At 56.1% G+C, this 115,343-nt stretch carries 79 protein-coding genes and 1 other annotated feature; of the genes, 18 read left to right on the forward strand and 61 right to left on the reverse strand.

Annotation, left to right across the window (positions count from 1 at the left end):
* Positions 1–390: 390 nt before the first annotated feature.
* From JUE67_RS06830 to JUE67_RS06865, 8 genes are all read right to left on the reverse strand, one after another.
* Entirely contained in the window at positions 391–1,839 is a 1,449-nt protein-coding gene (locus JUE67_RS06830; RefSeq protein WP_203626627.1) for an APC family permease, read from the reverse strand.
* Between the two features lie 191 nt (positions 1,840–2,030).
* Complete coding sequence (gene sstT / locus JUE67_RS06835) at positions 2,031–3,338, reverse strand: serine/threonine transporter SstT (RefSeq protein ID WP_203626626.1); 1,308 nt, start codon at positions 3,336–3,338, stop codon at positions 2,031–2,033.
* Between the two features lie 153 nt (positions 3,339–3,491).
* Positions 3,492–3,704, reverse strand: a complete 213-nt coding sequence (locus tag JUE67_RS06840; protein ID WP_125697119.1) for a zinc ribbon domain-containing protein — start codon at positions 3,702–3,704, stop codon at positions 3,492–3,494.
* A 33-nt stretch (positions 3,705–3,737) separates the two neighbouring features.
* Positions 3,738–5,000 (reverse strand): serine/threonine transporter SstT, encoded by a 1,263-nt coding sequence (sstT, locus tag JUE67_RS06845; RefSeq protein WP_203637086.1) that lies wholly within the window; start codon positions 4,998–5,000, stop codon positions 3,738–3,740.
* A gap of 142 nt (positions 5,001–5,142) precedes the next feature.
* Positions 5,143–5,835 carry a ribose-5-phosphate isomerase RpiA gene (gene rpiA, locus JUE67_RS06850; protein WP_236002630.1) on the reverse strand — a complete coding sequence of 231 codons (693 nt, stop codon included), beginning with the start codon at positions 5,833–5,835 and terminating at the stop codon, positions 5,143–5,145.
* Positions 5,836–6,117: 282 nt separating this feature from the next.
* Positions 6,118–7,056: an L-lactate dehydrogenase gene (locus JUE67_RS06855; RefSeq protein ID WP_203626623.1), complete on the reverse strand. Its 939-nt coding sequence runs from the start codon at positions 7,054–7,056 to the stop codon at positions 6,118–6,120.
* Between the two features lie 126 nt (positions 7,057–7,182).
* Positions 7,183–7,797, reverse strand: coding sequence for a YitT family protein (locus JUE67_RS06860; protein WP_225877896.1), 615 nt, complete (start codon positions 7,795–7,797; stop codon positions 7,183–7,185).
* 10 nt (positions 7,798–7,807) lie between these two features.
* Positions 7,808–8,641 (reverse strand): metallophosphoesterase family protein, encoded by an 834-nt coding sequence (locus JUE67_RS06865; RefSeq protein WP_203626622.1) that lies wholly within the window; start codon positions 8,639–8,641, stop codon positions 7,808–7,810.
* 116 nt (positions 8,642–8,757) lie between these two features.
* Between JUE67_RS06865 and JUE67_RS06870 the strand changes: the two genes are divergently transcribed.
* Positions 8,758–9,954 (forward strand): MFS transporter, encoded by a 1,197-nt coding sequence (locus JUE67_RS06870; RefSeq protein WP_203626621.1) that lies wholly within the window; start codon positions 8,758–8,760, stop codon positions 9,952–9,954.
* Positions 9,955–10,383: 429 nt separating this feature from the next.
* Here the strand turns inward: JUE67_RS06870 and metF are convergent, their stop codons facing one another.
* Positions 10,384–11,256 carry a methylenetetrahydrofolate reductase [NAD(P)H] gene (gene metF / locus JUE67_RS06875; protein ID WP_203626620.1) on the reverse strand — a complete coding sequence of 291 codons (873 nt, stop codon included), beginning with the start codon at positions 11,254–11,256 and terminating at the stop codon, positions 10,384–10,386.
* Positions 11,234–13,516 carry a 5-methyltetrahydropteroyltriglutamate--homocysteine S-methyltransferase gene (gene metE / locus JUE67_RS06880; protein ID WP_203637087.1) on the reverse strand — a complete coding sequence of 761 codons (2,283 nt, stop codon included), beginning with the start codon at positions 13,514–13,516 and terminating at the stop codon, positions 11,234–11,236. Before metE ends, metF begins: the two co-directional genes overlap by 23 nt.
* Positions 13,517–14,830: 1,314 nt before the next feature.
* Positions 14,831–15,063, forward strand: a binding site (T-box leader).
* 61 nt (positions 15,064–15,124) lie between these two features.
* On the opposite strand from metE, the gene JUE67_RS06885 reads away from it, so the two are divergent.
* The 5 genes from JUE67_RS06885 (at position 15,125) to JUE67_RS06905 (ending at position 20,062) form a co-directional block, all read left to right on the forward strand.
* On the forward strand, positions 15,125–15,838 hold the full coding sequence (locus JUE67_RS06885) for an amino acid ABC transporter permease (protein WP_125697128.1): 714 nt from the start codon (positions 15,125–15,127) through the stop codon (positions 15,836–15,838).
* Positions 15,838–16,578 (forward strand): amino acid ABC transporter ATP-binding protein, encoded by a 741-nt coding sequence (locus JUE67_RS06890; protein WP_125697129.1) that lies wholly within the window; start codon positions 15,838–15,840, stop codon positions 16,576–16,578. Before JUE67_RS06885 ends, JUE67_RS06890 begins: the two co-directional genes overlap by 1 nt.
* 13 nt (positions 16,579–16,591) lie before the next feature.
* The gene (locus tag JUE67_RS06895; RefSeq protein ID WP_203626618.1) at positions 16,592–17,413 is read left to right on the forward strand and encodes a transporter substrate-binding domain-containing protein; all 822 of its coding nucleotides are present in this window, start codon (positions 16,592–16,594) and stop codon (positions 17,411–17,413) included.
* Positions 17,414–17,436: 23 nt separating this feature from the next.
* Entirely contained in the window at positions 17,437–18,585 is a 1,149-nt protein-coding gene (locus JUE67_RS06900) for a trans-sulfuration enzyme family protein (RefSeq protein ID WP_203626617.1), read from the forward strand.
* Between the two features lie 634 nt (positions 18,586–19,219).
* Positions 19,220–20,062 carry an alpha/beta hydrolase gene (locus JUE67_RS06905; protein WP_203626616.1) on the forward strand — a complete coding sequence of 281 codons (843 nt, stop codon included), beginning with the start codon at positions 19,220–19,222 and terminating at the stop codon, positions 20,060–20,062.
* A 73-nt stretch (positions 20,063–20,135) separates the two neighbouring features.
* Here the strand turns inward: JUE67_RS06905 and JUE67_RS06910 are convergent, their stop codons facing one another.
* From JUE67_RS06910 to JUE67_RS06925, 4 genes are all read right to left on the reverse strand, one after another.
* Positions 20,136–22,262: a DUF4097 family beta strand repeat-containing protein gene (locus JUE67_RS06910; protein WP_203626615.1), complete on the reverse strand. Its 2,127-nt coding sequence runs from the start codon at positions 22,260–22,262 to the stop codon at positions 20,136–20,138.
* 2 nt (positions 22,263–22,264) lie between these two features.
* Complete coding sequence (locus tag JUE67_RS06915; RefSeq protein WP_203626614.1) at positions 22,265–22,597, reverse strand: PadR family transcriptional regulator; 333 nt, start codon at positions 22,595–22,597, stop codon at positions 22,265–22,267.
* 172 nt (positions 22,598–22,769) lie between these two features.
* Positions 22,770–24,548: an ABC transporter ATP-binding protein gene (locus JUE67_RS06920; RefSeq protein WP_203626613.1), complete on the reverse strand. Its 1,779-nt coding sequence runs from the start codon at positions 24,546–24,548 to the stop codon at positions 22,770–22,772.
* 113 nt (positions 24,549–24,661) lie between these two features.
* Positions 24,662–25,459 carry an SGNH/GDSL hydrolase family protein gene (locus tag JUE67_RS06925; protein ID WP_203626612.1) on the reverse strand — a complete coding sequence of 266 codons (798 nt, stop codon included), beginning with the start codon at positions 25,457–25,459 and terminating at the stop codon, positions 24,662–24,664.
* Positions 25,460–25,655: 196 nt separating this feature from the next.
* Here JUE67_RS06925 and JUE67_RS06930 point away from each other — a divergent pair, with 196 nt between their 5' ends.
* A complete protein-coding gene (locus JUE67_RS06930) occupies positions 25,656–26,819 on the forward strand; it encodes an MFS transporter (RefSeq protein ID WP_203626611.1) in 1,164 nt (387 codons plus the stop codon).
* 93 nt (positions 26,820–26,912) lie between these two features.
* Here JUE67_RS06930 and JUE67_RS06935 read toward each other — a convergent pair whose 3' ends face one another.
* From JUE67_RS06935 to JUE67_RS07020, 18 genes are all read right to left on the reverse strand, one after another.
* Positions 26,913–27,170, reverse strand: a complete 258-nt coding sequence (locus tag JUE67_RS06935) for a prevent-host-death protein (RefSeq protein ID WP_203626610.1) — start codon at positions 27,168–27,170, stop codon at positions 26,913–26,915.
* A 133-nt stretch (positions 27,171–27,303) separates the two neighbouring features.
* Entirely contained in the window at positions 27,304–29,598 is a 2,295-nt protein-coding gene (locus JUE67_RS06940; protein WP_203637088.1) for a glycoside hydrolase family 31 protein, read from the reverse strand.
* 239 nt (positions 29,599–29,837) lie between these two features.
* Positions 29,838–32,150 carry a glycoside hydrolase family 31 protein gene (locus JUE67_RS06945; protein WP_444542884.1) on the reverse strand — a complete coding sequence of 771 codons (2,313 nt, stop codon included), beginning with the start codon at positions 32,148–32,150 and terminating at the stop codon, positions 29,838–29,840.
* Positions 32,151–32,180: 30 nt separating this feature from the next.
* Complete coding sequence (gene pgmB, locus JUE67_RS06950; RefSeq protein WP_203626607.1) at positions 32,181–32,846, reverse strand: beta-phosphoglucomutase; 666 nt, start codon at positions 32,844–32,846, stop codon at positions 32,181–32,183.
* Positions 32,847–32,903: 57 nt separating this feature from the next.
* Positions 32,904–35,162 carry a glycoside hydrolase family 65 protein gene (locus tag JUE67_RS06955; protein WP_203626606.1) on the reverse strand — a complete coding sequence of 753 codons (2,259 nt, stop codon included), beginning with the start codon at positions 35,160–35,162 and terminating at the stop codon, positions 32,904–32,906.
* A gap of 542 nt (positions 35,163–35,704) precedes the next feature.
* Entirely contained in the window at positions 35,705–36,562 is an 858-nt protein-coding gene (locus JUE67_RS06960; RefSeq protein WP_125697721.1) for a sugar ABC transporter permease, read from the reverse strand.
* Between the two features lie 4 nt (positions 36,563–36,566).
* Positions 36,567–37,925, reverse strand: coding sequence for a carbohydrate ABC transporter permease (locus tag JUE67_RS06965; protein ID WP_203626605.1), 1,359 nt, complete (start codon positions 37,923–37,925; stop codon positions 36,567–36,569).
* Between the two features lie 65 nt (positions 37,926–37,990).
* On the reverse strand, positions 37,991–39,226 hold the full coding sequence (locus tag JUE67_RS06970; protein ID WP_203626604.1) for an extracellular solute-binding protein: 1,236 nt from the start codon (positions 39,224–39,226) through the stop codon (positions 37,991–37,993).
* Positions 39,227–39,420: 194 nt separating this feature from the next.
* A complete protein-coding gene (locus JUE67_RS06975) occupies positions 39,421–41,169 on the reverse strand; it encodes a glycoside hydrolase family 13 protein (protein ID WP_203626603.1) in 1,749 nt (582 codons plus the stop codon).
* Between the two features lie 3 nt (positions 41,170–41,172).
* Positions 41,173–42,852, reverse strand: a complete 1,680-nt coding sequence (locus JUE67_RS06980; RefSeq protein ID WP_203626602.1) for an alpha-glucosidase — start codon at positions 42,850–42,852, stop codon at positions 41,173–41,175.
* 653 nt (positions 42,853–43,505) lie between these two features.
* Positions 43,506–43,721 carry a hypothetical protein gene (locus tag JUE67_RS06985; RefSeq protein ID WP_203637089.1) on the reverse strand — a complete coding sequence of 72 codons (216 nt, stop codon included), beginning with the start codon at positions 43,719–43,721 and terminating at the stop codon, positions 43,506–43,508.
* Between the two features lie 368 nt (positions 43,722–44,089).
* Positions 44,090–45,040 (reverse strand): LacI family DNA-binding transcriptional regulator, encoded by a 951-nt coding sequence (locus JUE67_RS06990; protein ID WP_203626601.1) that lies wholly within the window; start codon positions 45,038–45,040, stop codon positions 44,090–44,092.
* 56 nt (positions 45,041–45,096) lie between these two features.
* Positions 45,097–45,666, reverse strand: coding sequence for a histidine phosphatase family protein (locus JUE67_RS06995; RefSeq protein WP_203626600.1), 570 nt, complete (start codon positions 45,664–45,666; stop codon positions 45,097–45,099).
* Entirely contained in the window at positions 45,666–46,247 is a 582-nt protein-coding gene (locus tag JUE67_RS07000) for a histidine phosphatase family protein (protein ID WP_203637090.1), read from the reverse strand. Before JUE67_RS07000 ends, JUE67_RS06995 begins: the two co-directional genes overlap by 1 nt.
* A gap of 379 nt (positions 46,248–46,626) precedes the next feature.
* A complete protein-coding gene (locus JUE67_RS07005) occupies positions 46,627–47,334 on the reverse strand; it encodes a hypothetical protein (protein ID WP_203626598.1) in 708 nt (235 codons plus the stop codon).
* Positions 47,261–48,181: a hypothetical protein gene (locus tag JUE67_RS07010; RefSeq protein WP_203637091.1), complete on the reverse strand. Its 921-nt coding sequence runs from the start codon at positions 48,179–48,181 to the stop codon at positions 47,261–47,263. The genes JUE67_RS07005 and JUE67_RS07010 overlap by 74 nt, the downstream gene beginning before the upstream one ends.
* Positions 48,182–49,001: 820 nt before the next feature.
* Positions 49,002–51,206, reverse strand: a complete 2,205-nt coding sequence (locus tag JUE67_RS07015; protein ID WP_203637103.1) for a heavy metal translocating P-type ATPase — start codon at positions 51,204–51,206, stop codon at positions 49,002–49,004.
* A gap of 184 nt (positions 51,207–51,390) precedes the next feature.
* The gene (locus tag JUE67_RS07020; RefSeq protein ID WP_203626596.1) at positions 51,391–51,858 is read right to left on the reverse strand and encodes a CopY/TcrY family copper transport repressor; all 468 of its coding nucleotides are present in this window, start codon (positions 51,856–51,858) and stop codon (positions 51,391–51,393) included.
* 481 nt (positions 51,859–52,339) lie between these two features.
* On the opposite strand from JUE67_RS07020, the gene fba reads away from it, so the two are divergent.
* On the forward strand, positions 52,340–53,221 hold the full coding sequence (fba, locus tag JUE67_RS07025) for a class II fructose-1,6-bisphosphate aldolase (RefSeq protein ID WP_125697697.1): 882 nt from the start codon (positions 52,340–52,342) through the stop codon (positions 53,219–53,221).
* Positions 53,222–53,483: 262 nt separating this feature from the next.
* Here fba and JUE67_RS07030 read toward each other — a convergent pair whose 3' ends face one another.
* Together JUE67_RS07030 and nagA are read right to left on the reverse strand one after the other, a co-directional pair.
* A complete protein-coding gene (locus JUE67_RS07030; RefSeq protein ID WP_203637092.1) occupies positions 53,484–62,903 on the reverse strand; it encodes a mucin-binding protein in 9,420 nt (3,139 codons plus the stop codon).
* 531 nt (positions 62,904–63,434) lie between these two features.
* Complete coding sequence (gene nagA / locus JUE67_RS07035; protein WP_203626594.1) at positions 63,435–64,598, reverse strand: N-acetylglucosamine-6-phosphate deacetylase; 1,164 nt, start codon at positions 64,596–64,598, stop codon at positions 63,435–63,437.
* 270 nt (positions 64,599–64,868) lie between these two features.
* Between nagA and JUE67_RS07040 the strand changes: the two genes are divergently transcribed.
* The 4 genes from JUE67_RS07040 to JUE67_RS07055 are packed head-to-tail and all read left to right on the forward strand — an operon-like array spanning position 64,869 to position 67,861.
* On the forward strand, positions 64,869–66,002 hold the full coding sequence (locus JUE67_RS07040; protein WP_203626593.1) for a helix-turn-helix domain-containing protein: 1,134 nt from the start codon (positions 64,869–64,871) through the stop codon (positions 66,000–66,002).
* Complete coding sequence (locus JUE67_RS07045) at positions 65,995–66,207, forward strand: PLDc N-terminal domain-containing protein (RefSeq protein ID WP_203626592.1); 213 nt, start codon at positions 65,995–65,997, stop codon at positions 66,205–66,207. The genes JUE67_RS07040 and JUE67_RS07045 overlap by 8 nt, the downstream gene beginning before the upstream one ends.
* A complete protein-coding gene (locus JUE67_RS07050) occupies positions 66,204–67,097 on the forward strand; it encodes an ABC transporter ATP-binding protein (RefSeq protein WP_203626591.1) in 894 nt (297 codons plus the stop codon). The genes JUE67_RS07045 and JUE67_RS07050 overlap by 4 nt, the downstream gene beginning before the upstream one ends.
* Positions 67,094–67,861, forward strand: coding sequence for an ABC transporter permease (locus JUE67_RS07055; protein ID WP_203626590.1), 768 nt, complete (start codon positions 67,094–67,096; stop codon positions 67,859–67,861). The genes JUE67_RS07050 and JUE67_RS07055 overlap by 4 nt, the downstream gene beginning before the upstream one ends.
* 64 nt (positions 67,862–67,925) lie before the next feature.
* On the opposite strand, the gene JUE67_RS07060 is transcribed toward JUE67_RS07055, so the two are convergent.
* The 4 genes from JUE67_RS07060 to JUE67_RS07075 form a co-directional block, all read right to left on the reverse strand.
* On the reverse strand, positions 67,926–68,558 hold the full coding sequence (locus JUE67_RS07060; RefSeq protein ID WP_203626629.1) for an MIP/aquaporin family protein: 633 nt from the start codon (positions 68,556–68,558) through the stop codon (positions 67,926–67,928).
* 154 nt (positions 68,559–68,712) lie between these two features.
* Positions 68,713–68,886, reverse strand: a complete 174-nt coding sequence (locus tag JUE67_RS07065) for a hypothetical protein (protein WP_203626589.1) — start codon at positions 68,884–68,886, stop codon at positions 68,713–68,715.
* Between the two features lie 155 nt (positions 68,887–69,041).
* Positions 69,042–69,860: a Cof-type HAD-IIB family hydrolase gene (locus tag JUE67_RS07070; RefSeq protein ID WP_203626588.1), complete on the reverse strand. Its 819-nt coding sequence runs from the start codon at positions 69,858–69,860 to the stop codon at positions 69,042–69,044.
* A gap of 12 nt (positions 69,861–69,872) precedes the next feature.
* The gene (locus tag JUE67_RS07075) at positions 69,873–70,952 is read right to left on the reverse strand and encodes an endonuclease/exonuclease/phosphatase family protein (protein ID WP_203626587.1); all 1,080 of its coding nucleotides are present in this window, start codon (positions 70,950–70,952) and stop codon (positions 69,873–69,875) included.
* Positions 70,953–72,273: 1,321 nt separating this feature from the next.
* Here JUE67_RS07075 and mazE point away from each other — a divergent pair.
* Both mazE and JUE67_RS07085 read left to right on the forward strand, forming a co-directional pair.
* Positions 72,274–72,504: a type II toxin-antitoxin system PemI/MazE family antitoxin gene (mazE, locus tag JUE67_RS07080; protein ID WP_203626586.1), complete on the forward strand. Its 231-nt coding sequence runs from the start codon at positions 72,274–72,276 to the stop codon at positions 72,502–72,504.
* Positions 72,491–72,853 carry a type II toxin-antitoxin system PemK/MazF family toxin gene (locus JUE67_RS07085; protein WP_203626585.1) on the forward strand — a complete coding sequence of 121 codons (363 nt, stop codon included), beginning with the start codon at positions 72,491–72,493 and terminating at the stop codon, positions 72,851–72,853. The genes mazE and JUE67_RS07085 overlap by 14 nt, the downstream gene beginning before the upstream one ends.
* A 236-nt stretch (positions 72,854–73,089) precedes the next feature.
* Here the strand turns inward: JUE67_RS07085 and JUE67_RS07090 are convergent, their stop codons facing one another.
* From JUE67_RS07090 to JUE67_RS07150, 13 genes are all read right to left on the reverse strand, one after another.
* Positions 73,090–73,698 (reverse strand): type IV toxin-antitoxin system AbiEi family antitoxin domain-containing protein, encoded by a 609-nt coding sequence (locus JUE67_RS07090; protein WP_373301794.1) that lies wholly within the window; start codon positions 73,696–73,698, stop codon positions 73,090–73,092.
* A gap of 530 nt (positions 73,699–74,228) precedes the next feature.
* Entirely contained in the window at positions 74,229–77,411 is a 3,183-nt protein-coding gene (locus JUE67_RS07095) for an alpha-mannosidase (RefSeq protein ID WP_203637094.1), read from the reverse strand.
* A gap of 61 nt (positions 77,412–77,472) precedes the next feature.
* Positions 77,473–79,050, reverse strand: coding sequence for an alpha-amylase family protein (locus tag JUE67_RS07100; RefSeq protein WP_203637095.1), 1,578 nt, complete (start codon positions 79,048–79,050; stop codon positions 77,473–77,475).
* Positions 79,051–79,220: 170 nt separating this feature from the next.
* Positions 79,221–81,887, reverse strand: coding sequence for a family 78 glycoside hydrolase catalytic domain (locus JUE67_RS07105; RefSeq protein ID WP_236002632.1), 2,667 nt, complete (start codon positions 81,885–81,887; stop codon positions 79,221–79,223).
* 5 nt (positions 81,888–81,892) lie between these two features.
* Entirely contained in the window at positions 81,893–82,936 is a 1,044-nt protein-coding gene (locus JUE67_RS07110) for a glycoside hydrolase family 76 protein (RefSeq protein WP_203626580.1), read from the reverse strand.
* A gap of 95 nt (positions 82,937–83,031) precedes the next feature.
* Entirely contained in the window at positions 83,032–86,184 is a 3,153-nt protein-coding gene (locus tag JUE67_RS07115; RefSeq protein ID WP_203626579.1) for an alpha-mannosidase, read from the reverse strand.
* A gap of 19 nt (positions 86,185–86,203) precedes the next feature.
* Positions 86,204–88,189, reverse strand: a complete 1,986-nt coding sequence (locus JUE67_RS07120; RefSeq protein WP_203626578.1) for a glutaminase domain-containing protein — start codon at positions 88,187–88,189, stop codon at positions 86,204–86,206.
* A gap of 624 nt (positions 88,190–88,813) precedes the next feature.
* On the reverse strand, positions 88,814–90,937 hold the full coding sequence (locus JUE67_RS07125; protein WP_203626577.1) for a GH92 family glycosyl hydrolase: 2,124 nt from the start codon (positions 90,935–90,937) through the stop codon (positions 88,814–88,816).
* 3 nt (positions 90,938–90,940) lie between these two features.
* A complete protein-coding gene (locus tag JUE67_RS07130; RefSeq protein ID WP_203637097.1) occupies positions 90,941–93,130 on the reverse strand; it encodes a hypothetical protein in 2,190 nt (729 codons plus the stop codon).
* A 3-nt stretch (positions 93,131–93,133) separates the two neighbouring features.
* Complete coding sequence (locus tag JUE67_RS07135) at positions 93,134–93,754, reverse strand: YesL family protein (protein ID WP_203626575.1); 621 nt, start codon at positions 93,752–93,754, stop codon at positions 93,134–93,136.
* A gap of 5 nt (positions 93,755–93,759) precedes the next feature.
* Positions 93,760–94,662, reverse strand: a complete 903-nt coding sequence (locus tag JUE67_RS07140; protein ID WP_203626574.1) for a carbohydrate ABC transporter permease — start codon at positions 94,660–94,662, stop codon at positions 93,760–93,762.
* 15 nt (positions 94,663–94,677) lie between these two features.
* On the reverse strand, positions 94,678–95,640 hold the full coding sequence (locus JUE67_RS07145) for an ABC transporter permease (protein ID WP_125697801.1): 963 nt from the start codon (positions 95,638–95,640) through the stop codon (positions 94,678–94,680).
* A gap of 152 nt (positions 95,641–95,792) precedes the next feature.
* Positions 95,793–97,373: a type 2 periplasmic-binding domain-containing protein gene (locus tag JUE67_RS07150; protein WP_203637098.1), complete on the reverse strand. Its 1,581-nt coding sequence runs from the start codon at positions 97,371–97,373 to the stop codon at positions 95,793–95,795.
* Positions 97,374–97,877: 504 nt separating this feature from the next.
* On the opposite strand from JUE67_RS07150, the gene JUE67_RS07155 reads away from it, so the two are divergent.
* Entirely contained in the window at positions 97,878–98,993 is a 1,116-nt protein-coding gene (locus tag JUE67_RS07155; RefSeq protein WP_203626572.1) for a GntR family transcriptional regulator, read from the forward strand.
* Between the two features lie 240 nt (positions 98,994–99,233).
* Positions 99,234–100,142 carry a glycoside hydrolase family 43 protein gene (locus JUE67_RS07160; protein ID WP_203626571.1) on the forward strand — a complete coding sequence of 303 codons (909 nt, stop codon included), beginning with the start codon at positions 99,234–99,236 and terminating at the stop codon, positions 100,140–100,142.
* Between the two features lie 70 nt (positions 100,143–100,212).
* On the opposite strand, the gene JUE67_RS07165 is transcribed toward JUE67_RS07160, so the two are convergent.
* Positions 100,213–100,740: a hypothetical protein gene (locus tag JUE67_RS07165; RefSeq protein ID WP_203626570.1), complete on the reverse strand. Its 528-nt coding sequence runs from the start codon at positions 100,738–100,740 to the stop codon at positions 100,213–100,215.
* 113 nt (positions 100,741–100,853) lie between these two features.
* A complete protein-coding gene (locus JUE67_RS07170) occupies positions 100,854–101,771 on the reverse strand; it encodes an ArsR/SmtB family transcription factor (RefSeq protein ID WP_125697791.1) in 918 nt (305 codons plus the stop codon).
* A 249-nt stretch (positions 101,772–102,020) separates the two neighbouring features.
* Between JUE67_RS07170 and JUE67_RS07175 the strand changes: the two genes are divergently transcribed.
* Positions 102,021–103,847: a glycoside hydrolase family 2 protein gene (locus tag JUE67_RS07175; protein ID WP_203637099.1), complete on the forward strand. Its 1,827-nt coding sequence runs from the start codon at positions 102,021–102,023 to the stop codon at positions 103,845–103,847.
* Positions 103,848–103,891: 44 nt separating this feature from the next.
* A complete protein-coding gene (locus JUE67_RS07180) occupies positions 103,892–104,851 on the forward strand; it encodes a glycoside hydrolase family 43 protein (RefSeq protein WP_203637100.1) in 960 nt (319 codons plus the stop codon).
* Between the two features lie 527 nt (positions 104,852–105,378).
* Here JUE67_RS07180 and JUE67_RS07185 read toward each other — a convergent pair.
* The 8 genes from JUE67_RS07185 to JUE67_RS07220 all read right to left on the reverse strand — a co-directional run bounded on the left by JUE67_RS07185 (position 105,379) and on the right by JUE67_RS07220 (position 115,331).
* The gene (locus JUE67_RS07185) at positions 105,379–106,965 is read right to left on the reverse strand and encodes a type 2 periplasmic-binding domain-containing protein (protein ID WP_225877894.1); all 1,587 of its coding nucleotides are present in this window, start codon (positions 106,963–106,965) and stop codon (positions 105,379–105,381) included.
* 287 nt (positions 106,966–107,252) lie between these two features.
* Positions 107,253–110,099 (reverse strand): glycoside hydrolase family 2 TIM barrel-domain containing protein, encoded by a 2,847-nt coding sequence (locus JUE67_RS07190; protein ID WP_203637101.1) that lies wholly within the window; start codon positions 110,097–110,099, stop codon positions 107,253–107,255.
* 838 nt (positions 110,100–110,937) lie between these two features.
* Positions 110,938–111,624: a metallophosphoesterase family protein gene (locus JUE67_RS07195; RefSeq protein WP_203626566.1), complete on the reverse strand. Its 687-nt coding sequence runs from the start codon at positions 111,622–111,624 to the stop codon at positions 110,938–110,940.
* Between the two features lie 24 nt (positions 111,625–111,648).
* Complete coding sequence (locus JUE67_RS07200) at positions 111,649–112,581, reverse strand: DUF1861 family protein (RefSeq protein WP_203626565.1); 933 nt, start codon at positions 112,579–112,581, stop codon at positions 111,649–111,651.
* A 171-nt stretch (positions 112,582–112,752) separates the two neighbouring features.
* Positions 112,753–112,962, reverse strand: coding sequence for a hypothetical protein (locus JUE67_RS07205; RefSeq protein ID WP_203626564.1), 210 nt, complete (start codon positions 112,960–112,962; stop codon positions 112,753–112,755).
* A 65-nt stretch (positions 112,963–113,027) separates the two neighbouring features.
* Positions 113,028–113,567, reverse strand: coding sequence for a hypothetical protein (locus JUE67_RS07210; protein WP_203626563.1), 540 nt, complete (start codon positions 113,565–113,567; stop codon positions 113,028–113,030).
* 75 nt (positions 113,568–113,642) lie between these two features.
* Positions 113,643–114,680: a GH25 family lysozyme gene (locus JUE67_RS07215; protein ID WP_203626562.1), complete on the reverse strand. Its 1,038-nt coding sequence runs from the start codon at positions 114,678–114,680 to the stop codon at positions 113,643–113,645.
* Positions 114,681–114,686: 6 nt separating this feature from the next.
* Entirely contained in the window at positions 114,687–115,331 is a 645-nt protein-coding gene (locus tag JUE67_RS07220) for a phage holin family protein (protein WP_203626561.1), read from the reverse strand.
* Positions 115,332–115,343 lie beyond the last annotated feature (12 nt).

Here is a 115,343-nt window from a genome sequence, read left to right on the forward strand (position 1 = left end):
TCGCAACGCTCCAAACGTTGCTTTCAGACCGGCCAGATGCGATTTCATGTCCCAAATACCGAGGTGAATAATCCAGGGTCCTTTATCAGCACCAAGGCTTCACTCAGCTTGCCCATGCGCTGCCCGGCGAACCGCATGACGGCTGCGACACTTGGTACATAAAGGACTTATAAAAGGGTGTGAGGGCCCGCGGGATGGTGGGGCAGCTAATTTGGCTTGAGCGCTTGATAGCGCACTTGGCTATCGAGTGCTCGAGACAATTAGATGACCCCACCATGCGGGCCGGAACCCAACTGAAAAGGGTGTGAAGGCCCGCGGGATGCGGCTCCAACTGAAAATGGACGCAACCGCTTCGCAACGGCTGCGTCCATTTTTGATTCCTGATGAAGCTTATTTGGGGTCGTTCAGACTCGAATGCCGGATCCCATACACAAAGTAAACGGCGAGCCCCACAACAAACCAGATACCAGAATAGAGTTTTGCCTGAACATCCAGCCCCATGAAGACGATCAGCGAGCCGAGAAAGCCCAGCGCCGGCATCACCGGATAAAACGGCATCTTGAACGCGGGGTCGGCGATGTCCTTGCCTTCGCGCGGCCGCAGCCGGTAGATTCCAAGCGACACGAACATGAAGGCGATCAGCGTCCCGGCCGAGATCAGCTGGGCCAAAAAGGCAAACGGGAAAAACGCGCCGATGAGCACGCCGATCACCGTCAAAAAGAGCAGCGCGTGATTAGGCAAACCGCGTTCCCCATGACCCTTTTCGGCGGTGAGTTTGCCCAGCCAGCGCGGCAGCATGCCGTCGCGCCCGAAGCTGTAAAGCAGGCGGCTGCCGGCCATCATCATGCCGATCAAGGCGGTGAACATGCCGATGACCGCGATGGACTGAATCACCGTGGCGAAAACGGGTTGGTTGATCTCGCGCAGCGCCCAGCCGACTGGTTCCGCATTGCCCGCATATTTTTGATACGGGAACATGCCCACCAGCACCAAGGCCACCGCCATGAAAAGAATCACCGCGATGATCAAACTGCCGATGATCCCCCGCGGCATCGTGTGCTCCGGGTCCTTGGCTTCCGCGGAATTCGCGGCGATGGAGTCAAAGCCGATATAGGCCAGAAAGATCATCGAGACCCCGGCATAAACGCCCTGCCAGCCGCCAAACGCGGTGCCGTCCGCATTGACATGGTACTTCGGAATGAACGGCACATAATTTTGCCAGTGCACCGCCGTCAAGCCGACTGCGATGAAGGCTAAGATCGCCAGCACCTTGAGCACCACCAGAATATTTTCCACCCGGGCCGCGTCGGACACCCCGCGCGACAGCAACAAGGCGACCAAGATGATGACCACAACGGCGATCAAGTCGACGAATCCGCCCTTTGTGCCCAGCGGATTGGCGAGGAAAAATGGGACGTTGAGGCCAAACGACCCGAGCAGGCCGCGCAAGTTGGCGGATAACCCCGACGCAACAAAAGCGACGGCGATGAAATACTCCGCCAGCAGCGCCCACCCCGCGATCCAGCCGAAGACCTCGCCGAAAACCACGTTGATCCAGGAATAGGCCGAGCCGGCAAACGGCATCGCCGCAGCCATTTCCGCATAGGCGAAGGCGACCAGCCCCGCCACGATCGCCGCCAGTAAGCAGGACAAGGCGACGGCCGGGCCGGCATGTTGCGCGGCGACCACGCCGGGCAAGGTGAAGATCGTCGTCGAAACGATGGTGCCGACGCCAAGGGCCAGGAAGTCCTTCACCGTCAGTACGCGCGGCAATTTTGCATCCTTATCCTGATACACCGCCGGATCTTCTTTTTTGATCATCCGTTTGAATACGTTCATTGCCAGCCTCCGCGTCTTTAATGAAGAAAAAATGAGAATCGTTTTAACTAGTTTTCCATGTTCAGAAGCCAATGTCAATGTTCGAAACGAAAAAAGCAGGGCCACCTGATGCGTGCGGTCCTGCTTTAGCGACTATTCTGGCAAATCGATGGCAAGGCTTGGCCCCGAAACTCGAAGGCCATCCCATCGCCTTATTCCGCTGGCTTGACGGCTGCACGTTGCACCGCATCCTTCGCTGGTGCGCCGCCGCGTTCTTTGGCGATCGCCCCGCGCACGGCGGCGGTGATGTCCACTTTTTCGCCGGCCCGGCGCCGATCGCGGTATTCGGCCGTGGCGGTGAACAGTAGATCGGAGGCCGAGTTGACGGCGGTCTCGACGGAATCCTGAATCACCCCGATCACAAACCCAACGCCGACCACTTCCATGGCGATGTCATTGGAGATGCCGAAAATGCTGGCAGCCATCGGAATGATCAACAGCGAGCCCCCTGCGATACCGGATGCCCCAGTCGCGGCCAAGGCGGTCAAAAAGCAGAGAATGATCGCCAGCGGAAACGACACCGGAATATTTAGCGTCGCACACGCAGCCAGAGTCATCACCGACACCGTGATCGCCGCGCCGCCACTGTTGGCAGAGCCACCCAGCGGAATGGAGACCGCATACGATTTTTTATTCAGGCCGAGGTCCTCGCAGGCCTGCAGGTTAATGGGAATGTTGACGGCCGAGCTGCGGGTGAAAAATGCGGGCAGACCCGACACACGCAGCGTCCACAAGGTCAACGGATAGGGATTTTGGCGGGTCATCACCCACACCATCAGCGGGTAAAGCACCAGGTAAACGAACGCCATCGTGCCGACCAAAAGTGCCACCAACTGGCCGTATCGCGCGATGCCGGCGAGGCCCTTGGCGCTGACCGTCTTGAAGACCAGGCCCGCGATGCCAAATGGCGCGAATTGAATCACGGTCTGGGCCACATTCGTGATCGCCTCAGACAGATCCGTGATCACCTGCCGAGTCTGCGCAGAAGTGAGGCGCAACGCAAAGCCGATCATCAGCGCCCAAAACAAGATCGCGAGGTAATTGCCCGACGCCACGGCCTGAAACGGATTGGTCACCGCATTGTTGAACAGATCAGTGAGGACGGTGCCCAGGTCTTTCGGCCCACTCGCCGCTGTTTTGGCCACCTTGGTCAGATCCAGCCGCACCGGAAAGGCATAGCTTGCCCCGACCGCCGCAAACGCCGACAGCAGCGTGGCGGTCAGATACAAGACGATCACGGAGCCAAAATGCGTCTCACTCCCCTTTTGATAATGGGACACCGCCGCCATGATCAAGAAGAAGACCAAAACAGGCGCGATGCCCTTGAGCGCACCGACGAACAGGTCGCCCATCAGCCCGATGCCGGTCAACGTCGGCACGGTTGTCCCCAGCAAGACCCCCACTGCCAAGCCGATAATGATTCGCAAGATCAACGATACGGAACGATATTTTTCAAACATCGTCGTGCCTCCTCCGTGTTCAGATTATGAGTCGTATCGTACACGTTTAAAAAACAGTTGTCCAGTATATAAACACAGTCGGTCACCCTCAGCACACAAAAAAAGTCGCGGCACCGCTGGCCACGACTCGCTTGACGCTGATTCAAAAAATTTTCAGCCATCGATCAGGAAATCGAGAATATTCATTCCGGCGCTGGATTCCTTGCGGTACAACTCGGTGTAGCCGCAATTCGCACAACTGATCGTGATGAACTTCTTGTTTTGCACGTTGGTCAACTTGGCAAAGGTCCCGCCAGTCGCCTGAAATTGGTCGGAAATGTAGTGATTGCTGCCACACTTCGGACAGACATATTGTTTTTGTTCCATGTGGGTCGCCTTCTTTCGATTTTCTTCATTATATCATTCGAGCTTGCGGGCTTGGCGCACCCGCGCGTTCACATCGATCGGCTTGCCATCGCGGCGGGCATCCCCGAATTCGGCCGCCGCCGTGAACAACAGGTCCGAGGCAGAGTTCACCGCCGTTTCCACCGAATCCTGAATGACCCCGATGATGAACCCGATGCCGACGACCTGCATCGCAAAATCATTGTGAATGCCAAACAGACTAGCCGCCATCGGAATCAAGAGCAGCGAGCCCCCGGCGATGCCCGACACCCCGGTCGACGCCAACGCCGACAGGAAGCACAACAGAAACGCGAGCGGCCAAGACACCGGCACGCCCACGGTATGGGCCGCGGCCAGCGTCATGATGGTGATCGTGATCGCCGCCCCGCCGCTATTCGCCGAGCCGCCCAGCGGAATCGAGATCGCGTAAGAGGACTTGCTGAGACCAAGATCTTCGCTGGCCTGCAAGTTGATCGGAATGTTGACCGCCCCGCTTCGGGTGAAAAACGCCGGGATGCCCGAAGTCTTCAGGGTCCAAAAGATCAACGGGTACGGATTTTGCCGCGTCTCAAGCCACACCATGCCAGCGTAAAGCACCAAATAGACAAAGGCCATGGTGCCAACCAGTAGCAGGACCAACTGGCCATACCGTGCGACCCCATTCAACCCGTTTTCGCTGATGCTGCGGAACAGTAGGCCGACAATGCCAAATGGCGCAAACTCAATGATCAGTTGGGCGACATGCTGTATCGCATCGGTGATATCGCTGATCGTCTGACGCGTCGTCTCCGTTGCCAGGCGAAGCGCCGAGCCGATCATCAGCGCCCAAAACAGAATCGCCAAGTAGTTGCCTTCGATCATGGCCCCAAACGGATTGGAGACCGCGCCGACCACCAGCTGTTCCAGCACCGTGCCCAGACTTTGCGGCGCCGCACTGGTCCCGGTGGCCGCTTTCGTCGCGGCATCCGAAACGATGAGCTTGATGGGGAAAAAGTAACTCGCCGCAACCGCCGCGACGGCTACGACCAAAGTGGCGATCAGATAGAGTTTGATCACCGTCCCAAAATGGTTTTCCGCCCCCCGCTTGTAGCGCGAAATGGCGGTGGTGATCAAAAAGAAGACCAAGATTGGGGCGATGCCTTTCAGGGCGCCGACGAACAAGTCGCCCAAAACGCCGATGAAGGTCCAGCTTGGCAGCGCCACTCCGAGCAGCGCGCCGACCACCAGCCCGATCAAAATGCGGAGAATCAAACTGATACTGCGGTAACGTCGAAACATGGCAGAACCTCCTTGATTGCGATGCGTCCTTTATTCCAGTTTACTTGGTCAACCGGCGTTTTGAAAGCATTTTCACTTCTCGCCCTGCGACGACGAAAAAAGCCTCCCACTTTGCAAAAATTGCAGGTGGAAGACTTTGCGTTTACTTGCGGACCCAATGCGCGATGGTGCCATCCTTTTTCGCGATCAGGACTTCATCTGTCATGTTCAAAAACAGTCCGTGTTCGACCACGCCGACTGTGCCATCCAGGTAGTTGGCCAGCCCCGCCGGAATCGGCAACGGCGAGACCATCAGATCAAGGATGTAATTGCCGTAATGGGTCACATAGCGACTGCCATCTTCGTTGAGGCGGAACTGCGGCGCCAAGCCATCACGGGTGAATTTTTTCAGGAGCTGCTCGCAAGAGACCGGCAACACCTCGACTGGCAGCGGAAACCCGCCGAGTCGGTCCACGACTTTACTTTCATCGACGATCCAGACGTTATGCTTGGAGTTGATCGCGACATTCTTTTCCAGCGTCAACGCACCGCCGCCACCCTTGATGCCGTCCAGCTGCGGGTCGACCCGGTCCGCGCCATCGATCGTCAGATCCGCCTGATCGATCTCGGCGAGCTCGCTGACGTGAAAACCGTTGTCCTCAAGCTGACGCTGGCTACGGCTGGACGTCGTGACGATCGCCGCCAAGTTCAGCGGGGTCTTCTGGTTCCGCGCGGCCAGCGCATCAATGAAAAACGCGACCGTCGAGCCGGTGCCGACGCCAAGGATACTGCCGGGCTGCACCATTTCAGCGGCTTGGGCGGCCGCCTGCTGCTTCAATTCGTCTTGTGTTGTCATCATTGCCTCCTGAGAGATTTCTCCTTTGACTGTACGAAGACAAGCGCCGAGTGTCAAGCAAAAGGATGGGGTGTGGAGGCTCGCGTTAAGGGGTGGGCAGTTAGCTTGGCCTAGGTGCTTGGTGGCGGTCCTTACCACCGAGTGCCTAGGTCAGCTAAATGTCCCACCCCTGCGAGCCGGAACCCAACTGAGGGTGTGGCGGCTCGCGGGATGGCCTGCGTGACCCGTCTGAATCAAACAAGGCACCCCGCATGTAGCGAGATGCCATGATCTTTCCTCTAATTAACCCGGGTACACCGACTGCAGATTCTGCTTCAGAATCGCGGCGGAGTCAGTCAGTTTTTTCAAGTCATCCGGATTGAGATCCAGCTCGATGATGCGGTCGAGGCCGCGGCCACTCAAGATGACTGGCACGCCGATCGATACATCGTCGAGGCCGTACTCGCCGGTCAAATGAACCGACATCGCAAAGGCCGCGTGATCATCGTTCAAGATCGCCGCTGTGAGGCGAGTCAAGCTGGCTGCGATGCCGTAGAACGTCGCGCCTTTTTGCTCGATGATCGAATAAGCCGCCGTTTTCACCTGCTCACTGATCGCAGCGAGATCTTGGTCGAGGCGGTTGGCCGGGACAAAATCGCGAATCGGCTGACCACCGATCGTCGTGTAATCCCACACCGGAAATTCGGAGTCGCCATGCTCGCCCATGATGTAGCCATGCACGGCGCGGACATCGACATTGTAGCGCTGGCCGATCGCTGAACGCAGGCGCGCGGAATCCAGCGCGGTGCCGGAGCCCAGCACACGATTGCGCGGCAAGCCGGACAATTTCAGGACTAATTCGGTCAAAATATCAACAGGATTTGAGGCCACCAAGATAATCCCATCAAACCCAGACGCCATAATATTTTTCGTAACGTCGGTGATGATCGCGGCATTTTTCTGCAGCAATTGAAGCCGTGTCTCACCAGGTTTTTGCGCGACGCCGGCTGTGATCACAATGATGTCGGCGTAGCGGCAGTCTTCGTAATTCGCCGCATAAATATTTTTCTGCGAGACATATGGCAAGGCATCCATCAGATCTTCGACATCGCCTTGCACGCGCTTGCGATTGACGTCGATAATGCCGAGGCTCTTGCCGACGCCGGTGGTCAAACAGTTGAACGCATAGCTGGACCCGATCGCGCCATCGCCGATCAGGATGATATTCGCTGCTTTACTCATTCTATCGCCCACTTTACTCAGATTGACTACGACTTAATTATACCCGACTTGGTCCAAAAATACTGTGCACAACCGACTAAACAAAAAGAACTCAGAATAAAATTATTCCGAATTCTTATGCGGCGCTCAACCTTCAGCTGTGCCGAAACGTTTTTGCAGCAACGTCAACGTCTCGGTGTAGATCAGAATAAAGATCAGCCCCAGCAAAAACGACTTGAGGCCAAACGACAGCGCACCGATGCCAAGGACGATCAAGTTGATCAGCCGCAGCCCAAGTCCCACAGAGAATTTTGGCTGGTGCTTATTGATGACAAGTGCGAACACGTCCAGCCCCGCCGTTGAGGAGTGATGGGCGATGCAAAGATAATAGCCAACGCCCACCCCGAGGCCGGCGATCGGCAGCCCCAGCCAGACGGGCAACGTGTGCGCCGGGGCGAGCGCCTGCGCCAGCGTGAACCAACCCATGTAGGCGAGGCTCGAGACGATCGAGTTCATGAACGTCCTCACGCCCAGAAAGATCAGCGCCGCCAGCAGACACGCCACTGTGATCGCGTTGGTCCAAAACGTGACCGATAACGGCGTCAGTTTGCCCATGATCATCCCCGAAGCGGTGACCCCGCCGGAAATGATATTTAATTTGACCATGATCCACGAATACGCAAACGCGGACACCGCATTGCCGATGATCACCCACACCACATCCATCACGGCTTCATGAACCGTGACCGTTTCCTCTTTCACCCTTTTGTCCTCACAATCCGTAATAATCTTTGACCAGCGCCCGATAATTCCCGGCCGCGTTGACCTGCGCCAGCCGCTCGAGATCATGCGTCACCGTTTTGCCCGTGTGCCGCAGATACGTGTACAGATCCAGATAAGGCAGCCCGCGCGTTTTGGCCAAGGCAAGCTCGGCCTCGATATCATAGGCGATCTTGCGAAAATCAACATCGACCAGCCCACTTGCTGAGATCGTCAGCATCAAATAATGCGCGCGCTGATCGGCAAACAGCTTCGACCACGGACTGTACGGCTGCCCCGCCGCCCCGGGATTCAGCACCAGTTGGCCCTTGCGCGACGTGCGCATCAGCTGCTGGTGCGTGTGCCCATAGATCGCGATATCCTGGTCGCCGCCAAATAGCCCATCAAAATCCGCCTGATGCCCCGCCGGATACAGCATCCGCCCTTCCGTTGAAAACCGCGAATTGTGCGTGAGCCCGATCGTCACGCCGTTCACCTTTTTCGTCAGCTCATACGGATGATTGCGCATCAATAGTAATTGCGTCGGTGTTAATTTTTGCAAGACATACGCCGATAACGCCGCGATATAAACGCTGCCCGGATTATCAAGATCAATATGCTTATCCGCCATCGCGTAAAGCGCCTGTTCCCAGTTGCCGTTCAGCCAGACAGTCGGCGCCACCGTTTCCACCAGCGCGTACAAGTCCCCAGCACCGGGCCCCGGCAGCAGCAAGTCCCCCAGAAACCAATAATCGGTCGCCTGGTGCGCCATCGCATCCGCCAACACTGCCTTCGTCGCCGTCACGTTCCCATGCGTATCTGAAAATACTGCGATTCGCCGCTCCATCTCGCGCCTCCAAACGTCCAATAGTCTATCACCCACCATGCCAGAAAAGAAGGCCGCATGCAAGCAAGTTGGCGTCGCATTTATATCAACTGAAACGCAATGATATAATGGTCGTTATGCAAAAGAAACAAATGAGCCTTCAACTAATTTTCAGTCCATTTATCTCACAACTCGGCAGTGCGATCTATCTGCTCGGCCTCAACTGGCTGATCGTGCACGCGACCGGCGATACCAAATTGATCGGCCTCATCACCGGATTGGGCGGCATCTTCTTTGTCGTCGGCGATCTTGTGGCCGCCACCCTTGTCGATCACCATGATCGGAAAATGGTGATGGTGGGCGCCGATGCGATCTCAGCGGCCGCCTGTTTGATCGGCGCCTGGCTGATCGACCCCGCCCATCCACAGACATGGCTGTTGATCCTGATCACGGCCGTCTTGGACCTCCTGCTATCGATCAGCTATCCCGCCGCCAAAGCGATCACCCCAGACATCATCGCGCCGACTGCCCTGCAGCGCTTCAACGCGATCGCCAATTCCGTTTTCAGCCTCGCCAGCATCGTTGCCCCGCTGGTCGGCGGCCTCCTACTGGCGAATCAGGCGTTGGACTTCAAGGGCTTCTTGATCATCAACGCCCTGTCCTTCATCGTGGCCGGCCTGCTCTCCTGGAGCATCCGCGCCCCACGCTTTCAGCCCGCTAACGAAAAAAGCAACATGCTTCGCGACACCATCACTGGCTTACGATTTGTGCTGGGTGAGGCCCACTTGCGCCTGATGATGATCGCGCTAGGGGCCTTCAATTTCTGTGCAGCCGGATTTCTCCTCACCGCGCCGTTCATCGCGGATACCATTTTCCAAGGACGTGCCACAGCCTACAGCGAATTCCTGATGATGTCAGCGATCGGCGGTATGATCGGCGGCTCGCTCCTCGCCCTCCAGCGCCGTGCCGTCTCGGCCGTTCAAGTCTATGGCGAACAAGTGCTGTACGGCGTGCTGTTGATTCTCCTCGGCCTCTGGCTCCAGCATCCCTTTTGGCTGATCTGCGCCCTGATCAACGGCTTCGTCAACGGCCGCATGTTCGCCAGCCTTGCGACCTTGATGCAGGCCGCCACTCCGCGCGACATGCTCGGCCGCGTCTTCGGCCTGATCTTCCTGGTCTACGACGGCGTCCAACCCCTCGGCAACTTCTTCTTCGGCGCATTTATCCACAACTGGGGCGCCCACACCTACCTCGTCCTGGGCGCGCTCCTAGTCATCGGCTTCACCCTCCTCATCACCCTAACCAGGCGCCTGTCGGAAGTGGCGGAAAAATAGGAAGGCAAGGCTTCGGCAAAAAATGGCGAAAAGACCAATAATCAGCGGACAAAAGCTAACTAGCGCAAGAATAGTGGCATAGACACAACAAGTGTGACAATCTAGGCGGTCAAATAAATAGTGGAATGAAACGAAACTTTTACCATTTCCACAGGTCCTCATTTCGATATGTTCATGGAATGCTGGATATGAGGGTGGGCTCCGGCCAGAAACGGCTCAGCCCCCTCGTCGGTGTTAGCGGCTTGCCGCTTACACCGAAGGCAAGCTTTGAGACCGCGCACTTTGCGGGCTCAAAGTTGCCTGGGAGCGTTCCAGCCGATTTCTGGCCGGAGCCCACCCGGGCGCTCAAATCAACTAAAGAAGTCGAATAACTCAAAAACGCACCCCATTCCAATCCGCGGAATGGGGTGCGTTTTGATAGCCATTAGTTTATGCCCGCACCAACGTCTTCGTCGCTTGGACGATGCGACTTGCGACAGTCGGGTTGTCCATCGTGTAGATGTGGATCCCATCGACACCATGCACCAAAAGGTCGACGATCTGGTCGATCGCATATGCGATTCCGGCATCGCGCATCGCAACCGGATTATCCGCATACCGCGCCATCATGCTGGTGAATTTTTTCGGCAACGTCACCCCGCTCATCGTGGCCATCCGCTCGATCTGATGCTGATTGAGAACCGGCATGATGCCCGCCTCGATCGGCACCGTGATGCCCGCTTCCCGGCACTGCGCGACAAACTCATAGAAACACTCATTGTCGAAAAACAGCTGGGAGATCAGCTGACTGCAGCCAGCATCGACCTTCTGCTTGAGAAAATGGATATCAGTGGCCAAGTCAGGTGATTCCGGATGACACTCCGGGTAACACGCGCCGATCACATTGAAATCCCCCACCGCATGAATGTGGCGGATCAAGTCGCTGGCATGGGGAAAATCATCGCTGAGCCGGCCGTTCTTTGGGATGTCTCCGCGCAGTGCCAGAATATTTTCCACCCCAGCCGCCTTAAATTCACCCAGCAGTGTATCCACCGCCTGGGCATCCAGCTGCGCCGCGGGCAAATGGGCGACACTTTCGATTCCGTAACGTTTTTTGATCAACGAAGCCAGCTCAAGCGTCCCATTTTGCCGGCGCGAGCCACCAGCGCCAAAGGTCACCGAGACAAAATCGGGGCCAAGTGCACTGATCGCATCCATCGTGCCGGCGATCCGGTCAAAATCCTCATCCGGCGTTTTGCGGCGCGGCGGGAATAATTCAAAAGAGATGACCTGATGTTGATCAAACAGTCGGTTGACTTTCATGAGCGAGTTCCTTCCGTACTTGCTTCGTGGCCGCGACCAGATTCTTCAAGCTGGCCAAGACCTCTGGCTCCTCGCGCGTCTTCAGCCCGCAACCCGGATTGATCCAGACTTGTTCTTGTGGCAGGCGCGCCAGAATCTTATGAATGATGGTGACGATCTCATCTTCAGAAGGCACCCGCGGCGAGTGGATATCGTAAACGCCAGGGCCGACTTCCGTTTCAAAATGCGTGTCGTGCAAAATATCCAGCAGCGTCAGATCCGCCCGAGCAGCCTCAAACGAGATCACATCGGCATCCAAGGCATCGATCGCCTCAATGATATCGCCGAATTCCGAGTAGCACATATGGGTGTGGATCTGCGTGGTCGGCTGGACCTTTGAGGAAACCAGCCGGAATACCGGCACCGCCCAGTCAAGATACTTGCTGAACCAGTCTTTTTTGCGCAGCGGCAGATTTTCGCGCAGCGCAGGTTCGTCGATCTGAATGATCTTGATCCCGTGTTTTTCCAGATCAAGAGTCTCATCGGCCAGCGCCAGCGCGATCTGTTCGGTAGACAGCTTCGGCGACACGTCCTCGCGTGGGAACGACCAGTTGAGAATCGTCACCGGCCCCGTCAGCATCCCCTTCACCGGCTTGTCGGTCAGGCTCTGCGCGTACACCGTCTCCGCCACCGTGATCGGATGTGTGCCTGCCACGTCACCCCAGATGATCGGCGGCTTGACCCCACGCGTGCCATAACTTTGGACCCAGCCGTTTGCGGTGAAGCGGAATCCTTCGAGCTCATCGCCGAAGTATTCGACCATGTCGTTACGCTCGAATTCGCCGTGCACCAACACATCCAGCCCGAGTTCCTCCTGAATATCGATCCAGCGCTTGGTCTCCGCGCGGTTGAACGCCGTGTATTCTTCCTCGGAGATCTCGCCTTTGCGGAACTTCGCCCGGTTTTTGCGCACCGCCGGGGTCTGCGGGAACGAGCCGATCGTTGTGGTTGGCAAAACAGGCAGGTGGAACTCTTTTGCCTGGAGGGCCAACCGCTCTTTGCGTGCTGGTTGCCGCTCGTAGTCTTCTGGCTTGAGTGCCGCGATCTTCGCATTGATCGCTGCGTTTTCCTGATAGCGTGGCTTGGAAAATAGCGTTTCGTTGGCTTGCAGCGCGGCGTTATCGCCATTACGGGCGGCATCCAGATCAGCCAGCTCCGTCAATTTTTCCTCGGCGAATGCGAGGTACTGCAGCTCTTCCGGTGCAATCTGATCCTCATTGCGCGTCGTGTATGGCACATGCAGCAGCGAGCAGGATGTTGACAGCACCAGCTGCGGCGCCACCTGATCGAGCTGCGCCAGCGTGGCCAGCGCCTGATCATAATTCGTCCGCCAAATGTTTTTCCCATTCACGATGCCGGCAAACAGCACCTTGTCTTCTGGAAAACCGGCAGAGGTGACCAGATCCAGATTGGCCTTGCCTTCGATGAAATCAAGGCCGAGCCCATCAAACGGCAGCGACGCCAGCACGCTCAGCGCATCCGTCACATCGCCAAAATATGTCTGCGCCAAGATCTTCGCGCCGTGCTTGTGCGCCAAGAGCGGCTGGTACAGGCTCGTGAACAGCGCCTTGTCCGCGATCGTCTGATCATAGACCAGCGCCGGTTCGTCCAGCTGGATCCACTCCGCACCAAGCGACGCGAGCTTGGCAATGATCTCGCTGTACGCATCGATCAAAGCCGGCACAAAGTCTTCGGCCTGCTTGCCATCCAAGAAGCGGCTCAACTGAAGCAGCGTGTACGGGCCCACGAGCGCCGGCCGGGCATTGAGCCCCTGTTCCTTGGCGTCCTTGAATTGGGCAAACAGCTGCCAATCGCCGACCTTGATCTGCGTATCCGCATCAAATTCCGGCACCAGATAATGGTAGTTCGTGTTGAACCACTTCTTCATCGACAGGGCCTTCACATCTCCAGCCGGCCCCTGATAGCCGCGGGCCAGCGCGAAGTATTCCGCAAGCGGCGACAAGCCCAGCGCCTGGTAACGCTTCGGCACGATGTTCAGCAAAAACGCGGTGTCCAGCGTGGTGTCAAAGAAGGAAAAATCGCCCGTCGGAATCTGATCCAACCCAGTGGCCTTCAGCGTCGCCCAATTTTTGTCGCGTAGGTCCTTTGCCGCCTTCAACAACTCGTCTTCAGTCAACTGATGCTTGAAAAATTTCTGGGTGGCAAACTTCAATTCGCGGTGCTCGCCGATGCGTGGGTAGCCGATGATCGTTTTTGTCATAATGTGTCTTCTCCTTTGCGCGATAAAAAGAAAAAAGCCGTCCCCGCCGCATACAAATGTATGCAGCAAGGACAGCTCAGCTGTGGTACCACCTTGGTTTACAACACGCTTGCACGTGTTGCCTCTACCGGTCCGGCCAAATTGGCGAGACCTGCACGCTGTAATGGGCGTCCCCATGACCGGCTTGCCGAAACTCGCCGATCAAGCGCTGACCAAGACCATCTTCATGCGCACCTTTTTGCTGGCTTGCACCGCCTGCAGCTCGCTAAGAAAAAGGCCACGCACTACTCATCTTTTTAATCGCTTTATCATGTTGAGGCCCATCTTACTCACTAACCGGCTGGCTGTCAAGCGTTTGTTTTTTAGTGTAGTGGTCAGTGAAAAGATTCGGGTGTGCTCCGGCCAGAAACGGCTGGAACGCTCCCAAGCAACTTTATGCCCGCAAAGACCACGGTCATAAATCTTGCTTTCGGTGTAAGCGGCACAGCCGCTAACACCGACGAGGGGGCTTGCTCTTGGCGTTAGGCATTTATGCGTTACGCCAAGACATGCGAAGCGAGCCATTTCTGGCCGGAGCCCACCCTTACATCCAACACTGTAACGACACTTCAAGACGCTTGTCAGGTCAGCCGGCAGTAATTGAGGCGTATTGCTGATCAGCAATAGCTCCCAAAGAGCCAATAGAGATGTGATTCTTTTTTAAGCCCATTGCGTAACCTCACCAAACTATCTATATGGATGAAGGTAGCCTGATTCGCGCAAATAAGCCCTGACAGAAAGGGGTGAGGCACCAGGCACACTTAGTAGAAGTGATTGTAGCCAGAAGGCAAGCACTACCGCCACTCTTTGCCGTCCAAAAGCACGAAGCGGCCACTAGGCAATTCCCCATAGCAAAACTTGCCACACAAGCAGCCACTCGACGGAACGCCGGGTATCCTCACATCCTCAATGCTCAGTTCTTATCCTCATCACCAAACGTATCGGCTCTGTCAGCTGCCCCTTCGCCAAAATTTCTTTGTTGCTGGATGTGAGGGTGGGCTGGCGCCAGAAATGGCTCGCTTCGCATGTCCGGGCGTAAGACGTAAACGCCTAACGCCCGAATCAAGCCCCCTCGTCGTTGTTAGCGGCTTGCCGCTTACAACGAAAGTGAGCTTTAAGACCGCGGTCTGTGCGGGCTTAAAGTCACTTGGGAGCGTTCCAGCCATTTCTGGCGCCAGCCCACCCGCAAGCCCACCGGGCGCGCCCAAACCCACAACAAAAAAAATTTTCAGGCGCTGTTGACAAAGCCGATAAAAGCCGCTACGCTTACATACAATAAGTACGACATGAGGATGAGTAGGTACGGCTAGCGCGTTCAGAGAGCTTGCGGGTGGTGGAAGCAAGTGGTTGCGGCGTAGCGAATATGGTTCTCAAGAGTTTTGGCAGTGAGCTTCGGTCAGCTGTCAGCGGGCACTCCCGTTATCGAGTCGGCATATGTTTGTATGCTTAAGGGAGCGCATTTTGCACTCTGAACCAAGGTGGTACCACGAAGCGATTTCGTCCTTGTCCAGTATTTTCGGGCAAGCACGAGATCGTTTTTCTTTGTCTCAATCGTCAGGAGGAAAAAACATGGTCCAACAGATCTTCAACGAATATCTTCCCAATATGATCAAAGCCGGTCTGCAATACACGATTCCCATTGCGGTCGTGTCCTTCATTCTCGGGCTCATCTTGGCCCTGTTGGTCGCGCTGGCCCGCATTTCCCAGCTCGGCGGCGCGTTCAAGATCGTCAAAGGCATCTCGAGTTTTTATGTCTGGCTGTTTCGCAGCACCCCGCTGCTCGTTCAGTTGTTCATTGTGTATTTCGGCTTGCCGTATCTGAAAATTGCCGGGATCTTCCCTGACGGCATCAAACTTGACCCCGTGGTGGCCGGCATCATCACCTTTTCGCTGAACACCGGGGCGTATTGTTCGGAGACTATTCGCGCCGCCATTTTATCCATTCCGACTGGCCAGTGGGAAGCCGCCTTTGCGATCGGGATGAAGCGTAGTTTGGTCCTGCGCCGCATTATTTTGCCCCAAGCGCTCCGAACCGCCGTGCCGCCGCTCTCCAATTCCTTCATCGGCTTGGTGAAGGACACGAGCCTGGCCGCGTCGATCACCCTGGTGGAAATGTTCCAAGTCTCCCAGCAATACGCGGGGGAAAATTACCAACCGCTGATGATGTACAGCCTGGTCGCCCTGCTGTACGCCGTGATCTGTACGATCTTGACATGGCTGCAGAGTTACCTTGAAAAAGTGACATCCAAGCACATCACAGCCGGTGAAGGAGGTGCAAACTGATGCTCAAGCTCAGTCATGTCAATAAAACATTCGGCGAAACGCCCGTGTTGAAGGATCTGTCCACGGAATTTCCTGAGCAACAGACCACCGTGGTCCTTGGCCCCAGTGGTTCGGGGAAATCCACCATGTTGCGCAGTCTCAACTTGCTGGAGCGTCCGGAGTCGGGCATCTATGACTGCGACGATCTGCAGATCGATTTTGCCAAGCCCATCACGAGCAAGACCACGCTGGAAGTGCGCCAGCGCACCGAAATGGTGTTCCAGAGCTTCAACCTGTTTCCCCATTTCTCCGTTCTGCAAAATGTGATCGAGGGGCCCGTCCATGTGCTGCATCAATCAAAAGATGCGGCCACCAAAGAAGCGCTGACGTTGCTGGATTCCGTCGGCCTGCTCGACAAGGCGGATGCGTATCCAGTCGAACTTTCCGGCGGCCAGTCCCAGCGTGTGGCGATCGCCCGCAGTTTGGCCATGCATCCGCAATACATTTTGCTGGATGAGCCAACTTCGGCGCTGGACCCAGAGCTTGAGCTTGAAGTGTTGAAGGTGCTGCTGGCGATTCATGATCAGAACCAATCAATGATCATCGTCACCCACAACATGGCCTTTGCCCAGCGCGTCGCCAATAAGATCCTGTTCATCGAAAATGGCGATGCGCTGTACGACGGGCCCACGGATGGCTTTTTCCATTCGACGAACGACCGCATCAAGAGCTTCATCGATTCAATGACTTTCTCAATTTAAGGAGCGTTTCAATATGAAGAAAACAATTATCCGTACCCTCGCCTCTGTTGCCGGCCTCGCTGTCATTGCCCTGGGCCTTGCCGCTTGCGGCAGCAGCTCCAGTTCTAGCTCAAAGGGTGACACCGTGGATTCCGAACTGGTCTCCAAAGGCAAGCTGACGGTCGGCCTTGAAGGCACCTACGCCCCTTATTCCTATCGCGCCAATGGCAAGCTGACCGGCTTTGAAGTCGATCTGTCCAAGGCCATTGCGAAGAAATTGGGGCTGACTGCCGATTTCAAGCCGACCAAGTGGGACAGCCTGATTCAAGGCGTTGGCTCCGGCCGTTTTGATATCTCACTGAACAACATCACCGAGACCCCGGAACGGGCGAAGGCCTATTCCTTCAGTACCCCATACGTTTACTCGCGCTATGTTCTGATCACCAAAAAGGGCAACAAGGACATCACCAAGATCGCCGACATCAAGGGCAAGAAAACCGCTGATGCGACCGGCTCCGATAACGAAGCGTTGGCCAAGAAATTCGGTGCGACCGTTGTGCCAAGTCAGGAATTCACCACATCCCTGCAGCTCGTGAAGGATGGGCGCGCGGATGCGACGATCAACGCCGTTTCGGCCTGGAGCACCTACGCCAAGACCGAGGACACTTCGGCATGGACTGCCACTGAGATTCCGTCCAGCGACGTCCCGGCTGCCAAGATCGCCGCGCTGTTGAACAAGAAGAGCACCGCGCTGACCAAGGCCGTCAACAAGGCGATCAAGGAACTCCGCGAAGACGGCACGTTGACCAAGCTTTCCAAGCAATACTTCAACGCTGACATCACGGAAGACAAGTAAGTTAATAGAAAGAAGTCTGCTTTATGACAAAATTCAATACCCGCCTCGTTCACGGCACGCCACTCAACGACAACAATACTGGTGCGATCAATCCACCCGTTTACACGACCTCGACCTTCGAGTTTCCTAATGCGGAAAGTGACGTCCGCTGGGATTACAGCCGCTCGGGCAACCCGACCCGCGAGTTTTTGGAAAAACAGGTCGCAGATCTTGAAGAAGGCGCCGCGGCGTTCGCATTTTCCTCAGGGCTGGCCGCCATCCACGGGACGCTGACGATTTTTGCCCCTGGCGACCACATCATCGTCGGTGACACGGTCTATGGCGGTACCTGGCGCTTGATCAATGGGTATTTTGCCAAGCACGGCCTCAGCTTTACCGCCGTTGACACTCGCGACCTCGCCGCCGTCGAAACCGCGATTCAGCCCAACACGAAGGCTATCTATTTTGAGACCTTCACCAACCCACTGCTTCATGTGACGGATGTGCGCAAGATCGCGGCCTTGGCGAAAAAACACGACCTGCTCACGATCGTCGATAACACCTTCCTGACCCCGTATCTCCAGCAGCCACTGACGCTGGGCGCCGACATTGTGCTGCACTCCGCCACCAAATATCTAGGTGGCCACTCGGATCTGGTCGCCGGCATCGTTGTCACCAAAACAGCCGAATTGGGCGCGCAGATCTATTTTGCCCAAAATGGCCTCGGCGGCGTGCTCTCACCGCGTGACGCGGAGCTGGTTCGGCGCGGCATTGAGACTCTGGCCGTCCGGATGGATCGCGAAGACGCCAATGCCCAAGCCATCGCCGAATTTTTCCACGACTCGGAGGCGGCAACGGTCGTGCATTACCCTGGCCTGCCGGATGATCCGGATCACGCGGTCGCGGCAAGCGAGACAAATGGCTACGGTGCGGTACTGTCCGTGGAGCTGGCGCCGACCATCGATGCCAGCCGCTTCGTCGACGAGCTGAAATTGTTCCGGCTGGCCGTTTCGCTGGGCTCCGTGTCCAGCCTCGCCGAATTGCCGTACACCATGACCCATGCGGAACTGCCAGTGGCGGACCGCTTGGCCGTTGGCATCACCCCACAGCTGGTGCGGCTGGCAGTCGGACTCGAGGACATCGACGACTTGCTTGGCGACATCAAACAGGCGCTGGCCAAAGCTGAAAAATAGGTCTGGACAAGTCGTATTGCAGCCTTTGCTAGGCTTTTCAAACTCGCTGTCGCCATGATATAGTGAGCAAGTGAGGGGCCGTTTAAGAGCGACCCCACAGCCTGCATAACAGTTGGCTTCAGTTGATAAAGATCGTCAGACTTCTGCCAAAAAGTCTACTGACGGTCTTTTTGTTTGTCATTAAACGCCTTTACGAGCTCGACGATCGCGGCTACTAAGTCAACCAGCAACTTAAGTAGTACGATCACCTCGGCGAGAGACATCCTGGGCACCTCCCTTCTGTTTAGAGTTATGAGAGCCTGCATAGGCACCAACTCCTCGCATCTTGGATTAGCCAACCGTCATCACAATGCTGCGAATCCAGTTTACAGGGTCACGCGAATTTCTGTCTACCACCTCTCAGCCTTGTCACGCCGCCTGTTCACCGTGTTTTCACGCACAAGCCATCCGCATCTTCGCGCTTCACACGCACACGCCACTCGCGATCATCATCGTGAATGGCGTGTTTCCGTCTCAGCTGCTTCCCTCACCACCTGTCGTACCATTTATGCGAACGAACATTTGCGTAAGACGACTATTTTCTTAACGATTTTTCGGTATACTGACGTCAAACAAGGATGAGGAGGCCCGACAAATGAAAAAGCATCTCTGGTTTCTCTTGGCGGGCATCCTCGCTGCGGCGGCCATCGTGATCTTCGCCGCGACACCGCGTCAGACCACCGCTGCCCATGAACAAGCGCCGGTCACGTTGTATCTGCACGGCCACTTCGGCAATGCGCATTCGATGCAAGCGCTCATGACGCGCGCCGAACAAGTCGATAATGCCCAACAAGTCCTCACCGCAACCGTCGATCCGCACGGCCACGTCACCTTCACCGGGCATTGGCTCGCGCGGGTGCGCCGGCCGCTGGTCAAGGTGGTGTTCCAGGACAACCGCACGCTCAATTACGACCTCATCTCCGACTGGCTCCATAACGTCCTGGTGGGCTTGCGTGCGCGCTATGGGGTGAAAAAATTCAACATCGTCGCTCATTCGCTGGGCAACGCCGCTGTCCTGTATTATGAATTACGGTATGGAAAAGACCGCCAGCTCCCCCAGTTGCAGCGCTATGCGGCGATCGCTGGCAATTTTGATGGGATTCCCGGCATGCATATGCAGCCGCGCAACAATCGCATTCAGCGAAGCGGCCAGCCGCGGTTCCTCGCGCCCGATTTTCGCCGGGCAATGCTCGATCGCGACAGCATTCCGGCCGGCCAGATCGATTTTCTCAACATTTACGGCGACTGGGATGACACCGGCAGTGATGGCCGGATCTTCAACGCCTCATCACGCGCCCTCGGCTGGCTGGTCGCCGGCCGCGCCCGCAGTTATCGCGAGGCCAAGTTCACCGGGGCGCAGGCCCAGCATAGTCAGCTTCGCACCAATCCCAAAGTCGCCCGCACCGTTGATGAATTTCTATGGAAGGCACGAAAATAGTATGTGGAGATGCAAAAGGACCTGGCAAATGCCAGGTCCTTTTTGCTTACACATCCAACGTTTTCACAATCGATCAAGCCTGGATCGACACATCTCCGCTGGCGCTTGTTGCGGTCAACGTGGCCGCTCCGCCAATGCCAACGGTGCCGACATGATGATGCGCTTCCCGAGTCGTAAATCGCAGCGGCTGGCGCGTCCGTTCAGAAAGCTCGCCGTCATCGGAGCTCAAATCGAACGCGAAGGTCGCAGTCGGCCCCAGCTTGGCGCGCACATCCCCGTCTTCTGCGGACAGGGAGACGTCTGCGGCCAGCGCTGGCTGGGTGAACAGCACATCGCCGCTTTCCGAGGACAGCGTGACCGCGCCACCGAGCTGATCGCCGCGCACATCGCCGTCGCTGGCACTGGCCACGATTGCAGGCGCCGCCGCTTGACTCAGCGTCACGTCACCACTATCGGCGGACGCGACGATCGTGGTGACAGCCTTCAACAAGCTTGCATGCACATTGCCATCGTCGCTGCTGAGCGTCAGGGCGCCTGTTTCGCTGGTCAGTTGGAAAACAGCCAGATCCCCGTTTGCACTCGTCAGCGTCGCATCAGCCGCAGCTTTGACCCGCTCGATGTGCACATCCCCGTCATCACCGGACACCGTAAGCTGACCGGCCTTGATGCCGATCAGCGTCACGTCCCCGCTTTCAGACGTCGCGGTCAACGCCCCAGCAATCATGCTTTGCGCCAGCTGAAGGTCGCCATCCTCCGTCGTCAGGGTGACCTCCCCTGATGCGGTCAGCCCGTCGCCCGAGATGTCGCCATCCTCAGAAGTCGCGGTCAGATCGCCCACCTGAAGCTGGTGCAGCCGAATGTCGCCGTCTTCGCTGACAATGGTGAGCGGCGCCGCCAAATTGAGCTGGCTCGCGGCCACATCCCCGGATTCCGTGGTGATGGTCAGACTGCCATGATAGCTGGTCGGAATTTTCACCGTGATGTGCGCCCAGAAACCGAAGCGATGGCCATTGATCGTCACGCGCAGCGACGACACCGGATGATCGCCGCCTTCGACGCTCACCGTCCCGCCTTCATTGACCAAGTGGCCATAATACGCCCGTTTCGCCGTGGAAAATGCTTCCTGGACCACCAACTCATCCGTATCTCCGGCCACCAAGGTGACATCATCCACGGGGTAGTTAATGGTGATGTCCGATACCCCTGCCAGCGACGCCGTCATGGTATTGTCGACGGCAAGGGCTGCGTCCGCGTCTTCGCCTGTCTGCGCAGCGGCCGCCGCTTTCGCCTGCTTGGCATAGTGGCGACTGGCCTCGGCCAAGGCCTGGGCCTGCGCTGCCTGTTCCCTGCCGGCATCCCGCGCTGCTTGCGCCTGATCATAGGCTTCCTGCTGGATGTCTTGGGCCGCCTCGCGCGCCGCTTTTTGCAGCTCGCCTTTACTTTGGCCCAGCGCCCGGCGAATCTGGTCTTGCGCCTGCGCCATCGCAGCCTGGGCCTGACGCCGCGCCGCACGGGCAATTGCGGCAAACGAATTCCGGTCGTCGGCATCCTGGGCCCCATCGCCAGCACCTTGTTCCGCACCCGAGTGATCTTCGGCCTTGTCCTCGGTCGCCTGACCCTTTTCCGCCGCATTTCCGCCGTCCTGATCAGCACCCTCGGCATCCACTGGTCCGTCCGCTTCTTCGCCAAAGTCCGCGAACTGGGCGTCGATTGCCGCATCGATCTTATCATCAAGGTCCTGGTCGTCGTCGCCAAATGCCCCGTTGACCTGCGCCTCGACCATTGCGTTGATGTCCGCGATCTGCTTGTCGATCGCTGCATCGAGCTGATGGTCAAAATCGGGCGCAGCAGGCGGAACTGGCGGGTCAGGCACGCCATCATCTGGCCCCACCGCAGTCACATCCGGCACAGCCCCATTGGCATCATCCGAAGTGGCCGTCGTGTCTTCCGCATCCGCCGCCCCACGACCAGAATCCGCTTCAGCCGCCGTTTCCTGCAGAAGGTCGCTGATGTCGCCGAATTCCTGCCAGGCCTGCATCGCGGCATCGCGCGGGGCAATGCCGTGTTCGCGTTTTTCCTGGGCGGCCGCGGCCAGGTCATCGCGAATCTCGTCGCGAAGATCGACCATCGCCTGACTCGCTGGATATTTTGCAAATGCCGCATCTAGCTGTTCATCAATTGCTGCATACATCTCATTCATCTTTACAGCCTCCCGTTGATCAACGTGTCGATCGTCTTGGCCGCCAGTTGCCAATTGGCCCGCTCGTCTGTCAGCTCGATCTTGCCCGTTTTTGTGATCTGATAATATTTGCGCCGGCCGCCTTGGCTTTCATCGCCCCAGTGACTGGCGATCAGTCCCGCATTTTCCAATCGTTTGAAAACAGTGTACAGGGTCGCTTCATTGATCTCATAAGCCCCGCCACTGAGCGCGGCGATGTCTTTGGTCACCTGGTAGCCGTAGCTTTCGCCTTGCGCCAGCACGTTCAAAACGATCGCGCTGAGATAACCGCGTACCATGTCTTTGGATACTTCCACGTTGCTCCCTCCTTTTGATGAGGCAACTATAGCATAATTACTTTGTTGAGAATAGTACTTTCCAAAGAAATTTAATCTGCTCATCAAATTCGGGCCTCCACCCCGTCATCCCGCGAGCCTACGCACCTTGAATCAAAAACAGCGCGCCATCACTGACACGCCGCCGTTTTCGCTATTCAAATTGCGCGTTGTAAAGCCGCGCGTAGACACCATTTTGCGCCATCAACCCATCGTGGGTGCCGATCTCTTGCACCTGGCCGTCCTCGAGCACCACGATCTGATCGGCGTTATGGACCGTCGACAAGCGGTGCGCGATCACCAGCGAGGTCCGTGCGACCAGCAGATTGTCGAGGGCATGTTGAATCGCTTTTTCCGATTCATTATCCAGCGCCGCCGTGGCCTCATCCAAAATGATCACCGGCGCATCCTTCAGTAGCGCCCGGGCAATGGCCAGCCGCTGTTTTTGGCCACCGGAAAGTTTGACGCCGCGCTCCCCGACCGGCGTGGCCAGCCCCTGCGGCAATGTCTGAATAAACCCATCCAGATCCGCCAGCCGCACCACATTTTCAACTTCGGCCGTGGTTGCGCTAGGCCGGCCGTATAAAATGTTATCTGCGATCGTTCCGTCGATCACGTAGACATCCTGCGACACCACCGCGATGTGCTGGCGGAGACTCGCCAGTGTCACGTCCCGGATCTCCTGGCCGTCGAGCAAAATGTGGCCGCTATCGATGTCATAAAGGCGCGTCAACAGTTTCGTGATCGTGGTCTTCCCCGAACCCGAATGGCCGACCAATGCGGTGGTCTGGCCGACTGGAATGTCGAAACTGACATGATCCAGCGTCGGATGCGACTTGTCGCGGGCGCGGTCATACGTGAAGGTCACTTCTTGCAAGTGAATGCCGTCATGCAGCTCCGCGAGCGGCTGGGCGGCCGGCGCGTCGATCACTTTGGGCGTTGCCACCATGATCGACTTGATGCGGCCATAAGAAACCAGCGCCTGTTGCAACTGATTGAGCATCCGAGTCAGCGATTGAATCGGGGCCTGCACCATCCCGACATAGGTCAGATAGGCCACCAGCGCGCCGATCGTCAGGCCGCCGCGCATGATGAAAAACGCGCCAAGCGACAGCACGATCGCCGTCCCCAACGCATTGACCCCATCGATCAGCGGGGAAAATAGGGCCTGATTGCGCCCCGCGTCGATCATGTCGGCCTTATTTTCCTGGGCGATGGCGTCGAAGCGATCCGCCTCAAGCTGCTCGCTCGTGTAAGACTTGATCAGGTCGATCTGGGTGAGCGTCTGTTGCATCTGGTTGGACATCCGCGCCTGTTGCGCCCGAGCGCGCCGAAACGCGTTGCGGATTCGCACCCGGAACACGCGGTACACGAGGAACTCCAGCGGGAAGGTCAAAAAGACGGCCAGCGCCATTTGCCAATTGATCCAAAAGATCATCGCCAGCACCCCGACAAACGTGAATAAATTGCCGATCATGCTGAGCATGTTGCTGGAGATCAACCCCTGCAGGTTGGAGATATCCGACGTCAGCCGCGTCATCAGATCACCGGTGCGGCTTTCCTCAAAAAATGCGGTGTCCTGCCCCAGAATATACTGGAACAAGTCGTTGCGCAGATCCGTGATCGCATTTTGGCTCATCACCGTCATGTAATACATGGAAAAATAATTCAGCAGGCCCAGCGCCAGCGCCGTCAACAAAAGCAGGCCGATCACCGCCGCCAGATGCGCCAGATTTTTCTCCGGAATCACCTTATCGATAATGTTCTGCTCGATCTGCGGCATCACGAACTGCAGCGCCGTGATCAGCGTCAGCGCAAGCACGTTGACGATGAGCAGACACTTGTTGTTCAGGACCTTGCTGAAAACAAAACTGAACATCTCAGGCAAACTGGTGGGTTGCTCACTGGTGTCCGCTGAAGCGGGTTCTTTCATTGACCGCTGCCTCTTTTCTCTAACTGCAAAGCCTCTCGGGCGAAACATTGACTGCAAACCTGGACCGTGAATCCAACAAGCGCCGACGTGTCTCGATTCTTCTCGTCAGCCTGTTACTTCAAGACCTTCGCCATCACCGTTTTGACGATCAACGTGTAATACCACGCCTGGCCATTGACCTCGGGATGCACGCCATCCGCCGTCAGCCAGTCCTTGTGCGGTGCGACCAACTTCGCCCAGTCGATCACCGTGAAATTGTCGTACGTGCTGGCGGCCTTTTCGATCTCCTGATTGTTGGTCGTCATCCAGCTCGTCTCAGGCGCATAATTCGTCACCCAAAAGACTTGGCGGCTGGTGCCCACGACGTCCATCACAGCTTTGATCGCGTCGGCATCCACCGGGCCATTGGTGCCCAGACCGACCACGACAACATCCGCGAGCCGCCCCGCCGCCTGCAACTTCTGGAGCAAGGCCGGGCCTTCACTGACCTGGCGGGAAACCGAGGCGTCCAGCTGAATCTGCGGGAACAATTCCTTCAGCCCATAATCGGATCCCAGCATCACGGAATCCCCGACCGCCGAGATCTGCAACGTCTTCGCAACTTGGATCATCTCATAGGTCAAGCCGTACTTTTTGTATGCCTTATAAAGCGGGTCCGCCGCCATTTCCGAGGCAAGCTTGGCCTTGCTCGAGGAGGCCGCGATCGAACTGGCCTTTTTTGACTCGGCAATGGAACTGGCCTTTGCCCGGCTCGCCGATTGGGACGACGCGCGGGACAGCGACGTCTCACGCGCTTTGACGGCCTGTTGTTGATGCACGAAAAATGCGGTGCCGACGCCAGCAATGATCAGGATGACCGCGATGATCACCCAGATCATCCGGTGGTTTTGGTGATGTTGTTGCGCTCTCATAAGACTCCTCCTCAGGCGCCGGGGAGGGCGCGGTCGGACCAGTCGATCAGTTGATCAGTCGTTGCCCGCGCCGCATCCCCAGTTTCGCCCATTCGCCCATCTGCGACTCAATATCTTTTTATTATATGCCTGCAAGCGTTGACATCACAGCCCCTTCCGCTACACTAAAGCCATTGACTTTCAGGAGGGTCCCGAAATGTTTTCTGCGTTGCTTGCCATTATTTATCTCGCCTTTATCAGCCTGGGTCTGCCGGATTCCCTGATTGGCGCCGGCTGGCCGGTCATGCACACCGCGCTTCATGTTCCGGTCGCTTACGCCGGCATCGTCACGATGATCATTTCGGCCGACACGATCATTTCCAGTCTTCTGTCCGACCGCCTGACGCGTCGGTTCGGCGCCGGTAAAGTTACCGCGGTCTCCGTGCTGACCACGGCGCTGGCGCTGCTTGGTTTTTCCGTTGCCGCCCAGTTTTGGCAGCTTTGCCTCTTGGCCATTCCGTATGGGTTGGGCGCAGGCGCGGTGGATGCGGCACTGAACAATTTTGTCGCGCTGCATTACCCGAGCCGCACCATGAATTGGCTGCACGCCTGTTGGGGCATCGGCGCCGCCATCAGCCCCTATGTGATGGGCTTCGCTCTGACGCATTCACTCGGCTGGCACAGCGGCTACCGCATCATCGGCGTGATTCAGGTCGCCTTGACGATTCTGCTATTTGCAACACTGCCGTTGTGGCGGCAAAAAGAACAGGCGGCCCGCGCCCATGCCAGTGACAGCCAGCCCCTCACCTGGCGCGAGCTGTTCGGCCTGCGCGGAGTCAAAGAGGTGCTGCTCGCGTTTTTCGCCTATTGCGCCATGGAACAGACCGCCGCGCTGTGGGCCGCAAGCTACCTAGTCAAAGTCCGGGACGTCTCGCCGGCCGCGGCCGCACGCTTTGCCGCCCTTTACTACATCGGCATCACAGTGGGACGGCTATTGTCCGGCCTGATCGCCGATCGCCTGGGCGATCAAAACATGTTGCGCCTGGGCACAGGAATCATGCTGGCAGGCATCGTCTTGATTCTCCTGCCAGTGTCCTCTGCCTTGCCTGCCCTGGCCGGCCTCGTGATCTGCGGACTGGGCAGCGGGCCGATCTACCCGACCATCATCCACGAAACGCCGATGAATTTCGGCGCTGCGCACAGCCAGGCCGTCATCGGCGTCGAAATGGCCTTTGCGTACATCGGCACGACCTTCATGCCGCCGCTGTTCGGCTTTGCGGCAGGCGCGATTGGGCTGGCCAGCTATCCCGTCTTCCTGCTAGTCTTCGGCTTGCTGGTCCTGGTGCCGACTGAACGGTTGAATCGGCTAACGGAAAATTAAGACACAAAGAAGTCCACCTCGTCTCGCACACGTTTTTCGGTGTAAGGGACAATGTGGACTTTTTTTACGTACCCGTGACTGTGGCCAGCGTTCTTAATAGGCAGTCGACTCAGAAAAATCGTCAGGCTTTTCGTGCGCCATCCGGTTCAGGACCGTCTCCAACGTACCCATTCGCACCATGAGATCCAACTTCTCTAGCTTTTCGTGACGGGCTTTGCTGAGCATGACCACGCCCTTATTTGGCCCACTAGGCTGCTTCAAAGTGATCTCGACCCCTTTATCCGAATTGGCTACTTGGCTGAGCACATCGAATAGCTTCTTCCTGAGATTCGTCGGCGTGTCTGTTTCCATCAGTCCTTATCCCCCGTGAATTTGATACACCGAAAATAGCGTACATTTCTAGGGACGTCAACACGTGCGCTTCACTGAGGTGGCCGCCACTTAGTCTCTCCGCCGAAATGCGCCAACCAGTCATGCGTAGCCCTTATTCCCGATACGCCCGCGCTTCCGGCACATAGTAGAACACGTGATCCTGCCCCGCGGTCTCCACGGTGATCGTCTGATACGGATGCGGGTAGCCCTGGCGCGTCAACGCCACGCTGGCCTGGTCGCCATCAAAACGGACCTCATACAGATTGTACGCCCCATCTTGATACGCGAAATCCTCGCCATCATCCTGATAATGCGTATACGCGCCGGCCTGGCCATAGCAGCGGAACGTCAGCGTCGTTTCCGTCGCCACATCCACCGATTGGGTCAGCGGCCGCCATGGCAACAGACTGCCAGCCTTAACGAATAGTGGCAGGTGATCCAGCGGGGCGTCCACCACGATGCTTTGCGCGCCGGCAATCGTCTTTCCGGTCCAAAAATCGATCCAGTCCCCAGCCGGCAGATACACCAGGCGCTGGGTCGCGCCCTGCTCGACCACCGGCGCCACCAGCAGCGAGTCGCCCACCAGATACTCATCATTCAGCGTCTGCACCCGCGCATCATCCTGATAATGCAGCACCAGCGGCCGCATGATCGGCAGACTAGGTTGTAGCGCAAACAAGTCGTACAACAGATCCAGCAAATGGTAACGCAGTTCCACGAATTTTCGGTAGATCGTCAGCGTTGGCTCGCCGAATGCCCACGGTTCCTGCAACCGCGAGCGCGCCGTGCTGTGATTCCGCAGCAGTGGGGAAAATAGGGCCGCCTCCAGCCACCGCGTCACGAGCTCCGCCGTTGTGTCACTGGTAAACCCGCCAATGTCGGTCCCGGCAAATGGGATGCCGGACAGGCCGAGGCTGCACAGTTGCGGCAAGGCCAGCCGCAAATGCGCCCATGTCGAGCGATTGTCGCCGGTCCAGACGGTCGTGTAGCGCTGCGCCCCGGCATAAACGGCGCGACTGATCACAAATGGCCGCTTCCCGGTCAATTTTTGCAGCCCGTCGTACGTCGCATGCGCCATATTTTGGCCAAAGACGTTGTGCATCGCCAGCGCCGTGGATGGCTGGCCATTATCGGAAAAGACCGTGTCATCCGGAATCGGCCCGTCAAAGCCGGCCGGTTCGTTCATATCGTTCCACACCCCGGCCACGCCCAGGTCAGTCAAAAATTGCTGATTCTGACCCCACCAGGTGCGCACAGCCGGATTCCCAAAATCGGGGTACACCGCCTTGCCCGGCCACACCGTGTTCACATACGGCGTGCCATCCGGATTGGTCGCAAACACGTGCTTGACCAACCCGTCTTCATAGATCGCATACTGCTTGTCGACCTTGACCCCGGGATCGATGATCGTGACCACCTTGATGCCCGCTTGCTTGAGGTCCGCGATCATCCCCTTCATCTGGGGAAAACGCTTGGGATCCGCCGTGAACACTCGGAAACCATCCATGTAGTCGATGTCCAGATGAATCGCATCACACGGGATATTCAGCGCGCGCATTTTCGCCGCTAAGTCCCGCACCACCTTTTCGCTGGCGTAGCTGAAGCGGGACTGCTGGTAGCCCAGCGTCCATTTTTGCGGCAGCGGGGTCGTGCCCGTCAAGGTCGTGTAGGCTTCGGCCACGTCCGTCATCGCCGGACCAGCAAAAAGATAATAGTTCAACTTGCCGCCAGCCGCATCGATGTAATAATAATCAGCGCTTTCCTTGCCCAGATCAAACCGCGTCGGATAGGTGTTGTCGACAAACAAGCCGTATGCCCGACCCTGCGTTAAGCCGATCACAAACGGAATACTCTTATACAGCCGCGCCAGGTCCTCTTGATGCGGGCGGCCTTCATCCGTGTTCCAATTTTCCCAGGCATACCCGCGCTTGTCCAAAAAGCCGGCGTGATCGCCCAGCCCATACAGATGTTCATCGGGCCGCAGCGTCTTGACGATCTCAAGCGGCGCCACCCCAGGCACGTCGGTCAGGGAGTGGTCCTGCATCGCCACCGCCGACGCATCCAGGTTCTCGGCACTTGCGATCTGCGGATCCGTGTCGCGCACCAGCGGCGTCCGCGTCCCGCGAAAGTCCTGCACCATCGCCGTGCCATCCGGGTAAAACGCATCGACATGGCCCGCCTCATCGACGGTCACCACCACCGCCGCGGTGGCCAGCCGCATGCCAGCCGCCGTCTCGTCGATCGTCAGCGCAAAATCTTCGGCGGCCACCGGCACCGTTGCGTACGAATGCGGCAAGTCGCCGCCATCGCGCACCTGAATGATGTTCGGCCGCAACGCCCCAACAGCAAGCTGGCGACCATCCGCCAAAGTGAGCCAGGCAAAACGCCCGCGTTTTTCAATAATCATAAGCGCACTCCCTCAAATCAATTCAATAATAGTGTCACGCACACCTAGGAATCACGCCAGACACCGGCCATCCCACTAGGTACATCGACTGACCCCCAGGCGGCGCATTTAGAGCCATGCCAGCCGCATTTCTTCCGAGGGTCCAGTACATTTTAGCGAACTGTTTCACAAATGAAAGCACTCGCGGGCAAAAAAATAGCGGACAGGCCACAAACGCCCATCCGCCGCGAAATAAATCGTTAAATTTCTTGATATGTGCCAGTAGACCCACTATAGGCAAACTGATGCGCGACCCCGCTGACTTCCACGAAGATCGTGTCGTAATGCTGGTCCAGCCCATCAACACTCAGCGCGACCCGCACCTCGTTGTCATCAACATCGATGACATAGCGATTGAAGGCCCCATTTTGATAGGCAAAATCCTCGCCATTGTCCTGGTAGTGCTCATAATGCCCATGCGTGCCGAAGACTTTGAAGCCCAGCGTATCCTCCGTGGCTGGTTCCACGTATTCGACCAGTGGCCGAAGCGGCAGGATGCTATTGTTTTTCACAAACAGCGGCAAGTGGTCCAGCGGGGCGGCCACGACGTAATAATCGCCGCCTGTGTAAGCCTCGCCGGTCCAATAATCCAGCCACTCGCCGGCCGGCAGATAGACCATCCGGTGATCGACGCCCGGCGCCACCACCGGCGCCGCCAGCAGCGTCTCCCCGACCAAAAATTCATCGTTGATAGTCTGCGCGGTCGCGTCGTCTTGATAATGTAGCACAAGGGGCCGCATCACCGGCAGCCCGGTACGGGTGCCGGCTTCAAACAGATCGTACAACAGATCCAGCAGACGGTAGCGCAATTCCAGCATCTTGCGATAGATCGCCAAGGTGGGCTCGCCGAACACCCATGGCTCTTGAAGCGGCGTGCCAATTGCGGAATGATTGCGCAACAACGGGGAAAAGATCGCCGCCTCGATCCACCGCGTCAACAGTTCCGGCGTCGCACTTTCGCCAAAGCCGCCGATATCAGTGCCGGCAAAACTGAAGCCGGACAGCCCCAAGTTGGTGAGCTGCGGAACCACCAGCCGCAACAGCGCCCAAGTCGAGCGATTATCGCCGGTCCACACCGTCGCGAATTTTTGCGTGCCACTGAAGGCCGCGCGCGTGATGATGAACGGCCGCTTGCCTGTTTTCGCCTTCATTCCGGCATAGGTCGCGCGAGCCATGTTGTGGGCATAAACGTTGTGCAGCTCGAGAATCGTGGTGCCATGGTCCTCATCCGTCAGCGCCACATCATCCGGCAGTGGCCCGTCGAAGCTGGCCGGCTCGTTCATGTCGTTCCAGATGCCGCTCACACCATTTTCCGTGAGAAAATCGGTATTGTGCGCCCACCACTTGCGGATGGACGGCGCGCCAAAATCGGGAAACACCGACTTGCCCGGCCAGACCCGGTTGACATACAGCTTGCCGGCCGCGTCCTTGGCAAAATAGCCATGTGCGACGCCTTCATCATAGACCCGATAGCCGGGATCCTGCTTGACCCCTGGATCAATGATCGTGACGACCTTCACGCCGTCTTCGCCGAGCTGCGCGACCATTTGCTTGAAGTCGGGAAAACGTTTGGGATCCGTCGTGAACACGCGATACCCATCCATATAATCGATGTCGAGGTGAATCGCATCAAATGGCAGGTGGTACTCACGCATTTTCGCCGCCACCGTTTCGACCGTCTGGCGATTCATATAGCTCCAGCGACTTTGCTGATAGCCCAGCGTCCATTTTTGCGGCAGCGGTGTGGTCCCTGTCAGCCAGGTATACTCGCCCACCACATCCGGCATGGCCGGCCCGGCGAAAATGTAGTAATCCAGTCGCCCCGCCACCGCATTGTAATAGAAGTAATCGCGGCTTTCGCGGCCCAGATCCAGCCGACTCGGAAACGTGTCCGGGAAAAATAGGCCGTATGCGCGGTCCTCATGCAGGCCGATGACAAACGGAATGCTCTTGTACAGCCGCACCAGGTCTTCTTGATGCGGCGTCGGGTCATCCGAGTTCCAATTTTCCCAGGCGTACCCACGCTTGTCAGTGAAGCCCGTCTTGTCGCCCAGGCCGTAAAAATGATCGTCATCCGCCAAAGTGAACGCGACCTCGATCGGCGTTGCGCCCGGCACATCGGACACATGATGCTCACCGACCATGGCGTGGTGCGCCGCCGCATGTTCGGCGTCGGCCAGCGCTGGATCCGCATTGGTATCAAGCGGCTGACGGCGGCCGCGATACGCCGTCACCACCGGCTGGCCTGACGCATCGACGACATCCACATACCCCACTGCGTCCATCGTCAGCGTTAACGCCGACGTGGCCAGCGTCACATGGTCGCCGTGATCATCGACGACCGCTGCGACAGCCTGCGCCTGCCCGCTCACCACGTCGCGGTTGTGCGGCGCCGGCACGTCTGCGTCATACACATGCAAAATCGCCGGCGTGAGCACCGTCACACCGCGTTTTCTCCCATCGGCCAACGTGATCAGCCACGTGCCTTGTGCCTCTGTGCTCTGAATGGTGATCTCACTCACAATCAATAACCTCCATGACCGCTAGTGTTGCGCGTTGAAAGCGGCCTCAATTTGGCTCAATTGTAACGCAGCAGTGGTCGGAACGATATAGTCGGCTTGCGCCAAAACAGTCTTGTCGCCGATGCCCACGGCGAATTGGCCTGCCGCCTTGATCGCCGCCACCCCGGCTGAGGCGTCCTCAAACGAGACCACCTCGTCCGCCTGCAGCCCCGCCAGTTCCTGGGCCCGCACATAGATCTCCGGATCAGGTTTGCCGCGATGCAGTGTAGCCGGATCCACGACGCCATCAAAATCAGCCGCGATCTTCAGCTGACGCAAAATCGTCGGGGCATTTTTTGACGCCGAGGCAATGATCATTTTCAGCTGCTTGGTCTTCGCATCCGCCAACAGTTGGGGAATCCCTGGCAAAATATCGGCTGGGGTCATGCTTTTGATCGCCTCGACATACATCGCGTTTTTCTTGGTCGCCAACGCTTCCTTTTCCGCCTCGGTGAAGCGGTCTTCCTGGCCGGCGCCGCGCAAAATAAAGTCCAGCGAATCCATTCGCGAGCGGCCGCGCAAGCCATCGTTGGCTTCCGGTGGCAACGTGATGCCGATCGATTCAGCAACCTTGCCCCAGGCGGCGAGATGGAACTTCGCCGAATCCGTCAACACCCCGTCCAGATCAAACAGTAAGCCTTTTAACATCGTATCATTCCCTTTCAATAAAAAGCGCCGCGCCATTTCCAGCGCGGCGCCAGCCAATTATCTTTCCGCCCCAGGCAATGCCACAGCCTTGCCATTGACGACCACAGTCAGAGCCGGGCCGGCCACCAGCGCGATGTCCGTGCCTTCGCGGGTGACGGAGATCGCCAGCGTGCGCCCGCGATACAGGATCTTGAAGCTGTAATGCGTCCAGTCCTTTGGCAAAAACGGCTTGAACGACAGTTGATCATCGTTGTCGCGCATCCCCGCAAAGCCCTGAACGATCGCGAGCCACGAGCCTGACATCGAGGTGATGTGCAACCCGTCTGTCGTGTCGTTGTTGTAATTGTCCAGATCCAGCCGCGCGGTGCGAGCATACAACTCGACGGCCTTGTCTTCCTTGCCAAGCTCCGCCGCCAAGATCGCGTGAATCGACGCACTCAGCGAACTTTCATGCACCGTCAGCGGTTCGTAAAAGTCGAAGTTCTTCTCCTTTTGTTCCCGCGTGAAGCGGTCATTCAGGAAATAGATGCCCTGCAAGACATCCGCCTGTTTGATATACGGGCTGCGCAAAATGTGATCCCAGGACCAGTGCTGATTGATCGGCCGCTGATCGGCAGGAATGCTGCTGGCCGGGCGCAGATCCTTGTCCAGGAATGTGTCGTGCTGGACGAAGATGCCAAGGTCCTTGTCTTCCGGAAAATACATCCGGTCGATGATGTCCTGCCAGTGCGCCTTTTCTTCATCGGAGACTGCCAATTTTTCAACGACAGCCTTGTCCGCTTTCGGCAGGCGCGCCAACGTGTATTGCAGCGTCCACTGGGCCATCGTGTTGGTGTACCAGTTATTATTGACGTTGTTTTCGTATTCATTCGGCCCGGTGACCCCGTGGATCATATACTGGCCTTGGCGCTGGGAAAAATGCACCCGGTCCGCCCAAAAGCGGCTGATGCCAACCAACACATCGATTCCCGTTTCGTTGACATAGCTCTCGTCGCCCGTATAATCGGTGTACTGCTTGATGGCAAAAGCAATCGCGCCATTGCGGTGGATCTCCTCAAACGTGATCTCCCACTCGTTGTGGCACTCGATGCCATTGAACGTCACCATCGGGAACAGCGCCCCGGCAAGGCCCTGTTGCTGGGCGTTGTGATACGCGCCGGGCAACTGGTCGTGGCGGTATTGAAGCAGCGCGCGCGTGACATCCGGCTTGGTCGTGGCCAGATACATCGGCACGATGTAGGCTTCCGTGTCCCAATACGTCGCACCACCATATTTTTCGCCGGTGAAGCCCTTTGGCCCGATGTTCAGCCGTTTGTCCTCGCCGTAATACGTCATGAAGAGTTGGAAAATGTTGAAACGGATGCCCTGTTGCGCCGCGTCATCGCCATCGATCACGACATCCGACAACGCCCAGCGCTTCGCCCAAATGGCCGTCTGCGCATCGAGCAAGCCGGTCCAGCCAGCGTCAAGCGCCTGTGCCATCAGCTTGGCCGCGGCCTCACCCTGGTCTTCGCTTGCCACATCGCGGCTCGTGACCACGATCACCGTTTTGACCAGCTCAGCCGTCTCGCCGGCAGCCAGCGTGAAGCTTGCCTCGCGCTGGACCCGACCGCTCGTCGCGGAAGCGGTGCCTTGAAGCGGCTGACCATTCAGCGTCGTGTGCTGTTTGAGCAACACGCTGAATTGTGGCACCTTGAACGGATTCGGTTTGGTGATCAACTGAATGGTCTCCGCCTCACTGTTTTCACCCAGCGGCTGCCAGAAACCGTCCTCGTAATTCGAGTCCTCGTTCACGACATTGCCATCAAGCGCCGGGGTCGCCGTGAGCGTCGCCGTCCCCGTCAACGCCTCAGCAGTCAGCTTGATCAGCCCGGCTTCCTTGATCTCGTTGGATAAGAACCGCTGGAAGGTGAGCCGAACTTTGGCGCCGCCTGCCTCGACCACGAAGCTGCGGGTCAACAGGCCCTGGTGCATGTCCAGCTCAAGCGAAAAATCGCTCGGTTGAAGTGTCGCCAGATCAATTTTCACGCCATTGAGCGTCAGCCCGAAGTCGATAAAGCTCGGGGCGTTGATCGCCTTGCCAAAATACTCGGGATACCCATTTTTCCACCAGCCGACCCGGGTCTTGTCTGGATACCAGACCCCGGCCAGATAGGTGCCTTGCAGGTGGTCGCCGGAATAGCCCTCCTCAAAGTTGCCGCGCATACCCATGTAGCCGTTGCCGATCGCAGTCAGGCTCTCTTGCAGGCGCTTGTCCTCGGGGGTCAGCGTGCGACTTTTGATCACCCAAGGATCGATCTCAAAAATTCGTTTCATATGTCTTCACTTCTCCTTGTCACTGTTCACATTCCTAAGCGTAAAGGCAGCCAGGCGGCACGACAACAGACGCCTCGGTGTTACCGATAACAACCTCACCGGTCGAAAAAAGCGGGGCAACACGCGTTTGTCCCGCTTTTTTGGTGCGCCTTGTGGTTGGCGGGCGCTGGGTTGATTGGAAAAATTGGAAGCGGTAGGCCGCGAGTGTGCGTTGGTAGGTCTGATTATTGCGCACCGTCATTTCGCGGTATCAGTTGCGGAGGTCCGCCATTTCAGAATCCTCGTGCTGCGCCCCGCATACCGGGAACAGCTAGCTACGGCAATCGCCCGATGGCCAAGTGCGCCATCAACCGCTTGCCTAGGCTACCTGTCCCGGTATGAGCGCGGGACTCCGCACTGGCCTTTATCCTCGTGTTGCGCCCCGCATGGTCGAGGCATATAGGTCGGCAGGCGAACCGGCCTAAGACCAGGCCAATCCGCCTGCCGAGCCTATCTGCTCGACCATAAGCGCGGGGCTCCGCACTGGCCTCTTCGCACTGGTTTTATCCTTTATCCGCACCCTGTGTAATGCCGTTGACGTAGAACTTCTGCATGATCACGAAGATGATGGTGATCGGGATGGCGATGATCACACATCCTGCGATGAACTGCGCGAAATAGGTGGTTGAGGCGCCTTTTGCGCTGTGCAGCATGTTGTACAGGCCGTACGCGATGGTGTAGTCCTTTGGGTTGCCGGATGAACTCAGGATGATGCCTGAGAAGATGAAGTCGACCCAGGGCGCCATGAAAGTGGTCAAGGCGGTGTAGACGATCATCGGGCGTGACAGCGGCAGGCCCACGTGAATGAAGCTTTGCCACTTGGTTGCGCCATCCATCACGGCCGCCTCATCGATTGCAATCGGAATGGTGTCGAAGAACCCTTTTGCAATGTAGAACCCGAGGCCCGCGCCACCGATGTAGACCATCGTCAAGCCGGCCAGGTTCAGCATGTTGAAGGACTTCAGGATGTAGTACAAGGCGATCATCGACATGAACCCAGGGAACATGCCCAGGACCAAGGCGATCTGCAGAAACGGCTTCCGGAATTTGAAACGCAGCCGCGACAGCGAATACGCAACGGAGATCGTCACGAAGGTCGACAGCACCATGGAGACCAAGGAGACCACCAGAGTGTTGCGGATCCAGTACAGGAATGGGAACTGGCTATTAGTCAAGATCCCCACATAATTTTGAATGGTGAACTGCTCCGGCCAGATCGTGGAAATGAAGCCCGTGTCGTTATAGGAAAAACTCGCAAGCACGATCCACACGATCGGAAAAAGCCAGACCAGCGCCAAGAAGATCAACAACACATAACGCGAGATCAAGGAGACGCGTTGACGTTCATGATAAGATTTCATCTCGTTAGCCCTCCTTGAATGCGTTTGTGCGACGGTATGCCAGCAGCGAGAACACCGCACTGATGATGAAGATCAAAATCCCCAAGACCGCCGAGGCGTTGTAGCGCTGCAGCTGCCCGAATGTCAGGTTATACAGCCAGGTGACAAGCAGGTCGGTATCGCCGGCACCGTTGTAGTTGTTGTTCATCGGATACCCGCCCGTCAACAGATAGATGACGTTGAAGTTGTTGATGTTGCCGATGAATTGTTGAATGAGACTCGGCGCCATGACGAACAAGATCTGTGGGAACGTGATGTGGCGGAAAACTTGAAGTGGGCCCGCCCCATCCATCCGCGCCGCTTCGATCTGATCTTGCGGCAGGTTCTGAATGATCGCGGTGGAGACCAGCATGGACACTGGGATCCCGATCCACATGTTGACCACGATGACCGTGGCCCGCGCGACCCACGGATTGGCGGATGCGCCGATGAAGTTGATCGCGTGATCGATCCAGCCCCAGCTGAGCAGCAAGTTGTTCAGTGGTCCTTGCAGATCAAGGAACTGGGCCATCAAAAGCAGTGACACGAATTGCGGCACGGCGTACACGATGATGAACAGCGTGCGCCAGAAGCCCTTAAGTTTGATTCCTTTTGATTCGATCAGCATCGCCAGCAAAACGCCGAAGAAGAACGTGGTGGCCGTGGCCATCACCGCCCACAGCAGCGTCCAGCCCAGAACTGGGAAGAACGTGCCGGCCAGGTCCCCAGAAAGGACTTGGCCGAACGCCTGGAACCCGGTCCAGGAAAAGGCGATCGCGTGCTCGCGGTTATAATTGGTGAACGCCATCGAGATCATGTACATCGTTGGCAACACGGTGAAGGCCACAATCAAAATGATTGGAATGGTCATCAACGTCGCGTGCAGGCGGGTATCAAACAGGGACTTGAGCTCCTGTTTGTTGGTCTCGATCGTTTCATGGTCGCGGTCTGCGACATATAGATTGCGGGTCGAGCGCAAGTTGAAGATATACAGGCCAATCAGCGCCGCCAAGATGATCAGCGCCAGCACCCCGAACAGCAGGATGACCACCGAATTGCTCGGCAACTTGGTGATGTAGATCCCCTGGGCGTTGTCGAAGACCACTTTTTTGGCCTTGATCGGACCCAGCGAGGTGAAAAGCGACAGCTCACTGATCCCAGTGTGGATGAGCCAAACGAAGAAGCCGACTTCGATGAGTAAAAAGGCCAGGCCTTTTGCCCATTGTTTGTGCTTCAACTGGCTGGCCCCCATCACGACGAACGAGAGCTTAGTCGCCCAGTCGCCCTTGGTGAAGACTTCCCTGTATGTCGCTGCGGGCTTGCGCTTATTTTTTCTCTTAAACATAGAACCTTCTCCTTTTAAGAGAAAAGGTTGAGCGCACGGCCCAACCTTTGCTCGAGCGTCTTAAATTACTTCTTCGAAATGGCGTCTTGGAACTTCTGAAGCTGCGTCATGTAGTCGGCCGCCTTGATGGAGCCGGTGTACGCGCCGTTGGTCAGCGCCGCCGCATCATTCCAGACCGTTGCCATTTGCGACATCTTCGGCATCAAAGTCGAAACGGCGGACTGCTTGTCGACCGCAACGGCCACCGGATCAGCCTTCACATCAGAGGCGTCAAGGGCTTCCTTGTTAACAGGGATCTGACCTTGGCTCTTGTAAAGTTCCGTCTGACCGGCTTTGTTGGTGACCCAAGCCGCCAGCGTCTGTGCCGCTTTTTGGTTCTTCGTCGCGGTGTGCGAGTTAACGGCAAATGCCATCACGCCGATAAAGGCCTGCATCTGCTTTTGCTCGCCATTGATGGTCAGCGTCGGCAGCGTGGTCACAGCGAAGTTATCGCCGAGCAAGTTCTTGATGTTCGTGGCATCCCATGGGCCGTCGATGATCGCACCGACCTTGCCAGCCTTGAGCTGGTTCAACGCGTTAGACGTCTGCATGACACCCTTGTTCGCCTTTTGCTCAGAGAACCACTTCATTGCGGCAACGCCTTCGTCGGAAGCAACGGTGGAGCCGTCCAGCGTTTCGCCATCATCGCCGTAAAGCTTGGTGCCGGCGGTCAGGAAAACAGGATAGACGTTGTATGGCACGGTGAAGTCCAGCCCGATCACACCTTTAGCCGTCAAGCTGTCCCAAGACTTTACATCGTCTGCGGACAATTTGCTCTTGTTGTAATAAAGGGTGTTGGCTTGCTGGGCCCATGGATAGCCGTACATCTTATCCTTCCAGGTCATCGCAGTGGCGGCCATGTCGATGTTGTCGGCTTTGACTTCCTTTTCTGCGTCTGGTGAAAGTGGATTGATGTAGCCGGCTTCAGCCATTTGGCCCAGCTGATCATTTGGCACCTGGAAAACATCCGCGGCCTTGGCCGGGTCCTTGCCGACATCCGTCTTCGCGTTGGATGAACCGTTCGGGCTTTGTGTCAGCTTAACATTAACATCCGGGTACTTCTTTTCAAAACTGGCGACCAGTTTCTTATAAGATGGCACCTGCGCGGTATCGACCCAGAGGGTGACATCGCCGGAGATCTTGGTGGCAGTGGAACTCTTCGTAGAGCTATCACTGGACGACGAACCGGAGCCGCAAGCGGCGAGCAACGTGATCGCAACCAGCGATGCGCTCCCCATGATGACCTTTTTCCATAACTTCATAATGCTATTCCTCCCTAATGAAATAGACTGATAACGCCTAACTTGAAGTGGCGATAAGTGAGCTCATATGATTTTAAAAATTGGTCTAGCCAAAATTATTTCATCGAAGTTCGCCTGTCGCTGCCTTACGTATTTTATTATGCAAAGTTGAAACCGCTTTTACAATCAATAAACCTTTGTTACCGTTATCAGAATCAGCTGATGGATACAACGACCCCAAGCGGCAAAAGCGCGCCATCGCCGAACTGTTGGGTGTAGGCCGGGGCTTGGACAGTGACTGCGACCGGTTGTGCCGTCGTGTTGAACAAGCCGACCAGGGTCTGATCTCCAAGCACCCGCGTCACCTGAATCAGGCCATCATCGCGCACCTCAAGCTGAGTGGTACCGGTGCCGAGCAGCTTGGCAAACCGGTGCCGAAGCGCGATCAGCTGCTGGACCCGTTGCCAGATCGGCTGGCCGAGCTGCGACCAGTCCATCGGCTTGCGGTCATCCGGATCGTTGTCCCCTTCCATTCCCATTTCGGTGCCGTAATAAATGCACGGTGCGCCGGTCTGCAGGAACGTGAAGGCCAGCGCCTGCAGCGCCTTGTCCTCATTGCCCCCTGCGATCGTGCGAATGCGCGGCGTGTCATGGGAATCCAGCATGTTGAGCATCACCTGATCCGTCTGATCGCGATACAACATCAGCTGATCGACCAGCAGCGCCATCGCCGTTTTCGCGTCCTGTTTTCCCGTCAGGAAGTGGTGCTCGATCTGCTGGGTGAACGCATAATTCATCACGCCATCAAACTCGGTGCCGTTGAGCCAATTTTGGCTGGAATGCCAGATCTCACCAAGAATGTAAAAGTCCGGCTTGACCGCCTTGCACGCCGCGTTGAACTTTGCCCAGAAATGATGATCGACCTCGTTGGCCACATCCAGCCGCCACGCGTCGATGTCAAACTGTTTGATCCAATACGTCGCCACCGTCAACAGATAGTCCTGCACCTCGGGGTTGGCCGTGTTGAGCTTGGGCATGTTGTCGCCAAACGCAAACGTGTCAAATTGCGGCGCGCCTTCCTTGAGCACCGGGTTGCGGTAAGGGGTCACCGGGAACTCGTAAATGTGGAACCAGTCTTTGAAACGGGACTGCTCCCCATTTTCAACAACGTCCAGCCACTGCGGCGACGCGTAGCCCATGTGATTGAACACCGCGTCCAGCATCACCTTCATGCCGCGCTTGTGCGCCTCGTTGACGAGCTTGGCAAACAGCGCCTTGTCGCCAAAATCCGGGTCGATCTCAAGGTAATCGATCGTGTCGTACTTATGATTGGAGCTGGCCTTGAACAGCGGGCAGAAATATAGCCCGTTGATGCCCAAATTCTGCAGGTCGTCCAGATGATCCAAAACGCCCTGCAAGTCGCCGCCATAATAATCTTCACGGCCGGGATGGTCGCTTGGCTGCCACGGTTTCGTGCCGGCGGGGTCGTTGGCCTTGTCGCCATTGGCAAAGCGCTCCGGAAAGATCTGGTACCACACCGTTTCCTTCACCCAATCCGGCGTTTTGACCCGGTCGATCTGGTGAAAATACGGCATCCGAAAATAGTTGCCAAGCTCCTGCCGCTCTTCTTCCGAATCCGCGCGCGTGCCGCGGTCGCCAAACAGCGTGGTCGTGCCATCTGTGCCGGTCACCACAAAGAGGTACTGCAGGCGGCGATACGGTGCTGTGAGCGTGGTGCCCCAGTAGTCCTGAAGCTGACCCGTCCCAAGCTTTACCAGCGTCTTTTCGTGATAAATGAACGTCATCTTGCCATCGCGGTCCTCAAACCAGTTCGGGTCGTTGAACAAAACGGAGACGCCTGCGACATCCCCCGCCTTGGCGTGCAGGCGTACGCGCATGTGAGTCGGGTCATACAAAAAGGCATCTTCACTTTCCGGGCGGTGCCGAAGTGCTGCTAATTCCATCTGTTAGTCCTCCATCTCTTCAACATAGACCACCCCAGCAAACGGGCTGAGCGTGAGCTGATCGCCGCTCACCGTTGCGGTGCCAGCGGTCAAGCGCGCCGTGGCCCCAGCAGAGGGCGCCGCCAGCGTCAGCGGCTGATCCGTCAAGTTGATCGCCACCAGCGCGCGGGCGCCATCAAGCCGCCGTTCATACACATAACTGCGATCATCCGTCGTCTGCAAAAAGTCATCGCCGCCTGCGAACAACGGCGTCTTTTTCAACTTAATCAGGGCCTGATAAAAGTGTAACACGCTACCCCCTTGCGCTTCCTCATCGCGGGCATTGCGCGTCTCGTCGCGCTGGCCATCCAGCCACGGCTGATACGTGGAAAATCCGCTGTTGGCGCCAGTCTCCCACTGCATCGGCCCGCGCGCCGGCATTTTGTGCGTCGCATTGACCATCGTCAAGATCGCATCGTCTTCGTAACCCGCCGCCTTAGCCTGAGCGAAGAAGTCATCCACATTCAAGTCCTTGAACGCCGCTTGATCCGGCAGCGCCATATTTTCCATGCCGAGCTCTTCGCCGTAATAGATCACCGGAATCCCGCGCTGTAAGTACATCAGCATCGCCAGACTCTTCACCTGCGTGTCATGCAGCGGCCCGGGCTTGGCGTAGCGCGTCGCCACCCGCGGCATATCGTGATTGTTCCAATAAAGCACCGGCAGCGACACCCCGGCGAGCGTTTGTTGCCACGTCACCTGATTTTGCTTGAACCCCGGAATATCCATCGGCTGCGGCTGCATCCCCGCCGGAATCCGCGGATCCACCTGGCTGGCGTCATCGGCAAACGTCCGGAACGTGATCACACTGTCCATCAACCCGTTATGCTTGCTCGTATAATCCACCGCCAAATTGACATTCGCACTTGCCGCCTCGCCCAGCAAAAACGTGTCTGGGTAATCCGTCCTGATCTGCGCGCAAAACGGCCGCAGCCACGCCTGGACATTCGGCAGATTGGCGAAAAATGGCTCGGCGACCACCGACGATTTTTCACCTGGGGCCAGCGGAAAGTCCTGCCGCAGATCCGCCTTGGCGATGTGAATGAACGCATCCAGCCGAAGCCCATCGACCCCCTTGTTCAGCCAAAAATCGGCGACATCGCCCATCGCATGGCGCACCTCCGGATTTTGCCAATTCAGATCCGGCATGTGCTTGTCAAACAGGTGAAAATACGACTGCCCCGTGCCCGCTGGATCTGGCGCCCACACCGACCCACCGAAAAAGCTGCCCCAGTTATTGGGCCGCTTCCCATTTTCCCCAGCGAACAGATAGTAGTCGCGGTAAATGCTCTTCGGGTCGGCGATCGCGTCTTGAAACCAGGGATGCTGATCCGACGTGTGGTTGAGCACAAAATCCATGATCAGGTGAATGCCGTGCTGGTGCAGGTCGTCGATCAGCCCTTCCATATCGGCCATCGTCCCCATCGCCGGGTCGATGGCAAAATAGTTCGCAATATCATAGCCATTGTCCACTTGCGGCGACACAAACACAGGATTGAGCCACACCGCGTTGATGCCAAGCGAGACCAGATACGGAATGCGCCGGCGGATCCCCGCCAGGTCGCCGATGCCATCGCCATTGCTGTCCTGAAACGACTTCGGGTAGATCTGGTAGATCACCGCATTATCAAACCACTTCGCCATAGTTATCCCCTCTCTTTGTTCCTCCTAAGCGTAAAAAAACGCGCCAGCTGGAGCAACCAGCAAGCGCCTGTTAGCGATAACAAAAGGAAAGGGTGCGGAGCCGAGCGCTTAGGGGTGGGCAGCTAACTTGGCTCGGGTGCTTGGGGCGCTCTTAGCCCCGAGTGCACGAGACAGTTAGATGTCCCACCCCTGCTCGGCGCAGCCCAACTGAAGGGTGCGGAGCCGAGCGCTTTTGGGGTGGGCAGCTAACTGGGCTCGGGTACTTGAGACGTTTATGTTCTCCTCCCTTTTCCCACCAGTTGACTGTCACGATTGTTTCGGCACCTCTCGCATACGACTGATGACAATCGGGATCGTCCATGTTACTCTATTTATAGAGATGATGACCATACAAAAAGAGCGCGGTCACCAGCCGCGCCCCCGAGAAGACTCTCTCTCACATAGTATGGTGATCCCACTACATCAGTTCAAAAAGCCGCTAACTGTGGAAAGCTTAGGCGGCTTTTTGTGTCTGACGAATTATTTCTCTCGCCTTACTCTCGCAAAATCGCGCCACGCCTGGGTGCAGGCGGCCAATAATTGCACCACCAACAGGCATTCCTCTAGTAGCTGCCGAAGCAGGCACACCAGAGTAAACACGCATGCGAGAGTCACTATGGCCAAATGCGCCACAGGGACAAATATCCTCCTTTCTCAAAGATTTCAGCGATAGCAGAATGTTTCACTGCATCGGCATCATCTCCTCCCGGGGGATCACCGCTCTTACTGTGTTGCTCATAGTATACCAGAGAACGGTCGTTTAAAAGAACAATAAAAGAAAAATATTTCCTTATATAAAAGGGAAAAACGCCAATATAGATAACAAACACAGTCGACTTCTAGATTGCTTTTCAAACAGAATTGATACGCTAAATTTTTTACACTAGCCCCTCAAGCCAACTGGTGACATTCGCAGCTGTCCATGTTACTCTAGTTTTAGAGATGATGACCATACAAAAAGAGCCCGGGTGTCGACCGCGCCTTCGAGAGCGAACCTCTCTCACATCGTATGGTGATCCCACAGATTAATTCAAAGAGCCGCTAGCTGTGGAAGCGTGAGCGGCTTTTTGTATGGCGACTTACTTGACTTGCCATGCTCTCACTAAATCGCGCCAAGCCAAAATGCAGGCGGTTAAGACAAAAAAAATACGCCACCTGCGAGTCTCCCCGCAAGTGGCGTATTTGCGTCTCATCAAACTTATTTTCGCATCGAGTCGCGGATCACGAGCTCCGGTGTCACCAGCAGTTCTCCCTGTGGCGAGCCAGACTGCGCGATCTTTTGCAACAACATCCGCGCGCACAGCCGGCCGATCTCTTGAATCGGCTGCTTGACCGTGGCGAGTTTGGGATTGGAGACCTGATCCAAAAAGACGCCATCGAAGCCGAACACGCCAAAATCATTGGGAATGGCTGCGTCGTGATGCGCCAGGCCCCGGACAATGCCGATCGCCAGCCGATCACTGGCACAAATAAACGCCGTGTTGCGAGCGAATTTTTGCCAATTGTCGTTGATGAACTGTTCTGATAAATGACTGTGGTTGGCCATCCGGTAGATCTTCGGAATCATCTGGTGCTGCTGCATGGTGTTGATGAAGCCGGCCTCGCGCGAATATTCGAACGCCTCTTTCACATCGATGCCGATGAACACCAGCGACTGATAATTCTTGGCGATTGCGTATTCGGTGGCCATGGTCGTGCCCTGTTTATTGTCCGTATCGACAAAATCATACCCGTACCGATTTTCACCAAACACTACCGCGGGCTTCTCCAGCCGGTCGAGCCATTCCTGGTCCTTGGCCCGGGCACCGGTGATGATGTAGCCATCCGAGTTTCCCAGGTCATAATTGCGGCTCGTGACCAGCTGCAGCGCGTACTGCTTTTCATCCAGGCCCTTGGCGATGCCAAACAACAGATTCATATAGTAGGGTTCGGTGGTGTCGATATCTTCCAGAATGAAAAACTTGATCACCTGGCTGCGGTTGTTGGCCAATGCCTTCGCCGCCACATTCGGCCGGTAATCGAGGTCTTTCATTGCCGCGAAGACGAGCTGCTTGAGCTCATCTGTCACCTGCCCTGGGTGGTTGATGACCCGCGACACCGTCATCTTCGAGACATTTGCTTTCTTGGCGACATCCGATAATGTGATCACGTTAACGCCCCCTCGCGTCTATTTTACAACGATGGCAGCCCTGCTTGGTGAAAATTTCACGCCTGCGCCGGATCGACCAGCCGCTGGAAGAAAAATGCGTTGCCATCGAAGCGATATTCCACAATGCCGCAATTTGGCAGGCGCTTTTTTTGCTGAGCCCCATCCGGCTGCGGCCACAGGCTCATGAAATTGCGAATCGCCCCCGCATGCGACACGATCAGCGTCGTTTCCGCCGGTTCGTGTTGCATCAGTTGCAACACCGTTTGGCCGATGCGCGCCCGAATCTGCGTCTCACTCTCCCCGCCATACGGGACAAAAAAGTCGCCATACGGAATCTTCGGGTTGAGGTATTCCGGTTGCGCCTCAAACTCACCAAAGCCCCATTCGCGCAGGCCCTTGACCCGCGTATACGGCTGAGCGGTGACCAACTCCAGCGTGTCCGCAGCGCGCTCGGCGGTTGAACAATATGCCGCGCCGAAGTGGATGCCTGCCTGCTGGAACCAATCGCGTGCCCGTTTTCCCTGCTGAATGCCCTTGGCCGTCAGCGGCGAATCGCACCATCCCTGAATGCGGCCCTGCACATTGAACAACGTCTCGCCGTGCCGCATCAGATATACTGTCTGCATTACCTGAGCCCCTTTTCCTTGACCGGATCGATCACGCGTTTGAAGTGAAAAAGTGTCCCGTCAAACGCATATTCGGCGATGCCGCAGTTCGGCAAGTGGTTGGCCAATTCGGTCTCATCTTCCGGCCGCCACAACACCATGAAGTTGCGAATCGCCCCTGCATGCGACACGACCAGCGTTGACGCCGCCTCTTCGCGCTGCATCAGCGTCAGCATCGTGTACCCCATCCGCGTTTGGACCTGCGTCTGACTTTCCCCACCGCGCTTGAGAAAATAGTCCCCATAAGACTTGGCGAGGTCGACATGCCCGATTGTCGCTTCAAGATCACCAAAATGCCACTCGCGCAGCCCATCCAGCTTGGTGAATGGTTGATCCGTGACAATTTTCAACGTGTCCTGCGCGCGCTTGACGGTCGACGCATACGCCGCCCCAAACGTGATGCCGTTGTCTTGAAACCAATCGCGGGCGGCTTCGGCTTGGGCGATGCCGTTTGCGGTCAGCGGCGAATCCACCCAGCCCTGAATGCGGCCTTCTTGGTTAAACACCGTTTGGCCGTGGCGCATGAGATATACGGTCTGCAACAATGATCGACTCCTTTTGCGTGAATGACTCCAGTATACCCCACGTTGCGGGCGGGTGCAGAATGGCGAAGGTGGCGGTTGTGCCCTGATTGCTCCTGGGCACAAGCCGAAACGCTGGATCGTGCAACTCTCTCCTCGATTCAAAAAGGGAAGTGGGACAAATGTCGCTTTTGGGCCCGACAGGTAAGTGTTCCAAGCGCCAGGTCCGAACTTTGGACCGGGTGATTGGGACCTTAGCTGCTCGGACCCGGACATTTGGCCCACGACACTGCTGTAACATTAGTGCACTATACAGGAACTGGGACAAAACAAAAGTTTTGTCCCAGTTCCCTCACTTATCCCTTCCTATTACTTATCAGACCTGAGCGGTATGACCTCCCTACTCTGGCTGGTTCTGACTCCACTTCAAAAACATCTGGTGCGCATACGCGGGCTCCGAAAAGGCGCGTTGAACATCAACGACTAGTGCATCTGAGATGTCATTGTTGTTTTCGTAATCGACCTCGCTGATCTTGATGACCGATTCTTGAATAATCGTCGCCGCTTTTTCATCCGCGACCAGGGCCTGCCAATCAGCCAAGCGCTTGGTCATGTTACGCTTGAAGTCGTTTGGCACGCGGGTCGGCCCGCCGAAGAACTGCTCTTGGGCGCGCTGCATCTCATCAAACGTGATCTGGTGATTGGCAAACCGCTGGGCGGCGAGCACCACCGGCTTTTTCTTATCATCGTCTTTCGCGAACCCCTGCACCTCGCTGATCAACCGCCGCCGCAAGTTTGCGTCGCGCTTGAGCAACTCTGGACCCTTTGCCGGATCGATCACCTGCATATTCGCCAGCGTCCCGGTCACATCAGCCACATCGCCGATCCCGATCTCAAGGGAAAAGACGTTTGCGTCAAATGGCATCCACACGTCATCGAACCTGCCTGAATAGTCTAGTAACGGGTCAATCGGGTCAACGCTGCCTGCATCGACATTGAGATGCTGGATATCTCTCTGGAAAAGACGATTATTTTTACCGATCATCACCTCCGTCGACCCCCGGGTGATCACGCCGCTCAACATCGCTTTGAAGTTTTGTGAGAACATGTTCCGCCTCCGTTATCGGTTTCCAATTTGTCAGTTCATTTTCATTCGCGGGTAGTCCCGCTTCCGGCCAGTGATGCTCAGGTTTGCGTCCTGGGATCCAGCCACCGCCATTGAAAAAGGGCACGCGCTGGGCTTTGCGCCACAATGCCTGCCAGTGAATCTTCCACACCCGCCGCGCCAATACTTGGTCTTCCACCTGATACGTCCCCGGATATGGCGCGACTTTCGGGATGTCCGTTTGGCGCGCAAGCCAGAGCGCCTTCACGCCGCGCGTATTGAGCAGAAGATAGCGTGACGGCGGCAATTTACGCAGGGCGTCTTGAACAATGGCTGTTTCGCGGGCAGCCTTTTTCTTGAGAGATCCGCGAATTCTGCCACCTTCACTTCGTAAAACTGACTCCTGGACGCTGACGGCTTCGCTGATTGTTAGCCTACCCTCCTTCACGCGTGCTAACACTCTCTCAAGCTGTGCAGATTTTGCCTTTGATACCCATCCAGCATTGGCGATCCGTCCGAGCCAACTAGCTTCTACGCCATACTGTTTCTCAGTGATCTGTGACGCTGTCTTTTCCAACTGACTGCGCGTCTCAGGATCTGCGGCAATAACGCCCGTTGCCACTTCACCCGTGAAACGGAATAACGTGGCAACGTCCCAGAATGGTTCTCTCTTCGTGTGCAATGCTGGTGTGACTTCAACAAACACACGTGTCGGCATCATCTGAACCGGATCCGCATCACCCGCTTGGGCCAGGTCCATCCCCATTTCAATAAACAACCGTTTCGTGACCCTTCCACTCTCTGGATCAAAGACGTCGTACTCACCGGCGTCAAGAATCCACACATACAATGTGAGTGTCTTCCTCAGCCTCGCCATTGACCGTTCCCCCTTTTGATTGTTTGGGAAAAGTGTAGTCTCTGATTTCTTTTTTGTCACACAATATGCTTGTGCATTTCTGATCGAACTCTGTTTGAGAATTAGTTATTTTAAAAAAATAATTCGTCGTCTGTCGTGTCATGCAAGAAGTCCTTTTGTGTCAGCGTTTAAAGCGCTTTTATTTTGGATGTAAAAAGTTGACAGTTTCTTTTGGCTGGTGCTATATTATAGCCACAGTGGAAGGGTGTTCGGTGTGGCCACACGAACTGATCTCCCGGAGACAGGCGGACCCAGCGGGGAGGGATTCCTCGAGCAAACCTAGAGTAGCTGCTATGAAGGGCATCCGAGTCAGTGGTGTCATAAATTAGGTGAGTGGGTGTTTCACAGATCTATCGTTCTACCCGCTCTACAGTTCCATCAGTACCACCGTTGTCCGGCAGTAAGCATCGAGCCTTGATCACGCTGTCGCCGTTGAAATCTGATCGCGCCAAGCCCCACAAACAAGGCGCCCGCAGTATCCTAATCTAAAATCACGCAAACACACTGGCAATGCTTAAAACGACACCTCGACCGGTGTGTTTGTTGTACATAGGGGCCAAAATATTCATTTTCGATTCTGACCTTTTTCCAAAAAAGTGAGAATCGACGAAAAATCTAAACATGCACAAAAATTCGGCCGAATTTTGGGCACTATACCCAACTGGGACAAACATAGAACGACAAAAAAAGACGTTTCGGCTCTGCGCAAGCACACGCAGAACTCGAAACGTCTTTTTTGTCGTCAACGCAATTGCTAAGCCGTCATCTTCAAGGTCATGGCATTGATCGCCACAATGACCGTTGAAAGACTCATGACCAACGCCCCGACTGCTGGGCTCAAGATGATGCCGACACCGGCAAGCACACCGGCCGCCAGCGGAATGGCGAGAATGTTGTAGCCAGCGCCCCACCAGAGATTTTGTGTCATCTTGCGCGAGGTCGCACGGCCCAGGGTCAGGAAATTCAAGATGTCCTGTGGATCCGACTTGACCAACACCACATCGGCCGAGTCGATCGCCACGTCGGTCCCTGCGCCGATCGCCACACCGATGTTGGCGGAAGCTAGGCTCGGCGCGTCGTTGATTCCGTCGCCGACCATCATCACAGTGTGACCAGCGGCTTGCGTCTCCTTCACGATACGGGCTTTGTCTTCGGGCTTGAGTTCGGCGCGAACTTCGAGGCCACCGAGCTGGGCAGCAACGGCTTCAGCAGCCGGCTGGTTGTCCCCTGTCAGCATGATCGGTGTGATGCCCATTTTCTTCAGTTGCGCAATAAACGACTTCGCGGCCGGCTTGATCTCATCTCCTTGCGCGATCAACCCGCGCACGGTCTTGTCTTCGATCAGATAGCTGACGGAATTCCCGGCACCCGCAAGCGTCTTGAATTGCGCCTTATCGTATACGATCTGGTTTTCATCCAGATAAGCCGCCGTGACGATCGCCAGCGTGCGGCCATTCACGGTGCCAGTCAGACCAACACCTTGCAGCGCCTGCACATCCTCAGCGGAAGCCGGCGTCACTTCGCGCGCCTTTGCCTCATCCAAGATGCCAGTTGCCAGCGGATGACTGGAGCTTTGTTCCAGGCCGGCAAACTCAGCAAGCACCGTCTTTTCATCGGCATCGCCAAACGCGGCCAGGGTGTGGACCTTGAAGACGCCTTCAGTCAGCGTCCCGGTCTTGTCCATGAGAATCGTGTCGATGTTTTTCGCTGATTCAAGCGCCTGCCGATCGCGGATCAAGAGGCCATGCGTCGCGGCGAGTGAAGTACTGCGCGCAACGACCAGCGGAATGGCGAGCCCCAGGGAGTGCGGACAGGCGATGACCAGCACCGTCACCATCCGCTCAAGCCCAGTGTCCAGCCCATCGATGGCCAGCCAGGTGAAAAATGCGATCAGGCCGACTGCCATTGCGGCATAAAACAGCCAGCGGGAAACGTGATCTGCCATCGTCTCAGCCTTGGACTTTTCAGCCTGGGCCTCACTGACGAGTTTGGCGACCTGTGCCAGGTACCCATTTTCGCCGGTCCCAGTGACTGTAGCCGTCAACGTCCCGTTACCATTGACCGCGCCACCAATGATGGTATCGCCGGCCTTTTTTTCGACCGCCTTGGCCTCACCGGTGACCAGTGCTTCATTGACCGCACTGGTCCCAGAAATAATGCGTGCATCCGCTGGAATCTTTTCGCCGGCCAGAATCTGAATCGTGGCCCCTTCTTGCAAATCACTGAGCGGAATGGCGCGCGTCGTGCCATTATCGACGACATGCGCGGACCCTGGCAGAAGCGCCGCCATTTTCTCCAGCGCGTTGCCTGCGCTCATCACCGCATTCATTTCGATCCAGTGGCCCAGCAGCATGATGACGATCAGGCTGGCGAGCTCCCAGAAGAAGTCCATCACATGGCCCTGCGGCGAGAGAAAATGATTGGCAATAAACGCGTAGATACTATATATATAAGCAACTGAGATGCCCATCGCGATCAGGGTCATCATAGCCGGCGCCTTGTCCTTCAGCTCCGCCTTCGCGCCTGACAGAAACGGCTCGCCGCCATAAATATAAAGGAAGGTCGAAAGAATCAACACGATCCAATCGGAGCCAGGGAAGGTGAACTGAAACGGCAGGTGTAGCCCCATGAACGGCGACAACACGAACACCGGCACGGCCGCGATCAACGAGACCCAGAACTTCTGCTTGAAATTGCTCATGTGCATGTGGCCGCCACCCGGCATCGCCATGTCCATGTCGCCATGGTCCATGTTCATGTGATCCATGCCGGCCATATTGCCGTGGCTCATATCCATATGACTCATATCATGATGATCCATGTTCATCTCGCTGTGATCCATCTTCATATGATCCATGTCGGACATCTCGTCGTGGCTCATTTGGCTATGGTCCATGCCGGGCATCTCATCATGGCTCATTTGACTATGGTCCATGCCAGACATTTCATCGTGGCTCATTTGGCTATGGTCCATGTCAGACATATCCCCATGGCTCATATCCATATGGTCCATCTCTTTATCAGCTATATTCATATCGTCGTGGGCCATCCCCGTCATGTCGCCATGAGCCATCTTCGTGTGGTCCATGTCCGCCATGTCGTCGTGTGTCATCTCGCCCATCGGCTTCTTGTCTTTCATATCGTCAGTCATGTTGGTCCTCCTTGCAGTTGCAGTCAGCTTCCTGCATCCCACCTGGCAGGCAGTCGCAGTCGACCATTTCCGGTGCGTCCGGCAGCTTCTTTGCCAGCGCGGCCTGCAGCTTTTCGATATCGCCGCGCGAAAGCGGCAACGTTTCGATCAGCTCGACCAACGTTTTGCCCCGCTTCATCGCACAAAGATGGGAAAATAGTTGGCTGGCCGTCCCATTCATCGCCGCGGTCTCCGAGATCAGCGGCTTGTAGATGAAACTGCGGCCGTCTTTGCTGGTCTCAAGCAATCCTTTTTTCACCAGGCGGCCCAGCAGCGTCTTGATCGTCGAATCTGACCAGTCGCGCTTTTGCTGAAGCAGATCGATCACTTGGTGGGCTGAAGCTTGACCAAGCGTCCAAATGATGCGCATGACCTCCCATTCCGCCGGGGTGATCTCTTCGATCGTATCTGTGTCATTCATTGCGGCGCCCTCTTTCGTTTACAGTTGTAGATCACATTTCTAGAATAGCACGTCGTTTACAGTTGTCAACGACAAAGATAAATATTTTTGTATTCCACATTTTCATCATAGCAAGCCACCCGCTCCCGATGCTGGCCAGGCGCTCGCCAGATCAGGGTAGCGCACCCTCTTTTAGTTTTTGCTTCTCAAAAGCTGCACCCGACCCAGCAGCCGCCAACACGCCCCGACGCCACCGGCCGCCTCGTATTTTGCCCCGCAAAGCTGTATCTTCAACTGTACCGATACGGCGACAGACACAGTGAAAAACAGCTGCTCATTGTTTTGCCATTTTAGGTGAAAATCATGAATGCGCTGCCAACGCCGGCGCTGTAGCAGCCAGTTCGTTCTATGAAACACGCGGTAAAAACCACCGGCACATTCTGAAAATATATGCTAAAATGAAGTTGTCAAAATTCTGTTTACAGTAGGAGGAATTACACTTATGCCATTCGTACGCGGCACAGAATTGTTCCAAGCGGCTCGTAAGGGTCACTACGCTATCGGTGCGTTCAACACCAACAACCTTGAATGGACCCGTGCTTTGCTTCAGGGTGCTCAGGACCTCAATGTCCCGATCCTGATCCAGACTTCCATGGGCGCTGCTAAGTACATGGGCGGCTACAAGCTTTGCAAAGCCCTCATCGAACTTGAAGCAGAAGCAATGAACATCACCGTTCCGGTTGTTATTCACTTGGACCACGGCGATTACGAAGCTGCTAAGGAAGCGATTGCTGCTGGTTACAACTCCGTTATGTTCGACGGCCATGATCTGCCGTTCGAAGAAAACGTTGAGAAGACCAAGGAGATCGTCAAGTTGGCACACGCCAAGGGCATCTCTGTTGAAGCCGAAGTTGGTTCCATCGGCGGTGAAGAAGACGGCGTTGTTGGTGAAGGCGAACTTGCTTCTGTTGAAGAAGCCAAGACCTTGGCTGCAACCGGCATCGACTTCCTGGCTGCTGGCATCGGCAACATCCACGGCCAGTACCCGGCAAACTGGAAGGGCCTGCACTTCGACCGTCTGCAAGAGATCGCTGACGCCGTTGATCTGCCTCTTGTCCTTCACGGTGGCTCCGGCATTCCTCAGGATCAGGTTGAAAAGGCCATCTCCATGGGCATTTCCAAGCTGAACATCAACACCGAATGCCAGCTTGCCTTTGCAAAGGCAACTCGCGAATACATCTTGGCGAACAAGGATCAGGAAGGCAAGGGCTATGACCCTCGCAAGCTCCTGGCACCTGGCACCAAGGCCATCACTGACACCTTCAAGGAGATCAGTGGCTGGATGGGCACTCGCCCAGTTAAGATGGTCCCAGAAGAGATCTAATCCCTTCTTGCGACTGCGCACCGAGGTCTAGGCCTCGGTGTTTTTTTGTCCCCAGGAAAAATAGTGTCCGTCTGACTCACCATTGTCGTCCTGGATTCTCGTCCAGCATCACCCACATACACCAAAAAACCAGCGGTCAACTGCGATCGCTGGTTTTTTTGGCGCGCGCCCAAGGGAGGTGGCGCGCATGTATACAGTTACCTTTGCGTGAAGTGAGTCGACACGAGCGGCCAGCTGGAATTGGGGGTATCCAGCGCGGCGTCTAGTCTTCCCGCTTCCGCCGCCAGCCGGCCAAGGCCAGCAAGCTCAACAAAGTGACACCCAAGACGGCAAGGACATTGTTGTGGCTGTCGCCAGTTTGCGGCAGCGTCTTATTATTCGCCACATTCTGACTCGACTGCCCGGCACTTGCGCCAGCGGTCTGGCCTGACGTTAATGCTGTCGGTTGGGTCGAAGGTTGATCCGCAGCCTTCCCCGCCGCATCACCAGTTCCAGCACCGCCAGTCAGCGGCAAAGATGGCCCATTTTCAACCGCCGCATCGTCCGCCAAAGGCTGATCGCCAGTTGAGTCTGCCACGACATCAAGTGCGATCACTTCCTCCGGCGTATCGGTGAATGTGACATCGCCGTCAGTACCCGGTGCAAAATGCCAACCAGCCGGCGCCGTTACAGTGCGCGTCGTACCAGCTTTGCCATCCATTGTTAGGGAGTCGACCACATCGCCATTTTCATCAACGAAGATGATCGTGTAGCGGTTGACAGTCGGCACATCGGTCATTGGTACCTGCGTCTCCACCTGTGGATTCGTGGTCGTCTCCTGACCAGCTGGCTCCGCGACCAATTTCGTGATCGCAGTTGCCGGCGTGTCAGTCAATTCAACATCCCCATCGAGGCCAGGCGCAAACGTCCAACCATTCGGCGCGGTGACAGTGAAGTGATTCCCTGCGTTGCCGGTGAGCGTCATGGTGCCAACGATTGTCCCATCGTATGTGACGAAGTGGACGGTGTAGGTTTCTGCGGAAGTCGGCTCGCCATTTTCCTCTTTGGTCCAGACTTGCGGATCGTCCGTCGTCTCAATGCCCTTCGGCTCCGCGACCAGTTTCGTGATCGCGGTCTCCGGCGTATCGGTCAATACGACATCTCCATCCACACCCGGGGCAAAACTCCAACCGTCTGGGGCATCCACCGTGAAGTGGTTCCCGTCATTACCGGTGAGAGTTGTGGTACCAACGATTGTCCCATCGTAGGTGATGAAGTTGACGGTATACGCTTCTGCGGAAGTCGGCTCGCCATTTTCCTCCTTGGTCCAGACTTGCGGATCGTCCGTCGTCTCAACGCCCTTTGGCTCCGCGACCAGTTTCGTAATCGCGGTCTCTGGGGTGTCGGTCAATTCACCATTGCCATCCACACCCGGGGCAAAGCTCCAACCATCTGGGGCATCCACCGTGAAATGGTTCCCCTCGTTGCCATCGAGCGTCGTTGTGCCAACAATTGTCCCATCGTATGTGACGAAGTTGACGGTATACGTTTCTGCGGAAGTCGCCTCGCCATTTTCCTCCTTGGTCCAGACTTGCGGATCGTCCGTTGTCTCAACGCCCTTCGGCTCCGCGACCAGTTTCGTGATCGGCGTTTCCGGCGTGTCGGTCAATTCAACATCCCCATCCACACCTGGGGCAAAACTCCAACCATTCGGGGCATCCACCGTGAAGTGGTTCCCGTCATTACCGGTGAGAGTTGTGGTACCAACGACCGTTCCATCGTAGGTGATGAAGTTGACGGTGTAGGTTTCTGCAGAAGTCGGCTCGCCATTTTCCTCCTTGGTCCAGACTTGCGGATCGTCCGTTGTATCAACGCCCTTTGGCTCCGCGACCAGTTTCGTGATCGGCGTTTCCGGTGTGTCGGTCAATTCAACATTGCCATCCACACCCGGCGCAAAACTCCAACCAGATGGTGCAACAACTTGATGCAGGTCTCCCGCATTGCCATCGAATGTCTCAGTTCCAACGACCGTCCCGTCGTACGTGACAAAGTTGACGGTATACGTTTCTGCAGAAGTCGGCTCGCCATTTTCCTCCTTGATCCAGACTTGCGGATCGTCCGTCGTCTCAACGCCCTTTGGCTCCGCGACCAATTTCGTGATCGGCGTTTCCGGTGTGTCAGTCAGCTCAACATCCCCGTCCACACCCGGCGCAAAGATCCAGCCATCCGGGGCATCAACTGTGTAGAGGTTCCCCACGTTGCCATCGAGCGTCATTGTACCAACAATCGTCCCATCATACGTGACAAAGTTGACAGTATATTCTTCCGCAGATGGCGCGTCTTCATTAACATCATTGAGCCAAGCTTGCGTACCATCATTCGGGACCTGGCCAGCCGGCTCCGCGACCAATTTCGTGATCGGCGTTTCCGGCGTGTCGGTCAATTCGACATTGTCATCCACACCCGGCGCGAAGCTCCAACCAGATGGCGCTACAACTTGATGCAGGTCTCCCGCATTGCCGTCGAATGTCTCAGTCCCAACGATCGTCCCGTCATACGTGACAAAGTTGATCGTATAGTGGCCGGCCGAAACAGCGGGTTCGTCGTTCTCCTCCTTGATCCAGACTTGCGGATCCGTCGTCGGCGTTTTCAACAGACTGTACGTCACATCCACAGTGGCGTCAGTCAGCGTTGAAAGATCCGTCGTCGCGCCCGGCACCGCCTGCGCGATCTGGGCCTGATCTGGAATCAGCGTCTCGCCATTCCCCAAGCTGATCGAGCGCAGCGTTTGGACCGCGTAGATTGCTTGCGGCGTCGCGACACTCGTGCCAAGCGCGTGATCGGTCACGATCTGCCAGTCGATCGTCTGCACGATGTCCGCCGGCAGTGTGGCCGCATCAACGCCCACGCCAGCCACCGCGTGAATGGTGCGTGTGGTGGTGGCCGTGCTGTTGGTCAGCAAATGCTTCACATGAATGGTCAAGGTCTGGTCCGCTGCCGCGGAAAATTCGTACGTGCCGGTTGCGGCTTGCCCGTCTGCCAAAACATATCCAGCTGGCTTGTCATCCGTCTGCCACAAAACAGTTGTGTCGGTGGCGCCAGCATATGGCGTCGATTCGCCCACCTTTTGGCCAGCCGCATCGTCATCCACATAGATGAGGGTCAGCTGCTGAGTGATCGGCGTGTACACAACAGCCAGCGTCGGTGCATTTTTAACCTCATCCGCCGGTAACGTGCCTGGCTTGAAATAGGCGACCGCGGCTGTGGACGGTGTGTAACCCTCAACGTTCGGACTAACAACCGCGTCATAGGCATCCAGTGCCGTTGCGATGCTTTCGCCAGTCGCTTCATCGGTGACCACGTGCCAATTGATCCTCTGAATCACATCCATCGGCACCTTAGACTGATCAGCGGCCGGCGCGCCAGTTGCATCGTTGAGCCGATAATCAATGGTGCGATTGGTCGTGATGGTGCCGGTGGAAATGATGTGCTTCAGATGAATTTTCACTGTCTGATCAGAGTCCGCAGTAACGGTATAGGCGCCGCTTCGATCCTGGTCCGCAGCCAAAGCGTAACCATCCGGCAGATCATCCGTATTCCAGTTGATCACCTGATCCGTGACCCCGGCCACCGCCTTCGGAGCGCCCACGATCTGACCGCCCTCGTCATCATCGACGTATTCGATCGTCAAAGTCTGGCCAGTTGGCGTATACGCAACCGTGACAGCCACATCCTTGGCCTCTTCGACAGGAACATTGCCCTGATGCAAAGCCGCTACTTCAGGCGACTCAGCCTCGTAGCCCGCAATGAGTGGACTCGCGACCGCCGCATAGAAGTCCTGCGCCGTCGCATAGCTTGTGCCAGTCGCCTGGTCCGTCACCACGTGCCACTCGATCGTCTGCAGGCTGTCCGCTGGGGCCTTGGATTGGTCGGCCGCCAGCGTCCCGTCTGCATTGTTGATCTGATAGTGAATCGTCCGCGTCGTGGTCTTCGTGCCGTTGGTGATGAGGTGCTTCAGATGAATGATTACTGTCTGATTGTTGAAGGCCGTATAAGTGTACGACCCGCTGGCATCTTGCCCATCGATCAATGCATAGCCAGCCGGTTTGTCCTCGGTGTTCCAAGAAACAGTCTCGTTCGTCGCCCCATCAATTGGATCCGAGCTCAAAACAGTTTGGCCGCCGAGATCATCGTCAACGTAAGTCAGGGTCAAGGTCTGACTATCTGGCACATAGCCAACCAGCACATCTTCCGCGTTTGCGACCTCATCCAGCGGCAATGCCCCTTGAGGCAAAACACCGACCGTTTGCGTATCCGCAGTGTACCCCGCGACAGTTGGACTGATCACCGAGGCATACGCCGACTGTGCGGTGGCAAAGCTCGCCCCTGTGGCTTTATCGGTCACAATTTTCCACGTGATATCCTGAGTGACATCGGTCGGCGCACCGCTTTGGTCGGCTGCCGGCGTGCCATCCGCCTTGATGCTCTGGTAGTGAATGGTGCGCGTCGTGGTGAGCGTGCTGTTCGTGATGATGTGCGTCACGTGGACTGTTACGGTCTGATCAGCCGCATCGGTCAAGGTGTATGAGCCCGCGGCATCTTGCCCCGCGGCCAACGTATAGCCCGCCGGTTTGTCGTCGGTGTTCCAGTCCACGTTTTCGTTGGTGACGGCATCGATTGGGTCGGAGGTAGCCACAACCTTGCCATCTAGGTCATCATCGACATATTTGATCGTCAAAGCCTTGCTATCTGGCGTGTAGGCAACTGTCACGTCCGCCGCATTCGTCACTTCCGCAGTCGGGAGCGACCCTTGTGGCAAGGTCTCGACCTCAGCTGAGTCTGCAGTATAGCCTGCGACGGTTGGGCTCGTCACTGGGGCATAGGCAGACTGCGCCGTTGCGACGCTTTCGCCCGTCGCCTCGTCGGTCACAATTTTCCACGTGATCTCCTGAACCGCATCGACCGGTGCAAGCGTCTGATCAGTCGACGCATTTCCATCCGCATCATTGATCTGATAATGAATCGTGCGCGTCGTGGTCTTCGTGCTGTTGGTGATGATGTGGGTCAGATGAACCGTGATGGTCTGATCAGCCGCACCAGTCAGCGTGTAACTGCCCGCGGCGTCTTGCCCACCGGCCAATGCGTAGCCAGCCGGTTTGTCATTGGTGTTCCAATCAACCGTTTCGGTGGTGACGCCATCGATCGGCTGCGAGCTGCCCACCATTTTGCCCGCCGCATCATCATCCACATAGGTGAGCGTCAGCTGCCGGGGCATCGGCGAGTAATACACAATCGTTGTCGGTCCATCTGTCACGTTAGCCAATGGCGTCGAGGTTTGACTTGAAATTGCAATCGATTCTAGGCTCGGATGGTACCCCTCAATTTCTGGACTAACAAACGGTTTATAGGACGGATGTGCCGTTGCGATACTCTTGCCTGTTGCCTCGTCGGTCACAACTGTCCAAAGGGTCTTCCTAGCCACCTCATCAGGTGCAAGTGACTGATCAGCAGCCGCATTTCCATCCGGATCATTGATCTGATACTGAATGAGGTCCGTCGTGGTCTTGAAACTGTAGGTGATGATGTGCTTCAGATGAATCTGAATCAACCCAGTCCCATCCACAGTGAATGGGTAGGTGCCGCTGGTGACTTGCCCATCAGCCAGCTTGTACCCGGTTGGCAAGGTGCCCGCCGTCCAGTCATATGGCGTATTGGTGGCGCCCGGAATCGTCTGAGTATCGCCCACGACCTGACCGTCCGCATCATCATCGACGAATTCGATGGTCAGATCTTTGGCGGCTGGCGTATACGTCACCGTGACGTCCGAATCAACCGCTTCACTCAACGCCACATTGCCGAGCCGCGCTTCCGCGACTTCGGCCTCGCTTGCGTCGTAGCCTGTCACGCCCGGTGTCGAGACGGCGTCATAATAGTCCTGCGCCGTGGCATAGCTTTCGCCCGTGACCTTGTCCGTCACCGTGTGCCAGTCGATCGTCTGCGTTTTTTCAGCTGGGGCCTGGGTCTGGTCGTCTGCGACCGTGCCGTCCGCATTCAGAATCTGGTAATGAATCGTGCGCGACGTCTGCGCAGTGCCAGTCGTGATCTGATGTGTCAGATGCACGGTGAAGCTCTGAAGCGCGTTTGCGTCGTCGTCAAACACCAGCGTCGCCGGCACGTCGCTGGACACAAGCGCGTAACCTTGCGCCTCGTATGCCGCGATCGCGTCCGCCGCCGAATACGTGCTGGTTTCATTCGACCCGCCATGGACCGTCTTCGTCTCAAGCGTCGTTTCAAGTGCATCATCAATAAACGAGATCTGCGCCGCCTGTTCCGCCACGAGCTCATACTGCACAATATCATTATTAAAATAGTACTGAGCCAGCCCGCCGATCGTAGCCGTCAGATTCTCATGCGTCCCGTAGTCATCATCGCTGTTGATCACACTGCGCGAATTTTCAACGAGCTCGTAGCCAGCCGGAATCAGCGCGGTGTCTGTGTCGTTGAGCGTCTGTGGAAAATCGGTCTCAGCCATGGTATCCGTCGCGGCCTGGTAAGTCTTTGCGAGATCGGGCAGGTCAACATACTGGTCGGTGCCGTTGTCGTCGACATAATGCAGGCGGGCCGTCACTTCGGCGTTTGCGGTAAAGGCAACAGAGGCAGAAGTCGAGGCAACGGAAAGATCCGGCTGATACGAATCCGCATAGTACGCCGTCTGCAGGTAGCCGACGCCGCCGATCTCGTCGAATTGATCATCGACGTTCCAGTCCAGTTCGATCCGGTCAGTAGAATTGTTCTTCGGAATCTGGGTGTATTGCAGAATCACGGATTTGACCGTTGACCAATCGGTGATCTGGTCGGCCGTGACATAACCCGCGGTGCTCGGCTGCGTGCCCTCGCCGCCCGTCACCGGTGTCTGCGCGGTCGTCGAATAAAGCACCGTGACCGTTCCAGCCGGTATCTCGGTGCCATCCGCATACGTCGTCGGCACCTTCACCGGCCCAGTCAGGTGGCCATCGACCGTGGAGCCATTACTATCGCCAACTTGCGGCAGGTTGATCAGCGCGGTCGCATGACTGACGCCTTTATCAGACGTGTTCATCATCGTCAGAAAATTCGCGACGTCCCCAGTTGAAAGCAACACATCCTGGGCCCCGGTCAAAACCGCATCCCCATCCACATTGCCCTGCGCAAGCGGCACGATCTTGGAGGTGGCAACAGAGGCGATTCCCCAAGTGCCAGGGCCGGCGACCTTATGATCTGAAAACATCACAGCGTTTTCGTCGCCATCAGTCAAACTCAGATCAGACGGTTTTTTCGAATTAGTCAGCTTGACAAGCGGCGAGGTCACATAGGCTTCATATGGATAATCGCCTGGTAAAGCATCGGCACTGTTGCTGAGGTTGACCTGGACCTTGCCAGTCTCCTGAGTCGTGACCCATAGGCCGGTGCCGGTATAGTCGATTTTGATGCCGCGCCGGCCATCCTCGGTTGTGTATTCCGTCACCGTTGCGGCCGGATCAACGCCTGAGACACCATTGAATGTCGTGGCCGCTGGGAGCACATAGTAATAGATCGGTTCAAACACGCTGAACGCGGTCTGTCCGGCATCACCCGTCGTCGACAAACTGATCAGTCCCGCCTTGATGGCCCCTGGTTCGTTCGTCGATTGATTCACATAGATCGAGACTTGTGCAATCGTGTCTTCCGCCGTGATCACAGTCTGAGTTTGGGTCACCGTTGCCGTTTGTAGGCCTGCGCTAGTCAACGTGATCGTTGTTTTCAGCTGATCACCGCGGTTGACCGGCGTGCCATCATCATAGGTAGTCGCCAGTTTACCGGTCACATAAATGCCACCGATGTCACCTTTCATGGAGTTCGCGGCGCCACTCACAGTACCCGGCACCAACAGATCCGGAGAAAGCTCGATCGTTCGAATCGCACTTCCGGTAGTTGTTAACGTCTCGCCAGGAGCCGCCACGCCACTCATCTGTGTGCCATCCGCCAACGTCAGGACATACTGGTAGTTCTGAATGCTCAGCAAATAATCCGCGCCAGCCTTGCCCGCGTTCGTCATTGGCAAAACCACACTGGTCGCTGCAAAGCCATTGGGAATCGTGATCGTTAATTTGGCGTCGGTCAGTTCAGCGATTGAAGAGGTACTGAACGTGTAGCCTTCCAGATAACCCGCATCGTTGGTGTCATCGGTATCGAGCAAGATCTTGCTGTGATCATTGTTGCTATTACCCTTGGCGGTCACGCTCGCCTTTCCCAGCAGAATCTCTGAGTCAGCCGCCGCAATGACAACCTGCCACGGGTTATCTGCCTCATCGGTCAGCACATCGCCGGCTGCATTGGTGATCTGCTTAAAAGTAGCGTTGCCTGCCGCAGTCAGAGTCTGTTCTTCCGACGTTTGGGCAACTTCAAATGCGCCGGCCAATAAATAGGGCTTGGAGTCGGTCTGCCCCCCTTTTTTCGCCGGAACTGTGATGAGCACATCCCCACCAGGAACGTCCTGGGTGATCGTCGTGCCATCGGTGAACACGTTCAGCTTATTTGTTAGGTCGCTGTCCAGCGTGAAGCCAGCCGGGACAGGAATCGTGATCGTCGTACCACCAAAATTGACAGCCGAGTTGACCCGACTATGCGAGCCGCCCTGGTCTTGGACCCCATTCCATTCATTTGCGCCGATGGAAAAAACATAAGTCGTATCCGGCAACAAGGCATCCGTATTTTTTGAAGGATACTTCAGTGTCGGCGTATCTAGGTCGAGGCCCGGGGTGAAATATTGCGTCAGGGTCACCGGCGTCTGTTCAACGCCATCAATGGTGTACGTGAAAGACTTGACCGTCGTGCCTACTTCAGTCAAACCGGCCGAGCGATCAAAACCGTTCGTATATTCATGAAGCACGATCTCCTGAGAGAAATTGCCCCCATGACTCAGAACGTTGGTCACCGTGATCGAGCCGTCCGCATTCTTCTTGGTCGTGGTCGTCCCATCCGCGGCCGGCATTTTCTCAATTTCGCTGTCGTAGGAATAAGTATCCCCGGCTGGCAAGTTCAGCGTAAACGTCGCGCTAGTCCCGGCAGGCGCAAACATGGCAAAGGTCAGCGTCACATTGCCATTATATCCATCGTTCCCAATCGTATCCCGATCCAGGCTCACCGTCCCAGTTGCCGTTTGTGCCGCAGCAACCGCCGCGACCTGCGTCTTCAGTTGAGACTGACCTTGTGCCGCCGCATTCCTAGAAGCGACAGACGCCAAAGTAGCCGTATCTGCGCTGGTGTCCGCAGAAGCGGTCACGTTATCGGTAAAAGTTTCAGTCGTGCCGGGCGTTACTGCGGAAGTACCCGTTTCCGCCGTGGCTTCTGTACCCGCGTCTGCGCTGTCCGTGGTTGAAGTCGAAGTGGTTGCCTCGACAACCCCCTTCGAATCATCCGAATCCGTCCCGGCCACCGCCGAATCCGTCTCCGAGCTCGTCGCCGCGTCAATCCCGCTCGTCGCCGAACTCGCAGCCGCACTCGTCGCCGCCGCAACCGGTGCCTGCGTCTCAGCTCCCACCAGCTGAGGCGCCTGCATCACCATTGCGCCCGAGAAGATCAGAGAGATCCCGGCCGTGACCCAGACCTTACCCATCTTGTACATCTTGAAATGGCGCTTTTCATCGTTAGTGAGCTGATCCAACCGCTTATGTGTATTCTGCATAAATAGTCCCCCAATTTTGAGATGGCGTCTGCCTTGTGTTGTCGCAATTTATAAATATCTATTCGAGTACATATTACCCAAGATCAAAATCAGCTAATGTCTAATTTCGAAAAATATTTTTGTTCGATTTGAAATAACTTCACTTTGTAAACAAGTGGGGCGAAAAGATACATTATAGAAAAAAACTAATTTCCCGCCAGCTAAATTTGCGTCTAGACCGTTCAACCCACACTTTTGTGGTCATGGTCACTCACGGGCGCCACGGCTTGTCAAGAAATGTGTCCGCGTCCCCGTTTCAATTTTAAATAACTACGTGCCACTAATTAACAAAACACCCAAAATCGGGCCAATTTTCAAAAAAATTGAATTCTGCCATCATTTTTGTCTGCGAAAACGACCAGACCCCAAAATTCACCCGCCACGACCACCCCCAAGACGGGTCAAAAATTATAATCAACTCACACCAAAAACGGCACAGAAAAAGCGCATCCCCCAAGATTGGAAGATGCGCCTCGCAATTTTCAAAAAAGGTTATGCCTGGTAACGGCTCTCGCCATCCAGGTAGGTCTCGCTCAGGCTCATGTCTGGGTTCAGGACCAGGAAATCAGCGTCGCGGCCAGGAAGAATGCTGCCACAGGTGGCATCGATCTTCGCGGACTTCGCAGGCACATAGGCGCCCATGTTGACGGCCTCTTCAGCCGTTGCGGAGTTCCAGTCGACAACGTTCTTGATCGCGTCCTTGAGCTGGAGAATGGAGCCCGCCAAGTTGTGGGTCTCGTCCTTCAAGCGCGCCGTGCCGTTTGCGACAACAACTGGGAATTCACCCAGCATGTAGTCGCCATCCGGCTGCAGGCCAGCGGACATGCAGTCGGTGACCAGCGCGATATGTTCCGCACTCTTTTCCTTGACCAGCACAGAAATGACTTCTGGCCGGACATGGTGCCCATCGGCGATCAGCTCATCGTCGACGTTCTTCATGTACATCGCGGCGCCGACCATGCCAGGTGCACGGTGCGTCAAGCCGCTCATCGCGTTGAACGTGTGGCAGAACATCGTCGCACCGGCTTCAATGCAGGCCTTGGCTTGCTCGAAGGTCGCACTGGAATGGCCCAGCGCTACGACTTTGCCATCATCGCCGGCCATGTGCTGAATGAACGGCACCGCACCATCACGTTCAGCGGCCAGGGACATCTTTTGCAAGAGGCCCTTCGCACTCTTTTGCCATTCGTCGTATTCCTCGATCGACGGGTCGCGGAAATACTTCGGGTTCTGGGCGCCTTTATGTTCCTCGGTGAAAAATGGGCCTTCGAAGTGGATACCCTTGATCTTCGCGCCTTTTTCCTCGCCGGCATGGTCGCCGATGGTCTTGCAGACGTCATTGAGCTGCTCAAACGAGCCGGTCAACGTGGTCGGCAGCCAAGCCGTGACCCCGGTCTGAAGCAGGCCTTCAGACATCTCTTCGATGCCGGCCCAATCATTGTCCATCACATCATGGCCGAGCAGCCCGTGAATATGAGTGTCGACCAGCCCTGGCGCGATCCAGCGACCGCTGTAATCCTTGATCTCGCCAGCCGGCTGCTTGCCGTAGCTCGGCACATACGCGCCAAACTTGCCGTCGTCGGTGACCTCAAGCCAGCCGCCGATCTCGGTGTTGTTTTTCAAGAAGAACTTATCTGCATGGATCCAATAACTCATGATTGATCTGCTCCTATCTGTAATCAACGTTCTGCGGCATTTACCACGTCCAGTGTAGCATGAAACCCGTTTCTGGTCTATACCAAAAAATCGATAACTGAAGACTAGTTTTCTTGTGCCAATTATTTCTTCTATATTAATGGCCACATCACCGAAAATCGCGTCGCCCAGTGTATCGCGGAAGTTGATTTTGTCATCGCTTAATCAACAACCACTCGCTATACTGAAGGCAGCCAACACGGTATCATTTTAATTGTAGGAGGTGGGCACATGACAGCCATGAAGATCGGCCAACAGATCGCGGCCCTGCGCCAAGGCAAGGCGGTGACCCAACAAACACTTGCGGATTTTCTTGGGGTCTCCAAGGCCTCGGTCTCGAAGTGGGAAAAAGATCAGACGTTTCCGGACATCACGCTGTTGCCGCTACTGGCCGCGTATTTTGGCGTCAGCATCGACACCCTGCTCAGCTACGACGCACAGCTGTCCGCCGAGCAGATTCGCCGAATCTATTCCCAGCTCAGCAAAGCCTTTCAGACCCAGCCGGCCACCCAAGTCCTCACCTCGATCACAGACCTCACCCGCCGCTATTATTCCTGCGCGCCACTTTTGTTTGAGGTTGGCCAGCTCATCCTCAACCATTTTGACCTATTACCAGGCAAAGATGCCAGCGAAAAGACTCAGACGTATGTCACCCAGGCGCGCGATCTGTTTCAGCGCTGCCAACAGCTCAGCAGCGACCCCACCGTTTTGACCAAGTCCCGCGCGGCCGAGGCCTACTGCGACCTGCAGCTGAATCAACCGGACGAGGTGCTGGCGCTGCTTGGTGAGACCGCGACCGAGACGTATCCCACCGAGGCGCTGATTGCCTGGGCGCATCAGGTCAAAGGCGAGACCCAGGCCGCCATCACCACCACCCAGGCCGCGCTGTATCAATACGTGACCATCCTGCTCAGCCAGCTGACCAATTACGCCCAGCTGATCGCCGGCAAGCCTGACCAAGTCGCGGCCACCGAAGCGCGCGGCTTGGCGCTGATCGACGCGTTTCACATCGCCGACCTCAGCCCAGTATTGCTCGTGAACTTCCTGATCTCCTGCGCCAGCGCCCGGGCGATCGGCGGGGCCACTGCCGAAGCCTTGGCCGACCTTCAGCGTTACGCCGCCCTCTTGGAAACGATGACCCTGCCCCTTGGCCTGCATGGCGATGCCTATTTTGACCAGATCGATGACTGGCTCGCCCAGACCGACCTCGGCGGGCAATTGCCGCGCAACGCCGATCAACTGCTACACGAATTGCCCAATGTGCCGTTTACCGTTCCGCCACTGGCCGCCCTGCTTGCGCAGCCCGCGCAGGCGCCGCTTGCCGCCCGCTTCACTCAACTCAAGGAGACGTTTGCCCATGCATAACTCAGAATTGTTCATGGAATACCTGCCATTTTTCATTCCGCTGATCATCTTGGAAGTCGCGCTGATGCTGACTGCGGTCGTCCACGTCCTGCGCCATCCCCATTATCGCTTCGGCAACAAGGCCCTCTGGCTCGCCATCGTGATTCTCTTTCAACTCGTTGGCCCGGTGGTTTACTTCGTCTTCGGGCGTGGTGAAAAAGCATGACCGCCGCCCTTGACCTACGCGGCGTGACCAAACAGTTTGGCGACCACCACGTGTTGCGCGGCCTGGATCTCACCGTCGAGCCCGGCCAAATTTTTGGCTTCATCGGCGAAAATGGCGCCGGCAAAACTACCACGATGCGCCTGATTCTCGGGCTCGAGCGTCCCGATGCCGGCACGCTGCAGGTGTTCGGTCAGCCCGTCACCTTTGGCCGCACCCCGACCAACAAACTGATCGGCTACCTGCCTGACGTCCCGGCTTTTTATGGCGACCTGTCCGCTCGCGAGTACCTGCGCCTGTGCGCGGCCATCACGAGCGGCGACCCCGCCGACATCGCGCCGCTTCTGCATGAAGTCGGCCTCGCCGATGACCGCCGCCACATCGCCGGCTTTTCCCGCGGCATGAAGCAGCGCCTCGGCATCGCGCAGGCCTTGTTGGGCAAGCCGCAGCTTCTGATCTGCGACGAGCCGACCTCCGCCCTGGACCCCGCCGGCCGCAACGACTTCTTGGCCCTGCTTAGCGGCCTCCGCGGCAGTTTGACCATCGTCTTGTCCACCCACATCCTGACCGACGTCGAGCGCATCTGCGACCACGTCGGCATTTTGCACGACGGCGTCCTCCAGGAACAAGGCCCCCTTGCCGATTTGAAAAATAAATACGCGCAGGCCGCCATTGCCCTGACCTTCGCAACTGAAGCGGAAACGGCCACCGCAGCCAAGATCCTGAACGTCCCGGCGACAAACACCACCACTCTCACCCTGCCCTACACCGGCGAGTATGCCCCTGCCGCCACCCAGGTGATGGCGGCGCTGGCCCAGTCCGGCGTGGCGCCTTTGACTTTCGCCCGCGTCGACCCGACGCTCGATCAAGTCTTCATGGAGGTGATCAGATGAGCATGAGCTGGCTATTTTTCAAAAAAGAATGTCTGACGTTCTGGCGAAGCCGGCGCGCGCTGATCATGCTGGTGGTGTTCGCCGCGCTCGGGATTCTGTCGCCACTGATGGCAAAGCTGACTCCCGAGATTCTCAAATTGTCCGGCGCGACCGCGGCCCTGAGCGCCCTCATTCCGAAGGCCGATTCCGCCGCCAGCTGGACCCAGTACTACAAAAACATGAGCCAGATCGGCCTGCTCGTCTTCGCCATCGTCTTTGGCACCAGCGTTTCCGGCGAGCTCAAGGACGGCACCCTGATCAACCTCGTCACCAAAGGCCTCCCGCGCCGGGCCGTGATCCTCGGCAAAGTCGCCCTGGCCATCCTGACCTGGCTCGGCAGCGTCACCCTCGCCTTTTTGATCAGCTGGGCGTATACCGCTTATTATTTTCCTGATCACAAGTCCCCACACCTGCTCGCCGGCCTGGTCGCCCTCCTCGTGTTCGGCCTCCTGCTTTCCGCCGTCCTCATCTTCGGCTCCAGCCTTGGGCAAAATAGTGCGGCGGGGCTGCTCACCGGCGTGGGCGCTTACGCGGGACTCGCGATTCTAAACCTGTTCAAGAGTTGCCAGCGCTTCAACCCATTGTCGCTACTCACCGATAACATGACCCTGACCACAGGCGGCGAGACGCTCAGCCATTACACGCCGGCCATCGTGATCACCATTGTCGCGACGGCCCTGCTCACATGGGCCGCGGTGCGCGTGTTGGAAGAGAAACGGCTGTAATTTTTCCACATAAAAATGACCCTCACCGTTTTTGACAGCGGCGAGGGTCATTTTGAATTTTGAATTAGTCTTCTTCACTGCCGAGCAGGTACTTGGCGCCAAATGCCGCCAAGACCGCACCGACTTCTGGGGCGAGAATGTAGAGCCACAGATGAGACAGCGCCGAGCCACCGGCAAAGATCACCGGGCCAAATGAACGGGCCGGGTTCAAAGACGCGCCGGTCAGGTTCAGGGCAAAGATGATCAGCAGGGCCAGCGCCACGCCGATCGCGATGCCGGCAAAGCGGCTGTCGCCAAACTTCTTGGAGGTCACCGACAAGATGATCATCAAGAACAAGAAGGTCGCCAGGGCTTCAACGAAGAATGCCATGCCCGCGCCAATTTTCGGAAAATCGGTCTGGCCGAGGCTGGCTGTGGACAGGCCAAGCGATGCGACGCAAGCCTTCACGATGCCGGCCGCCACCGTTGCCCCGAGGAACTGGGCAATGATGTACGTGATCGCTTCAACGGCATTCACACGCTTGTTGATCCACATCGCAGTCGTCACAGCTGGATTGAAATGGCCGCCCGAGATGCCGCCAAACGCATAGGCAGACACCGTGATCGACAGGCCAAACGCCAGCGCGATGGTCAACACGTCGCCTTTTGCAATGACGACGCTGCTGGTCCCGATAAAGATCAACATGAACGTGCCCATAAATTCAGCACAGAATTTTTTTAACAAAACGAATCGCTCCTTTGACACCTAGGATATGTACCCTTCCACCTTACCTTATTGAGGCCATGAATGAAACTGGAAGGGCGCGATTCGCGCAAGAAATAGAGGGGCGATCTCAGGGGAAAGGCGGCCGTCACTCGCGATACGTCAACTTATAATACGGCGTTTCCCTCATCATCCGCGCAAGGTCTTCCAACTCAGCGCGGCGTTCCGGCGTGTAGATACCCTTCTCACGATCCATGAACTCCTTATACTGCGCTTCGTCCATTTCGATGGTGAGGCGGTGTATGCTAAACGGCTTATCCATGTCGAGTCCCCCCTTTAGTTTTGTGAGGTCAGTATATCAGAGCCGCCAAGTAACTTGTCAAGCGAAAAATAACCCCGAAGAAAAATTCTTCGGGGACTCAAATTCTTTAATATAAATATTTTCCCAGCATCTAACGATTCAAAACATAACGTCCATCACAACCTCAGCTTTGTCGCCAGTGCCGTCACCGGATCCTCATTATTTGTGACATCCAGCACCAGCCCGGCCGCCTCTTTCACCGCCGGAATCGCATTGGCGACCGCAACACCGAGGCCGACTTTGCGAATCATGCTCAAGTCGTTGGAATTGTCGCCCAGCGCGATGATCTCATCCGGTGCGATGCCGATGCGCGCGCCCAGTGCGATCGCCGCGTCGCCCTTGTCGATGCCCGCCGGATTGAACTCAACATAGCGATTTGAGGAAAAACTGACAGTGGGCTGATAATCGATCGTCTTTGCGACCTCATCGCGCAGGGCTTCCCGCATTTTCATCTCGGGATGCTGAAAGATCACCTTCGCAATGTCGCGGCCGGCAAAATCCTGCAGGTCGCTCGCGTGGAATTCAGTGAAGGCCACCTGGCGATTGGCCAAATAGCCGAGCTCGACCGGATTTGGCCGCGTCACATAGACATGATGGAACGTGTAGACATGCGCACAATAATCCGGATGCGCCATCGCGAGCTGGAAGATCTGGTCCGCGACCTCAAACGGCAACGGCTTCGCCAAAACGATCTCGTTGTGGGCATTATCCACAACCGCCCCGCCATTATAAGAGATCACATATTGGCCGGCCTCGCCGCGGGTGCCGAGGTCATCCAGCAGCCGCTGCACCGACGCGAACCCGCGGCCGGTGTTCGGCACGAATTTGATGCCCTGGCGCTTCAGCCGCGCGATGGTCTCAAGATCGCGCGCCGAGACCGACCCGTCATCCTTTAATAGACTTTCATCAAGATCGCTGACGATCATTTTATACATGAGAAAAACTCCTTATTTGTTCAACGTAAATGTGAGGCGTACCGGGTTGTGATCAGAATATTCAAAACCGGTATCGGTGACCGCCACGGTATGCGCCGTAATATTCGGCGACAGAATAAACCCATCGATCAATGTGACAAATGATTTTGCCGAATACGGCTTATCCAATCCGCGGGCAGATGGCACCTTGGCCTCTGCCAACCCCATCGTCGGCATGTAGAAGCCCTTTGGCAACTGGTCATGCGGGAACGGATGCGTCCAAGTCTGAGGCTTGCTGCTGGTGCCGAAGATCTTCGGCGTGTCCGGCAGTGGCGTGTGATTATAATCACCAGCCACGATCACATAATCGCCACTGGCATACGCCTTTTTAATATAGGCGAACAGCGTATCGAATTGGGCCTGCTGGACCTCACGTTTTTTCGTGAAGGCCGACATGTGGATATTGATCAGCTGAAGCGTTTTGCCGCCTTCGACCCTGACCTTCGTCGCCGTGAACGCCCGGTCCAAATCGATGAACCGCCCGAGGCCATTATCGATTGGCAACTTGTACCGCCGCGCGCTCGTAACCCCGGCACTGACCAGCGTCACGAGGCCGGATTTGGCTTTGCCGATCGGGTCCGTGAACGGGTAGAACAGATACGGCGAGTCGTAGTTCGGGCCGTAGACCGCCGTGTGCGTCCCCTTGAACGCATTTTCCAACTTGGTGACCTCATTGACATGCTGCGAGCGGTCCCCATCCCAGTCGACTTCTTGGAAAAATGCGATGTCGGGGGCATCCGTTTCGGTGGTCTTGATGATTCCATCGAGGCTGGCATTCACGGCCTTTTTGGAATAAGCGCGCGAATATTTGCCGCCATCCATGAAAAATGAATAGCTCGGTGGATACGAACCGTAGCCGATGTTATAAGTCTGTGCGGTGTAGGTCTTGCCGGTCTGAAGCTCGCCTGTTTGCTCGTGCTTGGCGGTCAGCGGCAGGTCGTCGGCCATGCGGTGATACGCGGAAAATAGGTAGATCAGGTAGCCGCCAAACGCGATGACCACCGCGCCGAGCAGGGCCAACAGGATCTTCCACCAGCGATGTTTTTTCTTCATAATTGTCTCCCCCTCTAGCGTGCGGGCGGGTCGCCCACAAAAACGTCCGACTTTTAGGATAATCTAATCCGGCAAATTGTGCCACCTTGGCGATGTAAATGTGCGTTAATGCAAAGTACCTTTGTTTGATGTTTCGGCCGGGTGGACTCTCGGGTGGGCTCCGGGCAGAACTGGCTGGAACGCTCCCAGGCAACTTTATGCCCGCGAAGTTCGCGGTCATAAAGCTTGCCTTCGGTGTAAGCGGCACAGCCGCTAACACCGACGAGGGGGCTGAGCCGGTTCTGCCCTCCGCCCACCCGAGAGCCCACCCTCACATCCTACAATAAAGGGACTTTGCGGAACGATTTACGTCACCAGGCACATTTTGCCGCTTATTTTATATCCTAAAAGTCCGCATTCGTAGCCACTCCGTCTGTTGACTCGGCCATGCTTTTCACGAAGACAGATTTTCTCCATCCTCTGCACACCAGCTTCTCGCGTATTGCGCCCCCCAAACCGCACAAAAAAACCACTGGTAGGGGGCCAGTGGCGTTTGGAGGAGTTCACAAGTTAGGGGACTTGTGAGTATTTTGTCAGATCGCATTAGGGGGGTGTGATCCGACGTTTGCAATGCGGATAGGGGGTCTGCATCGCTTTGGTGCGTGATCTTCGATTGGGGGTCGAAGATCGTCAGGGGTTTGGCGGCCGCAAGTTAGGGGGACTTGCGACCAAGGGTTTGCACGCCCGGCGACTTAGGGGGATCGCTGGCGGTGCACTCGCGATATTAGGGGGTATCACGAGATTGGAGGAGTTTTTCATGAAGTTGCGGCAAGAGTTTTGTTCTTCTGGGGTAGCTCTTGTCTACGTTTATTATACTAACGGGAGAGTGTGAACACTTTGTGAACAGAACGTGGCGCTTCTGTCATCTTTTCAAGCGCGCTTTGTGAAAATAGGTCCAGGAAGCCCTCACGCTGGTGTCCTACTGCACCGGCACGTCTTGTCACCCACCGAGAAAATACCCGAAGCTTTCACTTGTGCGCACTGCCAATTCCGGCCCAGGTCCATGCCCACCGAGCAAAAAGCACACAATGCGCTACACACGAAGCACGTTATCTCAAATGTGTGTGGAGATTCTCGCAGCCAATTTTCAAAAAAAGAGGGAGTAGATCGTACATGTGGTCCCAGTTTCTTTGGGCGAACTGGATTGCACATTTGTCCCAGTTCCCATCAGCCAACGACAATTGTTAAAAACAAATGCGGCTCCTTCAAAAGATTGGACAGAAGATTGCCATCCTAAGGAAATCGGTGTATACTTGGTGTATCCCAAAAGGAGGTAAAATACATGGACATTAAGGCAAGAAAGGTCGGCCACTCAATTACACTTACAGTGCCGATCAACATTAAGGTTGAAATTGGTCAAGAGTTCACCGTCCACACTCAGCCCGATGGTAGCATTGTTTTTACTCCTAAACACCAAAATCCGTTTGAAGGTAACTGGTTTAATGAAGATCTAGCACAAACAGAGGCCCTCCTCGAGCCCGATACGGAGGTCCTTGATAGTGAGTGGAGCTAGTGAGTACATCCCAAATAAAGGGGACATTGTCACCATCGACTTCGAGCCCAGTAAAGGATCAGAGATTCGCAAACGACGGCCTGCTCTAGTACTCAGCAATAGTAAGTATTCGAGACTAACGCGACTTGCCGTGGTTTGTCCCATTACACACGCAACAAATAACCGTTTAAGTGGTAACGGTCTGCTCGTAGAATTAAAGAAGACGAAAACAAGCGGCTTTGTTAATCCGTTACAGTTTCACACCTTCGATTTCCGAACCCGAAAAATGCGTTTCGTGGAAAAGGTTCCTAACTCTTTGCTTAGACAGGTCCTCCAGTGTGTCAACGATATCATTAATGCGCGGGAGTAGTAATGATATCGCTTCTCTATGTGCAAGGCCCTGCAATCGCCATACAGTAAATGGGCTTCTCTTGACTGGGAAGCCCATTTGTTGTCTCTAGCAGTGCGTAACAGTATGATCGTCCCTGAAGCAAATTTAACTGACCCGACGCATCAAGTGTACGAAATACAACATCTTCTGCGCGGCCTGTTTGTCAACGTTGGCCTCGTCTGCTACGTTGTTCAGGCGCTGAAATAGATTGCTCACTAAACCAAAACCTCCAGTGCGTAATCGATCGTCGAATTCGCATAGAGCTTATTTTTGAAGTGCATCAGCTCACGGTCAGACTGGCTGGACCGGAAGCGACTCATATATTCCTTGAGCGCCTCGAGACGAACGGCGGTATCGATCTGCGGATCGTCCCAGATGTCTAGCAACGTGCGGGTCGGCGAATAGACAGTCACCGTTGCGCCACTAGTGGTCGTAACTTCTGTGAGGCCAAGCATTAATCGATCAGGCTGCTGCCGAAACGGTTTGATTTGATGACTGACCAAGTTCTTGTTGCTGTATCCATTTGGAAAAGCCATATCAATATGCTTGGGCAATTCGTCAGTCATGTCATACAGGGCCAGTGCCGACATTTTCGCAAAGATACCGTTGGGGTAAATCAGGGCGATCATCGCATAAATGTCGTATGGCATACCCGCGCGTGCATAAACACCACGCGTCATCTTCGTGATGAGGCCGTCCGTCAGTGCCGCCTTCAAGTCACGCTTAGAGAGTCCGGCTTCGTATGCCATTTGGGTTGTGAATAAGCCCCTGTTAAATATTGAATCGATTGGTTGCATCGCTCGTCCCTCCCGCACACGCTTCATCACAAAAATGTGTGCGTAAGGGACACGCACGTCAAAATTCTACAATCTTAAATCGCAAAGCAAAACGCCATGACATTTGGCGAAGGGCGTATCATGATGCAGCCCCCTTCAGTCACGCACCAGCTCCTCCGCATCGTCATCCCTATCCAAAGACGCCATCAATGCGTCCACAGAATGAACCGCGGTCGATCTGCCATCCTTTATTTCCAGAATAGCTTCGTCAAGTGGCGTCTCTGCCTGCTTTGACAAAATTGGATTCCCGGTTTGTCTTCGAAGCGTTTGTTCTTCTTCATCATCTGATTACCCTTCGCCAAAAATACCACGAAAGCTTACACACTGGCAATCGAACCAGAAAACTTGGCGATTTGGCCATATCAAGCACGCGAACCTGCCAAACTCTTCACCCGTCAAAATACCACGATTTCCTCCAGTTCATCGCGACTCCAAACCAGCCCCTCCGATTCAAAAGGGCGCCACCACCATCTCTGGCAGAGGCGCCCAATAACGATCAAACGCAACGTTCCAACTCTTTAAAAATCAAACGCCACAGTCAAAACCTGATACGGACTCAACGTGACCACAACACTGCCATCCGCCAACACATTCTTGGCATCCTCGGCCACGGACTCATCGAGTTTGGCGATAAACGCCGCCTTGGCCTCGGTGGTTGGGGTGATGGTGACCTTTTCGTGGCTGCCAGTGTAATCGTGCAGGCGAACGAGGACATGCGCCCCATTTTCCGCGAGCTTGATCGCATCCACCTGGACCGGATACTGGGCATCGAAGTTGAACAGCGCCGTTGTGGCCGGGGCCGCGACGCCATTTTCAACCTGCAACGGTTCGTTCAGTTCCGCCGCCGTCTTTTCCACGTTGCCGGCCAGGAAGTCGCCTTCGTGTGGCAGAAGCGAGTAGATGAAATCGTGCTCGCCTTCGTCCGCGTGCAGGTCCGGCTGGTTGCCCGACTTCAGGAGCGTCATGGAGATCTGCTTGGCCTTGATGCGGTAGCCGTATTTCGAGTCGTTGAGCAGGGCCAGGCCATAGTCGCGCTCGGAGAGGTCCGCCCACTTGTGCGCGACGGTCTCGAACTTCGCCCAGTCCCAGCTGGTGTTGTCGTTGGTCGGGCGCTCGACGTTGCCGTACTGGATGTCGTAGCGCGCGTTGTCGGCCAAGAGGTTCGTGTTGAACGCGGTCCGAAGCAGGCGCTGGCGCTCGTGCCAGTCGACATGGGTGAGAAAATCGATCTGCGGCTTGTCCGCATAGAAGCGCATCGTCTGCGTCAGCTTAGAGGCGCCAAATGTGTAGACCAGATCCAGATCCGCGTAAAACGCGTTGTTCTCGCCCAGCGTCACACTGTCCGCAACCAGGCGCGTCGCCTTTTCCGGATAGTCCTGATCGATGTTCCAATCGTCGTACGTCAGCGGCTTGTCTTCGTAAAGTGTGAGCACGTTGCCCCCGCGGGTCTCGTCCAGCAGATCGCGGTCATGCTTCAGGTCGCGGATCTGTTCAAGCCGCCCGTCCTTGGCGTAGGTCACCTTGTAAAAAGGCGTGACCAACGTATGCGGCGCGGCGGTCGCGGTCTGCTTTGGCGTAACGGCTTCCGGCGCGGCAACCCCGGTGCCAGCCGCTTCTCCGGCATCCGCGGTTTCGGCCCCAGTCCCAGCCGTCACGGTCAGGGCCACAGCCCCCATCGCCGGCACGGTGACGGCCACCACCGTCTTTTCGGCAGTGTGGACCGTGGCCAGTTGCTTGCCATCCGTCGCGGCCTGGACCCCAGCCGGCAAGGCAACGAGCTCGGTGCGCGGCCACGCCAACGTGTTTTCCACAAGGACGTGGTCGGTTGCCGGCGTTGCGAAGGCGGCCTGGAGCTTGGCCTGCAGGTCCGCGACGCCGTCAAAGAGTTGCTTGAATTCGACGGCGGCGTCTTCGTAGACTTCGTGGATGGCCGAGCCCGGCAAAATATCGTGGAACTGGTTCCGCAACAAGATGATCCACAGGTCGCGGATGGCCTCGGTCGGGTAGGTCACGCCATGTTGGACGTGAGCGGCGGAATAGCGCAGTTCCAGGTCACGCAGGGCAAATTCGGCGCGGCGGTTCCACTTTTTCACGTTGGCCTGCGAGGTGTAGGTGCCGCGATGGAACTCAAGGTACAGCTCGCCTTGCCAGGTCGCGACCTCATCTTGGGCAGCGGCAACGCGCTTGTCCAGCCGGTCAAAATAGTCATCGGCACGGCCCGGTTTGACGTGCGGCAAGCCTGGCAGTTCGTCGAGGATCTTCATGTTTTTGATCATTTCGCGGGTCGGTCCGCCGCCGCCATCGCCGAAGCCGTAGCTGACAAGCAGGTCGTCGTTCAGGCCCTTGTCGGCGTACACATGATAGGAGCCCAGCACGGATTTTGGCGTCAAGGTGCCGTTATACGTGTAGGTCCACTGGTTCGGGTCGTCGAGGTTGGTCCAGTTGTCGACGGTGGTGATGAAATGCGTCAAGACCTTGGTGCCGTCGATGCCCTGCCAGTAGAACGTGTCATGCGGCATGCGGTTCGTGTCGTTCCAGGAGATCTTCGTGGTCATGAAATTGTCGACGCCAAAGCCCTTCATGATCTGCGGCGTCGCGGCCGAATAGCCGAAAACATCGGGCAGCCACAGCACATTTTGGCGCGCGCCGAATTTTTCCTTGAAGTAGCCAATGCCATACAGGAACTGGCGGGTCAGGCTCTCGCCGCTCGGAATGTTGGTGTCTGGCTCCAGCCACGTGGCGCCATTGGCTTCCCAGCGACCTTCCTTGATGCGCGCCTGAATCTGTTTCCACAGATCCGGATAATCCTTTTCCAGATACGCGTAGTCTTGCGGCGTGCTCTGGAAGAAAATGTAATCCGGGTACTCCTTCATCAGCTCAAGCACCGTGGAAAATGAGCGGGCGATCTTCTCGCGCGTGTGCCGAAGCCGCCACAACCAGGCGACATCGATGTGCGTGTGCCCCACCGCGGTGATGGTGTACGCCTTTTTCTCACCGGCATGGGCCGCGATGAATTGCTGAATCTGGCCCAGCACCGACGCGGCGATCGTGCCGACATTTTCCGGCGTGACTTCCGCCCAGACGAATTGCTGGAAGGACTTTTTCACAAGCGCGATGTAGCCGTAGCGCAGCGGTTCATCCGGGCCGAGCTGGGCGATGGTCTCGATGATGTTCTCAAGGTACGCCGCCGCGTCGACGACATGCTGGTCGATGATGCCGCTCGCCAGCGTCTCAAGGGTGTAATGCTGGACGCGCGGCACCCCGCCGCCTTCCGTGCCCGTCCACAACTTGATCACGACATGCAGGGTCTGACCGGAAAAACTGTCCTCAAAATAGGCATCGCGGTGATTGTAATCGACGGCCTGCCGAGGCGCACCATTCACAAAGACCAGGCCCTCAAACGCGGACCCATTGCCGCCGGTGCGGCCAAGCTCCGTGTGCAACACAAAATGCCCGCCAGCCGGAATCTCCGGCACGGTGATGGTGAACCGCAGCCAAAAATACTTATCGCGGCCTTCCCACTTGGCGCCTTGTTCGATCGGCGACCAGGTGGCATCTTCCGGCTCCCAGCGATTGTCCTCGCGCGTGTCCGGCGTTAATTCCAGCCCAGCGACCGGCGTAAAATTCGCGTAAGTGTAGCTCTGCAAAATGTGCAGTTGTTGGTTTGCTTTTGCCAAAAAATCAGAGATCTTTTGTTCCATGATATTGGCTCCTTTTTAGTGGATTCAGATTCTCTATAAAATGATGTGCGAAAAATGGCAACTAGAGGCTTTCACTTAAGTCGACATCCCACTCAAACGAAAGCGCCTCGCCATCCGCGGTCCGCCAATCCTGTGGCGTCCGCCCCGCCCGCAAGTCCGCCGGCACCGCCTGCGTCTCATTGCGCAAGGCCTCGCCGATCGCGACTTGCAGCGCCTGTTTTTGCGAAGCAGGCAGCCCCGGCAAGTCCGCCGACACGAACAAGGTGGTGTTGCTGGCCGCAAGTAGCCTCAGCCACTCGCAATTTTGCGCCCACGGAATCGCGTCCGTGATGCCCACGCAATCCGCGTCGATGCGGTAGAAGCTGCCTTCCTGCGCCAGCCGAAACGCCAGCGTGTTCACGCCGCGGTTGACGGTGCGGTGGAAGGACACGCCGCTGGTATCATCGCCGATGCGCATCACATCCAGCAGCCCAGCCGACAAATGACTGGCCGTGTTGCAGCCCATCACCAGCGCCGGCCCCGCCGCGTCCTTGATCGTGCGGTACAGCTGACTGAAGATCTCCGCCGTCGTGTGCGTGCGGTCGGCGAAATGGCAAGGCCGGTCAAAATAATCCAGCCCCGTCGCATTGCCCCAGCGGCCCAGCACATCAAACGCGGAGAAATCGAACTTGATCAGCTCAAACCCCCACGAAACAAAGCGCCGCACATCCGCTGCGACCTGCGCCAACACCTCTGGCCGACTGGGATCCAGCGTGATCGTCGCCTCCTCTTGATGCAAGGCAAACGGCGCCAGCGCCGACTCGCGCGTCACCAGCGGCCGAAACCACAAGCCAGGCCGCGTGCCGAGATCCCGCAACTCCTGCGCCACCTCAGCCATATCGCCGAATTTCTCATTGCCCCCGGTCCACGGCCCGCCGTTATAATCCGCCGCGTGCTGGACCTGCCAGCCATCATCGATGAGCACCCACGGCCGATAACCAAATGGCTGGCACAACGCGGCCATCGCCCGGGCATTCTCAACGATCAACTGGCGGGAGTTCGCGCCATAAGCAAAATACCAATCATTCGTGCCGACCAGCGGCGCCTCGCGGACAGGCGGTGTCGCACGCCCGGCAAGCCGAGCGCAAAAATCGGCCAGCACCGCCGTCAAACGCTGAGCCGCCGGATACGCGTGTGTCACCAATCGACAACACCGCAGCGCCCGCGCGCCCAACGCGACTGGTTCCGTGCCACTGCGCACATCCAGCCACAGCGTGCGGGTCGTCTCTTTGACTGTCCAAGCACAAAACGCATTTGGCTGAATGGCCACCCCGATGGCTTCCTGCCCCGCCGTATTTTGCTCGATCAAGTACCAGTCATAGACCTGGCCGTCATCGAAGCGGTGGACCTGCAAGTCGCCATACGAGCGTTCAAACGCATCACCGAAAAACAGCGCCTCGGCGCGTGGGGCACGCGGAAAGTCCACGCGCACCCGTGCCACAAGCAGATGCGGGGAAAATAGCGTGATCGTGCCATCTGCCGTGATCGTCACGGCCGTTTCGCTGTCCGGCAGGCGCCACGACTCGATGTGGTCATGCACCAAGTCGTGCCACGTCCCGTCTTCAAGCTCAAGCAAGATCTTGTCTGGATCGGCTGGCATTGCATCGTCTCCTTTATCAAAATGAGAGCGCTTTTCCGGTTCGTGTTGAGTATACCGCCCACGCCGCGCCGAAACGGCTTTTGCCCGGAATCCGGCGAATAAGTGGTTGGGATTGGTATACCAAGTTTGACCCGCCTCGTCGCGCCTCGAAAAACAAGTCACGGGCCAAGTTACCTCAGCGCATAATTCAGCGTCACGGCTGTCCCGCCCTCAACGTGCAAGTGATACGCGCCGGCCGCCTCGTCATAGGTGTCACGCGAGCCAAGCCCCCTGTCCAAGCTGCCAGGCCGCGCATCAAACAGCACGATTTCCGCGTGACAGCCGGTGGGAATCTGAACCCGCATCACCACGGCGCCGTCCTGATTGGCCCAGGCCACCGCGATCTTGCCGGCCACGGACTGGTACGAACCACTCACATCACGCAAGCCCGACGCCTTGATCAACGGCGCGACCTGAACTTGCGTAAATCCAGACAGCCCAATCATCTGGTCGATACCCACCAAATGCCGATAGATCCAATCGCCGACCGCCCCGAACGCGTAATGATTAAACAAATTCATGGTATCCGACCACAGCGTGCCGTCTTGGCGAATGCCGTCCCAGTGTTCCCAGATCGTCGTCGCGCCTTGCCGCACCGAGTACAGCCAGGACGGAAAATCCTCCTGCCGAAGCAGCGCCACCGCAGTCTCCGGATAGCCATTTTCCGACAGTGCCTCCAGCAGATAAGGCGTCCCGACAAAGCCCGTATTCAGATGCGTGTTGTTGTTCACGACCAAGCTGTTCAGGCGCTTGGCGATCGCCGCACGTTGCCCCTCAGACAGCCGCATCATCTTCAGCGCCAGGACCTGCGCCGTTTGCGTCTGCACGGTCAACTCGTCGCCATCGCAATAGGTCTTTTGAAAATAGTCATCGATTCCATCACGCAGGTCCGCATACCCCGCCGCATCATCCGTCCGTCCCAGCTCCCGCGCCGTCTGCCGCATGATCTCCGTGGTGTAGCGGTGAAAACAGCAGGCCAAATATGGATGCGGCGTCGCGCCAAAATTACTGCCCGGCACATCCAGCGCCACCCAGTCGCCATAGTGGAAGCCTTGATTGCCCGTGTACGGCGTCGGCCCGGCCTGATTGTTGAAGGCGATCCAGGCGGCCATGCTTTCGTATTGATCCTCGAGCACCGTGCGATCGCCAGTGAATAGAAACACCTGCCACGGCACAATCACCGCCGCATCGCCCCAGGCCGCCGACGAATTGGTCTCCGGCGAAAGCGGCGTGATGACATCCGGAATGACCGCCGGCACCCCGCCATTTTCCAACTGATCGCTGGCCAGGTCCGCGAGCCACTTGCGGTAAAACGCGGCGCTGTCGAAGTTGAACAGGCCGGTGCTCGCAAACACCTGCGTATCACCCGTCCAGCCGAGCCGCTCATCGCGCTGCGGGCAATCGGTCGGCACATCGACAAAGTTGCCGCGCTGCCCCCACACGATGTTGTCAAACAGCCGGTTGAGCATCATGTCGTTGCACGTGAAATACCCCGTGCGCGGCATCGCCGTTTGCACCACCTCCGCCGAAAATGCGCGCGGGTCCAGCACCAGCGGCCGGTTTGCCTCAACGACCACATAGCGAAAGCCTTGGAAGGTAAAGTGCGTCCACGCCGCCCCATCGTTAGGCGTCGCATGTGGCAACACGAGCAGCTGCTTGGCCTTGCGCAGGTTGCCAAAATACGCATTGCCAGCCGGATCCAGCACCTCGGCGTGATGCAGCGAGAGTGCTGTTTCACCCGCCGGCAACAAGTGCGCCAGATCCACCCGCACCCGGCCGACCAGATTCTGGCCAAAATCAAGCGTCACCGCCCCATTTGGCGAAGTGAACACCCGCTGCACGCCCACCGTTTCCGTGACCTGACAAGGCTGATCGCGCTGCGGGGTCAACACAGCCTTGTCCGCCTCGACCACCGTCGCCGCCTGCCAGCCGGTGCGATCCCCACGCGTCAGAAAATCGGCATTCGCCTGGCGTCCGTCGATCACCTCGCCGTCATACAGCTCCGACGATACGATCGGCCCAGGCGCCGTCAGCCACGTCTCATCCGTGGCCACCACCGCCCGCGTACCATCGGTGTACGTCACCACGAGTTTGGCGATCAACGATTTTTCATCGCCATAAAAGTGTGGGTGCTTGTCCCACGTCAGCATCCCCAAGTACCAGCCGTTTGCCAGCCGCGCATCCAGCCGCACCGGCCCGCCGCCTGCCAGCGCCGCCGTCACGTCATAGACCTGATACTGAATCGCATGGCTGTATGACGTCCACCCCGGCGTCAATAAGTCGGCCCCAATCTTCTCGCCATCCGCGTAGAATTCATATAACCCGCGGGCACTCGCATACAGCAGCGCCGACGCCACCGGCTTTTCAGGCTGAACAGTCCGGGAAAACAGGAACTCGCCTTCCGCCTCCGTCGGATCCGCCGCGCACGTCACCCACGCCGCCTCATCCCACGTCGTTCCCGTGAAAAATTCGGCCGTGTCCCGCCACGTCTGCCCAGTTTCATCGACCAAGGTGACCACCACTGCATACCGGCGTTCAGGTGCCAGTCTCAGCCCGTCAAACTCCGTCACCGCCTGGGCGCCGGCCGCCAGCGTGACCCACCACACAGGCTCGGCAGTCTCAGCCGTCCCGCGCCCAACCGCACCATCCGCCTGCGTCGAAGCGCCGCCCACCATCGCAATGGCCAGACACCCCTGCACCACCTTGGCGGCCAGGGCATCCACCGTCCAGCTCACCCGCCGAAGCGTCCCTATCAGCGGTTCTTCTTGATCATTGACGCGAATCTGTAACAACCCCATCTGCTTCACCCTTTCGCTTCCAGAGACGCCGCGGCCTCCAGCGCCATCACCGCACTGAGTTCTTCCGCCAAGTCCACCGGCGGCAGCATCACATTTTCCCGCCAGTTGGCCTTCGCCAAGAGCCAGCCATCATCCGTCATCGCGTGCGCCGCCAGCACCGCGCAGCTCGATAAAATAAAGTCGCGCAGCCCCACATCGCCGGTCTCTTGCACCAACAGCGCCGCATACCGGTAGAAAATTCCCTTGAACAACCCGACATCCCCGCCGCCTTCCCCGACATCGACCAGCACGCCATCCTGCGCCAGCCGCGCCAAAGTCGTGTGAGCACACGTCAGCGCATCCTCAAGATACTGCCGCTCGCCGGTCACATGATAAAACTCGATCAGCGCACCGATATAAACGCCTTGGTTATACGAGAATGGCCACTGCACATCGATCTGCCCATCGCCCAGCCGGTTGATGCCATCCGCCACGAATTGCGACGCCGCATCCACCAGCGTCGCCCGAAGCCAAGCCAGATCCGCCAGACTCTTTTCCAGATAGTCAGGCTGCGGGTCCAGCTGATACAGCCGAAGCGCCAAGATCATCGCAGGCGCATTCGCCGGCGTGTTCTTGTAGTCCAGCTGCATCCGCGTCCACGCGAACCCGCCGCCTTGCGCCTCATTCCACGCCGTCCGGAACATGTCTGAACAGACCTGCTGGGCATCCGCCAGATACCCCGCCGTCCCGGTCGCCTGATAAAGCCGCACCGCCGCCAACGCGTTCCACAACTCGTCGTCATAATAAACATGCAGCAACGTCCCGTGATTGCGCGCCTTGTTCGCCGCATACGTGGCCTCGGCCCGCCGCAAGTCAAGGGCCTCTCCGCTTCGCGAAAAGGCATCCAGCTGACTGTCCACCAGGTGCGCCACCCACCAATAATTAAAGACGTCATTTTGGTGCCAGTGCGTCAAAGGATAAACATTGTTGTATCGCCGCAATGGATCCGCCGAGCGAAAATAATGTTCCAAGCTGCGCTGGGCCAAGTCCGCTTCTTCCTCAAAATTCATCTCCACACCTCATCTCTCCACCAAAAACAGCCCCCACCATTCCGGCAGGAGCTGCGGCGCGCTGGCCAGGGGAAGAGCCAACGCGCAAAACGAGATCAAAAGTCAAAGGCCACCGTCAAAATCTGATACGGCCGCATGGTGATATTCACGCAATCATCCACCAACAGGTCCGCCGCGTCATCGACCAGCGTCTCATCCAAGTTGGCCAAGTAAGCGGCCTTCGCCGGATGATTGGGCCGAATCATGACGCCTTCGTGCCCGCCGGTGTAATCATGCAGGCGCACGAGCACATGTTGCCCATCTTCGGAGACTTTGATGGCATCCACCGCCACCGGATGTTCGCCCGTGAAGGTGAACAGCGGCACCACCGTATTTTCGCCGACACCGGCGTTCACGGTCAGCGGCTGGTTCAATTCGCTGGCCGCCTTCTCCACCTCGCCGACCAAAAAGTCGCCGTCGTGTGGCAACAAAGAATACGTGAAGTCATGTTCGCCTTCGTCCGCGTGCGGATCCGGGTAATTGCCCGACTTGAGCAGCGTCATCGACACCTGCTTATCCTTGATGCGATAGCCATACTTACTGTCATTGAGCAGTGCCAGCCCGTAATCGCGTTCGGAGAGATCCGCCCACTTGTGCGCGCAGGTCTCGAACTTCGCCTGATCCCAGCTGGTATTGTCGTTGGTCGGCCGCAGCACGTTGCCATATTGAATGTCGTAGCGCGCATTGTCCGCCAAAATATTGGTGTTAAAGGCCGTCCGAAGCAGGCGCTGGCGCTCGTGCCAATCGACATGGGTGATGAAATCGATCTGCGGCTTGTCCGCATAGAAGCGAATCGTCTGCTTGATCGTCGACTCGCCGATCACATACTTGGAGTCAAGATCGGCATAGAGATCGTTTTCCTCACCGACCCGCCAGCTCTTGGCAACCAGCCGCTGGGCCTTGTCCGGATAGTCTTTATTGATATCCCAGTCGTCGAAATACAGCGGCTTGTCTTCGTAGATCGTCAGGACATTTCCCCCCAGCTTCGAGTCGAGGAATTCGCGGCCGGTCACACGGTCCCGCAACGAAACGAGATGACCATCTGAGTCAAACTGCACGTCGTAAAATGGCGTCGTCGCCGTGTGGTCGCTCACAAAAAGCGCCGGAACCGGATGCGCGGGCGTCAGAAGGTCGCGTTCATCCGTTGCCTCTGAAAGCGTGAGGGTCACGCTGCCCATCGCCGGCACCGTCACCTGAACCACAGTCCCCGCCTTGACCTGGGCGCGCGGCGCAAAGTCGCCATTTGGCAGCTTGGCTTTCACGAGCTTCGGCAGGTGCACCAGCCCGGTTTGCGGCCAAGCCAAATGATTGACCACCGTCACCTGATCTGGCGCCTTGGTCGTCGTCTGGTCGGTCAACGCCGCCTGCAGTGCCGCCACACCATCAAACAGTTGCTTGAACTCGACCGCCGCATCCTCGTAGACCTCGCGAATCGCCGACCCCGGCAAAATGTCATGGAACTGATTCCGCAGCAGGATGATCCACAAGTCGCGTAATTTTTCCGTCGGGTAATCGATACCGTGCTCGACATGCGCCGCCGCGTACCGCAACTCAACATCCCGCAGCGCGTATTCGGCGCGGCGATTCCACTTTTTCACATTGGCCTGCGACGTGTACGTGCCGCGGTGGAATTCCAGGTACAACTCCCCGCGCCACGTGGCAACATCTGCCGCCGCCGTTTCGATTTTCTCATCGAGCCGATCAAAATAATCATCCACTCGCCCAGGGCGAACATGCGGCAAGCCCGGCAGTTCATCCATGATCGACATATTCTTGATCTGCTCGCGCGTTGGACCGCCGCCACCATCGCCGAAGCCGTAGCTCAGCAGCAAGTCATCGTTCAGCGGCTTATCCGCATACACATGATACGTCCCCAGCACCGTCCGCGGCGTCAAGAGGCCATTGTACGTGTAGCGCCACTCCCGCGGGTTGTCGAACTCGGCTTCCGGCTCGACCGTCGTGACAAAATGCGTCAGGACCTTCGACCCATCAATGCCCTGCCAGTAAAACGTGTCATGCGGCATCCGGTTTGTGTCGTTCCACGAGATCTTCGTGGTCATGAAATTCTTGACCCCAAAGCCCTGCATGATCTGCGGCACCGCTGCCGAGTACCCGAACACATCCGGCAACCACAACACATTTTGCCGGGCATTGAAGTGCTGGTGGAAATAGCCACTGCCATACAGGAACTGGCGCGTCAGACTTTCGCCACTAGGAATATTCGTATCCGGCTCCAGCCACGTCGCGCCATTGGCCTCCCAGCGTCCTTCCTTGATGCGGGCCTGGATCTCCTCCCACATCTCCGGATAATCTTCCTGCAAGTAGGCATAATCCTGAGGCGTGCTTTGGAAAAAGACATAGTCGGGATATTCCTTCATCAGCTCCAACACCGTCGAGAAGGACCGGGCCACTTTTTCCTGCGTGTGGCGCAGCCGCCACAGCCACGCGACATCGATGTGCGTGTGCCCCACCGCAGTGATCGTGTACGCCTTTTTCTCCCCGGCATGGCTGGCGATGAATTGATGGATCTGGCCCAGCACTGCCTGGGCCACACCGTCGATCGTGCTCGGCGTCATCTCCGCCCAGACAAACTGCGCAAACGCCTGCCGCACAAGGGTCATGTAGCCATAGCGCAGCGGTTCATCCGGCCCCAGCGTCGCCACCGTGCCGACAATGTTATCGAGATAATCGAACACATCGACCACCGGCTGATCCAGCACCCCGGCACACAGCGCCTTCAGCTCATAATGCTGGATCTGCGGCTCGCCGCCCCCTTCCAGCCCCGTCCAGAGCTTGATTGCGATCTGGAGCGTCTGGCCGGCAAAACTGTCCTCAAAATAGGCGTCTTCGTGATTGGAATCCACCGCCTGGCGCGGCTTGCCATTCACAAACACCAGTCCCTCAAACCCGGAATTACCGCCGCCTCCTGTACGACCCAATTCCATGTGCAGGACAAAGTGCGCGCCTTTTTCAAGACTTGGCACCGTCAGCGAAAAACGCAGCCAAAAATATTTATCGCGGCCTTCCCACTTGCTGCCAAGTTCGACCGGCGTCCACGTCGCATCGGCCGGCTCCCAGCGCTTGTCCGCGCAGGTGTCCGGCGTCAGCGCCAGATCAGTGACATCACTGAAGCCGGCGTAGAACCAGCCATGCAAGATGGCCAGCTGCTGGCGGGCCTTTGCGAGAAAATCATCTACGGAATAATTCAAATCGTTCTCTCCTTATCAGTCAGCCGCGAAATTTATGCAGCGACTTGAGCAGCGGCATGAACGTGCCGCCGATGACCGTGCGATTCTTGAACGCCACGAAATGGCCGTCAGTCGTGTGATACCAATCGGAAAATGGGACCCGATCCGGGGTGTCATGCAGGAACTTGGCCAGCGGCGTGGTGAAAACAGCCAGCCCCTTGCGATTTTCCGCCAGCGCACCGACCCACATCAGCCAATCGGCCTTCGTGTATTCCGCCCGCGGGTCAAGCGGCGTCCCGTAATCGTTGGCCTCTTTGGCGTAACGCGCGAGCTCCTTTTCCTTGACCTCTGGGGTGAAGAGATTCAGATGCAGCACTTCATCCCAGACCAAGTTGTACTTCAACGACCATGAATCCGCCTGGTCAAAGGCCAAACGCGTATCCGTGTCATTTGCCGCCGTCTTTTCCCAGATCGCGGCCATCTCCTGGGCGGCCAAGGTCAAGCGCTTGGCATCGTCTTCGTTGATATCCAGCAGCGCCTTGCCCAACGCACCTAGCGCGACGATCGCCTTCAAGGACAGGTTGACGTTATGCGCCAAATGGCCGGCAAAATCATCCGTGCACAGCTGGTTCTCTGGATCTTGACCATTGCGAATGAGAAAGTCGCTCCAGGCGATCAGCTGGTCCTTGTGCGCCCGGACAAAGCCATCCTTGAGCAGCGCATCCGCGGCGCAGCTCATGATGATCATGTCCCCGCATTCCTCAACGGGCATCTGGAACTTTTCCTCGTACAGATCCGAGGAAGCCGGATACGTGTAGTACGGTGGAATCGTGTCGCGGTCGATGATCCAGGTGCCATCATCGCGGCCGCGCTGTTGCTTCATCCCATAGACCTGCCCCGTCGCGTATGGATAGCGGCCGGCGTCATGCGGCGCAAAGGCAAACGGCCACACCGGCAGACTGGCGAAGCGGAAAATTGGCCGCAGCATGCCTTCCACCAGCTGTGGGTTGAACGCAAGGTACAGCGGCGTCGAAGGATAGGAAACATCGACCGTTGCGATACAGCCATTGGAGTTACATTCCTTGCTGAGGAAAAGTAGCTCGCCATTTTCATCCTCGACCAGCTTGTGCGCCGCGATCGACTGGCGATACGCGGTCGCACAGATCAGGCGGTAATCATCCCCACCGACCGTGCTGGCCTGCTTGTTAATGGACTCGTTGAGCTGGGCGCAATGCGCCAAAATTGGGTCGATCTGCTGGCTACGCACATCCAGCAAGTCCAGCAGCGATGGATATTGCTTCTTCCAGTATGCGTTCAGCGTGTGGCCAAAATAATTGATCGAGGCCACATCGTCGTACGCGATCAACAGGTCGCAGCTACCGTTGTCATAAGTCGACAGGTTCATCGACGCCTTCAGTACATAATCATTCCACTCGCTGACCGCACTCACTGTGGTCTGGCTTTCGTTGCTGGCGGCCAGATACAGATAGCCCCAATCGATATTGATGAGGTCGCCGGATTGGTTGAGTGGGGCCTGCCGCGCCTTGCCCAGCATCACGGCCGTCGAATGCGCCAACTCAAACGAGGACGCGATCAGGCGATTGTCGTTCAGACTTTCATAGGTGATCGCACTGTCGAAGGTCAGCTGGAGCTCGGCATCATGGGCCTTGCCATCCGCCGACGCCAGCGCCGCCCGGAAATACGTGACCGGCTCAGACACGGCCTCAAGATCGGCGAGGTCAAAATGCTGGGCAAACGTCAGCGTCAAGGTGACTTGCGCATTTTGGAATGTCGCGATGGTCTCGGTCGGCTGAATGCTGAGGTCGACTTGCGGCAGTTTTTCAACACCGCGATTTTCGCCGATCACTGAATAGGTTTGGCCCGCAATGCGCAGGACCGCGCGAATCGGCATCTGTTTGCCGTTCCAACTTTCAGTTTCGCGATCATTGAGGTGATCTGCCGGGGACCAGATGGAAAAATATGGATCATGGACGACCAGCGGGACTGATGGGATTCGATCTACCATATGTCACAACTCCTTTTAGACCGGCTCCGCAGCCGGTCAAACCTTACTCGAATTTTGAATAATTGCGGGGAACCGGCATCGTGGCCAGTTCCTAAAATACTTTGATTTGATTCTGTGTTAACGCCCGGGTGGGCTCCGGCCAGAAATCGGCTGGAACGCTCCCAAGTGACTTTGAGCCCGCAAAAAGAGCGGTCTCAAAGCTCACTTTCGGTGTAAGCGGCACAGCCGCTAACACCGACGAGGGGGCTTGATTCGGGCGTTAGGCGTTTACGCCTTACGCCCGGACATGCGAAGCGAGCCGTTTCTGGCCGGAGCCCACCCTCATATACAGTTCTGAAATTTTTTTGCAGGGACTGGCAACGTATTGCTGGTGTCCTTGACTGTTCGAAAGTGGCAGGCTAGTTTGCCCGCCAGAGATGCGGTAAACAGACTCTGGTTTCCCGTCTATCCCCAATGGCGTGCTGTTCCGGCAATCATGACCGCCTGCCCTTCCTCAAAAAAAGCAGAGACCCAGAGCCCTTTGTGGTCATCGCGTGTGCAGATGGCAAAAGGACAAAAGGTCTCTGTCGAAGAAGGCTTTTTAACTTGGCGGTGAGCCGCCATATATTAGAAGCAGCGTGTCTATTAGTCGCGTTTGGTCAAACTATACGGCACTTCATCTGGATCAAAGTTATCCGGATTTGGCACCAACCCCAGCGTATAATCAATGTTCCCGCCGTTCATCAGGGTCTCGTGGGTGATGTATGGCTTGTGGTACGCCTCACCGTTCACTTCGAGATGGTCGATGAATTGATGCTGCGGCAGGTTTTGCGTCGTGGTCAGAGTCAGGTCCTTGCCGTTTGCCAGATGCACGATGATCTGGTCATACAGCGGCATGCCGAACAGATACTGGTCGGTGCCTGGGCAGAATGGATAGAAACCAAGGCTGTTGAAGATGTAGCAGGACGCCATGGACCCGTTATCTTCATCCCCTGGATAGCCTTGCCAGCCAGCGGAAAACAGTTTGGTCATCATCTGCTTGATCATCGGCTGCATATAATACGACTTGCCGGCAAAGGCGAAGAGATACGGCAGATGGAAGCTCGGCTGGTTGCCCATGTTGATCTGGCCAAACTCGTTGACTTCCATTTCGGCAACTTCATGAATGATGTGGCCGTAGCCTTTGACGTCGTATTTCGGCTCAGAGTTCGCCATGGTGGTGATCTGCTTCAAGAACGCCTTGTCGCCGCCGTACAAATTGATCAAGCCCTGAATGTCATGCGGCTCCTGGAAGGTCGACTGCCAAGACGAGCCCTCAGTGAAATCGCCGCCCCATGAGATCGGGGAGAAGCCTGGCTTGAAGTTGCCATCACGGTCTTTTGCCACCATGAAGCCGACTTCTTTATCAAAATTATTTTGATAATTCAGCGCCAGCTTGCGGTACTTGGCCGCCAGCTCGTCCTTGCCAAGATGCGCCGCGACGATCGAGATGCACCAGTCGCTGAACGCATAGTCGAGGGAGTTGTTGACGGATTCCGGGACGTCGGCCGGAATGTAGCCATACTTGGCGTAATCATTCTGGTAGCGCCGGCCCAAGCGACCGTTTGGATCCTGCTCCGTCGCCGAATGCAGCATCCCTTCCAGGAACGTCTCATTCAATTCAGGCGCAATGCCCTTGATCACCGCGTCTGCAAGAACCGCGTCGATCAAGTTGCCCGGCATGCCGCCGCCATCCGCAGGCGACAGCCATTTTGGCATGTAGCCGCCTTCTTTATAGCTGTTGACAAAACCGTGCAGGATCTTCGGATACTCGTCGCCTTCGATCAGCGATTGCAGCGAATAAACCGTGCGGGCCGTGTCCCAAAAACCATTGTTGGTGTAGAGATACCCTGGCTTGACGTCATCGGCGTGCATGTCGTAATGGACCGGCTCGCCATCTTCATCCAATTCGTAGAGTTTCATCGGGTAGAGGAACGCGCGCCAGAGATTCTGATAGAACGTCTGGACCCGCTCGCGGTCGTGATCAAAGATCTCGATCTTGCCGAGCTTGGCGTTCCACGCGTCGGTGATGTTGGCTGAAAGCGTCGCCTCGTCTTCTTGCGGCATGTTGCGAACGGCATAATCCATACTGATGAAGGACGTGCCGAGCCGTAGCGTGACGTCATTGCTGGTGGCAAAGCTCAGCTGCAAGGCGCCATCTTCGATCGTGGTCGCATCGACGACGGGGGAGGTCGTTTCGATGTGGAACCGCAATTTCAGTGGTGTGGTGCGATCCGCGTGCAACTGCAGCGAGTAGCCCTCGATGACATTGCCCTCGTGCTTGGTCACTTTGCCTTCAGTCGGGAAGGAAATGATCACGCCGAGCTCGTCATCGGCGGCCGTGATGTGCATCAGCGCGCCGTATTCGGAAGGCACCAGCGTCGTGCGGATGCGATCGTTTTTCTGCACGATTTCCAGCTTATTGGGCTGGAACGTGGAGAATTGCGGGGCGTATGGTACATCCAGCAGGCCCTTGGAGCGCGTCGCGAATGGCAAAATTCGCACCGAGGCGAAGTCACCTTTCGTGCCGGCCCACATTGTCGGTTGGTGAGTCAGGCGGAAGCCGCGATAATGCTGGGCCTCCGGGTGGAACCACCAGTTATCATTGGTGGTCTCGATGGCAAAATAGTTCATCCCAAACGGATAGCCAGTGAAGGGAAAACTGTTCCCACGAGACAGTTCAAACGTGTTGCTTGTTGCGTGCCGTGTGTCAATTGAAGAAATATCCATCTTCTATTGATCCTCCGATTGTTGGATAGTCAGCTCAACCTGCGAGCCGGTGCCAAGATAGTTGATTTTGAGCAGCGACTGCGCCGGGTAAAGCGTGTAGTGCACTTCCAGGTTCCGGCCCTGGTCGTCGACTGCCGAGACAGCTGTGACATCGTGCGGAACCTTGAGCATCAGATAGGACTGGGTGCCAGCATTGGTCTGCAGGCGCATCTGAATTTTGCCTGCGTCTTCCGTTTCCGCCAAGACGCGGGCCGTGGTGCCGATGATAGTCGTCGCGCTTGGGGCGCGGTCGACATCATACAGCAGACTGGTCTGGCCAGGATGCGTCATCACCCGTTCCTTGAGGTCAAAGTCTGGGGTCTGCAGATCGACAAAATTGCCTGTGCGCGACACACTGTTGCCCGGCTCCGTTTCATCAAACACCGCCGTGACCACATATGGGCCGCGAACCAGACTCAGGCTATTCGTCTGGTCCCACTGATCCCCGCGACCATCGATCGTCTGCGCCACCAGATCGACATACGTCTGTTCCGTCGCCGCATCTTCGGTGAACACCGCAGGATTCGCGTCGACATACAGGAACTGACCTTGGCCGATAGGGGTGATCGGCGCCGGCGTTCCAGTGATGCCAAGCAGCGAAAGCAGATGTTCAAGTGGAGTGGCGTGGGTCTTGCCATTCTCATTCCACCAGGCCGGCATGTCGTTGTACGGATCCTTGTTGTCGCCAACATAGATCAGCGTGCCGCCGCGGGCCACCCAAGCCGCCAATTCACTATTGACCGCAGGCGAGGCCGGCTTCATGAAGTCGTAGCTCAACACCAGATACTTCAGTTCATTGAGGTAATTGGGAATGCGCGTGACATTGTCGATCTGCACGCACCGCAACGGCAAGCCGCGTTTCAGCAGCGGCAAGCTCATGCCGTAAAACATCGGGAACTCATCGCCGGAATATTGCGCCAGCTGTTTTTCCGTCAGCTCGCCCAGCATCGGCGTGCCATGGTCGTCATGGTCCGGATCCGGATACGTCCGCTGATACAGCGCGGTGTCACTGAGCGCAACGCCAAGGCGCAAGTCATTGTTGTGCTCGTAGTGATAGTCCGGCTGGTCCATGTTGCCAAGCGTCTGGAACATGTTTTGCAAAAGCGTGCGGTAACGCGGCGGAATCGGCTCACCTAGCGTCGCGTTCGGGTCGTCCGGATCCGGCTTTGGATAGCGGCCGTTGAAGACCCGGTTTGGCCAAGGGCAGACCTCAAAGCGGGAAACTTCGGGATGCAGCAGCGAAGCCGTCACCGTTTCAAGATAGCTGGCCTGATAAGACGACCATGGATAACGCGGATTGTCTTCGATCGGGTCGGCCAAATACCACATCCGCTTGCCGGTGCCCTTGATCAGCTCCTGCATGACGGAATATTCGCAGTACGCCGTTTCCAGCGTCCGCTCCTTGGTCACCCCGCGATACGTGTTCGCGCTGCGGCTGGTGCCGGTCCAGACCTGGGCGATGAACCCGTCCAGCGAGTCAATGGAATTCAGCAGGCCTTCTGGGCTCATGATCTTCCATTGCGTGTAGTTGATCAGGCTATGGGTCGGCACATAAAAGCGCACTACCTTGCCTTTTTGCGTCAGCGAGTACTCCTTTACAGAGTCCGCCACCCGCTCGAGAATGCGTTTATATAAAAGCGCTTTGAGCTTCGCGGCTTTGTAGTGCGCCGAGACATTGGTCGTCGGGGCCTGCCACGGCTCGCGATAAAACAGCTCATATTGTAATTTGAAAGCGTCCGAATAGCCGGAGTGATCCCAGAACTCGGGTTCCTCCATGTGGATCGCCTCGACCCCGGCGTCGATCGCTTTTTTCATCTGCTCAGACAAGTAGTTGGAAAAGGCGATGGTCGGGACCATATACGGAATGTCTTTGCCATGGCCGACAATGGATCCATCAACGCGGCGTTGCGCTTCAGCCCAGTGATCCAGGCCGTCCCACCTGCCGTACAAATAATCCTGATAAGTGCCCCAGGCGATTCCAGTCATCAAGTGCACGACATAACCGCGTGCCTTGTATGCCCGGATCCGCTCGTACAGACTCTCATCGTTGCCGTACACCATAACAAAATCGACCCCGACGTCCAGCGCCGGGTCAAACGGGGCAGACTCCTGAAATCCTGTGAGTTCAGATTGCCTCGTGCGAATAAAGCTCATCGATTATACCTCATGAATTGCTGGGACTTTTTCAGCCAACTTATTGAACTTGCGGAGCATCATGCCCATGATCACGTAAGCTGGCAACCCAATGCCGAGGAAGAAGACCAACAACGGGTTGATCATGTAAAGCAGCGCGGTGACCGCGATCATCAAAACGATCAAGACCACCTGCAGCGGGCAGATAAAGAGAAACAGAAAAGGTTGCAGCCATGCGCGGAACCCGTGCACGTCAAAGTGAGAATACACTGGGAAGAAGAAGACCATCGTCAAGACGATCAGCATGCGGGTCAGTTTGAGCATGATCTCAATGACCACGTTGGACTGCCCGACACCATTGAGCATCGCTGTTTCAACTAGGAGGATGAATCCTGCGGCCGCGAAGCTCAGTGTGATCTTCCAACTCGACTTGAAGTTGGCCCAGTAGAATTGTTTGAATTCGCGATAGACCTTGCCGTCATAGTTGTTCTTCATCTTGTCTCGGATACAATCAAATGCTGTGAGTGTCGCAGGTACAATGCCCAGCACAATGCCGCCCTCAAGTGTAAAGAGGAACCAGCAGAGATTGATCTTCATCATGTAATAGATGTCGTTGATGACACGCATCCCTTTTTCTGCAAACATCTAAATCACCCCTTAATAGCGCCGACCATGATACCCTTTTCAAAGTATTTCTGAACGACTGGATAAAACAGCATAACTGGCAATGTGGAGATAATAACAACACTGTATTTCATAGTCAGCTTCAGCATCATCATCTGCGCGTCAGCCCCTTGGCTCAGCGCGGTACTGGTGTCACCGAAGGATCCTTGCACCAGGATCTCCCGCAAGATCAGTTGCAGAGGGAACTTGGAGCGATCAGTCAGGTAGATCATCGCTGTGTAGTAATCGTTCCACCGGCCAACGCCGTAGAACATCGCCATAACGGCAATGATCGGAGTTGATAGTGGTAAGACAACGCGCCACAACAGTTGCAGATCGTTGGCCCCATCGACATAGGCACTTTCCAGCAATTCGTTTGGAATGTTGGCCTGGAAGTAGGTCCGCATCAAGATCATGTTGTAAACGCTCAAGGCGCCTGGCAGGATCATGACCCAGATCGTGTTCAAAATGCCGAGCTGCTGGTTGACCAAGTATGTCGGGATCAAGCCGCCACTGAAGAACATTGTGATCGTGAAGAAGATCGTGATCGGGCCTTTGCCAACAAAGTCTTTACGCGACAGCGGATAGGCGCCGAGGGTGGTGACGATCAGGTTGACCATCGTCCCTGCGAATGTGTAAAGAACAGCGTTGCCAAACCCGGTCAGGATGTCCCCATTTTTCAGAACTTCGGTATACCCTTTGAGGGTGAACCCACGCGGCCAAAGTAGCAGCGGCGTGTCGAAGATCTTGTTTGGATCACTCAAGGACGCCATGATAACGAAGATGATCGGGTAGAGAATGATGAGGGTAAAGATCGTGATGATCGCAATGTTCACGATATCAAAAACTCTGTCACCCCTGGTTGGTTTGTAGATCGCACGTGATGCCATAGATGTCCCCTCCTTCTACCACAGACTGGTATCGCCAACGTGCTGGGCGAACTTGTTAACGATGAACAAGAAGATGAAGTTGACGACGTTGTTGAACAGTCCGACGGCAGTCGAGAAGCTATACTCCCCATTGACCAACCCGACTTTGTAAACGTATGTCGACAGCACTTCTGAGGTCGAAAGGTTAGAGGCATTCTGCATCAAGAAGGTCTTATCAAACCCAACAGCCATGATCCCACCAGTTGCCAAGATCGCAGAGATCACGATGGTCGGCATAATGGCTGGAATGGTGATATTGCGGATGATCTGGAAGCGTGACGCGCCTTCCAGATAAGCGGCTTCGTATTGATCCTGAGGAATCCCAGACATCGCAGCGGTGTAGATCAGGGTCCCCCAACCAACACCTTGCCAGATCCCAGACCAAACATACAGATGCGGGAATGCACCTGGCGAACCCAGGAAGTCAACGGCCTTACCACCAAACATGGTGATAATGCTGTTGATGACACCGTTTTGGGTGCCGAAGAAGAAGTTGATCATCCCGACGATAATAACTACGGAAATGAAGTTCGGGATATAAGAGATCGTCTGAACGGTCGACTTGAACCACTTCACACGAATTTCGTTGAACATCAAGGCCAAGATAATTGGCAGTGGAATCGAGACCAACAGACCGTAGATACTGATCCGCAACGTGTTCCAAATGATGTTCCCAAAGAAATAACCTTTGAAGAAACGTGTAAAGTTATCAAGCCCAGTCCATGGACTACCGAAGATCCCGAAAGCCGGGGAATAATTCTTAAAAGCAATGATGATCCCGTACATCGGCCAGTAACTCCAGATCAACGTGAAGACGATCGGGATGAGCATCATTAAATACAATGTCTTGTGCTGGCTGAAATAGCGTTTTCTGAGTTGACGCCGCTTTACCTTATCAATTTTCGGTAAAGCCACTTTTTTTGCTGTTGCTGCCGCCATACACGGTTACCTCCCTTCAAATGGGCACTGCACTGACCCTGAAGGTGCCGCGGCACTAACCAGCCCTGAGCGGGGGCTGGTGTCGCGGTACCTTTAGGATATAAAGATTGCCCAAGGTTCCTACCCCGGGCAATCAACGCGAGGGGAATTAGTTATTCACTCTCGTAACGCTTATACTGCGCACGACGGATCTTGACCCATTCGTCAACACCGATCTTCTTCAACTGCGTCTTGTAAGCGTCCCATTGCTTGTCAATGTCCCACTTGCCGGTGACAAACTTCACACGTGCCTGGTCAACATAGTTGTTCATATCTGTTTGAATGGTCGAGAGCTTATTGGCTTCCTCAACTGTCCCTTGCAGACCTGGCAATACTTGCTTAGGCATGTGATTCAGCGGATCGTCAGTGAAGACTTCCGGCTGCAGACCCTTGGAAATGGACTTCAGCTTTTCTTCAACTTCCAGATATGGGAAGAACCCTGCATAAACGTTGTCCACATACTGGTACGCACCAAGCTGGGCGCCCTTTGGGTAGTCCAAGATCTTCTTGACGTAGACCTTGTTCCCGTTCTTGTCGACATTGTAGGTCACGCCTTCTTTACCGAAGTAACCGAAGTCAGAACCTTCCTTGCTGTAGAAGTAATCGACCCACTTGAGCATCTTCTTGGTCTTTGCTTCGTCTGCTTCCTTGGTGATGATGAAGGCAGAAGTCCCCATGACACCAGACTGGGTGACCAGAGAACCATTCTTGCCGTCAGGGCCATTCAGAATTGCAATTGGCTCGTAGTTGTTCATCGAGCTAGCACCGATAAAGTCAGAGCCGACCCAAGCGAACAGACCAACTTTGTCCTTCGCAGCATCGGCGACCCACTTATCGTAGTCCATGCCAGAGAAGGCAGTCTTAGCAATCAGGCCCTTCTTGTAGAGCTCTGCTTCGTATTCCCAGACCTGCTTCATCTTGTCGTCGGTGAAGATGTACTGCAACTGGTCGTTATCATCGATGTAGAAGTTGTTTTCCATCGCGGTACGGCCGGCAGTGTTAAAGCCAAATGCGGCTTTGATCATGAGTTCAAACGCACCGAACTGGCCGGAGTCCATGTAGAACCCTTGCTCGTCAGCCTTGCCGTTACCGTTGGGATCCTTGGTCACGAACTGCTCGAGAACGTTGGCCAGTTCGGTCGTGTTGGTTGGCTTCTTCAGGTTGAGCTTCTTAAGCCAGTTCTTGTTGATGTAAAGCTTGAAGTTACGGCCGCCGCCAAGTGGATCAGTACTCATATATGGCAGGCTGTAGATATGGCCATCTGAAGACGTGATTGCCTTTGCTACGGATGGATCATCTTCCATCAACTTGGCAAGATTTGGCGCATACTTTGGAATCAGTTTTTCCAAAGGCTTGAAGAGACCCTGGCTACCGTACTTGGTCAACTCTTCGTTAGACCAGCCCGTCTGATAGAAGCCATCTGGCAAAGTCTTACGAGAAAGGATCAACTGCTTCTTGTTGTCCCAGTCCTTGACTTGTTCCCAGTTGACCGTGACGCCGGTCTTCTTTTGATATTGTTTCCACATCCAAAGATCTTTGTTCTTTGGGTGAACGTCGCTATGGTCTGGCGAGATCAAGGAGATCGTGTTTTTGTCTTCCTTGCTTGCGCCACTCTTTGACCCGCAAGCTGCCAATGTTACGGCGGCTGTGAGAACCATTAACGTTGTGCCCAGTACCTTAACAGACTTTTTCATTATGTACTCACCTCATACATAAAATTTTATTTTGAAACGACTGCAACATTCATCGATCTAAATCTTTGGTCCTTGATCCTCATGCTTGTTGATGTCTAAGCATCAAAGGCTGTCATACGACCGCTCCTGTTACCAAGTTCAAAACCCTGTCAGTCAATTAACCGTTATCGACTTCATACCCTGGCGAGTGCCCGTGACCATCGGAAACTCGCAATTTGTTACGAATAATAATTGAAAGCAATGAACGCACAATTATAACAAAGTGTTCCCCTAAGACTTTCACTTACCCTGGTCTAACCACCCCCGAAAAATTTTGGTTTCAAATCGTACCAGCCACATGTAGAATAGAGGCATGTCCAAAAGTTGTCAACGCTTACATTTATTTTCATCTCATTTTTGGGCTAATGACTTTCGTTTTATATCATTTAGCGAGAGCCAAAAAGTTGACGTTTCGCATCACACCGGCCTTTGCGCGAAGGCCGTCCAAAAAGGTGGCGTTTATTTATGAATCGAGGGTCATCCAAGCCCCTGTATGAGCAGATCTACGAGGATCTGAAAGACAAGATCAACGACAATACTTACCCAATCAACACGCTGTTGCCAACGGAAAAAGAGCTGACCGGTCTTTATAATGTCAGCCGCATCACGATTCAAAAAGCGGTCAACTTACTGGCCTCCGAAGATATGGTGACGCGGCATGCCGGGGTCGGCACTACGGTCATTCACCAGGAGCGCCTCCCTTCTAGCAACCGATTGATCGGCCTCGTGATGTCCGGGATCTCAGATTCGTTTGGACGGCGATTGGTGGAAAGCATCACTGACGCATGCAACCTAGCTGGCTATTCCCTGATCATCAAGTTTTCCCATGAAAGCCAGCGCAAAGAGCAAGCCTGCATTCAGGCGCTCCTCGATATTCCCGTTCAAGGCATCCTGATTGCGCCCCTTGAGAAGACATTCTTCGATCCGCTGCTGATGCAAAAGATTCTAGATGGCATGCCGATCGTTGTACTCGACAAGCAATTCACCGGCATCGATTCGCTCTTTGTTGGGACAGACCATACCGCCGGTGCCGAGCAAGCCGCACAATTGATTGCCGGGATGGGCCATCGCAATATTGGTTTCTTCGGTTATGACCGGATCGCGAACTCCTCGTTGGAAACTCGAGAAAGTGCGTTCAACAATGTCTACTCGCACACCAACCACCCATTGCGTGCCGCCGCATTTGCCAACATTGTCCAGTCGCATTATTTTCAGCACGATGAGGTGGCGCTGCAGGAGGATATCCAGCGGATTCGGAACTTCATTGCCACCAAGCGGCCGACTTGTGTCATCGCGATCGACAATTATGTCGCCTCTCTGACGCGCGAAGCAATCAAGGAATTGCACCTCAGTATTCCCAAGGATATCTGCCTCTTTGGCTTTGACTCCGATTCCTCCGCTTTTCCATCCCTGCGCTACACCTATCTGGCCCAGGACGAAGAGATGATCGGGAAGACCGCGTTCGCGATGCTGAGCGAATACATCTCAAACAAGCACGTTGCCGTGAAAAAGCAACTGATTCCACCGGCCATCGTGGATTATGGCAGTGTCATCCGCGCCTCGGAAATGCTGCGCGCCTGACAGATAATTGACTTAGCGAGGAAATAACGTAAGCGTTCAGAACCGGGAGCCATGATGCATTTTGTCGTGACTCCTTTTTTGCATCTCGCATTGATGTCAGATCAGAATTGTTACTCGCCGCATTGACGATCTGTGGGACTCACCGCAGTTGGCCGCGAACTTGTTGCCATTTTTCGCAAGGATTGGCGTCGGAGATAACCAGCAGCTATCATCAAGGCAGACAGACCTCGGAGGTGCCTCATGTCAACTTATCAAAATCCGGTTCTCGCCAATGTCGCGGATCCCGATGTACTGCTATTCAATGGCCTGTACTATCTCTACCCAACCACCACGGACAAAGAGGTTGGTGGCATCAAAGTGTATACGTCGCGTGACCTCGTTCACTGGCAAGACCGCGGGCTCGCGATGCGTGGCGGCGATCAGAATTGGGGCACACATGGGTTCTGGGCCCCAGATGTCACCGACTTCAACGGCCAATTCATCATGACTTACACCGCCGAGGAACATCTATGCATCGCCGTCAGCGACGATCCGCTCGGGCCATTCGTTCAGCCACACTTCGGCCCGCTGCACCCCGCCACCAAAGAGATCGACGCGCATGTGTTTGTCGATGATGACGGTCAAGCCTATCTGTATTTTGTCCGCTTCACCGCCGGCAACGTGATCTGGGGCGCACAACTGACACCAGATCGTCTCGGCATCGAGGAAGACACCGTCGTCGAGTTGCTTTGGCCCTCGCAGCCCTGGGAAAAACAGATGGGCGACGTCAACGAGGCGCCTTTCGTGCTCAAACACGAGGGTCAGTATCTCCTGACCTACTCTGGCTCCCATTTTGCCAGTCCAAGTTACGGCGTTGGTTTGGCAATTGGGGAGGCGCCACTCGGCCCGTTCGTGAAGCATGCCGACAATCCCATCTTGCATGGCACAGAGTTGGTGCACGGCCCCGGTCACCACACGTTCGCTTGGAGCCCCGATGGCAGTGAGCTGTTCATCCTCTATCACGTCCACGCCGATGCGACACACGCAAACCCGCGCAAGATGGCGATCGACCGCGCCTTCTTCGCCAAGGATGCAGATGGCCGGCCGCGTCTCATCATCAACGGCCCGACCAGCGATCCTCAACCGATGCCGGCCGGCGCACCACAATAATTGTCAAGACACAAACAGGCCACGATTCGTGATCATCGAATCGTGGCCTGTTTTGTCCAGTAACACTATGCTATTTGATTTTGGCTAATGTCTTGGGATGTGGGACTTTTGCCGGCTGATACGCGACAAACAATTTGCCATACTTACCCGGCATCTTGATGTTCGGTTCGCGTGTCATCCCCGTATTTTTGAAAAACTTGGTGCGTTTGGACTCACTGGATTTCAATACCCACACGAGGTCGATCTGATTGCCGGCGACCTGAGCAGTCAAGGCATCTTGGTCCTGATACTGGTTGAGGTTGACGGCCGAGACATCGACGATCTGCCGACTGCCCACCTTCAATTCCTTCTCGTAATCTTTCTTCAGCTGCGTCGCCACTTCGGAATAATCTTCGTCGCCCATCAGCCGTACTGATAGAACCGTCTCCGAGCGACCCGAGACTGAGACGCCGATGGAAATGGCCATCGCCAGCACCGCGACGATTGCAATGACCCAGCCCTTGTAACTGTACCAGAGATAGCCGATCTTTTTCGGCCAAGTCAAGGTTTTCAGTGTCTCCTTGACGCGGCGCGCATCTTTTTTCTCTTTTGATTCCATTCACGTTTCCTCCTACACAGGTCCTGTGTGTCATCATGCGCCAGAAATAAAGCGCTGCCAAGGCCGAAAATTGGCGGTGTCATCTTTTCTTTTCGGCGAAGCCGCCAGCCAGCTTACTCGTCCTTGGAAAAATAATAAGTGACATGGATGTCCTGTGGGTAGTTGCCAAAGTCCTTGCCAAACAATGTCATCCCACCTTGATGCGGACTGGTAGGATCGATGCCGATCGCAAAACGCAATGTTGAACTGTCCTGCAAGTCGAGATTCGCCAGCGACGCCTTGGAGATCTCATAGCCATCAAGCCCAGTGCTGTCGCGCTGAATATGTAAATGCTTCAGCACCCCATATTGGCTGTGCGTCGACGGCCACCACCGCGGAGTCAACTTGCCACGCACATCCGAGTAATTCGCCGGCACGGTGATCGTCCCGATTTTGACATCGTTGAGCCAAAACGAAATATCGCTGGGCCAATTGTTGTTCGACCCGGGGAACTCCGAGGAGATCTCAAACGAGATGTCGATCATTTCGGCGCGGCGGTTGCCTTTCACCTCATTTGGCAGCATGTACTCGATGCGCCCTTTGGTGAACCAAAGCAAAGACGCCGACAAGCGTTCCGGTTGGAGAAAGACGGTCGGGTCATCGAAGTCGCCGATTGCCTCATCCTTATTGGCCAGGCCGCAGCTCGGCTCGATGCCTTCATTGGCAAAATAGTTGCCGAGGGGCAGTTCATAATCCAGCCGCTTGAATTCCGGATAGACAGTCTCTGGCAACGAAAAGTTGATGTTGGCAGCCTGCACCGCGAACACCTTTTGCCTTTTATCGCCTTGCGTGTCGGCGCGCTGGACGATCAGCCCCGCTTCACCAAGCGCCTTCAGATGCTTAGAAACGATTGCCTTGCTGTAATGCAATTCGCTGGCCAACCGAGTCACATTCATCGGTTGCTTCGCCAGCTGATTCATGATCTCGATGCGCGTCTCAGAATCCAGCGCATGAAGCACTACCAGCGCGTTTTCATCCAGTTGCAGTTCCATTTTGATGGCCTCCTCCAGGTGGTATAGTTGCCATTTCAATTAACATTCTAGCACTTATTATGCAGGCCGGCTACCGGTCGTTCGCTTTTATCAAAGAACGTCAAAGCCCCGTTGACACTGTGTTTTCTTGCTATATGATGAAAAATGTAAGCGGTTCAGAATTAGTTACCCATATTGGCAACATTTTATAAAAAATCGTTGTAGGTCCCCTCGCCCACAACCAATTCTCTCCGAAAGAAGCGTGGCAACATGGCAAGAACGGAATATCCACGGCCCCAATTTGTGCGTGACGGCGACTGGCAATCACTCAATGGCACCTGGCAATTCAGCTTCGATGATGACGATCGCGGCCGCGGTGCCCACTGGGAAAATGGCCTTCCAAATAACCACACCCAGATCAATGTGCCTTTTGTCTATCAGGCGCCGGCCAGTGGCATCGACGACCAGACCGTGCATGACATTGTTTGGTATCAGCGCGACTTGGCAATCACAGCGCCCCAAGCCGGCCAGCGCGCCTTGCTCCATTTCGGAGCGGTCGATTATTTCGCTGATGTCTTTGTCAACGGCCAGCTGGTCGGCCACCACGAAGGCGGCGACAGCAGTTTCACCTTTGACATCACCGATGCATTGACCGCCGATGCCCAGCAGGTCCTCACCGTCCGCGCGGAAGACCGCACCTACGATGAGACCCTGCCCCGTGGCAAACAGTCTTGGACCGGCCACGCCGAGGCAATCTGGTACACCAACTCCACCGGCATCTGGCAGCCAGTGTGGCTAGAAGTCGTCAACGCTGCTCGCCTCGAGAGTGTTCGCCTGACACCTGATCTAGATCACACCAGCATTGGCATCGCCGCCGAGCTCAGTGACGCCGCGATCGGCGGTAGCTTGAAGATCGCGATCTCCTTCAAAGGTGAGCTGGTCGCTGAGGATACCGTGCGCATCGTCGCCAATCACACGGTCCGCAGCATTGATCTCGTGCAGCAGCACATTTTCCGTACCTCGTTTCACAACGATGGCTGGACCTGGACCCCGGAAAATCCAAACCTGTTTGACATCACATTCACCGTCCTCGCCGTGGATGGTCAGCAGACCGATACGGTTGCCTCGTATTTTGGCCTTCGCAAAGTCAGCCGCGAAAATGGCATGATCTTCCTGAACAACCGCCCGTGTTATCAGCGACTGGTGCTGGATCAAGGCTATTGGCCTGAAGGGCTCTTGACCGCTCCAACCGACGAGGCGTTCAAAAAGGACATCGAGCTTGCTAAAGCAGCCGGCTTCAATGGTTGCCGGAAACACCAGAAGGTCGAGGATCCGCGTTTCCTCTACTGGGCCGACAAGCTTGGCTACCTCGTGTGGGAAGAGATCGCCTCAGTGCCGTATTTCTCCGAGAACTCGGTGGATCGCGTGATCGATGCTTGGCAGGACACCGTGCGCCGCGACTACAACCACCCATCGATCATCATGTGGGTGCCGTTCAATGAAAGCTGGGGCGTCGATCGCATTCACTACGACACCCAGGTGCAGCACTTCTCTACCGCCGTGTATCACCTAGTTCACACGCTGGACGACACACGTTTGGTGATGACCAATGACGGCTGGGAGACGACAGACGGCGATGTGATCGGCATTCACAATTATAGCCACGGTGATTCCGCAGAAAGTGCGGCTTACCACCACTTCAAAGACACGCTGAGCACAACCGAGAAGATTCTCGATCAATCCTCAGCCAACTGGGCGAACTTTGCCAACGGGTATACCTACCAGGGTCAGCCGATCGTGCTGTCCGAATTCGGTGGCATTGGCTTTGACGCCTCACGAAAAGACGGCTGGGGTTACACCCGCGCGACCTCGGTCGACAATTATCTCAGCGAGTTGACCCGCGTGCTTGATGCACTGCAGGCGTCCGAATGCTTGTGGGGCTATTGCTACACCCAGCTGACCGACGTGATGCAGGAAGTCAACGGCGTCCTCACTAAGGACCGCGAGCCAAAAGCCCCGCTGGAAGAGTTGCACAAGCGATTTGTCTTTCCACGCTTTGGCCGACTCAACGACACGGCGGCTGATTACCGCCACTGATCATTCGCCTCTCGACACATCCCCTTTTCAAGGAGGCAACTCCCATGCAATTCACCAACCCGCTGCCCGACGATGGCAAGCGGTACGCCGATCCTTGGCTCATCCGCGTTGGCGATACCTATTTCTACTGCGGCGCCGGCCCGCACAGCAGCATCCTGATCAAGACCAGTTCCTCTCCCCTGGACATCTTGACCAAGGATGATCACGTGATCTGGCAGGCCCCGGTCGGCACCAAGTACAGCTTTGAAGTCTGGGCGCCCGAGCTGCATTTTCTCCGCGGCCATTGGTACGTGTACTTTGCCGCCGATGATGGCCTCAACGACCACCACCGCATGTACGTCTTGCTCGGCGGCCGAGACGCCAATGATCCGCTGGCCGAGCCATATGAATTTGTCGGGCGGCTCGAGCTGGATGCGAACCGCTGGGCGATCGATGGCACGGTCCTTGAGTGGCACGATCAGCTGTATTTTATCTGGTCAGGCTGGGCCGGCGTGGAAAATGTGGCGCAGAATCTCTACATCCAGCGGCTCAAAGACCCCGCGACCCCAATTGGCGAGCGCATCTTGATCGCCGCCCCAACGCATGCGTGGGAACAACGTGGCGGCAGTCCCGGCACTCCCGGCGGCCTGCCATATGTGAATGAAGGCCCAGAAGTCCTCATTCACAACGGGTTCTTGTCGATCATCTATTCAGCCAGCGGTGTGTGGACCGATGATTATTGCCTCGGCCAACTGCGCTTCATCGGCAGCGACCCGATGGATCCACATGCTTGGCAGAAAGCTGATGATCCGCTTTTTGAGAAAACGGCGCATGTCTTCACCCCAGGACATTGCTCGTTCATCACCAGCGCCAGTGGGCAAGATTACCTCGTTTACCACGCCGCGATTCACCAAGGCGCCGGCACGATGCGCAACATCCGCATGCAGCCGTTCACTTGGACCGCAACCGGCGATCCAGTCTTCGGCCAGCCCATCACGCCTGGCATCCCCGTCGCATTTACTTAACTGCATCACGCCTTACGCTGAGACCCGTTCCCCCAGATTCGGGTCCAGCCCAATTCTCTTCCTCCCTTTTTTGGAAAGACCACGTCGTTTCCTCCCCCGGAACTGACGTGGTCTTTTTTTCGTGTCAAAAAAATGTGTCTATATAATAGGAAGAAAAGTGCTAGAAAGTGGCAGAAAACGCGAGGCGTGACTGGGGCAAAAAGGCCGACTGCCGCGGCTGGTGGCCACTAACATAGGTGTGTTAAATAGCAACAGATGCGTGTTCTGCGTGCAGGGGTGTGATGAGAGTGATTTCCTCAGAACAAACCTGACCGCTTTTGGGATTTGGAAAGGAGAACTTTATCTCAGCTTTTCTTCCTTATAATGGTAGCTCCCAAAGCAAAAGGGATTCCCCAGTGCGCAGACACGCACCGGGAAATCCCTTTGCTTCTTATGATCTGGCAATCCGACTGAGGTGAGCAGTCAGACTGTCAGCTACCGAGCTTGTTCTGCGCCGCGCCGCTTACTTCAGCGACGGCGCCAGCAGATCAGTCTTCTTCGTAGCGCTTATACTGAGCGCGGCGAATCTCAAGCCACTTATCAAGGCCGATCTTCTTGAGCTGTGCCACATAAGAATCCCACTGCGTATCGAGATTCCACTTGCCCGTGACAAACTTGACCCGCGCTTGATCAACGTAATTATTCAAGTCAGTTTGAATCGAGGCGATCTCAGCCGATTCTTCCGTTGTCCCTTGAAGGTTTGGCAGGACCTGCTTTGGCATGTGGCTCAACGGATCATCCGTAAAGACTTCAGGTGCCATGCCCTTGCCGATGTTTTTCAACCGTTCCTCAACTTCAAGGTATGGATAAAAGCCGCCATAGACGTTGTCGACATACTGATAAGCACCAAGTGACGCGCCCTTCGGATCGTTCAAGATCTTATCAACGAAGACCTTGTTGCCATCTTTGTTAACGTTGTAGGTCACGCCTTCCTTACCAAAGTAGCCGAAGTCGGAGCCTTCCTTGCTGTAGAAGTAATCGACCCATTTCAGCATTTGCTTGGCCTTTGCTTCAGACGCCGCCTTGGTGATGATGAAGGCAGAGGTTCCCATGACACCAGACTGAGTAACAGTCGCGCCGTTTTTCCCATCCGCATCTGACAAAACTGAGATTGGGACGTACTCGCTCCCAACCTTTTCACCAAAACTCATTTCCTGACCAACCCAGGCGTAGCATCCGACCACTTCCTTGGAGCCATCTGCGATCCACTTATCATGGTCCACCCCGGCAAAAGCGGTCTTGGCGATCAAGCCCTTCTTGTACAGTTCAGCTAGATACTTCCAGGCATCCTGCATCTTCGGATCAGAGTAGATGTACTGCAGTTGATCCTTGTCGTCGATATAAAAACCTGCTTCCATCGCGGTACGGCCAGCTGTGTTGAAGCCAAACGTGGATTTGATCATCAACTCAAAGGAGCCAAAGTTCCCGGAGTCCATGTAAAAGCCTTGTTCGTCAGCCTTGCCGTTGCCGTTTGGATCCTTGGTCACAAACTGTTCCAACACATTCTCAAGCTCGGTCGTGTTGGTTGGCTTCTTCAGGCCCAGCTTGTCCAACCACTTCTTGTTGATGTACAGCTTGAAGTGGCGGCCGCCGCCCAGCGGGTCGGTACTCATGTATGGCAAACCATAGATGTGACCATTGGAAGAGGTGATCGCTTTTTTGATCGACGGATCTTCTTCCATCAGCTTATTTAAGTTCGGCGCATACTTGGGAATTAACTTCTCCAGTGGCTGGAAAAGGCCCTGGCTCCCATATTTGGTCAATTCATCGTTCGACCAATTTGTCTGATACAAGCCATCTGGTAGGGTCTTGCGATTAAGGATCAATTGTTTTTTTTGATCCAGATCCTTCATGGTCTCCCAATTGACATGGACACCAGACATTTTTTCGTATTCTTTCCACATCCAAAGATTTTGCGTCTTTGGATGAACATCGCTATGATCGGGCGCGATCAAGGAGATCGTTTTTGGATCTTCCTTTGTCGCTGCCGAAGTTGAACCACAAGCCGTAAGCGTGAATGCTGACGAAAACAGAATCATCCCTGCCGCCAGAAACTTGGTGCGCTTTAACATCATCAAAAACCCCCGTAATTGATTTCATGACTAGTAGTAAATTCAATGTAAGTAGCTCAGTAGTGCGGATCGAATAATGCCAAAAACTAATTCAGATCACGGATGCATTCCATCCTCTTTGTCGCAAAGATGCGCTGTCTTCGCGGCAAAGAAAACGGGATGCGAGCGCCGAATGTGAGGGACCCCAGTTTCGTGTCTCACAATCGGATGAAAACAATGCTATCGCTAATCAGTCAAGGTCGCCTTGACCGTCAGTGCCTCACCCCCTTTAAGGTGCACACCTTACTTCCTTAAAAATGGAGCATAAAGGCATAGTCAAACGGCGCGGTGTAAACGCGATACCGCTCAAGTGGCAGCGGCCCACAAGCATTACTACCAAGGCCTGCGACTTTCGCATCGATGCGAAGATCATCCGTCTGCGTTTCCGCTTGCAATGTCACCCCACCCGCACCAACGACATTCAGATTCAATGGTTCAGCGCCGGTAACTTGGAGTGCCGTCTGCGTTTGCGCGAGCGTCACACTCGCCCGCCGCACGCCCATGCGATTGCCGGCCTCCTGAGGCACAACATAATCAAAGCCCCACTCCGCCCGGCTCCTTTCGTACGAGCCGATCGGACACGACAGGTAACTGTCGGGATAAGCCTCAGTTGGCCCGTTGCCGTACCAGCTGATCTTCTCAGCCGGAGCGGTCAGTGGCAGATCATAGCCAATACGCGGCACTTCAGTCGGCTGATCTTCGCCATCGAACCAGCCGCGAGTCTGAACGGACAAACCTGACGCACTGATCCACAACATGGTCTCCAGCTCGATGCCCCACTGGCGGACCAGTGGTTTCACGCGTTGCTGAAGCAGCACCATCACCGTGTCTTCGGACTTGGCGATCGCAAAATGTTCCAAGCGGTAGCTCAACGGCGCCAGATGATCTTGTTTGCGATCATCCATGATCTTCCAGTCATTGCAGATCGGCATCCGGTCTACATTTAGTGCCATCTCGTCGCGCAGAACTGAGGTGCCGTGCAGATTGAGTTGCGCAACGTTGCCGGTGCCCAAATCGACACGCACCTCACTGTCATTGCACGTGAGAACGAGCTTTGAAGGGCTGAACGACACCTTGACGTCTGCGGGTGTCTGCGCAGGAACGCCGTGATAGGCCACCTGGTCGAAGGCAAGGACACTGCCTTTTTCAAAAATACCAACCGCTTCGTTCGTCACAACCGAAAGCGTCAGTTGGGCATCTTCCAGCGAACCCGCCGGTACCGCAAGCGTCAGGACATGCGACAGCCTGCCAGCAGCAAGGGCCGCGATTGGCTCATTGCCACTTGCCACCTCGACTCCAGCTGACACAAGCGTCCAGCGTAAAGTTAGATCGGTCAGTGTCCGATAGTGATAGAGACTGCGCACGACAACATGATTCTGGGCGACGAAAAAGGCAAACGGCTGAATGACCCGGGAGAACTCGACCAGGCCAGGCGACGGCACCCGATCTGGTCGCGCCAGACCGTCGATGCAGAAGATGCCATCATTGACCGGTTCATTGAAGGCCCCGCCCCACACGTATTTGGTGCCAGTTGGCGTGTCTTGAGCGATGCCGTGATCTTTCCATTCCCAGATGAAGCCACCCTGCAAGCCCGGATACAGCCGGAAGACATCTTGATAATCCTGTAAGCTACCAGGCCCAGCACCCATCGCGTGGTCATATTCACAGAGAATGTGTGGCTTGATGTGGCCATAACGCGTCGCCCGTTTTTCCAATTCATCGATTGCCGTGTACATCGTGCTGTACATATCGGTCACAACGGTTTCTTGGTCAGGCTCGTAATGAATCATCCGGCTTGGGTCGATTGCGCGAATCGCGTTGGCCATTGCCACAAAATTCGGTCCGAAATTACTTTCGTTGCCCAGTGACCAGACAATGATCGACGGATGGTCAAAGTCGCGGTGTACCATCCGCTGGCCGCGCTCAACAAACTCCTCTTTCCAATACGGGTCCTTGCATGGCGCATCGATGCCATTGACGCCGTGCGTCTCAAGGTCGCATTCGTCAAAAACCATCAGGCCAATTTCATCACAGACATCGTAGAAGTAAGGCGCATCCGGATAATGCGAGGTGCGAATCGCGTTGATGTGCAGCGACTTGATCTGCGTGACTTCCGAGCGAATATACTCGCGGGTCAAGGCACGCCCACGCCGAGGATCAAACTCATGGCGATTGACCCCATTGATCAGAATCGGAACACCATTCAGACAGATCTGATCGTCGAGCATCTCAATGCGGCGGAACCCGAACCGCATCGGGACAAACGGGCCATCTTCTGAAAGACTTAGGACCAAGGTATAAAGATTAGGCTCCTCGTCGTTCCATTCCTTTGCATCCGGCACATCGATCATTGTTTCCGGGTCAGTCAAAGTTGTATTGATGATCGCAGTCTCACCATCAAAGATCGTCGCATGGACTGGTGCAAAATGATCACCGGTCTCGCCGAGCACGATGCGCGCCTGCCACTGATCATCCTTGAAGACAGGGGTGATCTGAATATCGTTCAGCGCCGTCTCGTCAAGTAGGGTGACATCACGGAAAATACCGGACAGCCACCACTGATCCTGGTCCTCCAAGAAGGAGTATTTGGACCACTTGTCGACCTCGATCGCGATCGTATTTTCACCTTCGACCAACAGATCTGTGACATCAAATTCGGTCATCAAGCGACTGCCGTGACCGTCGCCGAGAGATTGGCCGTTGACCCAGACCTTGAAGAAAGAGTCGACACCATCGAAGCGCAAGATCTGCCGGTCCAATTGTTGTTGATAATCAAAGGTCCGGTAGTAGAGACCTGTCGGATTCTTGGACGGAACTTCCGGCGGATCCGCTGGAATCGGAAAATCTAAGTTGGTGTAATTTGGCTCACCATAGCCCTGAAGCTCCATATGCCCCGGCACCTGAATCGTCGACCACTGCATTTTGTCATAGGCAGCGGTGAAAAACTCATCAGGAATGTCCAGTGGTGAGGCGAGATACTGAAACTGCCAGTCGCCATTCAACGAATGCGTATAGGTCGCAGTCGTGTCATCATAGCCCAGCGCCGCCTTCACACTTGAATAATTGAAGAACCGCACCCGTGGTTGTAATTTATTCATCCCTTGCTATCTCCTTACCCTATTCAGAAAATTCTGAGACATCAAGTTTCCCCCAAATGAATCTTGTGCTAGTCCGGTCGAGCCAGATGACCACACCAGATGGCCAAGCAACTCGGTTCATCTTCCACTCAGTCTGTTGTTTTGACCTCCGTCGCATGCTTCACTTCTCGCATCGGCAAAGCTTGCTTGCCGGCCGCAATGTGACACCAAACCGAATATGGTCAAAACAGGAATCAGTAGCTCCATTTGGGAAAGCGCTTTATCGGAGGCAATATACAAAGCGTGTTTCCTGCTGTCAACGGGTTTGGTCGAATTGAGGGATTTGACATTCAAAACATGTCAATCACCCGGGTTCAATGTGACACCTGGCCCTCGTGAAAAATGGGCGCGGTGAAATAGACGATCATCGTCACACCGGGTATGGTTGATCGCGCCAAAGGATCATTACGTGAACTTTTAAAAAAAAGTGAAACAAGTTTTCTAACTGAGCTGTAATCGAAAATACGCGCAACATTTTGGCCTGGTTGGAAACATAATGAATGATGTGCTCTGAGGGGCCTTCTTTGGGAACTACCGAGTCACAAGATTACCGAATCAAGTAATGCCACCCCGTCTGTTGTTATTTTTAGCAATGGCTAGAGGAAAACCTTGAATGAAGTCCTGCCGCTTGAAGAGACTCAAAAAGCGCCCGTCGCGCAGCATCAAGCTGGCTCAAGACGCCGATAGCTAACTTCAATGGTTTCGCCGACCACAGAACTCAAGATAAGACAATTTCAAGTCGGTCGACCTCTCAGCCACCCTTCAGTTAGCGGCTGGTCAACAGTTTTCTGGCTTCTGATCAGTCCGCTTCATACAACCCCACCTCAGTCGCCGTCTCCCCTTTCGTCAAAGTGATCAGCCGATACCCGCGCGGCAAGACCCCATAGCAGTTATACCCTGACACATTGCCATAGACGAGATGGATGCCCAGATACGTGCCGTCGAAGTTGTTGTTGTGATCATGACCACAAAAGACGTGATCGATATGCTGGTTATTCAGGAAGCGACTGAACAAGCCAGTATTCAAGGCCCCAGATGCGATGCGCGGGTGCATCTCCCACCACGTGCCCGTCAAGATATGTTCGGCCGCGTGCTCGTACTCGACCAACGGAATGTGCAGGACCGCCATGTCGTGAGTCGGACCAAATGCGGCCTTATTTGCGCGGAACGTCTGCTCATACCAGTCAATGGTTTCCGGCGTGATCCAGTCATAGCCGCCCATGTCGTGCGGCGCATCGGCCCCACTGTCGAAGAAGTAGAGCACATTCGTCACGGTCTCGCCCTCACCGACTTCGATCGTGAAGCTCTGCTTATTAGCTGGATCGATATAGCTCTGCGCCGGCTCGACGCGGTTCACTAAGCCCAGTTCAAGCGCACGCCTGATCGCAGCAAAACTCTTCTGGTCCTCCGCGTTGAATGGCGCCTCGCCGATATGAATGTCTGTCAGCTGCATGATTTTCAGCTGACCATTATGTAGTTGTAACATGTGCTCCTCCTCTTGCGTGTTTTCTCACGCCAGCCCAGCCGCCCACGGCCACACCACCACAGTCCGTCCTTCGCAACTATCACCCAACCCGCTATACAGATCGCAGCGGCCGTCCTCGCGCAACACCAGCCCGCTGGTGAAGGCGCAATCGGTCAGCTGCGGTTTTTTCGCCGGGGCCGCGGGGTAGTTTGCGCGCGTCGCCAACAGATGCAGGTCGCTCACGGTACGGGTCACTGGATCCAGCACAAACGCCATGTTCAGGTAGACCTGCGCCCCGTTTTCACCTGCATAGGCAACGTGCCCCAGCGCGCCGATCGAGCCATCCACCAGCAGGAATGCTTGGTTGACGCCGCCCCATTGCCCCGCATCGAACAGCCCCGTCAACGCCGGCGCGTTCTCGAACGTGGCCGCCTGCAGGTCCGCCAGCGTGTCAACCGTGGTGAAGCTGATCACCGCCTCGCTGCCATATTGCTTGGCCACCTGCGCCCCGCGCGGCCGGGAGAACACGCCGATGCGGCCATCCGCAAGCGCCACGAGCCGATTGTCCTTCATGTCATCCGGTCCGGAAGTGAAATAATGCAGGTCAGCCAGGTCCGCGCCGCGGAAAAAGTCAGAGTAATAGGTCGCCAGCCGTCCTTGATCCATCCGAATGTGGGTGCCGCCCAAGACAAGGTCGCCGTCAATGCGGGTGACATACGGATCTTCCAGCGTGTAGATCATACTGTCCGGCACCAGGGTCCAGTCATCGGGACCGCTTGCCGCAAACAGGCGCACCCAAGACCGCATCCATTCGCCGCGCCGTTCCACTCGGCCAAAGATGTAGCGCTGGCCATGATTGATGAACGGTTGTGAACAGTTATACACATCAAAGCCATCGACGCCATGAAACTGTTGCAAAACGGCTTCGTCGGACACGCCGCGTGCGTCCAGTTGCTGTTTTTCCTCAAGTGAGTTCATGTTACTCCTCCCGTCTAGAAAGCGCTTCACCGCCAAGGGTACTGGGGCCGGCGCTGCGTGTCAACGATGCCGCGCCAGATTGGGGCGAATGACCTGCAAAATATGGCAATTGTTTATGTATGAGGCGGGTCTCCTCGCCTCTTGCCATGCACCAATCCGTCATTAAGCGCGTCACACCTCTGCCAAATAGATCAGCAGAAAGGCCGCGATCGGCGCACCATACGCAGCCTGATACTCGCGGATGTGAGGGTCGCGCTGCGCGGATTTTTCCAAGAACGCGGCGAAGTTGGCCGGGCCCAGCGGCGTTTCGGGCGCGTCGATGCTTAGCCGTTGCTGGGTACCGGCCTCATCAACGAAGATCAACACGATACTGCCATGCATAAGTCACCTCCCTATTTTTCATAAATGAGCCTGACGATTTTCCATAAATGGACCTGCCGGAATAATCACAAGCGGGCTGGGTCAATCAACCGCACTGGGCCAACTTTGCCCACGTGGCCCTCACTGACGATTCGCTGGACGCGCGCCATGACTGGATCGCCGAAGTTGTCCACGAGCCAGCGGATGCCAGAGTCGGTGTAGATCAGCATCGTCAAGATCTCCTTGTAATTCTCGGTGGTGGGCATTTCCTTCAGCCCGTAGACCGTGCGGATGCGCCGGCGCCCCTTGCGATCGACGAACACGAGCTGCAGGACTTCGCGCCGCTCCTCAGCGATCTGCTTCACGGTCGCCTGGTCCACGACGCCATCCGTGCCGGCCAGCGCGAGGTAGGTCGCGACCGGCCGCCCGTATCGCGAGAGGTAGTAGCCCGCGATGTGGCTGATCGCGGTCTCGTCGATAAAGACCTGTTGAAAATTGGCCTGGTTCAGCGGCTGCTTCGGTGGGTCGAGCCGTAGCCGGTGCGGTTGCCCTTTCGCATCCACAAAATCCAAAAGCCAGAGTGATTTCATTTGCGTTTCCGTTTTCACTTGTTCTGTTTCTCTCATTGGTGTTGCCTCTGTCATTTGACTCACTTCTTTCGTGCTCGACAAAGTTGATTGACGCGTATCTACCCGCGCTACTTACGAGAAACTGCCCCAATACGAGGTGCGTTTGGTGCCGCTTGCGGTGCCGGTGGCCATGTAGCCAAACTTGCCCCCACTGCGCGGCTGGCGGATCCAGACGTAGCCGCCACTGTAGGTGAAGGCGTTATAACTCACTTTCTGGCCGGCTTGCAGGGTGGCGATCGCCTTGGCACTGGTACTTGGGCCTTCGCGCAGGATGATCGCACGATTGAGCGTGAATGTGCCTTTCTCTGAGTGCCAATTTGAGGCAGTCGTTGCTGGCTTCACCGCAGTGGCCGGTTTCGCGGCTGTGCTTGGCGGGGCGGGCTTTGCTGCGGTGGCCGGTTTCGCCGTTGCGACGGTTGGGCTGGTTGGCGCAGGTTTCGCGGGCACTGTTTTCCCTGGTGTTGAACCCGCCTTGCCTGTCGCCCACTTTTGCCAGTCGGCTTTGGTGCCGTAGAAGACGTTGAAGTCGAGGCGGCCGCGCCAGCCTGGGAGGTAGCCGGTGGAGGTGTACTGGAAGATGGTCATGGCGGGCCAATTCTTGAGCTTGCCGTTAAGGGGGCGCGGGATGTAGCCGCGGACGTCGCCGAAGTTGTACTGGGCGAGCCACAGGGGGTAGCCGGCCGCGACGAGCTTGGTCCAGTTGCGGTGATTTTCCTCGTTGAGGTAGGTGTACACGAAGCCGGTGATGCCGGTGGCGGCGCGGATGCGATCGAGGAACCGTTTGCCGTTGTCGGGGCCGGTCTGGTTGAGCAGCGGCGCGTCTTCGATGTCCACGACGAGAATCGCCTGGCCGATGTAGGGGCGCGCGGCGCTGAGAAAATAGTCGGCTTGGGCAATGGGGTCGCCGTTTTTCAGGTAATGGTAAAGCCCAAGCAACTTGCCGGCTGCTTGGGCCTGCTGGGCGTGTTTGGTGAATGCGGGATTGCGATACCCGGTGCCTTCAGTGGCTTTGACGATGACAAAATCGCCGGTGGTGCGGGTCAGATCGATATACGTGTGCAGCTGCGTGTCGTATTGATGCGACGACACGTCGATGCCATTGAGTGTCATGGTGCCTCATCCTTTCTGGGCGGCGTCGTGGTCTTCTTCTGATTCACGGTCGCGTTCTGAGTCGTGATCATCCGGTGCGTTTGTGGTGGCGTGGTCAGCCGCAACTTCTGCGGATTCTGTTTCAGTGTCGGTGTCGGTGTACGTCTCGGCGTCAGTCTCGGCGTCAGTGTCGGCGTCGGTGTCGGTGTCTGCTTCGGCGTCTGCCTCGATGTCGGCTTCTACATCGGCTTCCGCTTTCGGCGGTCGTTTCGGCGCACTTGGCTGGGCGGCCGGTTTTTTCGTCGTGTCATCCGCGTCCCCCAGCCCACTGCGGAAGATCGCCAAGTATTTCATCAGACCCACCGCACGAAAACCGATCTCGGAAACATTTTCCAAGATGCTGCCGATCTCGTAAAAGATCAACATTGCGGTCCACCAGAGGCCAAGATTCAGCGGCATGGTGACGCCAACGATCGGCGCGACGTGGTCGATGGCGCTGGCGGCGATCAGGGTCGCAAAGGTGCCGAACTTGATCATGAGGCCTTGCAGGTTCACGGCGGAGCGCCAGTTGTGCTGCTTGAGGGCTTTCGCGTAGCCGGTCACGAGGTCGAGGCCGACGACGGTGAACCACCAGCCGACGATTGGCAGGCCGCCTGAGAATATCTTATCCATGGTTGTCACCTC

It is taken from the genome of Lacticaseibacillus mingshuiensis, from assembly GCF_016861785.1.
Lineage (GTDB): Bacteria > Bacillota > Bacilli > Lactobacillales > Lactobacillaceae > Lacticaseibacillus > Lacticaseibacillus mingshuiensis.

Bases quoted from the DNA above. Each gene is read 5' to 3' on its own strand.
- JUE67_RS06980 (WP_203626602.1), bottom strand. From the start codon at position 42,852: ATGGCGAAGTGGTTTGATAATGCGGTGATCTACCAGATCTACCCGAAG.
- nagA (WP_203626594.1), bottom strand. From the start codon at position 64,598: ATGAGTTATTGGATCCATGCAGATAAGTTCTTCTTGAAAAACAACACC.
- JUE67_RS06855 (WP_203626623.1), bottom strand. From the start codon at position 7,056: ATGAGTAAAGCAGCGAATATCATCCTGATCGGCGATGGCGCGATCGGG.
- JUE67_RS07210 (WP_203626563.1), bottom strand. From the start codon at position 113,567: ATGAGAGAAACAGAACAAGTGAAAACGGAAACGCAAATGAAATCACTC.
- JUE67_RS07125 (WP_203626577.1), bottom strand. From the start codon at position 90,937: ATGGATATTTCTTCAATTGACACACGGCACGCAACAAGCAACACGTTT.
- JUE67_RS07055 (WP_203626590.1), top strand. From the start codon at position 67,094: ATGAGCATGAGCTGGCTATTTTTCAAAAAAGAATGTCTGACGTTCTGG.
- JUE67_RS07160 (WP_203626571.1), top strand. From the start codon at position 99,234: ATGTCAACTTATCAAAATCCGGTTCTCGCCAATGTCGCGGATCCCGAT.
- JUE67_RS07045 (WP_203626592.1), top strand. From the start codon at position 65,995: ATGCATAACTCAGAATTGTTCATGGAATACCTGCCATTTTTCATTCCG.
- JUE67_RS07020 (WP_203626596.1), bottom strand. From the start codon at position 51,858: ATGAATGACACAGATACGATCGAAGAGATCACCCCGGCGGAATGGGAG.
- JUE67_RS06970 (WP_203626604.1), bottom strand. From the start codon at position 39,226: ATGAAGTTATGGAAAAAGGTCATCATGGGGAGCGCATCGCTGGTTGCG.
- JUE67_RS06955 (WP_203626606.1), bottom strand. From the start codon at position 35,162: ATGAAACGAATTTTTGAGATCGATCCTTGGGTGATCAAAAGTCGCACG.
- JUE67_RS06930 (WP_203626611.1), top strand. From the start codon at position 25,656: ATGTTTTCTGCGTTGCTTGCCATTATTTATCTCGCCTTTATCAGCCTG.
- sstT (WP_203637086.1), bottom strand. From the start codon at position 5,000: ATGTTTCGACGTTACCGCAGTATCAGTTTGATTCTCCGCATTTTGATC.
- JUE67_RS07150 (WP_203637098.1), bottom strand. From the start codon at position 97,373: ATGAAAAAGTCTGTTAAGGTACTGGGCACAACGTTAATGGTTCTCACA.
- JUE67_RS07070 (WP_203626588.1), bottom strand. From the start codon at position 69,860: ATGTATAAAATGATCGTCAGCGATCTTGATGAAAGTCTATTAAAGGAT.
- JUE67_RS06830 (WP_203626627.1), bottom strand. From the start codon at position 1,839: ATGAACGTATTCAAACGGATGATCAAAAAAGAAGATCCGGCGGTGTAT.
- JUE67_RS06960 (WP_125697721.1), bottom strand. From the start codon at position 36,562: ATGAAATCTTATCATGAACGTCAACGCGTCTCCTTGATCTCGCGTTAT.
- JUE67_RS06920 (WP_203626613.1), bottom strand. From the start codon at position 24,548: ATGAAAGAACCCGCTTCAGCGGACACCAGTGAGCAACCCACCAGTTTG.
- JUE67_RS07050 (WP_203626591.1), top strand. From the start codon at position 66,204: ATGACCGCCGCCCTTGACCTACGCGGCGTGACCAAACAGTTTGGCGAC.
- JUE67_RS06940 (WP_203637088.1), bottom strand. From the start codon at position 29,598: ATGATTATTGAAAAACGCGGGCGTTTTGCCTGGCTCACTTTGGCGGAT.
- JUE67_RS06895 (WP_203626618.1), top strand. From the start codon at position 16,592: ATGAAGAAAACAATTATCCGTACCCTCGCCTCTGTTGCCGGCCTCGCT.
- JUE67_RS07165 (WP_203626570.1), bottom strand. From the start codon at position 100,740: ATGGAATCAAAAGAGAAAAAAGATGCGCGCCGCGTCAAGGAGACACTG.
- JUE67_RS06865 (WP_203626622.1), bottom strand. From the start codon at position 8,641: ATGGAGCGGCGAATCGCAGTATTTTCAGATACGCATGGGAACGTGACG.
- JUE67_RS07190 (WP_203637101.1), bottom strand. From the start codon at position 110,099: ATGAATAAATTACAACCACGGGTGCGGTTCTTCAATTATTCAAGTGTG.
- JUE67_RS07090 (WP_373301794.1), bottom strand. From the start codon at position 73,698: ATGAAGCGTGTGCGGGAGGGACGAGCGATGCAACCAATCGATTCAATA.
- mazE (WP_203626586.1), top strand. From the start codon at position 72,274: ATGGACATTAAGGCAAGAAAGGTCGGCCACTCAATTACACTTACAGTG.
- JUE67_RS07095 (WP_203637094.1), bottom strand. From the start codon at position 77,411: ATGGAACAAAAGATCTCTGATTTTTTGGCAAAAGCAAACCAACAACTG.
- JUE67_RS06935 (WP_203626610.1), bottom strand. From the start codon at position 27,170: ATGGAAACAGACACGCCGACGAATCTCAGGAAGAAGCTATTCGATGTG.
- JUE67_RS06905 (WP_203626616.1), top strand. From the start codon at position 19,220: ATGAAAAAGCATCTCTGGTTTCTCTTGGCGGGCATCCTCGCTGCGGCG.
- JUE67_RS06925 (WP_203626612.1), bottom strand. From the start codon at position 25,459: ATGAGAGCGCAACAACATCACCAAAACCACCGGATGATCTGGGTGATC.
- JUE67_RS07200 (WP_203626565.1), bottom strand. From the start codon at position 112,581: ATGAACTCACTTGAGGAAAAACAGCAACTGGACGCACGCGGCGTGTCC.
- JUE67_RS07005 (WP_203626598.1), bottom strand. From the start codon at position 47,334: ATGTTCTCACAAAACTTCAAAGCGATGTTGAGCGGCGTGATCACCCGG.
- JUE67_RS07155 (WP_203626572.1), top strand. From the start codon at position 97,878: ATGAATCGAGGGTCATCCAAGCCCCTGTATGAGCAGATCTACGAGGAT.
- rpiA (WP_236002630.1), bottom strand. From the start codon at position 5,835: ATGACAACACAAGACGAATTGAAGCAGCAGGCGGCCGCCCAAGCCGCT.
- JUE67_RS07215 (WP_203626562.1), bottom strand. From the start codon at position 114,680: ATGACACTCAATGGCATCGACGTGTCGTCGCATCAATACGACACGCAG.
- JUE67_RS07175 (WP_203637099.1), top strand. From the start codon at position 102,021: ATGGCAAGAACGGAATATCCACGGCCCCAATTTGTGCGTGACGGCGAC.
- metF (WP_203626620.1), bottom strand. From the start codon at position 11,256: ATGAAAGTCAACCGACTGTTTGATCAACATCAGGTCATCTCTTTTGAA.
- JUE67_RS07170 (WP_125697791.1), bottom strand. From the start codon at position 101,771: ATGGAACTGCAACTGGATGAAAACGCGCTGGTAGTGCTTCATGCGCTG.
- JUE67_RS07140 (WP_203626574.1), bottom strand. From the start codon at position 94,662: ATGGCATCACGTGCGATCTACAAACCAACCAGGGGTGACAGAGTTTTT.
- JUE67_RS07185 (WP_225877894.1), bottom strand. From the start codon at position 106,965: ATGATGTTAAAGCGCACCAAGTTTCTGGCGGCAGGGATGATTCTGTTT.
- JUE67_RS06965 (WP_203626605.1), bottom strand. From the start codon at position 37,925: ATGTTTAAGAGAAAAAATAAGCGCAAGCCCGCAGCGACATACAGGGAA.
- fba (WP_125697697.1), top strand. From the start codon at position 52,340: ATGCCATTCGTACGCGGCACAGAATTGTTCCAAGCGGCTCGTAAGGGT.
- JUE67_RS07145 (WP_125697801.1), bottom strand. From the start codon at position 95,640: ATGGCGGCAGCAACAGCAAAAAAAGTGGCTTTACCGAAAATTGATAAG.
- sstT (WP_203626626.1), bottom strand. From the start codon at position 3,338: ATGTTTGAAAAATATCGTTCCGTATCGTTGATCTTGCGAATCATTATC.
- JUE67_RS06870 (WP_203626621.1), top strand. From the start codon at position 8,758: ATGCAAAAGAAACAAATGAGCCTTCAACTAATTTTCAGTCCATTTATC.
- JUE67_RS06975 (WP_203626603.1), bottom strand. From the start codon at position 41,169: ATGGAATTAGCAGCACTTCGGCACCGCCCGGAAAGTGAAGATGCCTTT.
- JUE67_RS07220 (WP_203626561.1), bottom strand. From the start codon at position 115,331: ATGGATAAGATATTCTCAGGCGGCCTGCCAATCGTCGGCTGGTGGTTC.
- JUE67_RS07135 (WP_203626575.1), bottom strand. From the start codon at position 93,754: ATGTTTGCAGAAAAAGGGATGCGTGTCATCAACGACATCTATTACATG.
- JUE67_RS07040 (WP_203626593.1), top strand. From the start codon at position 64,869: ATGACAGCCATGAAGATCGGCCAACAGATCGCGGCCCTGCGCCAAGGC.
- JUE67_RS07205 (WP_203626564.1), bottom strand. From the start codon at position 112,962: ATGCATGGCAGTATCGTGTTGATCTTCGTTGATGAGGCCGGTACCCAG.
- JUE67_RS06910 (WP_203626615.1), bottom strand. From the start codon at position 22,262: ATGAATGAGATGTATGCAGCAATTGATGAACAGCTAGATGCGGCATTT.
- metE (WP_203637087.1), bottom strand. From the start codon at position 13,516: ATGACAAAAACGATCATCGGCTACCCACGCATCGGCGAGCACCGCGAA.
- pgmB (WP_203626607.1), bottom strand. From the start codon at position 32,846: ATGTTAAAAGGCTTACTGTTTGATCTGGACGGGGTGTTGACGGATTCG.
- JUE67_RS06890 (WP_125697129.1), top strand. From the start codon at position 15,838: ATGCTCAAGCTCAGTCATGTCAATAAAACATTCGGCGAAACGCCCGTG.
- JUE67_RS07065 (WP_203626589.1), bottom strand. From the start codon at position 68,886: ATGGATAAGCCGTTTAGCATACACCGCCTCACCATCGAAATGGACGAA.
- JUE67_RS06900 (WP_203626617.1), top strand. From the start codon at position 17,437: ATGACAAAATTCAATACCCGCCTCGTTCACGGCACGCCACTCAACGAC.
- JUE67_RS07195 (WP_203626566.1), bottom strand. From the start codon at position 111,624: ATGTTACAACTACATAATGGTCAGCTGAAAATCATGCAGCTGACAGAC.
- JUE67_RS07105 (WP_236002632.1), bottom strand. From the start codon at position 81,887: ATGGGGTTGTTACAGATTCGCGTCAATGATCAAGAAGAACCGCTGATA.
- JUE67_RS07120 (WP_203626578.1), bottom strand. From the start codon at position 88,189: ATGGTAGATCGAATCCCATCAGTCCCGCTGGTCGTCCATGATCCATAT.
- JUE67_RS06995 (WP_203626600.1), bottom strand. From the start codon at position 45,666: ATGCAGACAGTATATCTGATGCGGCACGGCGAGACGTTGTTCAATGTG.
- JUE67_RS07130 (WP_203637097.1), bottom strand. From the start codon at position 93,130: ATGAGCTTTATTCGCACGAGGCAATCTGAACTCACAGGATTTCAGGAG.
- JUE67_RS06885 (WP_125697128.1), top strand. From the start codon at position 15,125: ATGGTCCAACAGATCTTCAACGAATATCTTCCCAATATGATCAAAGCC.
- JUE67_RS07030 (WP_203637092.1), bottom strand. From the start codon at position 62,903: ATGCAGAATACACATAAGCGGTTGGATCAGCTCACTAACGATGAAAAG.
- JUE67_RS07110 (WP_203626580.1), bottom strand. From the start codon at position 82,936: ATGAATTTTGAGGAAGAAGCGGACTTGGCCCAGCGCAGCTTGGAACAT.
- JUE67_RS06840 (WP_125697119.1), bottom strand. From the start codon at position 3,704: ATGGAACAAAAACAATATGTCTGTCCGAAGTGTGGCAGCAATCACTAC.
- JUE67_RS07100 (WP_203637095.1), bottom strand. From the start codon at position 79,050: ATGCCAGCCGATCCAGACAAGATCTTGCTTGAGCTTGAAGACGGGACG.
- JUE67_RS07075 (WP_203626587.1), bottom strand. From the start codon at position 70,952: ATGAAGAAAAAACATCGCTGGTGGAAGATCCTGTTGGCCCTGCTCGGC.
- JUE67_RS07015 (WP_203637103.1), bottom strand. From the start codon at position 51,206: ATGAGCCACGATGAAATGTCTGGCATGGACCATAGTCAAATGAGCCAT.
- JUE67_RS07060 (WP_203626629.1), bottom strand. From the start codon at position 68,558: ATGGGCACGTTCATGTTGATCTTTATCGGGACCAGCAGCGTCGTCATT.
- JUE67_RS07180 (WP_203637100.1), top strand. From the start codon at position 103,892: ATGCAATTCACCAACCCGCTGCCCGACGATGGCAAGCGGTACGCCGAT.